110 protein-coding genes and 1 pseudogene (1 of these 111 cut by a window edge) are annotated in these 109,707 nt (G+C 71.3%); 49 read left to right on the top strand and 62 right to left on the bottom strand.

Annotated elements, in window-relative coordinates:
- Window positions 1-249: 249 nt before the first annotated feature.
- Window positions 250-459, bottom strand: coding sequence for a hypothetical protein (locus tag ACVBD7_RS20220; protein WP_458095039.1), 210 nt, complete (start codon window positions 457-459; stop codon window positions 250-252).
- A gap of 257 nt (window positions 460-716) precedes the next feature.
- On the opposite strand from ACVBD7_RS20220, the gene ACVBD7_RS20215 reads away from it, so the two are divergent.
- The 5 genes from ACVBD7_RS20215 (at window position 717) to ACVBD7_RS20195 (ending at window position 4,073) form a co-directional block, all read left to right on the top strand.
- Complete coding sequence (locus ACVBD7_RS20215; protein ID WP_458095038.1) at window positions 717-1,193, top strand: Tat pathway signal protein; 477 nt, start codon at window positions 717-719, stop codon at window positions 1,191-1,193.
- Between the two features lie 5 nt (window positions 1,194-1,198).
- The gene (locus ACVBD7_RS20210; RefSeq protein WP_458095037.1) at window positions 1,199-1,870 is read left to right on the top strand and encodes a MotA/TolQ/ExbB proton channel family protein; all 672 of its coding nucleotides are present in this window, start codon (window positions 1,199-1,201) and stop codon (window positions 1,868-1,870) included.
- 6 nt (window positions 1,871-1,876) lie between these two features.
- Window positions 1,877-2,329 carry a protein TolR gene (gene tolR / locus ACVBD7_RS20205; protein ID WP_458095036.1) on the top strand — a complete coding sequence of 151 codons (453 nt, stop codon included), beginning with the start codon at window positions 1,877-1,879 and terminating at the stop codon, window positions 2,327-2,329.
- A 2-nt stretch (window positions 2,330-2,331) separates the two neighbouring features.
- On the top strand, window positions 2,332-3,564 hold the full coding sequence (locus ACVBD7_RS20200) for an energy transducer TonB family protein (protein WP_458095035.1): 1,233 nt from the start codon (window positions 2,332-2,334) through the stop codon (window positions 3,562-3,564).
- Between the two features lie 80 nt (window positions 3,565-3,644).
- The gene (locus ACVBD7_RS20195) at window positions 3,645-4,073 is read left to right on the top strand and encodes a cupin domain-containing protein (RefSeq protein ID WP_458095034.1); all 429 of its coding nucleotides are present in this window, start codon (window positions 3,645-3,647) and stop codon (window positions 4,071-4,073) included.
- 263 nt (window positions 4,074-4,336) lie between these two features.
- Here ACVBD7_RS20195 and ACVBD7_RS20190 read toward each other — a convergent pair whose 3' ends face one another.
- Entirely contained in the window at window positions 4,337-4,915 is a 579-nt protein-coding gene (locus ACVBD7_RS20190) for a TlpA family protein disulfide reductase (protein WP_458097736.1), read from the bottom strand.
- Window positions 4,916-5,046: 131 nt separating this feature from the next.
- On the opposite strand from ACVBD7_RS20190, the gene argH reads away from it, so the two are divergent.
- From argH to ACVBD7_RS20170, 4 genes are all read left to right on the top strand, one after another.
- Window positions 5,047-6,375 (top strand): argininosuccinate lyase, encoded by a 1,329-nt coding sequence (argH, locus tag ACVBD7_RS20185; protein WP_458097735.1) that lies wholly within the window; start codon window positions 5,047-5,049, stop codon window positions 6,373-6,375.
- Window positions 6,372-6,650, top strand: coding sequence for a hypothetical protein (locus ACVBD7_RS20180; RefSeq protein WP_458095033.1), 279 nt, complete (start codon window positions 6,372-6,374; stop codon window positions 6,648-6,650). The genes argH and ACVBD7_RS20180 overlap by 4 nt, the downstream gene beginning before the upstream one ends.
- A 1-nt stretch (window position 6,651) precedes the next feature.
- Window positions 6,652-6,807, top strand: coding sequence for a hypothetical protein (locus ACVBD7_RS20175; RefSeq protein WP_458095032.1), 156 nt, complete (start codon window positions 6,652-6,654; stop codon window positions 6,805-6,807).
- A 332-nt stretch (window positions 6,808-7,139) separates the two neighbouring features.
- Window positions 7,140-8,876 (top strand): DEAD/DEAH box helicase, encoded by a 1,737-nt coding sequence (locus tag ACVBD7_RS20170; RefSeq protein WP_458095031.1) that lies wholly within the window; start codon window positions 7,140-7,142, stop codon window positions 8,874-8,876.
- Window positions 8,877-8,964: 88 nt separating this feature from the next.
- Here ACVBD7_RS20170 and ACVBD7_RS20165 read toward each other — a convergent pair whose 3' ends face one another.
- The 6 genes from ACVBD7_RS20165 to ACVBD7_RS20140 form a co-directional block, all read right to left on the bottom strand.
- Window positions 8,965-10,299 (bottom strand): formimidoylglutamate deiminase, encoded by a 1,335-nt coding sequence (locus ACVBD7_RS20165; protein WP_458095030.1) that lies wholly within the window; start codon window positions 10,297-10,299, stop codon window positions 8,965-8,967.
- Window positions 10,296-11,051 carry an amino acid ABC transporter ATP-binding protein gene (locus ACVBD7_RS20160; protein ID WP_458095029.1) on the bottom strand — a complete coding sequence of 252 codons (756 nt, stop codon included), beginning with the start codon at window positions 11,049-11,051 and terminating at the stop codon, window positions 10,296-10,298. The genes ACVBD7_RS20165 and ACVBD7_RS20160 overlap by 4 nt, the downstream gene beginning before the upstream one ends.
- Entirely contained in the window at window positions 11,048-11,710 is a 663-nt protein-coding gene (locus ACVBD7_RS20155) for an amino acid ABC transporter permease (protein ID WP_458095028.1), read from the bottom strand. Before ACVBD7_RS20155 ends, ACVBD7_RS20160 begins: the two co-directional genes overlap by 4 nt.
- A gap of 4 nt (window positions 11,711-11,714) precedes the next feature.
- Window positions 11,715-12,467 carry a transporter substrate-binding domain-containing protein gene (locus tag ACVBD7_RS20150; protein WP_458095027.1) on the bottom strand — a complete coding sequence of 251 codons (753 nt, stop codon included), beginning with the start codon at window positions 12,465-12,467 and terminating at the stop codon, window positions 11,715-11,717.
- A gap of 78 nt (window positions 12,468-12,545) precedes the next feature.
- Window positions 12,546-13,310, bottom strand: a complete 765-nt coding sequence (locus ACVBD7_RS20145) for an IclR family transcriptional regulator (protein ID WP_458095026.1) — start codon at window positions 13,308-13,310, stop codon at window positions 12,546-12,548.
- Between the two features lie 87 nt (window positions 13,311-13,397).
- Window positions 13,398-14,495 carry a DUF2125 domain-containing protein gene (locus tag ACVBD7_RS20140; protein ID WP_458095025.1) on the bottom strand — a complete coding sequence of 366 codons (1,098 nt, stop codon included), beginning with the start codon at window positions 14,493-14,495 and terminating at the stop codon, window positions 13,398-13,400.
- Window positions 14,496-14,647: 152 nt separating this feature from the next.
- Between ACVBD7_RS20140 and ACVBD7_RS20135 the strand changes: the two genes are divergently transcribed.
- Window positions 14,648-15,244, top strand: coding sequence for a gamma-glutamylcyclotransferase (locus tag ACVBD7_RS20135; protein WP_458095024.1), 597 nt, complete (start codon window positions 14,648-14,650; stop codon window positions 15,242-15,244).
- 312 nt (window positions 15,245-15,556) lie between these two features.
- On the opposite strand, the gene ACVBD7_RS20130 is transcribed toward ACVBD7_RS20135, so the two are convergent.
- Genes ACVBD7_RS20130 through ACVBD7_RS20115 form a run of 4 tightly spaced genes read right to left on the bottom strand, consistent with a single transcriptional unit; the run spans window position 15,557 to window position 19,140 of the window.
- Window positions 15,557-16,285 (bottom strand): lysophospholipid acyltransferase family protein, encoded by a 729-nt coding sequence (locus tag ACVBD7_RS20130; RefSeq protein WP_458095023.1) that lies wholly within the window; start codon window positions 16,283-16,285, stop codon window positions 15,557-15,559.
- A complete protein-coding gene (locus tag ACVBD7_RS20125; RefSeq protein ID WP_458095022.1) occupies window positions 16,282-17,268 on the bottom strand; it encodes a YdcF family protein in 987 nt (328 codons plus the stop codon). Before ACVBD7_RS20125 ends, ACVBD7_RS20130 begins: the two co-directional genes overlap by 4 nt.
- A gap of 17 nt (window positions 17,269-17,285) precedes the next feature.
- Window positions 17,286-18,170, bottom strand: coding sequence for a cell division protein FtsX (locus tag ACVBD7_RS20120; protein WP_458095021.1), 885 nt, complete (start codon window positions 18,168-18,170; stop codon window positions 17,286-17,288).
- A complete protein-coding gene (locus tag ACVBD7_RS20115) occupies window positions 18,163-19,140 on the bottom strand; it encodes a cell division ATP-binding protein FtsE (protein WP_458095020.1) in 978 nt (325 codons plus the stop codon). The genes ACVBD7_RS20120 and ACVBD7_RS20115 overlap by 8 nt, the downstream gene beginning before the upstream one ends.
- Before the next feature lie 165 nt (window positions 19,141-19,305).
- Here ACVBD7_RS20115 and ACVBD7_RS20110 point away from each other — a divergent pair, with 165 nt between their 5' ends.
- Both ACVBD7_RS20110 and ACVBD7_RS20105 read left to right on the top strand, forming a co-directional pair.
- The gene (locus tag ACVBD7_RS20110; protein ID WP_458095019.1) at window positions 19,306-19,740 is read left to right on the top strand and encodes a zinc-ribbon domain-containing protein; all 435 of its coding nucleotides are present in this window, start codon (window positions 19,306-19,308) and stop codon (window positions 19,738-19,740) included.
- Window positions 19,741-19,828: 88 nt separating this feature from the next.
- Entirely contained in the window at window positions 19,829-20,821 is a 993-nt protein-coding gene (locus tag ACVBD7_RS20105) for a Bug family tripartite tricarboxylate transporter substrate binding protein (RefSeq protein WP_458095018.1), read from the top strand.
- A 46-nt stretch (window positions 20,822-20,867) separates the two neighbouring features.
- Here the strand turns inward: ACVBD7_RS20105 and ACVBD7_RS20100 are convergent, their stop codons facing one another.
- Entirely contained in the window at window positions 20,868-21,437 is a 570-nt protein-coding gene (locus tag ACVBD7_RS20100) for an ATP-binding protein (protein WP_458095017.1), read from the bottom strand.
- A 78-nt stretch (window positions 21,438-21,515) separates the two neighbouring features.
- Between ACVBD7_RS20100 and queC the strand changes: the two genes are divergently transcribed.
- Window positions 21,516-22,214 carry a 7-cyano-7-deazaguanine synthase QueC gene (queC, locus tag ACVBD7_RS20095; protein WP_458095016.1) on the top strand — a complete coding sequence of 233 codons (699 nt, stop codon included), beginning with the start codon at window positions 21,516-21,518 and terminating at the stop codon, window positions 22,212-22,214.
- 332 nt (window positions 22,215-22,546) lie between these two features.
- On the opposite strand, the gene rpsA is transcribed toward queC, so the two are convergent.
- The 4 genes from rpsA to ACVBD7_RS20075 all read right to left on the bottom strand — a co-directional run bounded on the left by rpsA (window position 22,547) and on the right by ACVBD7_RS20075 (window position 28,003).
- A complete protein-coding gene (gene rpsA, locus ACVBD7_RS20090) occupies window positions 22,547-24,265 on the bottom strand; it encodes a 30S ribosomal protein S1 (protein ID WP_458095015.1) in 1,719 nt (572 codons plus the stop codon).
- Between the two features lie 228 nt (window positions 24,266-24,493).
- On the bottom strand, window positions 24,494-24,853 hold the full coding sequence (locus ACVBD7_RS20085) for a hypothetical protein (RefSeq protein WP_458095014.1): 360 nt from the start codon (window positions 24,851-24,853) through the stop codon (window positions 24,494-24,496).
- Between the two features lie 179 nt (window positions 24,854-25,032).
- Window positions 25,033-26,682, bottom strand: coding sequence for a UdgX family uracil-DNA binding protein (locus ACVBD7_RS20080; protein WP_458095013.1), 1,650 nt, complete (start codon window positions 26,680-26,682; stop codon window positions 25,033-25,035).
- Entirely contained in the window at window positions 26,675-28,003 is a 1,329-nt protein-coding gene (locus ACVBD7_RS20075) for a putative DNA modification/repair radical SAM protein (RefSeq protein ID WP_458095012.1), read from the bottom strand. The genes ACVBD7_RS20080 and ACVBD7_RS20075 overlap by 8 nt, the downstream gene beginning before the upstream one ends.
- Before the next feature lie 156 nt (window positions 28,004-28,159).
- On the opposite strand from ACVBD7_RS20075, the gene ACVBD7_RS20070 reads away from it, so the two are divergent.
- A complete protein-coding gene (locus ACVBD7_RS20070; protein ID WP_458095011.1) occupies window positions 28,160-28,387 on the top strand; it encodes a DUF4170 domain-containing protein in 228 nt (75 codons plus the stop codon).
- Between the two features lie 153 nt (window positions 28,388-28,540).
- Here the strand turns inward: ACVBD7_RS20070 and ACVBD7_RS20065 are convergent, their stop codons facing one another.
- From ACVBD7_RS20065 to ACVBD7_RS20040, 6 genes are all read right to left on the bottom strand, one after another.
- A complete protein-coding gene (locus ACVBD7_RS20065; protein WP_458095010.1) occupies window positions 28,541-29,026 on the bottom strand; it encodes a glutathione peroxidase in 486 nt (161 codons plus the stop codon).
- Window positions 29,023-30,171 (bottom strand): PQQ-dependent sugar dehydrogenase, encoded by a 1,149-nt coding sequence (locus ACVBD7_RS20060; RefSeq protein WP_458095009.1) that lies wholly within the window; start codon window positions 30,169-30,171, stop codon window positions 29,023-29,025. The genes ACVBD7_RS20065 and ACVBD7_RS20060 overlap by 4 nt, the downstream gene beginning before the upstream one ends.
- Window positions 30,171-30,503, bottom strand: coding sequence for a thioredoxin TrxA (trxA, locus tag ACVBD7_RS20055; RefSeq protein WP_458095008.1), 333 nt, complete (start codon window positions 30,501-30,503; stop codon window positions 30,171-30,173). The genes ACVBD7_RS20060 and trxA overlap by 1 nt, the downstream gene beginning before the upstream one ends.
- Window positions 30,504-30,737: 234 nt before the next feature.
- Window positions 30,738-31,673 carry a hypothetical protein gene (locus ACVBD7_RS20050; protein WP_458095007.1) on the bottom strand — a complete coding sequence of 312 codons (936 nt, stop codon included), beginning with the start codon at window positions 31,671-31,673 and terminating at the stop codon, window positions 30,738-30,740.
- A gap of 25 nt (window positions 31,674-31,698) precedes the next feature.
- The gene (purD, locus tag ACVBD7_RS20045; RefSeq protein ID WP_458095006.1) at window positions 31,699-32,967 is read right to left on the bottom strand and encodes a phosphoribosylamine--glycine ligase; all 1,269 of its coding nucleotides are present in this window, start codon (window positions 32,965-32,967) and stop codon (window positions 31,699-31,701) included.
- Window positions 32,968-33,166: 199 nt separating this feature from the next.
- Complete coding sequence (locus ACVBD7_RS20040) at window positions 33,167-34,339, bottom strand: sensor histidine kinase (RefSeq protein ID WP_458095005.1); 1,173 nt, start codon at window positions 34,337-34,339, stop codon at window positions 33,167-33,169.
- A 119-nt stretch (window positions 34,340-34,458) separates the two neighbouring features.
- Between ACVBD7_RS20040 and xseA the strand changes: the two genes are divergently transcribed.
- The gene (gene xseA, locus ACVBD7_RS20035; RefSeq protein ID WP_458095004.1) at window positions 34,459-36,036 is read left to right on the top strand and encodes an exodeoxyribonuclease VII large subunit; all 1,578 of its coding nucleotides are present in this window, start codon (window positions 34,459-34,461) and stop codon (window positions 36,034-36,036) included.
- Window positions 36,037-36,115: 79 nt separating this feature from the next.
- Window positions 36,116-36,991 carry a M23 family metallopeptidase gene (locus ACVBD7_RS20030; protein ID WP_458095003.1) on the top strand — a complete coding sequence of 292 codons (876 nt, stop codon included), beginning with the start codon at window positions 36,116-36,118 and terminating at the stop codon, window positions 36,989-36,991.
- Between the two features lies 1 nt (window position 36,992).
- Here ACVBD7_RS20030 and ACVBD7_RS20025 read toward each other — a convergent pair whose 3' ends face one another.
- On the bottom strand, window positions 36,993-37,205 hold the full coding sequence (locus tag ACVBD7_RS20025) for a hypothetical protein (RefSeq protein ID WP_458095002.1): 213 nt from the start codon (window positions 37,203-37,205) through the stop codon (window positions 36,993-36,995).
- Between the two features lie 243 nt (window positions 37,206-37,448).
- Between ACVBD7_RS20025 and ACVBD7_RS20020 the strand changes: the two genes are divergently transcribed.
- Window positions 37,449-37,679, top strand: coding sequence for a hypothetical protein (locus ACVBD7_RS20020; RefSeq protein WP_458095001.1), 231 nt, complete (start codon window positions 37,449-37,451; stop codon window positions 37,677-37,679).
- Here the strand turns inward: ACVBD7_RS20020 and ACVBD7_RS20015 are convergent.
- The 3 genes from ACVBD7_RS20015 to ACVBD7_RS20005 all read right to left on the bottom strand — a co-directional run bounded on the left by ACVBD7_RS20015 (window position 37,676) and on the right by ACVBD7_RS20005 (window position 39,700).
- On the bottom strand, window positions 37,676-38,401 hold the full coding sequence (locus ACVBD7_RS20015) for a hypothetical protein (RefSeq protein ID WP_458095000.1): 726 nt from the start codon (window positions 38,399-38,401) through the stop codon (window positions 37,676-37,678). The genes ACVBD7_RS20020 and ACVBD7_RS20015 overlap by 4 nt on opposite strands.
- Before the next feature lie 57 nt (window positions 38,402-38,458).
- A complete protein-coding gene (locus ACVBD7_RS20010; protein ID WP_458094999.1) occupies window positions 38,459-38,992 on the bottom strand; it encodes a hypothetical protein in 534 nt (177 codons plus the stop codon).
- A 75-nt stretch (window positions 38,993-39,067) separates the two neighbouring features.
- The gene (locus ACVBD7_RS20005; protein WP_458094998.1) at window positions 39,068-39,700 is read right to left on the bottom strand and encodes a hypothetical protein; all 633 of its coding nucleotides are present in this window, start codon (window positions 39,698-39,700) and stop codon (window positions 39,068-39,070) included.
- Window positions 39,701-39,986: 286 nt separating this feature from the next.
- On the opposite strand from ACVBD7_RS20005, the gene thrC reads away from it, so the two are divergent.
- Together thrC and ACVBD7_RS19995 are read left to right on the top strand one after the other, a co-directional pair.
- Window positions 39,987-41,390 carry a threonine synthase gene (thrC, locus tag ACVBD7_RS20000; protein ID WP_458094997.1) on the top strand — a complete coding sequence of 468 codons (1,404 nt, stop codon included), beginning with the start codon at window positions 39,987-39,989 and terminating at the stop codon, window positions 41,388-41,390.
- 180 nt (window positions 41,391-41,570) lie between these two features.
- On the top strand, window positions 41,571-42,539 hold the full coding sequence (locus ACVBD7_RS19995) for a Bug family tripartite tricarboxylate transporter substrate binding protein (protein WP_458094996.1): 969 nt from the start codon (window positions 41,571-41,573) through the stop codon (window positions 42,537-42,539).
- A gap of 10 nt (window positions 42,540-42,549) precedes the next feature.
- On the opposite strand, the gene ACVBD7_RS19990 is transcribed toward ACVBD7_RS19995, so the two are convergent.
- Entirely contained in the window at window positions 42,550-43,503 is a 954-nt protein-coding gene (locus tag ACVBD7_RS19990; protein WP_458094995.1) for a metallophosphoesterase, read from the bottom strand.
- A 254-nt stretch (window positions 43,504-43,757) separates the two neighbouring features.
- On the opposite strand from ACVBD7_RS19990, the gene ACVBD7_RS19985 reads away from it, so the two are divergent.
- The 3 genes from ACVBD7_RS19985 (at window position 43,758) to ACVBD7_RS19975 (ending at window position 47,519) form a co-directional block, all read left to right on the top strand.
- A complete protein-coding gene (locus ACVBD7_RS19985; protein ID WP_458094994.1) occupies window positions 43,758-44,474 on the top strand; it encodes a restriction endonuclease in 717 nt (238 codons plus the stop codon).
- Between the two features lie 394 nt (window positions 44,475-44,868).
- Window positions 44,869-46,173, top strand: a complete 1,305-nt coding sequence (locus tag ACVBD7_RS19980; protein WP_458094993.1) for a M16 family metallopeptidase — start codon at window positions 44,869-44,871, stop codon at window positions 46,171-46,173.
- The gene (locus tag ACVBD7_RS19975) at window positions 46,170-47,519 is read left to right on the top strand and encodes a TldD/PmbA family protein (RefSeq protein ID WP_458094992.1); all 1,350 of its coding nucleotides are present in this window, start codon (window positions 46,170-46,172) and stop codon (window positions 47,517-47,519) included. The genes ACVBD7_RS19980 and ACVBD7_RS19975 overlap by 4 nt, the downstream gene beginning before the upstream one ends.
- 272 nt (window positions 47,520-47,791) lie before the next feature.
- Here ACVBD7_RS19975 and ACVBD7_RS19970 read toward each other — a convergent pair whose 3' ends face one another.
- On the bottom strand, window positions 47,792-48,715 hold the full coding sequence (locus ACVBD7_RS19970; protein ID WP_458094991.1) for a dihydrodipicolinate synthase family protein: 924 nt from the start codon (window positions 48,713-48,715) through the stop codon (window positions 47,792-47,794).
- A 115-nt stretch (window positions 48,716-48,830) separates the two neighbouring features.
- Between ACVBD7_RS19970 and ACVBD7_RS19965 the strand changes: the two genes are divergently transcribed.
- The 4 genes from ACVBD7_RS19965 (at window position 48,831) to ACVBD7_RS19950 (ending at window position 52,496) form a co-directional block, all read left to right on the top strand.
- A complete protein-coding gene (locus ACVBD7_RS19965; RefSeq protein WP_458094990.1) occupies window positions 48,831-49,547 on the top strand; it encodes a FadR/GntR family transcriptional regulator in 717 nt (238 codons plus the stop codon).
- 59 nt (window positions 49,548-49,606) lie between these two features.
- Complete coding sequence (locus ACVBD7_RS19960; RefSeq protein ID WP_458094989.1) at window positions 49,607-50,230, top strand: glutathione S-transferase family protein; 624 nt, start codon at window positions 49,607-49,609, stop codon at window positions 50,228-50,230.
- Window positions 50,231-50,328: 98 nt separating this feature from the next.
- Window positions 50,329-51,351 carry a Tim44 domain-containing protein gene (locus ACVBD7_RS19955; RefSeq protein ID WP_458094988.1) on the top strand — a complete coding sequence of 341 codons (1,023 nt, stop codon included), beginning with the start codon at window positions 50,329-50,331 and terminating at the stop codon, window positions 51,349-51,351.
- Window positions 51,352-51,497: 146 nt separating this feature from the next.
- Window positions 51,498-52,496, top strand: coding sequence for a Bug family tripartite tricarboxylate transporter substrate binding protein (locus ACVBD7_RS19950; protein ID WP_458094987.1), 999 nt, complete (start codon window positions 51,498-51,500; stop codon window positions 52,494-52,496).
- A gap of 631 nt (window positions 52,497-53,127) precedes the next feature.
- Here the strand turns inward: ACVBD7_RS19950 and ACVBD7_RS19945 are convergent.
- The 11 genes from ACVBD7_RS19945 to ACVBD7_RS19895 all read right to left on the bottom strand — a co-directional run bounded on the left by ACVBD7_RS19945 (window position 53,128) and on the right by ACVBD7_RS19895 (window position 63,703).
- A complete protein-coding gene (locus ACVBD7_RS19945) occupies window positions 53,128-53,664 on the bottom strand; it encodes an NUDIX domain-containing protein (RefSeq protein WP_458094986.1) in 537 nt (178 codons plus the stop codon).
- A complete protein-coding gene (gene fabG / locus ACVBD7_RS19940) occupies window positions 53,661-54,374 on the bottom strand; it encodes a 3-oxoacyl-ACP reductase FabG (protein WP_458094985.1) in 714 nt (237 codons plus the stop codon). Before fabG ends, ACVBD7_RS19945 begins: the two co-directional genes overlap by 4 nt.
- A 70-nt stretch (window positions 54,375-54,444) precedes the next feature.
- Window positions 54,445-54,864 (bottom strand): hypothetical protein, encoded by a 420-nt coding sequence (locus ACVBD7_RS19935; protein WP_458094984.1) that lies wholly within the window; start codon window positions 54,862-54,864, stop codon window positions 54,445-54,447.
- Between the two features lie 76 nt (window positions 54,865-54,940).
- Window positions 54,941-55,723, bottom strand: coding sequence for a beta-ketoacyl synthase chain length factor (locus tag ACVBD7_RS19930; RefSeq protein ID WP_458094983.1), 783 nt, complete (start codon window positions 55,721-55,723; stop codon window positions 54,941-54,943).
- A 19-nt stretch (window positions 55,724-55,742) separates the two neighbouring features.
- The gene (locus ACVBD7_RS19925; RefSeq protein WP_458094982.1) at window positions 55,743-56,924 is read right to left on the bottom strand and encodes a beta-ketoacyl-ACP synthase; all 1,182 of its coding nucleotides are present in this window, start codon (window positions 56,922-56,924) and stop codon (window positions 55,743-55,745) included.
- 286 nt (window positions 56,925-57,210) lie between these two features.
- The gene (locus ACVBD7_RS19920; protein WP_458094981.1) at window positions 57,211-59,577 is read right to left on the bottom strand and encodes an MMPL family transporter; all 2,367 of its coding nucleotides are present in this window, start codon (window positions 59,575-59,577) and stop codon (window positions 57,211-57,213) included.
- Between the two features lie 152 nt (window positions 59,578-59,729).
- Window positions 59,730-61,232, bottom strand: coding sequence for an LpxL/LpxP family acyltransferase (locus ACVBD7_RS19915; RefSeq protein ID WP_458094980.1), 1,503 nt, complete (start codon window positions 61,230-61,232; stop codon window positions 59,730-59,732).
- 106 nt (window positions 61,233-61,338) lie between these two features.
- Complete coding sequence (locus ACVBD7_RS19910) at window positions 61,339-61,626, bottom strand: hypothetical protein (RefSeq protein WP_458094979.1); 288 nt, start codon at window positions 61,624-61,626, stop codon at window positions 61,339-61,341.
- Complete coding sequence (locus tag ACVBD7_RS19905; protein ID WP_458094978.1) at window positions 61,623-62,945, bottom strand: AMP-binding protein; 1,323 nt, start codon at window positions 62,943-62,945, stop codon at window positions 61,623-61,625. The genes ACVBD7_RS19910 and ACVBD7_RS19905 overlap by 4 nt, the downstream gene beginning before the upstream one ends.
- Window positions 62,938-63,426, bottom strand: a complete 489-nt coding sequence (locus ACVBD7_RS19900; RefSeq protein ID WP_458094977.1) for a hypothetical protein — start codon at window positions 63,424-63,426, stop codon at window positions 62,938-62,940. Before ACVBD7_RS19900 ends, ACVBD7_RS19905 begins: the two co-directional genes overlap by 8 nt.
- 1 nt (window position 63,427) lies before the next feature.
- Entirely contained in the window at window positions 63,428-63,703 is a 276-nt protein-coding gene (locus ACVBD7_RS19895) for a phosphopantetheine-binding protein (protein ID WP_458094976.1), read from the bottom strand.
- A gap of 79 nt (window positions 63,704-63,782) precedes the next feature.
- Between ACVBD7_RS19895 and ACVBD7_RS19890 the strand changes: the two genes are divergently transcribed.
- Window positions 63,783-64,787 carry a polysaccharide deacetylase family protein gene (locus tag ACVBD7_RS19890; RefSeq protein WP_458094975.1) on the top strand — a complete coding sequence of 335 codons (1,005 nt, stop codon included), beginning with the start codon at window positions 63,783-63,785 and terminating at the stop codon, window positions 64,785-64,787.
- Between the two features lie 95 nt (window positions 64,788-64,882).
- On the top strand, window positions 64,883-65,935 hold the full coding sequence (locus tag ACVBD7_RS19885; protein ID WP_458094974.1) for a Bug family tripartite tricarboxylate transporter substrate binding protein: 1,053 nt from the start codon (window positions 64,883-64,885) through the stop codon (window positions 65,933-65,935).
- Between the two features lie 30 nt (window positions 65,936-65,965).
- On the opposite strand, the gene ACVBD7_RS19880 is transcribed toward ACVBD7_RS19885, so the two are convergent.
- The gene (locus tag ACVBD7_RS19880) at window positions 65,966-66,955 is read right to left on the bottom strand and encodes a Gfo/Idh/MocA family protein (protein WP_458094973.1); all 990 of its coding nucleotides are present in this window, start codon (window positions 66,953-66,955) and stop codon (window positions 65,966-65,968) included.
- 307 nt (window positions 66,956-67,262) lie between these two features.
- The gene (locus ACVBD7_RS19875) at window positions 67,263-68,099 is read right to left on the bottom strand and encodes a helix-turn-helix domain-containing protein (protein WP_458094972.1); all 837 of its coding nucleotides are present in this window, start codon (window positions 68,097-68,099) and stop codon (window positions 67,263-67,265) included.
- Between the two features lie 53 nt (window positions 68,100-68,152).
- Here ACVBD7_RS19875 and ACVBD7_RS19870 point away from each other — a divergent pair, with 53 nt between their 5' ends.
- From ACVBD7_RS19870 to ACVBD7_RS19860, 3 genes are all read left to right on the top strand, one after another.
- Window positions 68,153-69,409, top strand: a complete 1,257-nt coding sequence (locus ACVBD7_RS19870) for an MFS transporter (protein ID WP_458094971.1) — start codon at window positions 68,153-68,155, stop codon at window positions 69,407-69,409.
- Window positions 69,410-69,510: 101 nt separating this feature from the next.
- The gene (locus ACVBD7_RS19865) at window positions 69,511-70,947 is read left to right on the top strand and encodes a VCBS domain-containing protein (protein ID WP_458094970.1); all 1,437 of its coding nucleotides are present in this window, start codon (window positions 69,511-69,513) and stop codon (window positions 70,945-70,947) included.
- 81 nt (window positions 70,948-71,028) lie between these two features.
- Window positions 71,029-72,177 carry an alpha-hydroxy acid oxidase gene (locus tag ACVBD7_RS19860; RefSeq protein ID WP_458094969.1) on the top strand — a complete coding sequence of 383 codons (1,149 nt, stop codon included), beginning with the start codon at window positions 71,029-71,031 and terminating at the stop codon, window positions 72,175-72,177.
- A gap of 114 nt (window positions 72,178-72,291) precedes the next feature.
- Here ACVBD7_RS19860 and ACVBD7_RS19855 read toward each other — a convergent pair whose 3' ends face one another.
- Complete coding sequence (locus ACVBD7_RS19855; RefSeq protein WP_458094968.1) at window positions 72,292-73,539, bottom strand: MFS transporter; 1,248 nt, start codon at window positions 73,537-73,539, stop codon at window positions 72,292-72,294.
- A 138-nt stretch (window positions 73,540-73,677) separates the two neighbouring features.
- Here ACVBD7_RS19855 and ACVBD7_RS19850 point away from each other — a divergent pair, with 138 nt between their 5' ends.
- Entirely contained in the window at window positions 73,678-74,610 is a 933-nt protein-coding gene (locus ACVBD7_RS19850) for an AraC family transcriptional regulator (RefSeq protein WP_458094967.1), read from the top strand.
- 57 nt (window positions 74,611-74,667) lie between these two features.
- On the opposite strand, the gene typA is transcribed toward ACVBD7_RS19850, so the two are convergent.
- The 3 genes from typA to ACVBD7_RS19835 all read right to left on the bottom strand — a co-directional run bounded on the left by typA (window position 74,668) and on the right by ACVBD7_RS19835 (window position 78,807).
- Window positions 74,668-76,503: a translational GTPase TypA gene (typA, locus tag ACVBD7_RS19845; RefSeq protein ID WP_458094966.1), complete on the bottom strand. Its 1,836-nt coding sequence runs from the start codon at window positions 76,501-76,503 to the stop codon at window positions 74,668-74,670.
- 390 nt (window positions 76,504-76,893) lie between these two features.
- Window positions 76,894-77,490, bottom strand: coding sequence for a hypothetical protein (locus ACVBD7_RS19840; RefSeq protein WP_458094965.1), 597 nt, complete (start codon window positions 77,488-77,490; stop codon window positions 76,894-76,896).
- Between the two features lie 312 nt (window positions 77,491-77,802).
- Entirely contained in the window at window positions 77,803-78,807 is a 1,005-nt protein-coding gene (locus ACVBD7_RS19835) for an adenosine kinase (RefSeq protein WP_458094964.1), read from the bottom strand.
- A 539-nt stretch (window positions 78,808-79,346) separates the two neighbouring features.
- Between ACVBD7_RS19835 and ACVBD7_RS19830 the strand changes: the two genes are divergently transcribed.
- Complete coding sequence (locus ACVBD7_RS19830) at window positions 79,347-80,006, top strand: bactofilin family protein (protein ID WP_458094963.1); 660 nt, start codon at window positions 79,347-79,349, stop codon at window positions 80,004-80,006.
- A 121-nt stretch (window positions 80,007-80,127) separates the two neighbouring features.
- A complete protein-coding gene (locus ACVBD7_RS19825; protein WP_458094962.1) occupies window positions 80,128-80,628 on the top strand; it encodes a hypothetical protein in 501 nt (166 codons plus the stop codon).
- A gap of 291 nt (window positions 80,629-80,919) precedes the next feature.
- On the opposite strand, the gene ACVBD7_RS19820 is transcribed toward ACVBD7_RS19825, so the two are convergent.
- Both ACVBD7_RS19820 and ACVBD7_RS19815 read right to left on the bottom strand, forming a co-directional pair.
- Complete coding sequence (locus ACVBD7_RS19820) at window positions 80,920-81,228, bottom strand: hypothetical protein (protein WP_458094961.1); 309 nt, start codon at window positions 81,226-81,228, stop codon at window positions 80,920-80,922.
- On the bottom strand, window positions 81,228-81,902 hold the full coding sequence (locus ACVBD7_RS19815) for an AzlC family ABC transporter permease (protein WP_458094960.1): 675 nt from the start codon (window positions 81,900-81,902) through the stop codon (window positions 81,228-81,230). Before ACVBD7_RS19815 ends, ACVBD7_RS19820 begins: the two co-directional genes overlap by 1 nt.
- Before the next feature lie 88 nt (window positions 81,903-81,990).
- Between ACVBD7_RS19815 and ACVBD7_RS19810 the strand changes: the two genes are divergently transcribed.
- Window positions 81,991-83,298, top strand: a complete 1,308-nt coding sequence (locus tag ACVBD7_RS19810; RefSeq protein WP_458094959.1) for an NAD(P)/FAD-dependent oxidoreductase — start codon at window positions 81,991-81,993, stop codon at window positions 83,296-83,298.
- Between the two features lie 262 nt (window positions 83,299-83,560).
- Here the strand turns inward: ACVBD7_RS19810 and hisA are convergent, their stop codons facing one another.
- The 6 genes from hisA to ACVBD7_RS19780 form a co-directional block, all read right to left on the bottom strand.
- The gene (hisA, locus tag ACVBD7_RS19805; RefSeq protein WP_458094958.1) at window positions 83,561-84,292 is read right to left on the bottom strand and encodes a 1-(5-phosphoribosyl)-5-[(5-phosphoribosylamino)methylideneamino]imidazole-4-carboxamide isomerase; all 732 of its coding nucleotides are present in this window, start codon (window positions 84,290-84,292) and stop codon (window positions 83,561-83,563) included.
- Window positions 84,292-84,807 (bottom strand): N-acetyltransferase family protein, encoded by a 516-nt coding sequence (locus ACVBD7_RS19800; RefSeq protein WP_458097734.1) that lies wholly within the window; start codon window positions 84,805-84,807, stop codon window positions 84,292-84,294. The genes hisA and ACVBD7_RS19800 overlap by 1 nt, the downstream gene beginning before the upstream one ends.
- 56 nt (window positions 84,808-84,863) lie before the next feature.
- Complete coding sequence (hisH, locus tag ACVBD7_RS19795; protein WP_458094957.1) at window positions 84,864-85,514, bottom strand: imidazole glycerol phosphate synthase subunit HisH; 651 nt, start codon at window positions 85,512-85,514, stop codon at window positions 84,864-84,866.
- A gap of 27 nt (window positions 85,515-85,541) precedes the next feature.
- A complete protein-coding gene (locus tag ACVBD7_RS19790; RefSeq protein WP_458094956.1) occupies window positions 85,542-85,907 on the bottom strand; it encodes a DUF2628 domain-containing protein in 366 nt (121 codons plus the stop codon).
- A complete protein-coding gene (gene hisB, locus ACVBD7_RS19785) occupies window positions 85,907-86,503 on the bottom strand; it encodes an imidazoleglycerol-phosphate dehydratase HisB (protein ID WP_458097733.1) in 597 nt (198 codons plus the stop codon). Before hisB ends, ACVBD7_RS19790 begins: the two co-directional genes overlap by 1 nt.
- A gap of 296 nt (window positions 86,504-86,799) precedes the next feature.
- The gene (locus tag ACVBD7_RS19780; RefSeq protein ID WP_458094955.1) at window positions 86,800-88,164 is read right to left on the bottom strand and encodes an energy transducer TonB; all 1,365 of its coding nucleotides are present in this window, start codon (window positions 88,162-88,164) and stop codon (window positions 86,800-86,802) included.
- A 179-nt stretch (window positions 88,165-88,343) separates the two neighbouring features.
- Here ACVBD7_RS19780 and hslV point away from each other — a divergent pair, with 179 nt between their 5' ends.
- Window positions 88,344-88,916: an ATP-dependent protease subunit HslV gene (gene hslV, locus ACVBD7_RS19775; protein ID WP_458094954.1), complete on the top strand. Its 573-nt coding sequence runs from the start codon at window positions 88,344-88,346 to the stop codon at window positions 88,914-88,916.
- A gap of 51 nt (window positions 88,917-88,967) precedes the next feature.
- Here the strand turns inward: hslV and ACVBD7_RS19770 are convergent, their stop codons facing one another.
- From ACVBD7_RS19770 to aroA, 3 genes are all read right to left on the bottom strand, one after another.
- Window positions 88,968-89,162, bottom strand: a complete 195-nt coding sequence (locus tag ACVBD7_RS19770; RefSeq protein ID WP_458094953.1) for a hypothetical protein — start codon at window positions 89,160-89,162, stop codon at window positions 88,968-88,970.
- A 92-nt stretch (window positions 89,163-89,254) separates the two neighbouring features.
- The gene (locus ACVBD7_RS19765) at window positions 89,255-89,941 is read right to left on the bottom strand and encodes a (d)CMP kinase (RefSeq protein ID WP_458094952.1); all 687 of its coding nucleotides are present in this window, start codon (window positions 89,939-89,941) and stop codon (window positions 89,255-89,257) included.
- An 8-nt stretch (window positions 89,942-89,949) separates the two neighbouring features.
- Entirely contained in the window at window positions 89,950-91,296 is a 1,347-nt protein-coding gene (aroA, locus tag ACVBD7_RS19760; protein WP_458097732.1) for a 3-phosphoshikimate 1-carboxyvinyltransferase, read from the bottom strand.
- A gap of 256 nt (window positions 91,297-91,552) precedes the next feature.
- On the opposite strand from aroA, the gene ACVBD7_RS19755 reads away from it, so the two are divergent.
- Window positions 91,553-91,876, top strand: coding sequence for a TIGR02300 family protein (locus ACVBD7_RS19755; protein ID WP_458094951.1), 324 nt, complete (start codon window positions 91,553-91,555; stop codon window positions 91,874-91,876).
- Window positions 91,877-92,088: 212 nt separating this feature from the next.
- On the opposite strand, the gene ACVBD7_RS19750 is transcribed toward ACVBD7_RS19755, so the two are convergent.
- Both ACVBD7_RS19750 and ACVBD7_RS19745 read right to left on the bottom strand, forming a co-directional pair.
- Window positions 92,089-92,514 (bottom strand): YdcF family protein, encoded by a 426-nt coding sequence (locus ACVBD7_RS19750; RefSeq protein ID WP_458094950.1) that lies wholly within the window; start codon window positions 92,512-92,514, stop codon window positions 92,089-92,091.
- Between the two features lie 193 nt (window positions 92,515-92,707).
- On the bottom strand, window positions 92,708-93,961 hold the full coding sequence (locus tag ACVBD7_RS19745; protein WP_458094949.1) for a class I SAM-dependent methyltransferase: 1,254 nt from the start codon (window positions 93,959-93,961) through the stop codon (window positions 92,708-92,710).
- Between the two features lie 131 nt (window positions 93,962-94,092).
- On the opposite strand from ACVBD7_RS19745, the gene ACVBD7_RS19740 reads away from it, so the two are divergent.
- Window positions 94,093-94,305 (top strand): hypothetical protein, encoded by a 213-nt coding sequence (locus ACVBD7_RS19740; protein ID WP_458094948.1) that lies wholly within the window; start codon window positions 94,093-94,095, stop codon window positions 94,303-94,305.
- 126 nt (window positions 94,306-94,431) lie between these two features.
- Here ACVBD7_RS19740 and ACVBD7_RS19735 read toward each other — a convergent pair whose 3' ends face one another.
- The 3 genes from ACVBD7_RS19735 to ACVBD7_RS19725 form a co-directional block, all read right to left on the bottom strand.
- The gene (locus ACVBD7_RS19735; RefSeq protein WP_458094947.1) at window positions 94,432-94,809 is read right to left on the bottom strand and encodes a response regulator; all 378 of its coding nucleotides are present in this window, start codon (window positions 94,807-94,809) and stop codon (window positions 94,432-94,434) included.
- Window positions 94,802-96,481, bottom strand: a complete 1,680-nt coding sequence (locus tag ACVBD7_RS19730) for a sensor histidine kinase (protein WP_458094946.1) — start codon at window positions 96,479-96,481, stop codon at window positions 94,802-94,804. The genes ACVBD7_RS19735 and ACVBD7_RS19730 overlap by 8 nt, the downstream gene beginning before the upstream one ends.
- Window positions 96,482-96,837: 356 nt before the next feature.
- Entirely contained in the window at window positions 96,838-97,203 is a 366-nt protein-coding gene (locus ACVBD7_RS19725) for an HPF/RaiA family ribosome-associated protein (RefSeq protein WP_458094945.1), read from the bottom strand.
- A gap of 263 nt (window positions 97,204-97,466) precedes the next feature.
- Between ACVBD7_RS19725 and ACVBD7_RS19720 the strand changes: the two genes are divergently transcribed.
- The 11 genes and pseudogenes from ACVBD7_RS19720 to ACVBD7_RS19670 all read left to right on the top strand — a co-directional run.
- Complete coding sequence (locus ACVBD7_RS19720; protein WP_458094944.1) at window positions 97,467-98,024, top strand: invasion associated locus B family protein; 558 nt, start codon at window positions 97,467-97,469, stop codon at window positions 98,022-98,024.
- Window positions 98,021-99,220, top strand: coding sequence for a 23S rRNA (adenine(2503)-C(2))-methyltransferase RlmN (rlmN, locus tag ACVBD7_RS19715; RefSeq protein WP_458094943.1), 1,200 nt, complete (start codon window positions 98,021-98,023; stop codon window positions 99,218-99,220). The genes ACVBD7_RS19720 and rlmN overlap by 4 nt, the downstream gene beginning before the upstream one ends.
- A 161-nt stretch (window positions 99,221-99,381) precedes the next feature.
- Window positions 99,382-100,209, top strand: a complete 828-nt coding sequence (locus ACVBD7_RS19710) for a PEP-CTERM sorting domain-containing protein (protein ID WP_458094942.1) — start codon at window positions 99,382-99,384, stop codon at window positions 100,207-100,209.
- A gap of 74 nt (window positions 100,210-100,283) precedes the next feature.
- Window positions 100,284-100,598: pseudogene (locus tag ACVBD7_RS19705) on the top strand (23S rRNA (adenine(2503)-C(2))-methyltransferase RlmN); the annotation flags it as partial.
- 278 nt (window positions 100,599-100,876) lie between these two features.
- Entirely contained in the window at window positions 100,877-103,825 is a 2,949-nt protein-coding gene (locus tag ACVBD7_RS19700) for a pentapeptide repeat-containing protein (protein ID WP_458094941.1), read from the top strand.
- A gap of 92 nt (window positions 103,826-103,917) precedes the next feature.
- The gene (locus ACVBD7_RS19695; RefSeq protein ID WP_458094940.1) at window positions 103,918-104,517 is read left to right on the top strand and encodes a transposase; all 600 of its coding nucleotides are present in this window, start codon (window positions 103,918-103,920) and stop codon (window positions 104,515-104,517) included.
- A gap of 262 nt (window positions 104,518-104,779) precedes the next feature.
- Window positions 104,780-106,015, top strand: coding sequence for an argininosuccinate synthase (locus ACVBD7_RS19690; protein WP_458094939.1), 1,236 nt, complete (start codon window positions 104,780-104,782; stop codon window positions 106,013-106,015).
- Window positions 106,012-108,177, top strand: coding sequence for a hypothetical protein (locus tag ACVBD7_RS19685; protein WP_458094938.1), 2,166 nt, complete (start codon window positions 106,012-106,014; stop codon window positions 108,175-108,177). The genes ACVBD7_RS19690 and ACVBD7_RS19685 overlap by 4 nt, the downstream gene beginning before the upstream one ends.
- Window positions 108,178-108,186: 9 nt before the next feature.
- Complete coding sequence (locus tag ACVBD7_RS19680; RefSeq protein ID WP_458094937.1) at window positions 108,187-108,804, top strand: FMN-binding negative transcriptional regulator; 618 nt, start codon at window positions 108,187-108,189, stop codon at window positions 108,802-108,804.
- Window positions 108,801-109,508 carry an orotidine-5'-phosphate decarboxylase gene (gene pyrF / locus ACVBD7_RS19675; RefSeq protein ID WP_458094936.1) on the top strand — a complete coding sequence of 236 codons (708 nt, stop codon included), beginning with the start codon at window positions 108,801-108,803 and terminating at the stop codon, window positions 109,506-109,508. Before ACVBD7_RS19680 ends, pyrF begins: the two co-directional genes overlap by 4 nt.
- Window positions 109,505-109,707, top strand: partial view of a phosphoribosylanthranilate isomerase gene (locus ACVBD7_RS19670; RefSeq protein WP_458094935.1) — the start only. 442 nt of this gene lie beyond the right edge of the window; only the first 203 of its 645 coding nucleotides appear in the window; it begins with the start codon at window positions 109,505-109,507; its stop codon lies off the right edge, out of view. The genes pyrF and ACVBD7_RS19670 overlap by 4 nt, the downstream gene beginning before the upstream one ends.

Genomic DNA, 109,707 nt, shown 5'->3' with positions numbered 1-109,707 from the left:
GAAACCCCGCCGGGGGTCCCCAGACCCCAGCGATCAGGCTGCCGCGGATACGATGATCAAAGGACGGCGCCGCAGGCCAAAAAACCTCGGCGGCACGAACCGCCATATCCCACGCCGAGGGTCATGGACCCTCGGCGCACCGCAAGCCCCGCATTCCGCGGCAGCCAACCAGAAAAAGATGAGGGAGGGTCCGGGAGGGAGAATTCCTTTTCCCTCCTGGCGCCACAGCCCTAACAGCTCAGACCCGGCTCACCCCTCCTCGGTCCCCGCCGCCTCGTCCTCGTCGTAGGAGACCTCAGCCCCGCCAACCACGGCCAGGCAGTCGGCATAGGTGGAGAGGATCCAATCCCGATCGTGCTCCGTCCCCTCCTTGGAGGACTCCATGATGATCCGCAGCAGGGCCAGCGCCACCACCGGCTCGCTGTCACCCTCGATTTCAACCTTCGGAAGCTCGGCCATGGCCATCTCTCTCTCACACGCCGCGCAGCGCGGCGTCGCGGCTGATAAGCCCTAAGCTGCAGCAAAGGATGCGCGCAGCGGCGCCCCATCACGGGGAGTTTGCCCGCTCCTGCTGCAAATCGTTCGCAACCGCGTTGCACTCATTGTGCGCCTGCGATACAGGGCGGATCCCAGGACCGTGGCAGGACCGGACCGGCACCCCCTCGCCGGACAGTCCCGCCGAACGCCCCCGCGAACTGAAAAGGACGCGCCGAGACATGCCCGTCGCCCGCCCCCTCCGGCGCCCGTCCCCTCTGGCCGGCTTCCAGGCCACCATCCGGGCAGCCCTCCTCGGCACGGCACTCCTCGGCGCCGGCCTCATCGCCGCGCCCGCTGCCCGCGCCCAGGCGCCCGAGCCCATCGCCATCGAACTGAACCGCCTGGAATCCCGCCCCGAGGGCTGCCGGGTGTGGATGCTCGTCCGCAACCCAGGCGCTGCCGCCGACCCGCTGCGCCTCGACCTCGTGATCTTCGGCAAGGACGGCGTGGTCGGCCGCCGCCTCGCGCTCGACCTCGGCCCTCTGCCCGCCGCCAAGACCATGGCCCGCATCTTCGACCTCGCCGGCACCCCCTGCGACGGCCTCGGCCATGTCCTGCTGAACGACGTCCTTGCCTGCGGCCCGGACAGCCCCGCCGCCTGCCTCGCACGCCTTGCCGTCAGCTCGCGCGCCAACGGCGTCGCGCTGGAGAAGTGAACGCGATGAACCCCGCCGCCCCACATCACGATCTCTCCCCCCTTGGCCTGTTCATGCAGGCCGACCCCATCGTGAAGGGGGTCATGCTCCTCCTGGTGGTCGCCTCGATCGCCTGCTGGGGCATCATCGTCGAGAAGATCGTCGCCGCCCGCCGCCTGCGCGCCGAGGCGCGGCGCATCGCGGCCGCCACCACCGGTGCCACCGCCCCCGAGGGTGGCCTGGCCGCCGAGGTGATCCGCGCCGGCGCCCGCGAATGGCATGAGGGCCGCGACCCCGCCGAGAGCCGCGGCGAGTACCGCGAGCGGATGGAATACGCCATGCGCGCCCCCCTCATCGCCGCCTTCCGCGCCGCCGAGCCCGGCCTGCCGCTGCTGGCCACCATCGGCGCCATCGGCCCCTTCGTTGGCCTGTTCGGCACGGTCTGGGGCATCATGAACTCCTTCTCCGGGATCGCGGCCAGCGGCGACACCTCGCTCGCCGTCGTCGCCCCCGGCATCGCCGAAGCGCTGTTCGCCACCGCCATCGGCCTCGTCGCCGCCATCCCTGCGGTCATGGCCTACAACCGCTTCACCGTGGCCTTCGCCCGCATCCGCCAGGGCGCGCTCGCCTCCATTCACGAGCTGGCCGCCGGCATGGCCCGCCGCCCCGCCCCCAGCCGCGTTCGCGCAGCGGAGTAGCCCCCGATGGCGATGTCCCTGGGCGGCGCAGCGGGCGGTGACGACGACGACGCCATGCCGATGGCCGAGATGAACGTCACCCCGCTGGTGGACGTCATGCTCGTCCTGCTCATCATCTTCATGGTGGCCGCCCCGATGATGACGGTGGGCGTGCCCGTGAACCTGCCCCGCACGGCGGCGGCCCGCTCCGCCTCCTCCAACCCGCCCGTCATCCTCAGCGTCGCCCCCGGCGGGAAGCTCTATATTGGCAAGGAGGAGGTGACCGAGGACGCGCTCACCCAGCGCCTGGTCGCCCTCCATGAGGCCGACCCCGAGGCCCCCGTCCATGTCCGCGGCGACCGCAGCGTTCCCTATGGCGACGTGCTGCGCGTAATGGGCCGCGTCTCGCGCGCCGGCATCAGCAAGGTCTCCCTGATCGCCGAGGCGGACCCGGCCGCGCCCGCGGTGCAGGCCCGCTAGCCATGCCGGTACGGGCCGAAAAGGCAGGGGCCGAAAAGGTGCTGGCCGAGAAGCCGCGCCCCGCCGGCAGGCCCGAGGCTCTGCCGCCCGCGCTCCTCTCCCCCCCGCCCGGGCCGGGCATCTCGCCCGCGGTGCTGGAAGCTGCCCTGCGCGCTGCCGCCGGCCCGCGCCTGCCCGCTCAGCAGCCCCACGGCCTGCGCCGCCTGCTGCGCCCGGCCGCCTGGGGCGTCTCCGCCCTCCTCCACCTTGCCCTGGTGGTGCCGCTGCTGCTCCCCGCTGGCGAGCCCGAGCCCCTGCCAGCGCCTGCGGTCGAGGTGGAAACCACCCCCGCGCCCGAGCCGCCGCCGGAACCGAGCCCGGCGCCCGTGACCGAGCAGGCCGCCACCCCCGCCGCGCCCGAGGCCACGGCCACCCAGCCGCCGCCGGACGCCGCGCAACCGCCCCCGCCGGACGCTACCCGGCCTCCCCCGCCGGACGCGGCCCCGACGCCGCCCGAGGCCGTGCAGCCCCCACCGCCGGAAGCCGCCGCCCCGCCGCCGCCCGAGAGCGTGACCCCGCCCCCGCCCCAGGCGGTGCAGGCCGCGCCCCCGCCCCCTGCCCTGGCGCCGCCGCCCGACCAGGTGGCGATAGTGGAGCCCGACCCCGTCGCGCCGCCCGAGCCCGAGGCCCCGCCACCCCCCGAACCGCAGCCGGCCGAGCCGCCGCCCGAGATGGCTGAGCCCGTGCCCATGCCGCCGCCCCCGGCCCCGCCGCCGCCGCCCCTGCCGCAGCAGGCGCGCACGCCGCCGCGCCCCACCCCGCCGGCCCCGCGCCGCCCGCAGGTGGCCGACACCGCGCCGACGCAGCCCTCGCCCCAGCCCTACACCCCGCCCTACACCCCGCCGGTGGCGCAGGCCCCCGCGGCCCCGGCGCCCGCCGCGGCGGCCCCGCGCGCGGCCTCGGCCTCTTCCATGCCGCCGAGCTTCCTCGGGCAGATCGCCTCGGCCCTGCGCCGGGTGCAGCGCTATCCCACGGGCGCGCGCATGCGCCGGGCGGAGGGTGTGGCGAACGTCACCTTCACCCTCAGCCGCGACGGCCGGGTGCTGAACGTCCAGCTCGCCCGCAGCACCGGTGACGACGACCTGGACACCGAGGCCCTCGCGATGTTCGAGCGCGCCTCCATGCCTTCCCTGCCCAGCGACACGGCCGGGGACACGCTGCGCCTCACCGTGCCGATCAACTTCAACCTGCGCTGAAGGCCGGGGCGGCAAGCCTCCCGGCCTTCCCCACCGCGCCCCCGCAGCCCAGACTTCCACCCCACGCAAGGGGCCACGCGATGACCGAAACCATCACCATCGGCGGGATGACGCTCGAGTTCCTGCACAGCAAGGACGACACCGAGGGTAGCCTCGACGCCTTCCGGATGACGGTGCAGCCCGGCGGCCGCATGCCCGTCCCCCACTACCACGAGAGCTGGGACGAGACCGTCTACGGCCTGGACGGCACCCTCACCTTCACCATCGACGGTCAGGAAACCACCCTGCCCCCCGGCGCCTCGCTCTTCATCCGCCGCGGCACCGTCCACGGCTTCAGCAACCCCTCCGGCGCGCCCGCCACCTGCCTCTCGATCCTCACCCCCGGCGTCCTCGGCCCGTCCTATTTCCGGGAACTCGCCGCCCTCGTCGCCACCGGCGCCCCCGATCCGGCGCAGATGAAGGAGCTCATGCTCCGCCACCGCTTGATCCCCGTGCCCGACGCGGCCTGAGGCACCAGCATGCGGATGGCCTTGGGGAGAGGAAGAAAGAATTCTTCCTCTCCCCAGACCCCTCACCATCATCCTTTTCTTCGAATGGAGCGGCTCGGCTGATGGTGCGCCTCGGGTCCACGACCCGAGGCGACTGACAGGGCAGGAACTGATCCACGGCAGCCAAATGGGGGTCCAGGGGCCTCAGGCCCTTGGCGGGTGAGGTCTGGAGAGGGCAGCGTCCTCTCCAGGGCCGAAAACGCCGGAACCCCGGCAGAAATGCCTCAGGTCGGCTCCGTCACCGGCCGCCCGCCCCCGCCACCCCCATCCCCACACAGCCGCCGCACATCGGCCACCAGCGCCGCCCCGTCCCAGGCCGCCGACCCCTCCAGCCGCCCGCGCTCCCGCCCTTGCCGGTCGATCAGCACCGTCGTCGGCAGCCCGCGCGCACCCAGCGCCCGCGTCGCCGCCGAGCCCGGATCCAGCCACACGCCCAGATTCTTCACCCCCGTCCGGGCATAGAACGGCTCCACCTGCGCCTTCCCACCCCGGTCGGACGAAGCGGGCACCACCAGGATTCCCTCCGCCGCCAGTAGCGCGGAAAGCCGGTCCAGCGCCGGCATCTCCTCCACGCAGGGCGCGCACCAGGTGGCCCAGAGGTTCAGCACCACTCCCTTCCCGGCGAAGAACCCGATCTCCCGCCGCACCCCGTCCGCATCCACCAGCCCGAAGGCTGGCAGCGGCTTCGGCCCCTCCTCCCGCAACCGCCCGGTCGCGGCCTGCGCCCGTGCTGGACGGGCATGGAGCCCCCCGCCTAGTGTCCCGCCCGCAAGCAGGCCCAGCGCATCGCGGCGGCCGAACATCACCACTGATCGAGATCCCTTCACCCGTGCCCGACGACCACGCCAAGCCCAATTCCAACGCCAATGCCGCCAACGCAGCGACCACCAACGCCGCCTGGGGCGGGCGCTACGCGGCCGGCCCGTCGGCCATCATGCAGGCGATCAATGCCTCCATCGGCTTCGATCGCAAGATGTGGCGCCAGGACATCCGCGGCAGCCTCGCCCATGCGGCGATGCTGGCCCATGTGGGCATCATCACCGCGGAGGACGAGGCCGCGATCCGCGACGGGCTGAACGCCATCGGCGCCGAGATCGAGGCCGGCACCTTCCCCTTCAGCGACGCGCTGGAGGACATCCACATGAACATCGAGGCCCGCCTCACCGACCGCATTGGCGAGGCCGGCAAGCGCCTCCACACCGCCCGCTCCCGCAACGACCAGGTCGCGCTCGACGTCCGCCTCTGGACCCGCGACGCCATCGACGGCCTCGACGCCCAGATCGCCGACCTCATGCGAGCGCTGGCCACCCGCGCCGCCGAGCACGCCGCCACCGTCATGCCCGGCTTCACCCATCTCCAGCCGGCCCAGCCCACCACCTTCGGCCACCACCTGCTGGCCTATGTGGAAATGCTCTCCCGCGACCGCGGCCGCCTCGCCGATGCCCGCAAGCGCCTGAACGAAAGCCCCCTCGGCGCCGCCGCCCTCTGCGGCACCGGCTTCCCGATCGACCGCCACATGACGGCGGCCGCGCTGGGCTTCGATGGCCCCACCCGCAACAGCCTGGATTCCGTCGCCTCCCGCGACTTCGCCCTCGAATTCCTCTCCGCCTGCGCCATCTGCGCCACCCATCTCTCCCGCCTGGCGGAGGAGGTGGTGATCTGGACCAACCCCTACTTCAACTTCATCAAGCTGTCGGACGCCTTCACCACCGGCTCCTCCATCATGCCGCAGAAGCGCAACCCGGACGCCGCCGAGCTGGTCCGCGCCAAGCCCGGCCGCATCGCCGGCGCCCTCGTCGGCCTTCTTACCGTCATGAAGGGCCTGCCGCTCACCTACGGAAAGGACATGCAGGAGGACAAGGAAGGCATCTTCGACGCCGCCGAGAACCTCGCCCTGGCGCTCGCCGCCACCGCCGGCATGGCCCGCGACATGCAGCCCGTCGCCCCCCGGCTGGAAGCCGCCGCCGGCGCCGGCTTCTCCACGGCCACCGACCTTGCCGACTGGCTCGTGCGCGAACTGAAGCTCCCCTTCCGGGACGCCCACCACGTTACCGGCCGCCTCGTCGCCCGCGCCGAGGCCCTGAACCTCGACCTCCCGGCCCTGCCGTTGGCCGAGATGCAGGCCGTCGAGCCCCGCATCACCGATGCCGTCTTCGGCGTCCTCAGCGTCACCGCTTCCGTCCGCTCCCGCACCTCCTTCGGCGGCACAGCCCCCGACAACGTGGCCGCCATGGCCCGCGACTGGCTGGAGCGCCTGGCATGAACCGCCCCCTCCTTCTCCTGGCCGCCCTCGCCACCCTCCCGGCCCTCACCGCCTGCGGCCGCGTGGGCCCCATCCGCCCCCCCGGCCCGGCCAACGAGATCATCTACCCCCGCCTCTACCCCACCCTGCCCCCCACCACGCCCGGTGCCGGCACCGCCGCCACCCCCACCAACCCGCAAACCCCGGGCGGCGTCATGACCCCCGGCCCCACCCCGGCCGACATGCCGATCGAGCGCAGCGACGTCCCCCTCGCCCGCCCGGGCAGCCCGCGCTGACATGAACACCCTGGCGACCCTGCTCTTCGCCGCCGGCGGCGTCGGCGTCCTCGCCACCTTCGCCCTCGCCTTCACCGGCGACACCCCCGGCGCCACCCGCATGGCCGGGATCGCCTGCTCGGCGCTGGTGCTGGGGCTGCTCATCCGCCGTCGCTAGAGCGGCCCCAAAGGGGGAGAAGGAATTCTCCCCCTTCGATCATCGCATCCGCGGTAGCCTCAACGCTGGGGCCAGGGGACCCCGCTGGGTCCCCAGTGGGGGTGCAGGGGGCTAGCCCCTTGCAGGCCACCAGCACCACTTCCCGTGCGATGCCGCCCCGCAGGGCTGGGATGCGAACCCACCGGTTGTGCCCGCCCCTCGCCGAGCCGATATGGGTGCCTTGCGAGGTTGCACGCCGCGCCCCGCCCGACAGCGCCGCCCCACCGCGTCCGAGACATGCCCCTGATGGGCATGCCGCCGCGTCCCAGGCGCCCTTTCCTTGGACGTCCCGGATGCCCTTCGATACCCTTCCCGCGCCGTTGCGTGAGGCGCTTGCCGCCCGCGGCTACGCCAACCCCACTCCCGTGCAGGCCGCCGTGCTGGCCGAGGGCACGGACGGCCGCGACCTGCTCGTTTCCGCCCGCACCGGCTCCGGCAAGACCGTGGCCTACGGCATGGCGCTCGCCGCGAACCTGCTGGGCGACGCCACGCGCCTGCCGGTGCCCGGCGCCCCGTTGGCCCTTGTGGTCGCGCCGACGCGCGAGCTCGCCCTCCAGGTGAAGACCGAGCTGACCTGGCTCTATGCCCCCGCCGGCGGCCGCGTGGCCTCCTGCGTCGGCGGCATGGACCCGGCGACCGAGCGGCGCGCGCTGCAGGCCGGCGTCCACATCGCCGTCGGCACCCCCGGCCGCGTGCGCGACCATATCGAGCGCAACAACCTCCGCACCGATGCCATTCGCGCCGTCGTGCTGGACGAGGCCGACGAGATGCTCGACCTCGGCTTCCGCGAGGAGCTGGAGGCCATCCTCGGCGCCTTGCCCGAGACCCGCCGCACCCTCCTCTTCTCCGCGACCGTGCCGCGCCCGATCGCGCAGATGGCCAAGCAGTTCCAGCGCGACGCGCTGCGGATCGAGGCCACCTCCGGCGACGAAGCGCATGGCGACATCGCCTACCGCGCCGCCCTGGTCTCTCCGGGCGACATCGAGCGCGCCGTGGTCAACGCCCTCCGCTTGGAGGATGCCCCCATCTCCATGGTGTTCTGCTCCACCCGCGCCGCGGTGAACCGCCTGCACGGCAACCTCTCCGAGCGCGGCTTCGACACCGTCGCCCTCTCCGGCGAGCTCTCCCAGGCCGAGCGCACCCGTGCCCTGCAGGCCCTCCGCGACCGTAAGGCCCGCATCTGCGTCGCCACCGATGTCGCGGCCCGCGGCATCGACCTGCCGGAACTCGACCTGGTCATTCACGCTGAGCTTCCGCGCGATCCGGAAACCCTGCTCCATCGCTCCGGCCGCACCGGCCGCGCCGGCCGCAAGGGCGTCAGCCTCCTCATCGTGCCGCCCGCCCGCCGCCGCCTGGCCGAGCGCCTGATCCAGGCCGCCCGGGTGGACGCCGTCTGGGGTCCCGCCCCCTCCGCCGAGCAGGTTCGCGCCCGGGACGCCGAGCGCATCGCCGCCCGCGCCACCGAACTCCTGGCCGAGGAAGCCGCCGAGGAGGATCTGGCCATCGCCCGCACCCTCACCGGCCTTACCGCCGGCTGGAGCGAGGCCGAGGCCGGCGCCTCCCCCTCCGGCATCGACCCCCTGGCGCTTGCCGCCGCGCTGGTGAAGCTCATTCGCGCCCCCCTGCCCGCGCCGGAGGAACTCTCCGCCCCCATGGACCGCCCGCGCCGCATGGACGACCGCGACGGCCCCCGGGATGGGCAGCGTGATGGTCCGCGCGACGGCTCCCGCGACCGGCGCGATGGCCCGCCGCAGTCCGAAGGTGTGTGGTTCCGCGTCAGCGTCGGCCGCGATGGCCAGGCCGACCCGCGCTGGATGCTCCCCTTCCTCTGCAAGCGCGGCGACGTCTCCCGCGCGGAAATCGGCCGCATCCGCATCCAGGGCAGCGAATCCCAGGTGGAGATCGCCCCCTACGCCGCCGCCCACTTCGCCACCAATGCCCAGCGCCCGGGCGGCGAGGAAGCCCATATCCGGATCGAGCCCATGCAGCCGATCCGCCGCGCGGCACCGCCGCGTCGCAAGCACGCGTGACAAGGCCGGGGGAGAAGGAATTCTCCCCCGGACTCCCTCGTCTCCCCTCTAGGTGGCTGCCGCGGAATGTGCGGCTGACCAAAATTCCCTAGGCCAGGCACCGCATCGCTGCCCCGTAGGCGGCAGCGATCGCGTCCCGTGCGACATGCCGGCCGTCCCGGACAACGGGCCGGCCGGCGCACCACACGGCGTCCACGCCGCGATCAGCAGCGGCGAAGATCCAGCTGTCCAGCGCCTCGTCCTCGTCGTTCCCACCGCGCAGCGCGACGATGTCGGCGGAGGCACCCGCGCGCAGCGCCGGCTCGCTCTCGCCGAGCGCCCGGGCCCCGCCCGCCAGGGCCGAAGCGAACAGGTCGCGTCCCGTCGAAACGCCGGGCGCGGAGGCCATGAGGTTGCGGCCACGCCGCACCAGCCGCTGCCCGTATTCCAGCATCCGCAGCTCGCCATTGGCGGCGATCGAGACGTTGGAATCCGTGCCCACGCCCCAGGCGCCACCGGCCCTGCCCCAGCCCTCCGCGTCGAAGACGCCATCGCCGAGATTGGCCTCCGTCACCGGGCAGAGGCCCGCGGTCGCGCCGCTGCGGGCCAGGCGCGCCGTCTCCTCCGGCAGCATGTGGGTCGCGTGGACGAGGCACCACCGGCGATCCACCCCGGCATGGTCCAGCAGCCACTGCACCGGCCGCGCGCCGCTCCAGGCCAGGCAGTCCTCCACCTCGCGGGTCTGCTCGGCCGCGTGGATGTGCACGGGGTCGCCCGGCCGCATCGCCGCCACCGCCGCCAACTCCTCCGGCGTCACGGCGCGAAGACTGTGCGGCGCGACGCCGAGCCCCGCGCCCTCCAGCGGCGCGATCGCGCGCGCACCCCCATCGAGGAGGCGCGCGAAGCCGTCGAGGTCGCTGACGAACCGGCGCTGCCCCGGCGTCGGGGGGAGGCCGCCGAAGCCGGCATGGGCGTAGAAGACGGGCAGCAGGGTGAGGCGGATACCCGTGGCCGCCGCGGCGGCCGCGACACGGAAGGCCATCTCCGCCGGCTCGTCATAGGGCGCGCCATCCGGCGCGTGGTGCAGGTAGTGGAACTCGCCGACGCGGGTGAAGCCTGATTCCAGCATCTCGACATAGGCGAGGGCTGTGATCGCCTCCACCTCCTCGGGCGTCATGACGCCGAGCGCGCGGTACATCACGTCCCGCCAGGACCAGAAGCTGTCCTCCCCCGGCCCGCGCCGCTCCGCGCGCCCGGCGATGGCGCGCTGGAAGGCGTGGGAGTGAAGATTCGGCAGGCCCGGCACGCCGATCGCATGGGTCTCGGCACCCGTGGCCGGCGGCACGCCCACCTCCACCGTGGCAATCCGCCCGCCCCGCACCGTCACAGCCACGTCGCGCGCCCATCCCTCCGGCAGCAGGGCCGCGCCGAAATGGATGATCATGCCGCGACGCCTCCGCCGAGCACGGCCTGGAGAAACTCGCGGGTGCGCTCCTGCCTCGGTGCGGTGAAGATCTCGGCGGGTGGCCCGCTCTCGATCAGGCGGCCCGCATCCATCACCACCACGCGGTCCGCGACCTCGCGCGCGAAGCCCATCTCATGGGTCACGATCATCATCGTCATCCCCTCGCGTGCCAGCGCCTTCATCACCGCCAGCACCTCGCCCACCAGCTCGGGATCGAGGGCGGAGGTCGGCTCGTCGAACAGCATGGCCTCCGGCTCCATCGCCAGGGCGCGCGCGATGGCGACGCGCTGCTTCTGCCCGCCCGAGAGGCTGAGCGGATAGTCCCCCGCCTTCTCCGCCAGTCCCACGCGCGCCAGCAGATCCCGCGCCCGCTCCGCCGCCTGCTCGCCCGTCAGGTCCAGCAGGCGGCGCGGCGCGATGGAGACGTTGTCCAGCACGGTCAGATGCGGAAAGAGGTTGAAGGACTGGAACACCATGCCGACGCGCCGGCGCAGCCGGTCCAGCGCCGCCCCTTCGAGCGCGCGGCCTTCCTGCACCAGCGGCTCCCCGCCGATGGTGATGGTGCCGCGCTGGGGAACCTCCAGCAGGTTGCAGCACCGCAGCAGGGTGGACTTGCCGGAGCCGCTGGGCCCGATCACCACCACCACCTCCGAGCGCGCGACATCGAGGCTGACATCGTGCAGCACGGCGCGGGCGCCGAAGGATTTGTGCAAACCACGGACGCCGATCATGCGAGGTGCCCCCGGCGCATCAGGGCGCGCTCCGCCCATTGCAGCGCCTGCCCGGCCGTGAGGGTGAGAACGAGGTAGATGCCGGCAATGGCCAGATACACCTCCAGCGAACGGTAGGTGACGCTGATGATGGCATTCCCCTCGAACATCAGCTCGTGGATCGTCAGCAGCGAGACGAGGGCGGAGTTCTTGATCAGCGCCACCACCTCGTTGCCCAGCGGCGGCACCATGCGGATGAGCGCCTGCGGCACGATGATGTCCCGCATCGCGCCGCGATACGACATGCCGAGCGAGCGCGCCGCCTCCATCTGCCCGCGATCGATGGACTGGATCGCGCCGCGCACCACCTCGGAAACATAGGCGGCGGAATAGGCGCTGAGACCGATCACCGCGCAGAGAAAGGCCGGCAGCTGCACGCCGAGCTGCGGCAGGCCGAAGAACAGCAGGAAGAGCTGCACCAGCAGCGGCGTGCCGCGAACCACCGTGACGTAGAGCGTCGCCGGCCAGTACAGGAGGCGGAGGGAAGGGCGCAGCCGCGCGAGGCCGATCAGCAGCCCGGCCACGAGGCTGATCGCGAGCGAGCACAGGGTGACGACCACCGTCGTCACCGTGCCGTTCAGCAGCGCGCGCCACCCCTCAAAGACAGGGGTGAAATCCACGGCCTCAGCCCGCCTCGCCGAACCACTTGGTGACGAGCGCGCGGTAGCTGCCATCCTCCCGCATCGCCTTCAGCGCGGCGTTCACCCCGTCGCGCAGCGAACCGAGATCCTTGTGGATCGCCATGCCGTAGTTCTCGTTCGTCAGCGGCTCCGGCATCACCACGAATTCCGGATTCGCGCGGGCGAAGAGAAGCGCGGCGGGACGCCCCGTCACGGCCGCGTCCACACGCCGCGTGCGCAGCATGTCGAACATCTGCGCGTTGGTCTCGACCTGCGTGACGCGCGTGCTCGTGTAGTTCTGCGCCAGGAAGCTGACGGACTTGGTGCCGACCTGCACGGAGACAGCCTTGCCCGCCAGATCCGCCGGCGCGTTCAACGTGCCGTTGTCGCGGCGCTTCAGCACCACCAGCCCGCCCTCGTAATAGGGGTCGGAGAAGTTCACCACCCGCTCGCGCTCCGGCGTGATGTAGATCGCCGAGACGGCCATGTCGAAGCGCCGCGCCAGCACGCCGGGGATGAGCCCCTTGAAGTCGATGCTGGTCCACTCGACCGGGCGGCCGATCCGCGCGCCGATGGCGTTCACCAGCTCGATGTCGAAGCCCACCGGCTTGCCGTCCTCCAGCGATTCGAAGGGTGGGAAGGTGGCGTCAGTGGCCACGCGAATGGGTCCGGACCCTTGGGCGAGCGCGCCGCGAGAGAGGGTGCCGGGGGCGGCCAGCAGGGCGGGAAGCGCGAGAAGGGCGTGTCGGCGATGCATGCTTGGTCTCCGGTAATCAGGATTGGGGGATCGGGATTGCGGGGATCGGGATTGATGGGGCGCGTCCGGTATTCCGGCTTACGCGTCCCCCTGCGCCGTGCGTTCCTGCAGCCGCGCCGAGAGCCGCGCGGCGGCCTCGGCGGTCGATCGGATGAGATTGTCCTGGCGCCCCGCGGCGCGCGTGGCCGGCGCCATCAGGGACAGGCCGCCCGCCAGCCGGCCCGGCCCGAAGACCGGGGCACTGACGCCCCAGACCCCTTCGTCCAGCTCGCCCTCGCTGGTGGCGTAGCCCTGGCGCCGGATCTCCTCCAGCCGCCGCCTCAGGCCGTGCGCCGCCTCCGGCCCGGCCTCGCGCAGCGCCGCCTCCTGCGCGGAGGCGGGCAGATGCGCGAGGATCGCCAGGGTGGAAGCCCCCTTCCCCATCGGGAACAGGGCGCCGCGCGTGACGGAGCAGCGCAGGCTCAGGGAACTCTCCACCGTCTCGGCGCAGACGACGTGCTGCCGGGCCGGCAGCATCAGGGCCACCGTCTCGCCGGTCTCCCGCGCGAGCGGTCGCATCTCCTCCGGCGCGATCCGCTCCAGCAGGCCATCCCCTTCCGCCGCGGCACGGAGGCGAAGGCAGACAGGGCCTGGCACGAAGCCGGTCTCCCGGCCCAGATCCGTGACAAAGCCGAACTGCCGCAGCAGCTGAAGCTGCCGGTAGAGCGTCGTCGTCGGCAGGCCGGTCCGCTCTGCCAACTGGCGGGCCGTCACGGGGCCGGCCATCTCCGAAAGGACGACCAGCGTCTGCAGGATGCGTTCCACCCCGCCCTTCGCCGCATCTGCCGTGACAGGATCAGACATATTTCCCGTCTAGCGGGCACAACATTGCCACACAACGGGAATTCATCACGCGTCGCGTCGAGCGTTACGCGCCGCGTACCGCTCCGCTCAGGGCCCCGGCCCACTCCCCTCCACCGGCTGCGGCCAGACCAGCACCGGCATCCGCGCCACCGGGATCCGCGCCACCGACAGCCCGCGCCCCTCCAGCGTCAGCGGCACCTCCAGCTGCGGCGGCTCGCCCTCCGCTGGCGGCCGCGCCAGCAGCGATACCACCCGCCGCGCCAGCGCCGCGTTGCGCTGGGTCACCAGCCCGGCCCCGGCCATCGCATCCACCACCGCCTCCGCCCCGGCCAGCTTCAGCGTGCCCGCCCCCATTGGCTGCAACCCATCATCCAGCGCCAGGGTGGCCGAGGCCTGGGCGCGCGCCGGCCCGTAATCCAGATCCAGCCGCCGCAATTCCAGCGTGCCCCCCGCGTCGCGCCAGGTGGCAGCGCGGTTGGTCGGGTTCCGGCCACCCGGCAGAGGCCCGGTCAGCGCGGCCTCGATCCGCACCACCCCGATCTGCCGGCCCAGCGGGGTCGCCATCGGAAGGGTCAGGTTCTCCGCCTCACCCTCCAGGCTCACCGCCGGCTCCCCCTCGATGGCGGACATCCGGCTGTCCAGCACCAGCCGCGCGGACCCGATCTCCACCCCGCCCGCCGAGGTGCCGATCCGCAGCCGGCTCGCCTCGAAGGTGCCGCCGCGCGGCAGCACATGGGCCTGCAGCGGCACGGTCGCCGTCAGCCGGTCGGCCGCGAAGGGGATGTCGGTGCTGCCCAGCCGCAGCCGCTGCGGCCCGCCGGCCCGGACCCGCAGCTCGCCCGGCCGGTGCATCGCCACCCGCAGCGTCACGGCCGGGGCCGACCAGTCCAGCCCACCCGGCACGCTCACCCCACCGCCCGAGAGGCGAAAGTCCCTCAGCCGCAGCGTCGCCGAAAAGGGCCAGCCCCCCCGTACCGGCGTTGCGTGCTCGATCCGCCACCCCTGCGCCCGCCGCGCCGCCGCCCAGGCGTCGTATCCGGCCTGCAGCCGCCCGGCCATCCAGTTCCAGGCCAGGCTGTGCAGCACCGCCAGCACCACCAGCAGCAACCCGGCCCCGAGCAGGAGCCGCCGAGGCCGCAGCCAGGCGCGAGAGGAACGGGGGGTGGGGGCGGGGAGATCGCTCACGGTCCCGGCATATGGGGCCGCCCCACCCGGCTTGCCCATCCCCCGTGCCGAGACAGCTGCATCGACCCCCGGCCGACCCGGGAATGCCTGCCCTTGGGTCCAGGCCCCGTGAACCCGCGCCTGCGATGCCCTATGTTAGCGGCTGCCGCATCATGACCGCCCAGCCCCATCCCACCACGATCGACCCGGCCGCCCTCGACCCCGCGCCCCTGCTGGACCCGGACGGCTCGCTCTACGTCTTCGGCTACGGCTCGCTGATCTGGAAACCGGGCTTCGCCTTCGAAGCCGCCCATCCCGCCCTGCTGCGCGGCTTTCACCGCCGTTTCTGCATCCGCTCCCACCGCTACCGCGGCACGCCGGAGGTGCCCGGGCTGGTGCTGGGCCTGGATCGCGGCGGTGCCTGCCGGGGCGTCGCCTTTCGCGTGGCGCCGGAGCGCGCGGCCGAGGTGCTCGCCTATCTTGAGGAGCGGGAGATGTCGGGCGATGTCTATCACCGCCGCCTCCTGCCCGTCCGCCTGCTGGACAGCGGGGCCACCCGCCGCGCCGTCTCCTTCGTGGCCGACCGGCGCTCCGGCGCCTATTGCGGCGCACTCGCCCCCGATGCCGCGGCCGCCACCATCGCCCGCGGCCATGGCGTGATGGGCCCCAACCGCGACTACCTGCTGAACACCGTCGCCCATCTACGAGAGCTCGGTGTGCGCGACGCGGGGCTTGACCGGATCGCCGCTCTTCTCACCACCGCGGGTTAGGCTGGGCGGAATCAACGACCTATCCCCGGGCGGTCATCCACACGCCCAACCCGCTGCGGCGCACGGGTCACGGGAGGGCTCCGAAAAGTTTTCCCGAAACTTATCCACAGACAAAGGGATTGACCGCGGCGAAGAGGCCTTTCCGCCCCCCCTTTGTTCTCCGGAATCCCGCGATTCCCGCAATAACCGGCTTATCACGTTGTTAAAACTAGCGATTTTGATATCCACAGCCGCATCACAGCCCCAGGAAACACAGACTCCACAAGGCTTTGCTGCGGACTCCTCCAGCACGACCGAAGCCGCGCCGTCCCGCTAGTCCACTAACTTGTCCACACCCCCGGAAAGCGCCGCCGAAGCCTCCCCCACCGCCGCCTCCGCCCGGCGCGTCAGCTCGGCCCGCGGCAGCCCGGGCGGGATCGGCGGCAGCACGGCGACCGTCAGAACCCCCGCCCGCTTGGTGAAAGCCCGCTTGCCCCAGAGCCGCCCGGAATCGGTCGCCACCGGCACCACGGGCAGGCTCGTCGCCCCTGCCATGGCCGCGAAGCCGGGCTGCCAGGGCTGCACCTCGCCGGGGGCGGAGCGCGTGCCCTCCGGGAAGATCACCACCTGGTACCCCGCCGCCGCCGCGTCCCGCGTGCCCCGCACCAGCCGCTTGAGCGCGGAGGCCCCACCCTCCCGGTCCACCGGGATCGAATGGACATGCCGCGCCATCGCCCCCCAACCGGGGATCCGAAGCAGCTCCTCTTTCATCACGTAGGCCGGGCGCGGCAGCAGCGCGTGCCAGACGATGGTGTCGAAGGCCGACTGGTGCTGCGCCGCGATCAGCGCCGGCCCGTGCACGGGCAGGTTCTCCGCCCCCACCACCCGCAGGCGGATGCCGCAGACCACCCGCAGCAGCCACAACACGATCCGCGCCCAGCCGCGCAGGTAGCGGTGCATCACATCAGGGTGGAAAGCCAGCAGCGGCAGCCCGAACAGCACCGTCAGCGCCGTGACGGTGAAGAACAGCAGGTTGAACAGGCCCGAGCGGATCGCCGTCATCGCGCCTCGCGCTCCCCTTGCCCATCCGCCGCCCGGCCAGGGGCTACCCGGCCGTCCTCCACTCGCCCGCCCGGTGTCCGGGCGCCGCCCTCGCCCGCCCGAACCTGGTCAGCTCGCACCGGCCCATCCTGGCCTGCCGTCCCCTGTGCCACCGCGTCCCGCCCTTCCTCGCCAGCCGCCCCTGCCTCATGCCGGGCGGCGCGGGGCCGCTCCGGTGCGCCCGTCACCCGCTCCACCAGCGCACGGCCACCCGGTGGCCGCTCGGTCAACGCAGAAGCCCCCAGCACGGCGCCCACCAGCTTCACGTATTCCCGAACCATGGGCAGCGGCCGGGCCAGCACCGGCTCCACCGGATGCGGCCGCAGCGTGACCTCCGGCAGGGCGCGCCCCAGTTCCAGCATTGCCCGCGGCATATGGAAGCCTGCCGTTACCACCGTGATCTCCCGAATCCCTGCGGCGCGCGCCCAGGCCGCCACCTCGCGCGCATTGCCCCGCGTGCTCGTCGCCTCATGCCCCAGCGCCAGCCGGGGCAGCAGCGGCCCCGCCTTCGGCACCGGCCCCCGGATGATCCGGAACAGATCCGCCGGCCCCAGATCCTGGCCCACCCCCGAGACGATCAGCCGCGCCTCCGGCCAGGCTGCCAGCAGCGCCAGCCCCGCCTCCAGCCGGTCCGCCCCGCCGGTCAGCACCGCGATCCCGGCCGTGGGCGGCCCGCCCGGCGCGGGCTCCGCGCCGCGGTGCAAGAACCACAGGAACCCGCCCGACCCCGCCAGCACCACCACGGCCATCGCCGCCGAGAGCCATGGCAGCCGCCGCACCAGCCGGCCCAGCGCGCGACGCCCCGCACCCCGGCGGCCAGGCCTCTGCCCTGCCCCCTGACTTTCCTCTTGGCCTTCCCCTTGGCCACCCGCCCCAGCCGGCACGCGCCCCGAGGCGCCGTCGCCATCCCCCTGGCCGGTGTGCTGCCAGACCGCCCGGGGCACCGCCCTCGCCAAACCCTTCACGGCAGGCGCCGCAGCCAGCGCCGCACCGTCGCCTGCGCCGTCCCCCAGCCGATCAGCGCCGCCACCGGCGGCAGCGCAGCCAGCGTCGCCCAGGGCAGCTGCCCCAGCACCCCGCCGGCCGGCATCTCCCCGCCCGAGAGAGGCAGCGCCAGCCCCGAGAGCGCCGCCAGCGCCGGCACGGCCAGCGCCGCCCCGGCCAGCGCCCCCAGCCCCGCCAAAAGCGCCACCCGCCGCGCGAAACGCCCGGCAATGGCGCGATCCGTCGCCCCCAGGTCGTGCAGCACGTCGATTGCCTCCCGCCGGGAGGCCAGCCCGGCCCGCGTCGCCACCGCGACAACCGCCACGGCCACGCCTGCCACCAGCGCCAGCACCGCCAGCGCCACCCCCTGCACCGAGCGCGCCAGGGCCGCCAACCGCGCCACCCACAGCCCGTGCGATTCCAGCTCCGCCCCCGGCACCGCCTCGGCCAGGCGCTCCGCAAGCCGCGGCAGGCTCTCCGGCGCCGCCGCCAGCCGCAGCTCGATCACCCCCGGAAGGATCAGCGAGGGCGCATCCCCCAGCCAGGGCCGCAGCAGCTCCGCCACCCGCTCCGCGCTCACCTCGGTGGCGCGCGCCACCACGGAATCGCCCCGCAGCACGGAAAGCGCCGTCTCCATCCGCGCCCGCGTCGGCTCGGGCACCTGCACCGTCACCGCCGCCGCCGCACCGGCCTGCCAACGATCCGCCAGGCTGTCCGCCCCTTGGGCACCGGCCAGGGCCAGCGCCGCCAGCAGGGCCATGGCCGCCACCAGCCCTGGCAGCAGCCGGTCCGACAGCGCCCGCCGCAGCCCCAGCGGGTCCCGCGCGATCCGCCGCCCGTTCGGGGACCTCCGCTCAGCCACGATCGCCCCCCAGCCCCCGCAGATTCGGCCAGATGCTCCGCCCGCGGCGCGGCGGGGCAGCGGGTGCCGGCGCCTCGGCGGCGTCCTCCGGCTCCTCCTCCTCCTCCTCGGGCAACAGGCCCGGCGGCCCCTCCTCCACCCAGCCCGCCTCCGGCTCCGGCGCGTCCAGGTCCAGCCGGAACCCCTCCGGCAGCGCCTCGGCGGGTGCCTCCGCATAGGGGTCCTCGGCCATCGATCCGGGCACCGCGCCGGGCATGTCGGGCACGCCCTCGCCCTCCCAGCCCTGCGGGGGGTCGAGCGCGACGATCCGCCCCGCCTCCACCTGCATCACATGGCCCGGATACTGCGCGATCAGCTCCCGCTGATGCGTCGCCACCACCACGGTCGCCCCCAGGCGGTTCATCTCGGCCAGCAGCAGCAGCAGCCGCCGCGCCTGCACCGGGTCCAGATTGCCCGTCGGCTCATCCGCCACCAGCAGCGCCGGCCGCGTCACCACGGCGCGCGCGATCGCCACCCGCTGCTGCTCCCCGCCCGAGAGCTGCTGCGGCAGGGACGCCTCCTTCCCCTCCAGCCCCACCCAGCGCAGCATTTCCGCCACATCCGGCCGCAAGCTCGCCTCGGCCCGCCCTGCCAGCCGCAGGGGCAGCGCCACGTTGTCGAAGGCGGTCAGATAGGGCAGCAGCCGGAATTCCTGGAACACCGCCCCGATCCGGCGGCGCAGCTTCGGCAGATCGGCCCGGCGCGCGCGGGAGAGCGGCACCCCCAGCACCTCCACCTCCCCCCGCGTCGGCCGCAGGGAGAGCTGCATCAGCCTGAGCAGCGAGGTCTTCCCGGCGCCGGAAGGCCCGGTCAGCCAGGTGAAGGAGCCCTGGGGCAGGGTGAAGGAAAGGTCCCGCAGCGTCTCCCGCTCTCCCGCTCCGCCACGGGTGGGATCGGGATAGCGCAGGCCGACCTGGCTGAAGCGCACCATGGCCGCGATGTGCCATGCCGGGCCGGGAAGCGATAGCGCCGCCTTGCCGCGAGGGGGCCAAGCGCCGCCGAAGCGGCGCGGAAAAGCGCAGCCACCATGGCCCGCCCTCCCGAAAGCGGGGCCGGGGACGTTGCCTTAACCCATTCCGGGCGATCATCCTGCACCATGCGCGTCGCCTGCCCCGAATGTGCCGCCGAATACGACCTGCCTCCGGCCTTCGTCGCCCGGCTGGGCGGGGGGAAAACCGTGCGCTGCGCCCGCTGCGGCACCACCTGGGCGCCGCCACCCCCCGCGGAACCGGCACCGCCCAACCCACCGCCCGAGACCCCACCCCCGGCGGCCCCGTCCTCCTCCGAATCCGCCCTTCGCTTTCCGAACCGGCCGCCGACCGACATGGCGCCGCCCCCATCCGCCCCGGAACCGCCCGCAGCCCCCGCCGGGGAAAGGGCCGACACATCCCGCTTCCTCGTCCTGGGCTGGGCCGCCTCCCTTCTGCTCCTCGCCGGTGCCGCCGCCGCTGCGTGGGTCTGGCGGATCGAGCTGGTGGAAGCCTGGCCCCCCGCCGCCCGCGCCTTCCTCGCCCTCGGCCTCGCCGGCTGATCTGCGGGACTGAAACCCGCCGCCCTGGCCCCCCGCTACCCCGGCACGCTACCCTCCGCCCAATACGAGAACGGAGGACCACACGGCCATGAACCGCCGCACCCTGCTGAACCTGCTTCCCGCCCCCGCCCTGCTCGCCGCCCTGCCCGCCCGCGCCCAGGCTCAGGCCCAGGCAGCCGGAGAGGAATGGCCCAGCCGCCCCGTTACCATCATCGTCCCCTTCGCGCCCGGCAGCTCGTCCGACATCGTCGCCCGCGCCATGTCCGTTCCCCTTACCCAGGCGATCGGCAAGCCCGTGGTGGTCGAGAACCGCCCCGGCGCCACCGGTGAGCTCGGCGCCCGCGCGGTCATCCGCGCGGCGGCCGACGGCCATACGCTGATGCACGCGCCCATCTCCACCTGGGCCATCAACGTCGCCCTCCGCCCCAACCTCGGCTACGACCCGGTCAAGCAGCTCGCCGGCCTCAGCCAGACCGTCCGCACCCCCAACGTGCTGGTGGTGAACCCCGCCCAGGTCCCCGCCAACGACCTCCCTTCCCTCGTCGCCTGGCTGAAATCCAGCCGCGCCTCCTACTCCACGTCAGGCGTCGGCTCCTCGGACCACCTGACGATGGAGATGTTCAAGCAGCTCACCGGCACGGACATCACCCATGTCCCCTATGCCGGCGGCGCACCGGCGACGACCGACCTCATCTCCGGCACCGTCCAGCTCTCCTTCCAGAACCTCGGCTCCATTGCGCCGCAGATCGCCGATGGCCGGGTGAAGCCCATCCTCATCACCGCCGAGACCCGCCACCGCCTGCTGCCCAACGTCCCCACCGCGGCCGAAGGCGGGCTGCGCGACCTCGTGGTCTATTCCTGGCAGGCGCTCGGCGGCCCCGCCGGCTTGCCGGAGGCGCTCGCCACCCGCATCCACGCCCAGGCCGCCGCCGCCCTCCGCTCGCCCGAGGTCACCCGCCGCATGGACGAGATCGGCTTCGAGGTGGTCGCCAGCACCCCCGCCGAATTCGTCGCGTTCCAGGCGGCCGAGATCGCCCGCTGGAAGCGCGTGGTGGAGGCCGGGAACATCACCCCAGCCTGACGCGCCGGCGGCATCCCGGGGTGGCAGCAGCCACCCCGGCACAGGCTCACCTCCAGCAGGGAGTCCCTGGCCGCTTCCCCGGCCCGATCGCCTCCGACACCGCACGCACCAGCACCGGCACGGGCACAGCCGAATCCAGCCGCAGCACCGGCGCAGCCTGGGATGACAGCCACGCCTCATGCGCCACAAGGCTGCGCTGCTCCGGCCCCGCACTGTCATAGGCGGTCGCCCAGGCGAGGAAGGCCGCGCTCGCCCTCTCCATGTCGCCGCCCGGCCCGATGCGCGCCCCATACCGCGCCACCTCCCGCCGCCGGATCCTCTCCATCCGAAGCGCCGGATCGAGCTGCAGGAAGACGATCAGGTCGTAGAACGGCTCGATCGGTGTCGCCCAGTTCATCGCCGAGCCCGAAAGCACCCAGTCCCCACCCGCCGGCAGGCTGCCGGCCAGCAGCGTCACGCGCTCGGCCAACGGTCGGGGCGTCGTGAAGGGAGGATCGGTCGCCACCCAGTAGTAGCGGTCGGAATCATGGTGCTCGAGCCCGAGCGCCTCTGCCACGGCCGCGCCGAGCGTGGTCGTCCCCGAACCGGACGCGCCGAGGATGTGGATGCAGGGCATGGCGCCCTTCTATCCCGCCCCGCCCAACCCTCCACCACCCCCATTCCCCCGGCCAGCGCCCCACCCCATAACCGGGCCATGCAGACCGAAGGCGCCCTCGTCCTCTTCTCCGGCGGCCAGGATTCCACCACCTGTCTCGCCTGGGCGCTCGACCGGTACCCCCGCGTCGAAACCCTCGGCTTCGACTACGGCCAGCGCCACCGCATCGAGCTGGACTGCCGGGACACCCTCCGCACCCGCCTCCGCGCGATGAACCCCGACTGGTCCACCCGCCTCGGCGAGGACCACAGCCTCGCCCTCCCCACCCTCGCCGCCCTCTCCGACACGGCGCTGACGCGCGACACCGAGATCGCGATGGCGGCGAACGGCCTGCCCAACACCTTCGTGCCCGGCCGCAACCTCCTCTTCCTCACCTATGCCGCGGCACTCGCCACCCGCCGCGGCCTCCGCCACATCGTCGGCGGCATGTGCGAGACCGACTTCTCCGGCTATCCGGACTGCCGGGACGACACCATCAAGGCCCTCCAGGTTGCCCTCAACCTCGGCATGGCCAGCAACTTCGTCCTCCACACCCCCCTCATGTGGATCGACAAGGCCGAAACCTGGCGCCTCGCCCAACAGCTCGGCGGCGACGCCCTGGTGCGCCTCATCGTCGAGGAAACCCACACCTGCTACCGCGGCACCCGCGGCCCCCTGCACCCCTGGGGCCATGGCTGCGGCACCTGCCCGGCCTGCGAACTCCGCGCCGCCGGGTGGCAGCGCTTCGTGGCGGACTGAGACGCGGGTGGCCCCCGGGAGGGAGAAGGAATTCTCCCTCCCGGACCCTCCCTCATCTTTTTCTGGGTTGCTGCCGCAGAATGCGGGGCTTGCGGTTCGCCGAGGGTCCGTGACCCTCGGCGTGGGACACTGCCGTTCGTGCCGCCTGAAATCACAGCCTACGGCGCCGCCCTTTGATCATCGTATCCGCGGCAGCCCGATCGCTGGGGTCCGGGGAGCCCGAGGCTCCCTGGCGGAGGGTCCGGGAGGCTGGCCTCCCGGGACAGACCACCACCAACGAAAAAGGGCCGCCCCGAAGGACGGCCCTCTCCCAATCTCAATCCCGAAAGGGATTACTCGTCCGAGGACAGGTTCCGGCGACGGATCGCGGCGCCCAGGATGTCGCCCAGCGAAGCACCGCTGTCGGACGTCCCGAACTCCTTCACCGCCTCGCGCTCCTCCTCGATCTCCTTGCCCTTGATCGTCAGGGCCAGGCGGCGGGCGGCGCGGTCCACGGCCGTCACCTTCGCATCGACCTTCTCGCCGATCGCGAACTTCTCGGGGCGCTGGTCGCCACGGTCACGGGCCAGCTCGGCGCGGCGGATGAAGCCGGTGAGGACCTCGTCCACCTTCACCTCGATGCCGTTCGCCTCGACCTTGGTCACGATGCAGGTGACGACATCACCCTTGCGCACCTTGTCCAGGACCTCGGCAGCCGGATCGGCCTCGAGCTGCTTGATGCCGAGGGAGATGCGCTCCTTCTCGATATCAACGTCGAGCACCTTGGCCTTGACCATGTCGCCCTTGTTGTAGTTCGCCATCGCCTGCTCAGGCGTGAGATCCCACGACAGGTCGGACATGTGGACCATGCCGTCGATCTCCGGGGCCAGGCCGACGAACAGCCCGAACTCGGTGATGTTGCGGATCTCGCCCTCGACGACGGAACCCGGGGCATGGGTCTCCATGAAGACCTCCCACGGATTGCCCTGCGCCTGCTTGAGGCCGAGCGAGATGCGGCGCTTCGGCTCGTCCACATCGAGGATGACCACCTCCACTTCCTGCGAAGTGGCGACGATCTTGCCGGGATGGACGTTCTTCTTCGTCCAGGACATCTCGCTCACATGGACGAGGCCCTCGACGCCCGGCTCCAGCTCCACGAAGGCGCCGTAGTCGGTGATGTTCGTCACGCGGCCAGAGAACTTGCCCTGCACCGGGTACTTGGCAGCCACGCCCTCCCAGGGGTCGGACATCAGCTGCTTCATGCCCAGCGAGATGCGCTGCGTCTCCGGGTTGAACCGGATCACCTGCACCTTCACGGGCTGACCGATCGTCAGCGCCTCGGACGGATGGTTGATCCGGCGCCAGGCGATGTCGGTGACATGCAGCAGGCCGTCCACGCCGCCGAGATCCACGAACGCACCGTAGTCGGTGATGTTCTTAACCACGCCGTCGAGAACCATGCCCTCCTTCAGGCCCTGGATAAGCTCGCTGCGCTGCTCGGCGCGCGTCTCCTCCAGCACCGCGCGGCGGGACACCACGATGTTCCCGCGGGCGCGGTCCATCTTCAGGATCTGGAACGGCTGGGGCGAACCCATCAGCGGCCCGACATCGCGCACGGGGCGGATATCGACCTGGCTGCCCGGAAGGAAGGCCACGGCCCCGCCGAGATCGACGGTGAAGCCACCCTTCACGCGCCCGAAGATCACGCCGTTGACGCGGACCTGCTGCTGGAACTGCTTCTCCAGGTTGGTCCAGGCCTCCTCGCGCCGCGCCTTCTCGCGCGAGAGCACGATGGAGCCGTCCCGGTCCTCATAGCGCTCGACGAAGAGCTCGATCAGGTCGCCCGGCTTCACCTCGGGCTTCTGGCCCTGGGCGGCGAACTCGCGCAGGGGCACGCGCCCCTCGCTCTTGAGGCCGACATCGACGACCGCGACGTCGTCATCGATGCGGATCACCTTGCCGGTGACGACCGACCCGGCAAAACCGGTGTCCGCGCCCAGCGTGGCGTCGAGAAGGGAGGCGAAATCCTCGCCGCCGGCATCCGGCCGGTCGAGGGTGGTGGCAGAAGCCATGTAGCGATGTGTTCCTGGATGGCCGCGCGCAACGCGCCGCCGGGGTCCTGCGCCCCATCCCCATCGCCGCGGCAAAGCCAGCGGCCGGAATGGCACGTCTTGCCCGGGAGCGCCGGGCCGAGGGGGGAAAGCACCCGGATACGGGTGAGCGACCGAAGGATGGCCCTCGGCTGCGATGCTGCGTTTACCCCAGCCGCCCGGGCCGATGCAAGCGTTCCGGCCGTGCCCTCAGGCCGCCGTCTCCTCCGGCCCCGCGGCCTCCGCCGCGTCCTCGGCTCCCTCCGGCCGGCTGCGGACGATCCGGCCCTCGGCATTCTCCGCCCAGTTCCAGCCCGGCGGGATGCGCACCCCGCGGCCATCGCTCCCCACCTCAACGGTCTCGCCCTTGCGATACGCGACCAAGCGACCATCCCGCCCCTCGGTCACCCGCGCCCTCGGCGGGACGGGAATGATGCGCCCATCCCCGCCCTGCTCGGCCCGGTACTCGCGCCGCACGGCCACGATCCGCCCATCCCGCCCCTGATAGCCCACGCTCCCTTCGGAGATCCGGACCCATACCCCGTCCGCGCCAGCCATCATGAGTTCCATCAAGGTCTCCATCGCCATGCCGCCACAGCCGATGCTCCTGGCCAGGCCGGAGGGAGAATGCCGGCAGACCTGCGCTTGCGGTGAAGCATTCCGCCGGCCAGCCACCCGTATCAACCCATTCGCCGCGCCCGGCGACCCCACCATTCCGCGCAGCGCACCCGCATGCGAGGCTGGCGCGCCTACCCTACCGGCAGCCCCCGCGCCGTCGCCGCCGCCTGGCCGAGATCCTCGACAAAGCGATCATACTCCCGCGCCTTCGCCTCCGGGTCGGGCAGCCGCAGCAGGTAGGAGGGATGCACGGTCGGGAAGAAGGGACGCCCCTCCGGATCACGCAGCAGCGACCCGCGCATTTTCGTCACCGGCATCGCCCGCCCCGAAACCGCCCTCAACGCCGTCGCACCCAGGGTCACGATCAGCCGTGGCTCCACGATCCCGATCTCCCGCTGCAGGAAGGGCCGGTAGAAAGAGATGTCGCCCGCATCCGGCGACTGGTGCAGCCGCCGCTTGCCCGTCGGCGTGAACTTGAAGTGCTTCACCGCATTGGTGACATAGGCCTCGCCGCGCGGAACCCCCGCCTCCTCCAGCGCCTTGTTCCACAGCCGCCCCGCGGGCCCCACGAAGGGCCGCCCGGCAATGTCCTCCTCATCCCCCGGCTGCTCGCCGATGAACATGAGCAGCGGGCGCTCCGGCCCCTCTCCCATCACCGGCTGCGTCGCCTGCGCCACCCAGGGCGGCAGGTCGTTGCGCGCCAGCAGGTCGCGCCGCAGCGCAGCCTGGGCCTCGGCGAAGTCCATCGGTTCGGTCAGCAGATCGGCAGCCATGTCCGTTCCAACGCCTGGAATCTGACGAGGCTGCGCCGCCTGCGAATGCCCTTCCTGCAAATGCGCGGGCAGATGCACCGCCCGCTGCCGCCGCGGTGAGGCCGGCGTCGCCCCCCGCGCCACCATCTCGGCCACCCGCTTCGGCGCCTCCGCCATCAGCCGGGGGATGTCCTGCGCCTCCGGCAGGTTGCGCCAGTACTTCTTCGGCATCTCCGCCCGCATCGCATCCGGCTTCAGCCGCGCGGGATTGAAGACCGAGGCGAAATAGGCCCGCCACAACCCCTCCGCCGCATCCTCCGCCGGCGCATCACCCCGCCGCGCCCCCGGCCCGAAGCGCACCTCCACCCCGTCCCAATGCGCCGAGACCTCCGGCGTCAGGATCGACCAGCGCATCCCCGCGAAGCGACGCACGAAGAACCCCGCCTCCGCGCGCAGGATGTGATGCTCCGGCTCGAACCAGGCGACGTAGCGAACCCCCGGCAAGCCCGGCGCCACCACCACCGCCGTCTCGCCCGCATCCCCCTCCTCCAGCGCGCCGAGATCGCGCAGCAATGGCGGTACGCCGAGCGCCGCCTCGGGCAGAGGCGCGACCGGCACCTCCCCCTCCACCCGAACCTCCCGGAAGCGGACAAAGGCGTGCATCTTGTGCGCGTCCCGCCGCACCGAACGCGCCATGGCATTGGCCCGCCCCACGGCCGGGTCCGCCGCATCGTCCAGCAGCCCGCGCTCCGTCTGCAGCCGGTGCAGCAGCCCGTGCAGCAACGCGAAGCGCTCGGGATCCCGGTGCTGCACCACCCGCCGCGCCAAGTCAGGAAAGTCCCTGGGCACCCGCGGCGCCGGCGCATCCGCGCCCGGTATTGGCGGTGCTCCACCCGCGAACAGCGGCACGGGATCGCCCGGCACCAGCCAGGCCACATCCTCAGGCGCCACCCCCGCCATCACCAGCGCGCGCGACGCCTCCCGCCAGCCCTCGAAATCATCCGGCGCGGCGAGCGCGACGCTAAACAACCGCCGCCCCGAACAGCGGAAGCTGCACCGGCCGCGCCAGCACCCCGGCGGGCATGATCGAGGCCCGCTCCGCCAGCCCGTCCTTCGGCAGCAGCAGCGCCCGCAGATCGGCCCGATCCAGCAGCCCGCCGCGCGGATGATGGTCCACCGCCGTGATGAAGGGCCCCACCTTACGCAGGTTCACCCGCAGCCGCGCCAGATCCGCCGCCCGGAAGGACCGCACGCGCCGCGAGGAGATGATCTTGTCCACCGTCTTCGCGCCCAGCCCCGGCACCCGCAGCAGCATCTCCCGGTCCGCCCGGTTCACATCCACCGGAAACACCGCGCGATGCTTCAGCGCCCAGGCCAGCTTCGGATCCACCTCCAGGTCGAGCATCCCGCCCTCCCCGCCCGACAGCACCTCCGGCGCGGTAAAGCCGTAGAACCGCAGCAGCCAGTCCGCCTGGTACAGCCGATGCTCCCGCACCAGCGGCGGCGCCACCGGCGGCAGAATCGAGGACGCATCCGGGATCGGCGAATAGGCCGAGAAATACACGCGCCGCAGCTTGTAGGACCCGTAGAGCGTCGCGCTCGTTTCCAGCACCGTCGCATCCGTGGACGCATCCGCCCCCACAATCATCTGCGTGGACTGCCCCGCCGGCGCAAAACGCGGCGCCACCCCGCGACGCCCGCCGGCCACCGCCACCTTTACCTGCGCGGCCTCGGCCCGCGCCTCCTTCGCCTCGTCGATCCGCGCGCGCAGCCCCGCCATCGCCACCCGAATCTGCCGCCCGTCCTTCTCGGGGGCCAGCGTCTTCAGGCTGCCCGCATCCGGCAGCTCCACATTGATCGACAGCCGGTCCGCATGCCGCCCCGCCTCCGCCAGCAGCGCGGGATCGGCATCCGGAATCGTCTTCAGATGGATGTAGCCCTTGAAGCCATGCGTCTCCCGCAGCTCCCGCGCCACGCGCACGATCTGCTCCATCGTGTAGTTCGGAGACCGGATGATGCCGGAGGAGAGGAACAGCCCCTCGATGTAGTTCCGCCGGTAGAAGTCGAGCGTGAGATCCACGATCTCCCGCACCGAGAACCGGGCCCGCCGCACATTCGAGGACGCCCGGTTGATGCAGTAGGCGCAGTCGAACACGCAGGCGTTCGTCAGCAGCACCTTCAGCAGCGAGATGCAGCGTCCATCCGGCGCATAGGCATGGCAGATCCCCATGCCCTCGGTGCTGCCGATCCCGCCATCCCGGCTGTCCCGCTTCTCGGTCCCTGAGGACGCGCAGGACGCATCGTATTTCGCCGCATCCGCCAGGATTTCGAGCTTCTCGCGCAGCTCCATGTCGGGCCCTTCCGGCTGGCCCTCGGATATAGGCTCACCTCCGGAATCAGCAAGCACAAAGCACGAACGAACCGCCCGATGTCACACCCGCGCCGCTTGGGGAATCGCCGCCATGGCCCTATGTGCTGCGGCGAATCATCGCCGAGCCGGATATCCATGCCCGACAACACCTACCCCCAGCTCCACTTCATCTGGGGCGGCATCTTCACCGACGCGAGCTTCTCCACCCTCGAGCCCGGCTCGGAGGAAAGCTACGGCCCCTTCCACGACGTGAAGACCGCCGAGCGCACCTGGAACGAGAAGGCCCGCCGCAACATCGATATCGCCAATCACCGGCTGTTCGTGATCAGCGTTCCCCGTCCGGGTGGCATGCGCACGGCTTGAAGGTTGGGGGAGTGAACTCCCCTAAACCCCCGCCTTCTTTTGAGGGATAGCGCTGGCGAACCAGCGACACCGGCGCGACGACAAACTCGCAAAAATAGATGAGGGGGTCGAACGCATGCGTTCGACGGGAGAATACCTTCTCCCCGGCCTTTTCTATGCGTCCAGCAACCGCTCGATCTCGCCCGAAAGCTTCTCTGGCGCCGTGGCCGGCGCATACCGCGCCACCACCCGCCCGTCGCGCCCCACCAGGAACTTGGTGAAGTTCCACTTCACCGCCTGCGTGCCCAATGCCCCGGGCGCGGCCTGCTTCAGGTGCTGGAACACCGGATCCGCCCCCGCCCCGTTCACCTCCACCTTGGCGAAGACCGGGAAGCTCACCTCGTACTTCGTCGTGCAGAAACTGGCGATTTCCGCCGCATCCCCCGGCTCCTGCCGCCCGAACTGGTTGCACGGGAAGGCAAGCACCTGGAACCCGCGCGACCCATACCGCCGCTGCAACGCCTCCAACCCGGCATACTGGGGCGTGAAGCCGCACTGACTCGCCGTGTTGACGACCAGCAGCACCTGCCCCCGATACGCCTCCAGCGGCTGCGCCCCACCGCCCGGAAGCGGCGCCGTCAACGAGAGAAGATCGCTCATTCCGCCGGCTCCAGCCGCAGCACCCGCCCGCGGTCCTCATCCGTCAGGACGTAGAGCAGCCCGTCCGGCCCCGTCAGCACCTGCCGGAACCGCGTCCGCCCCCAGAGCAACCGCTCCTCACCCGTCACCCGATCCCCATCCATGGTCAGCCGCACCAGCCCGGGCGGCCGCAGCGCCGCCACGAACAGATTGCCCCGCCATCCCGGGAACCGGTCGCCCGTGTAGAAATTCGCGCCCGACGGACTCACCGCCGGCGTCCAGTGCCGCAGCGGCTCCTCGATCCCCGGCGCGCTCTGCCGCCCCGTCCCGATCGGGCTGCCATCATAATCCACGCCATAGGACACCAGGGGCCAGCCGTAATTCGCCCCGGCCCGCAGCAGGTTCACCTCGTCCCCACCCCGCGCCCCGAACTCCACCTCGATCACGGAGCCCGTCGCCGGATTCACCGCCAACCCCTGCGGGTTCCGGTGCCCATAGGTGAAAATCTCAGCCCTCGCGCCGTCCCGCCCGACGAACGGATTGTCCTGAGCCGGCCGCCCATCCCGCTCCAGCCGCAGCACCTTCCCGGCCAGATCGCCCAGCCGCTGCGCGCGCTCCTTGTCCGTGTAGCGATCCGCGGTGGAGAGCAGCAGCTTCCCATCCCGCCCGAACACGATCCGGCACCCGTAATGGTTCCGCCCCGAGGCCTGGGCCGGCGTCGCATCCAGCAGCGTCGCCGCCCCTTCGAGCCGCGTCATATCCGCCGAGAATCGCGCGGTGGACAGCCGCGTCAGCACCCCGCCCTGCGCCGCCCCCGCCAGGCAGAAATACACCTGCCGCGAGCTGGCGAAGTCCGGCGCGAGCGCAACGTCGAGCAACCCGCCCTGCCCCTGCGCCACCACCTCCGGCACGCCCGGCACCGGCGCCGAAACCGCCCCGTCCGTGCCGATGATCCGCAGCCGCCCCGGCCGCTCCGTCACCAGCAGCCGCCCGTCCGGCAGAAACGCCGCGCCCCAGGGATGATCGAGCCCCGTGGCAAAGTCCCGCACCCGGAACCCCGCCCGCTCGCTCCGCACCACCTCCTGAGACGAAACAGGGGCCGCGGCACACGCCGCGAGCCCCCATCCCATCACCAGGGCAAGAAGGCGCCCAGCGCGCAACCGCATCAGCCCGCGATCGCCTGATCCACCCAGGCCCGCAGCTGGCCGCGGGGCATTGCGCCCACCTTCATGTCCACGGGCTTGCCGTCCTTGAACAGGATCATCGTCGGGATGCCGCGCACCGCATACTCGTTCGGCACCATCGGATTCTCGTCGATGTTCACCTTCGCGACGGTCAGCTTGCCCTGATAATCCTTGCCGATCTCATCCAGGATCGGCCCGACCATCCGGCACGGCCCGCACCACTCCGCCCAGAAATCGACCAGCACGGGGCCCTCGGCCTCCAGCACATCGGCCTTGAAACTGTCGTCGCTGACAGCCTTGGTGTTCTCGCTCATCTCGATCTCATGTCCCGAAAGGGGTTGGTTGGGAGAGAAAGTCGGGACGCGATGGGCACCGGTCAAGCCTGCCGCCCGGGGGAAGCGCCGAAGGCCAAGAACCAAGGCCACGCAAACCACCCTGCCAGCCGCCTGAGGTCATCGACCTCAGGCGCACCCACCCAGACAGATGGAAGGTCCAGGAAACTCAGTTTCCTGGTGGAGGGTCCAGGGAGGCGAAGCCTCTCTGGGGGCCTACCCGAACAACCCCGGTCCCCGCCGCCCCGGCGGCACATCCGTCACCCCCGCCGCCCGCGGGTTCCACCACCACCGCCCACCGGGCCCCAGGGCCACCCCGCCCTGGAACCGGGGCCCCGGCACATAGCGCTCCTCCCCCGCCAGAACCGCCGCCCCGCGCGGCGACAGCCCATGCGGCGCCTCGCGCGAAAGCAGCCGGCGCGTCCCGGTGGAAAGCCGCGCCACCACGTCCCGCACGATCAGATCGGTGACGTGGAACGCCGGATCGGCCGCGCGGAGATGCCGAAACAGCGCGCCCTCATCCCCCGCCCCGGAAGCGGCCCCTTGCATCACCAGCCGCTCGGTCAGCCCCAGCCCGTCCGTCACCCAGGGCAGGTCCTGCAGATGCCGCCGCATCGCCCGCGCCAGATGCGGCAGGGGCAAGGCGCGGCGCGAAAGCCGGTCCAGCGCCGTCGGGTCCGGGCTGGCGAAGGCACGCCACACCTCCGCGCCCGCTTCCACCGCCGCCCAGTCCAGCGGCACCGGCACCAACGCCTCCAGCTCCTCCTGAGGCATCTCGGGGAAGGATCGAACCCCGTCGGCCGGCACCAGCCACAGCTTCCCGGCCAGCACGGGCCAGTCCGCCAGCAGCGAGAGCAGCCGGATCAGCACCGCCTGGTCCCACAGATCATGCTCGAACCACAGCAGCACACGCCCGTACCCGGATAGCCCGCGCAGCGCCGCATACTCCCCCAGCAGCCGCGTCCGCACCGCACCCACCCCGGGCGCGTAATGCCCCGCCACGAAGCCCGCGCGGCGGGAGACATATTCCTCGGGAAACGCGCCATCGACCGGCCCCTGGCACACCGGATCGGCCAGGCAGAGGTAGTCCCCGGGCACCCGCCCCCGCAGGTCGTCCCCGCAGCGGATGGAGGCGATGCGCCCCTCGCTCAACCCAGCCCCCTCGAAGCGCCCGGCTTCACAGTGCCCGGTACGCGATGTCGCGCCGGAAGAATCCGCCCGGCCAGTCCAGCGCGTCCACGGCCGCATAGGCCGCCTCCCGCGCCGCGCGCAGGTCCGGCGCCGAAGCCCCGATCCCCAGCACCCGCCCGCCCGAGGCCACCACCGCCCCATCTTCTCCGCGCGCCGTCCCCGCCTGGAACACCCGCGCGCCCGGCACCGCGGCCGCCTTCTCCAGCCCCCCGATCCGCTCGCCCTTCACCACGGCGCCCGGATACCCCCGCGCCGCCACCACCACGACCAGCGACGGCTCTTCCGACCACTCCAGCGAAACCCCCGAGAGATCCCCGCGTGCGGAGGCCACCAGCGCCGGCAGCAAATCACTCCGCAGCCGCATCATCAGCGCCTGGCACTCCGGATCCCCGAAGCGCACGTTGAACTCGATCACCCGCGGCCCCGTGGCCGTCAGCATCAACCCCACGAACAGCACCCCGCGGAAGGGCGAACCCCGCCGGCTCATCTCCGCCAGCACGGGCTGCACCACGCGGGCCAGCACCTCGTCCCGCATCGCGTCCGTGAAGGCCGGCGGCGGCGAATAGGCGCCCATCCCGCCCGTATTCGGCCCGGTGTCGCCATCGCCGACGCGCTTGTGGTCCTGGGCGGCGGCCAGCGGCACCGCGCGCACGCCGTCGCAGAGCGCGAAGAAGGACGCCTCCTCCCCCATCATGCACTCCTCGATCACCACGGAAGCGCCCGCCGCGCCATGCACGCGGCTCTCCATGATGTCGGCGATCGCCGCCTCGGCATCGGCCACCGTCGCGGCGACCACCACGCCCTTCCCGGCCGCCAGCCCATCCGCCTTGACCACGATCGGCGCGCCCTGCGCCCGCACATAGTCCCGCGCCGCCGCCGGATCGTCGAACCGCGCCCAGGCCGCCGTCGGCGCGCCGGCGGCATCCAGAACCTCCTTGGTGAAGGCCTTGGACCCCTCGAGCATCGCCGCCGCCGCGCTCGGCCCGAAGCAGAGGATCCCCACCGCCGCGAGGGCATCCGCCAGCCCCAGCGTCAGCGGCGCCTCCGGCCCCGCCACCACCAGGTCCACCCCCTGCGCGCGCGCAAAGGCCACCAGCCCCGGAACATCCTCCGCCCCGACGCCCACGCATTCAGCATGCTCCGCGATCCCCGGATTCCCCGGGGCGCACCACAGCTTCGTCAGCAGGGGGCTCTCGGCAATCCGCCACGCCAGCGCGTGCTCGCGACCACCGCCGCCGACCAGCAGAACCTTCATGCGCGCCCGAACCCCCGGATGACCTGCGCCGCCTTATGGCGCGGAAGCCTCCCGTCCGTCAGGGGCCCCTTTGCCTCCCAATCTCTCAAACGGGGAGACCCGGGCTCCGCGGCCCCACGATCAGGCTGCCGCGGATACGATGATCAAGGCACAGCGCACTGGCCGGGAGGCTGAGGACCGCCGGCCCCGCAGATCCGCCCTACGCCGCCACGGGGAAGGTCACGCAGAATCCCGTCCCCCGCTCCTGCGGCTCCTGCTCGATCCGCCCGCTCACCTGCTGCACCAGCCGCCGCACCAGCTCCGTGCCCGAGCTGCCGGCCCGCGGCGGCCCCATCCCCATCCCGTCATCCCGCACGCAGAGCCGCCCCTCGCCCCCGGGCAGCACCTCGAACTCCACCCGGATCACCCCGCCCCCACCCTCGGGGAAGGCGTGCTTCAGGGCGTTCGTCACCAACTCGTTCACCACCAGCCCTAGCGGCACCGCCCGCCCGTGCGGCAGCCCCAGCGGGGCGAGATACGTCTCGATCACCACTCCCTCCCGCCGCTTGGAAAGGTTCCCACACAGCGCCGCCAGGTAACCCGCCAGCTCGATCTCCCCGCTGCCGCGCCCGAGATTCAGCTGGTCATGCGCCACCCCGATCGCGGCCACACGGTCCAGCACATGGCCAAATATCCGCTTCCCCTCCGCATCCGTCAGGCGCCGCCGCTGCAGCACCAACAGGGAGAGGATGAGCTGCAGGTCGTTCTTGCTCCGGTGCTGCAGCTCCACCCGCAGCATCCGCTCCTGCGCCAGAAGCCGCGCCGCATCCGCCGCCGCGTCCAGCGCCACCGATTCCCTGTTCCGGCCGCGCAGCGCCAGCCCCAGCATGCTCCCCAGCGTCGAGAGGAACTGCACGTCATCCGTCCCGAAGGCTGCGAGACGCTCGCTATCGGCCTCCAGCACGCCCCAGACATCCCCATCCACCGCCACCGGCACGTTCACCACCGAGACGATCCCGTGCTCCCGCAGCACCGGGGAGATGCGGAAATCCGGGTCATGGGGCAGGTCGTTGATCACATTCGCCACCCGCGTCCGCAGCGCCTGCCCGGGCGGCGAGGCCAGGTCGGTCGCCAGGCTCACATGCCCCACCACCCCCGGCCGCCACCCTACCCCCGCCACGATCAGCAGGTCCCCCATCTCGGGCCGGTGGCGCATCGCCTTGGTGTGCCGGATGCCGATCCCACGAGCGGCCTGCACGCAGGCCAGCTGCACCAGCACCTCCGGCTCCCCGCCCTCCCCGACCAACCGGCCGAAATCAGCCAGGATCTCGCCATAGCGACGCAGCCGGGTGAGCCGGTCGACCGTCAAATCCTGGGCGTCGTCCATGGGCATAGGCGGCCATCGTCTCCGGGCTGTTCCAGAATCGCAAGGGCCCGGGCGGGCGGCGCATTCCGGGGGAAGGTGTCGTCCCCCGCGTGGCGCGCAAGGTCCCGAGCCCCCATAATGCCCGAATGGACGGCAGCGCCACCAACATACCCGAATACAGCGTCTCCGAGATCTCGGGCGCGGTGAAACGCACGCTGGAAAGCGCCTTCGGCCGCATCCGCGTGCGCGGCGAGATCTGCGAGTTCAAGACCTACCCCTCCGGCCACTCCTACCTCTCCATGAAGGACGAGAGCGGCACCATTCGCGCCATCATCTGGCGCGGCGCCCTCTCCAAGCTCCAGGTGAAGCCCGAGAACGGGGTGGAGGTGATTGCCACAGGCAAGATCACCGCGTCGGACAAGCGCTCGGATTACGCGCTGCAGATCGAGAAGCTGGAATACGCCGGCGAAGGCGCCTTGCTGGCCCGCATCGAGAAGCTGCGCCTTCGCCTCGGCGCCGAGGGCCTGTTCGACGAGGCGCGCAAGCGCCCCCTCCCCTTCCTACCCGAGGTGATCGGCGTCATCACTAGCGAGAAGGGCGCGGTCCTGCACGACATCCGCACCACCCTTGCCCGCCGCTTCCCCCGCCGCGTCCTCCTCATCCCCGTGGCCGTCCAGGGCCAGGGTGCCGCCGAGCAGGTCGCCGCCGCCATCGCCACCATGGCCACCCTCTCCCCGCTCGGCCGCATCCCCCGCCCCGACGTCATCATCGTCGCCCGCGGCGGCGGCAGCCTTGAAGACCTGATGGCCTTCAACGAGGAGATCGTGGTCCGCGCCGCCGCCGCCTCCCCCATCCCCCTCATCTCGGCGGTGGGCCACGAGACCGACACCACCCTCATCGACTTCGCCTCCGACCGCCGCGCCCCCACCCCCACCGCCGCCGCCGAGCTCGCCGTCCCCTCCCGCGAGGAACTGACGGCCGCCCTCCACCAGCGCGGCACCCGCCTCGCCCGCGCGGCGCATTCCGTGCTGGAACGCGGCCATCTCCGCCTCTCCCGCGCCGGCGCCGGCTTGCCCGACCTCCCCGCCCTCATCGCCGCCGGCCGCAACCGGCTGGAGGACCGCACCCACCGCCTCGGCCTCGCCCCCCGCGCCCTCCTCGCCGCCAAGCGCCGCGCGCTCGAAGGCACCGCCGCCCGCCTCCCCCGCCCGCAGGAAGCCATCGCCGCCCGCCGCGCCGCCCTCACCCTGCTGGAGCTTCAGATCGCCGGCGCCGCCCGCACCCGCATCGCCCACGGCTCCCGCGCCCTGGCCCGCCTGCCCGACCCCGCCCCCCTCCTCCGCGCCCGCCTCCGCGAATCCCGCGCCAGCTTCACTCGCGCCGCCGAACGGCTGGACGCCGCCCGCCAGCGCCGCCTCACCGAGCGCGCCACCGCCCTCGCCCGCATCCCCGACCCCACCCCTTTCCTCGCCGCCCGCCTCCGCGAATCCCGCGCGGCCCTCCACGGCCTCGCCGCCCGCCTCGAAGGCGCCTCCTACGGCGCCCTTCTCGAACGCGGCTTCGCCCTGGTGCGCGACAGCAACGGCCAGCCCGTCACCGCCGCCGGTCAGGTCGCTGCGGGCCAGAAGCTGGAGCTGCAATTCGCCGATGGCAGCATCAGCGTGACGGACGACCGCGCGAAGCGGCGCGGCAAGGCCGCCGTGCCGCAGGACACGCTGCTGTAAGCAAGGCCGGGGGGAAGTATCCCCCATCGGACGCATGCGTCCGATTCCCTTCTATTTCTATCAGTTTGCTGGAGCGCCCATGGCCACTGTCCGCGGCAGCCTTGAAAACAAAGATGAGGGGTCCGGGGAGAATTCCCTATCCCCGGCCTTCCGGCGCCGCACCGCCCTGGCCCTCCCCACCCTCCTCCTCGCACGCCCGGCCGCAGCCGCCCTGATCCTCCCCGAGCGCATCTCCCAGGGCGCCCTCGTCACCGGCCGCACCGAGCCCGGCAGCCGCATCGCATTCGAGGGCCGCCCCTGCCGCGTCTCCCCCCAGGGCCTTTTCGTCTTCGGTCTCGGCCGGGATGCCGCGCCGCAAGCCACCCTCACCGTCACCGGCCCCTCCGGCACGCGGGAAGAGCGGCGCATCGCGGTCGCCCCGCGCGAATGGGACATCCAGCGCCTGAACGGCCTGCCCGGCGGGATGGTGACCCCGGACACGGAGGCCATGGCCCGCATCCGTGGCGAGCAGGAGCGCCTGAACGCCGCCCGCCGCACGGATACGGCGACGCCCCATTTCGCCGAAGGCTTCGAATGGCCAGCGCGCGGCCGGATCAGCGGCGTCTATGGCAGCCAGCGCATCCTGAACGGCCAGCCCCGCGCGCCGCATCTGGGCCTCGATGTCGCCGTGCCCGTCGGCACCCCGCTCACCGCCGCAGCAGGCGGCCGCGTGACGCTCGCCGAGGATCTCTACTTCACCGGAAACACGATGCTGATCGAGCACGGCCACGGCGTGACCACGCTCTACGCCCACATGTCGCGAATGGATCTGCGGGAAGGTGATGCCGTGTCACGCGGCCAGATCATCGGCGCGTCCGGCGCCACCGGCCGCGTCACCGGCCCGCATCTGCATCTCGGCCTGTTCTGGCTCTCGACCTCGCTCGATCCGCGTCCCGTCCTGCCCGGGCAGCCCTAGGTCAGGCTGCCGCCGGGCGCATCCCGATGGCGGGCACCGGCGGCCAGGCCGGCACCATGCTCGGCCCCGGCCGCAACGCGACCAGTCCGCCGCGCGGATCCTGCCACGGCCGGTCCAGACCCGAGGCCAGCACCGGCACCATGGCCGCGCGCGTCGCCCCGCGCAGGAGAACCCGCGGCGGGAAGTAATCGCGGCCGGGAAGCGGAACGCGCATGGAAACCGAACTCCAATCCAAGGCGGGCCCCGAAAGGGGTTGAAGGCCGCCGTGCCCGAGGTGTTGCCCCGGATGCCACCCCGCAAGGAGGAGGTGCCGTGACAAGACGGTGAAGGGGTTCCCATGCCGCCAGCGCCCGAACGCCGTGTACCCGAACGCGTTGCGCGTCGCCGCAGCCCTTCCACAAGCGGCACGACGGGCCGGTTAAGTCTTCATTCATAAAACGTCTCGAAATTGCGACCCATGCCGTCGCCCGCATCCGCCCACGCCACAGCCGAGGCACCGATCGTCGCCATCTTCCCCAGCGACGACCACGCCCTTGCCGCCGTCACCGAAACCAGCGCCGAACTCCTGCGCAGCCCCGCTCCGGGCGTGCTCCTCCTCCGCCCAGCCCGTGGCCTCAGCGAACGTCTCTACGCCGCCGGCGCCATCGTTGTGGTGCCCGGACAAAACCCGCCACGCGATCGCGCTTAACCGATCACCTGCAGCGCATGGGCAAGCAGCAGAATCATCCCGGCCAGTGAGACCAGGATCGTCGCCAGATCCCATCCTGACGGCGAAGCGCCGCGCATCGCCAGACCCGCCGCACGGCGCTCCGCGATCGCGGTCAGCTGCCCCGCGGCGAAACGCGCGATCAGCCAGAGCAGCACGGCATTCACCACCAGCCAGAACCCACCCGCCGGCTTCACCCCGGCCAGGAGCAGGAACAGCGGCGCGGCTTCCCAGTGACGAAGCGTGGCGAAGGCGCCGCCCGGCGCAAGCGCATCCGCCGCCCCGAAGCCGCGCGTCAGCGCCGCCCGGTTCCGCCAGGCGGAGAGAATGCCCGCCACCGCTCCCAGGATGGCGAGCATCGCCGCGAGAAGGCCCGGCGCACCCATCAACACGACCAGGCCCTCTGCCGTTTTCGGCCCCGCGAACCCCGCCAGCCACCCCTCCACCCCGCCGCGCACCCGCATCGCCAGCGGCCCCAGCCCGGGAAGCCAACTGTCGCGATCGGCGCCGAGAAGGATGACGCCAGCCATGACCCCCAGCCCGGCCCAGGACACGGCCGAGGCCGCGCGCTGCGGGGCCGCCGCACCCGGCCCACCCGCGGCCAGGAAAGCCGCCCGGGCCAGCCGCCGGTCGGCCTGCGCCGGCGCGGGCTCCGGCCCCGTCCAGCCCCGGCTGTCCACTCCCGGCGCGGCCTCCTTGCTCATCACACCCCGCTATCCCGTCGCGTCACCGCCCAAAGTCACGCCCCGGGCCGGCAAACCCTAATTCAGCACCACCCCGTTCAGCGCGATCCGCCGCACCGACACCTGCACCATCACCTGCGCAACACCGGCCGCGGCGGAATGGGACGCCGTGAAGGCCAGCACCTTCGCCCCCTCCATCTCGTAGCGCGTCACGACCGCGGCGCCCGAGGCCTGGGGCGCAGTCATCGTCACCACCGCCTTGCGCGCCGCATCCGGCCCCACCTCTCCCTGCCGCGCCCATTCCAGCAGGAAGGTGTCGATCGGACGGATCGCGCCCAGCGACACCATCACATCCGCCCGTGAATCCCCCCGCGCATCCATCGACCGGGTGACCGAGACCGAGACATCATCCACCTGGTACTCGCGCGCGCTCCCCCCGCCCGGCGCCTCCAGCGCCAGCGTGACCGTCTGCGCCGGCGTCACCTGCTCCGGCGTCACCTGCATCGGGGCCGTCTGCTCCGCGGGCGCTCCCTCCACCACCGGCACCTGCGCGCCCACCGGCCAAGCCGCGGCCAGCAGGAACCCCAGGGACAGCATCGCCGATCGTTTCATCACACTCTCCATCCAGCCACGCCCCAACGCGGCGCCCCACCCGCAGGATGCCCGCCCGATGACCGGACCCGCCTCTCAGCACCCGTGAAACCCACCCCCTGGCAGCGGCGCCAGTTCCAGCACCCCCAGCACCCGGAACCCGCCCCCGGGCTCCACCACCGCAAAGGTCCCCTCCGGCAAGGCCCGCCCGCCCACTGCCGGCCCCGCGATCAGGATCAGCGGCGTCCGATGCCCGACCACCACCCGGTTCACCCCCGGCGCGACCGGCGCCGACAGCAACCGCCGATGCCCCGCCATCACCTCCGCCAACCGCGCGCCGGCATAGTCATCCGCCAGCAGATCATCCGTCACCCGCACCCGATCCGCCCCGAAGACCGCCTCCGCCGTATCCCGCGCCCGGAACACCGGCCCCACTGGCACCGGAAACTCCACCGGAATCCCCAGCTCCCCCAACCGCCGCCCGATCGCCGCCGACTGCGCCCGCCCCTCCGCCGAGATATTCCGCTGCCCCGCCCGATCCCCCACGGCGAAGGACCGATCACACGCCTCCCCCCGGGTATCCGCGTGCCGCAAGAACATCACGAGCCCACCCGCCCGCAGCCGCGCCACCAGCGCATCCCCCTCCGGCATCCCCGGCCGCACCGGCGCCAGCTCCTGCGCCAGCACAGGGACCGAGAGCAGCAGGAAGATGAGGATGCGCCGGATCATGCGGGGCATCCTGGCCCTGGGGAGAGGAAGAAGGAATTCTTCCTCTCCCCAGACCCCTCACCATCATCTTTTTCTTCGGATGGAATCGCTTGGCGGACGGTGCGCCTCGGGTCCACGACCCGAGGCGACGGCCAGGGCAGGATCGCACCGCGGCAGCCAGACGGAGGTCCAGGGGCCTCAGGCCCTTGGCGGGAGAGGTCTGGAGAGGGCAGCGCCCTCTCCAGCGCCGCCCAGCCCCCCGTCACGCGCCATTCCGGCCCCGCTCCCTTTCCGCTAAGCCCTCCGCATGCGCTACGTCTCCACCCGCGGCGAGGCCGCCCCCCGTTCCTTCGAAGCCGTCCTCCTGGCCGGGCTGGCCGAGGATGGCGGCCTGTTCCTGCCGGAGACCTGGCCCGTCCTCACGGCGGACGAGTGGGACGCCCTGCGCGGCCTCCCATACCCCGACCTCGCCGCGAACATCATCGCCCGGTACACCGGCGACACCTTCGAGCCCGGCGTGCTGCTGACCATGTGCCGGGACGCCTATGCGGGCTTCACCACGCCCGCCGTCGCCCCGCTGATCCAGCTCGACGAGCGCCGCTTCGCGCTCGAGCTGTTCCACGGCCCGACGCTCGCCTTCAAGGACTTCGCCCTGCAGCTGCTGGGCCGCATGTTCGACCATGTGCTGGCCCGCCGCGGCAAGCGCATCACCATCGTCGGCGCCACTTCCGGCGACACCGGTTCCGCCGCCATCGAGGCATGCAAGGACCGCACGAATCTCGACATCGTCATCCTCCACCCCGAAGGCCGCACCAGCCCCGTGCAGCGCCGACAGATGACGACCGTGCTCTCCCCCAACGTGCGCAACCTCGCCATCAAGGGCGATTTCGACACCTGCCAGGACATGGTGAAGGCCATGTTCAACGACGCGCCCTTCCGCCGCGAGATGAACCTTTCCGCGGTGAACTCCATCAACTGGGCCCGCATCGCGGCGCAAATCCCCTACTACGTCTACGCCGCCCTCGCGCTCGGCGCCCCGCAGCGCGAGATCGCCTTCGCGGTCCCCACCGGCAACTTCGGCAACGTCTTCGCCGCCTGGGCCGCGCGCCGCATGGGCCTGCCCATCTCCACCCTCATCATCGGCTCCAACCGCAACGACATCCTCGCGCGCTGGATCACCGCCAACGACATGACGGCGCAGCCCGTCATCCCCAGCCTGTCGCCGAGCATGGACATCCAGGTCTCCTCCAACTTCGAGCGCCTGCTCTTCGAACTTCTCGGCCGCGACGGCGCGGGTACCGCCGCCACCATGCGCGCCTTCCGCGACACCGGCCGCATGCCCATCCCCGACGCCGCTTGGCGCACCGCCACCGCCCTCTTCCGCGGCGTCGCCGTCTCCGACGAGGACACCATCGCCGAGATGCGCCGCCTGCACGCGCAAGGCTACCTCGCCGACCCCCACACCGCCGCCGGCACCTTCGCCAGCCACGCCACGGCGCCGGACTCCCCCACCACCCCCATCATCATCGCCGCCACCGCCCATCCCGCGAAGTTCCCCGACGCTGTGGAACAGGCCACCGGCACCCGCCCGGACCTGCCGCCCCACATGGCCGACCTCTACGAGCGCGAGGAACGCTTCACCGTGCTGCCGAACGACCTGGCGGCGGTGGAATCGGCCGTGCGCGCGCACGCGCGGCGCAACGCGGGGTAGAAGGCCGGGGAGAAGGAATTCTCCCCGGACCCCTCATCTTCTTTTGCAAGTTTTTCGTCGCGCCAGTGCCACCCGCGCGCCAACGCACCAGACAGGAATAGAAGGGGGCCCGGGGGGATACTTCCCCCGACCTTCCCACCTATGCTCACGCCCAAGGAAACGTCCAAAGGCACAGCAAACATGCCGGCCCCCTCACGCCGCCAGCTCCTCACGGCCGCCCTCGCCGCGACCGCAGCACCCGCCCTCGCGCAATCCGCCTGGCCCGCCCGCCCCATTCGCGTCGTCGCCTCCTACGCCCCCGGCGGCGGCGTGGACGTGCCCACGCGCATCCTCGCCGAAGCCATGGGCGCCACGCTTGGCCAGACAATGGTGGTGGAGAACCGCGCGGGCGCCACGGGCTCCATCGGCGCCGCCGCCGTCGCCCAGGCCGCGCCCGATGGCTACACAATCCTGTCGGACGCCTCCGGCCAGGCGCTCAACCCCGCGTTGATGACGAATCTCTCCTTCGACTACGCCACCGCCTTCGCCCCCATCGGCCGCGTCTGCACCCTGCCGCAGGTTCTGGTCGTACTGCCTGCCGGCCCGCAGAGCCTGGCCGCGCTGATGGAGGCCGCGCGCAAGACGCCGGGCATGACCTACGCCTCTTCCGGCATCGCCTCCGGCCCGCATCTCGCGGGCGCCGTGCTGTCGCGCCGCGCCTCGCTCGGCCTCGTGCACGTCGCCTATCGCGGCTCCGCGCCCGCGATGCAGGATGTGCTCTCGGGCGCGGTGGACATGGCCTTTTCCACCACGCCCCAGGCCGTGCCCCTGATCCGCGAGGGCCGCCTGCGCGCCCTCGCCGTCACCACCCGCGAACGCCTTCCCTTCCTGCCCGATGTCCCCACCGTGGCGGAACAGGGCTTCGACGGCTTCGACGTGAATGATTGGGTGGCGATGTGGGCCCCCGCCGCCACGCCGACGCCGATCCTCGATCGCCTGAACACCGCACTCAACGAAGCCCTCGCCGATCCTGCGCGGCGAGACCGCCTGCTCAACGGCCTCGGCGTGCTGCCGACGGGCGGCACCCGCGAGGAACTCGCCCGCTTCGTCACCGAACAGCGCGCCGCGATGCGCGAGGTGGTGCGCGCGGAAAATATCCGCCTGGAATGATCAGGCGGCGCTACGCCCGCAGCGCCATCACCCGGTTCTCCTCCCGCCCGAAGCCCTGCACCTCGATCCGGTCCGCATGCACGGACAGGATCGAGTAGGCCGTCGTCGTCGGCGTATCCACCATCCCCTTGAAGTTCAGGAAGTGCAGCCCGTCGCGCTCGCCGTAATTGCCGGCGTGATTGTGCCCGTTGAAATAGGCGACGACATGACGCTGCGAGGCTAGCAGCGCGACGATCCGCTCCGCATCCCACATGTTGTGCATGTTCGCCGGAAACACGGGGTAGTGATTCATCACGATCACCCGCTCCCCCGCATCCCGCGCCCGCTGCAACACCGCCTCCAGCCACTGGAACTGCGCATCGCCGAGCGACCCGTTCCAGCCTTGCGCATTCTCCGCCCCCGCATCCTTCAGCGTCTGCAGCCGCTGCGCCGCCAGCACCCGGCGCGCATCGCCGGCGGGCGGCGCGAACAGCGACACGTCATTCCCGTCCAGCACCACGAAACGGAACCCGCCACCCGCGAAGTCGTAATAGGCCCGCGGCATCCCCACCGTCCGCACCACCGAATGCAGGCTCTCGCGCCCCACCTCGAAGTCGTGGTTCCCGAACAGGAAGAACCGCTCGTGGCGCAGCGTGTCGTAGAGCGGCAGGATATGCGCGAAGCTCTCGAACCCGCGGTCGATGATGTCGCCCAGCGTCACCACGAAGCGCAGATCCGCTTCCGCGTTCAGCGTCGCGATCGCCTCCTGCATCTTCCACAGGCTGTTCGCGTAATACCGCCCCGTCGCCAGGTTCGGCGGCACCGGCGCGTATTGCGGGTCCGCGATCACCCCGAAGCGGAACAGCGGCGCCCCCGGCGCGGCACCCTGGGCGCCACCCTGGGCGCCACCCTGGGCGGCAGCAAACCCCGGAAACTGCGCCACCAGCGCGGCGGCACCCACAGAAAGCACGGATCGGCGGTTCATCACGGCGGCACTCCCGACATCAGCGCCGCACCCTACCCACCCCCCATCATGCCCCCATGACACCCCGATGACCGCCCGAAGACGCTTCCACCACCCAAACCGCTGATTTCTCACGCCCAACTTACCGCACGATGTTGAAGTATCCTGTGAAGAACGGCACCTAATGACTCTGTCAGCCCCGCCTGCGCCGAGTCGCAAGCCCCTGACAGGCCGCCCGGCGGCCCGCCGGAGACGTCAAGCCGGCCGGAGGGGTCATGGGAACGGGGCTCCTGCTCGCCGCGCTCGCGCTCCTCGCCCTCGCCGCCCTCCTCATCCTCGCCCACGGCACCGCGCCCGCCCCCACCCCCGCGAAGCCGGTAAAACCCGCCAAACCCGCGCCACCCACCATCACCCCGCGCGAATTCGAGCAGCACTGCGCCGATGCCCTCGCCGCCCGCGGCTGGTCCGTCACCCTCGGCCGCGGCTCCGCCGACCAGGGCGTCGACGTCTTCGCCCGCAAGGGCGGGCGCTCCGTCGTGCTGCAGTGCAAGCTCTACACCCGCCCCGTCGGCAACAAGGCCGTGCAGGAAGCCCTCGCCGGCCGCGGCTACGCGGGCGCGGACGGCGCCGCCGTCGTCTCCAACGCCCCCTACACCCCCGCCGCCCACGCCCTCGCCGCCCGTGTCGGCGTCCTCCTCCTCCACACTGCCGACCTCGCCCGCGCCGACACCCTCTTCCAGTTCCCCGCCACCCCGCCGCCCAGCGCCGAACCCACCCGCGCCCGCCGAGCCCCATCCCGCCGCGCCCGCACCTGGCGCCTGCGCCTGCCACGCCCCACCTGGGCCCTCCCCGCCCTCGCCCTCGCCGCCCTCATCCTCCTCGTCCCCCGCCTCGCCCCCAACCCGCCGGAGCGCCGTCAGGTCGCCAGCCCCAGCCTCCCGCTTCCGCCCCCCAGCCCGCCGCAGCCACCCCGCCGGGCGTCGCCCGCCTAGCCCCTGGGAAGGCGCCGCCGGCCTGCGGCGTTCGAGGCAGTGCCTCGAACCCCAGACCCATCCGCCAGGAGCCTGGTTGGACCTATAGGTCCAACCCTGGACCTGCATCGGGCTGCCGCGGCACGGCGATCAAAGGCGCCCTGAAAACAGATCACTCGGCGGCACGGACCGCGCTGCCCCACGCCGAGGGTCCTGGACCCTCGGCGCCCGCCACAGCCCCGCATTCCGCGGCAGCCCTGAAAAAGAAGATGATGGGAGGTTCCAAGGAGGGGAGAATTCCTTCTCCCCTCCTTGGGGCCACAAGGCGCCACACCCCTCAACCTCGCGCCAACCCACCGGACACCCTACATTCACACCCAGAACAGCCCCCGCTCCCGGAAGCCGCCGAACCCGCATGACCGAACACACCCTCGCCGCCGCCACCGACCCCGCGCTCGGCGGCAGCATCCGCCTCACCCGGCTCGACAACGGCCTCACCATCGTCTCCGACACCATGTCCCGCGTGGAGACCGCCTCCATCGGCGCCTATGTCCACACCGGCACGCGCGACGAGACGGCCGAGGAGAACGGCGTCTCCCACTTCCTCGAGCACATGGCCTTCAAGGGTACCGAGAAGCGGGACGCCCAGGCCATCGCGCGCGAGATCGAGGCGGTCGGCGGCCACCTCAACGCCTACACGGCGCGCGAGACGACGGCCTACTACGCCAAGGTCCTGAAGGAGGACCTGCCCCTGGCCGCCGACATCCTTGGCGACATCCTCACCCATTCCACCTTCATCCCCGAGGAGGTGGAGCGCGAGCGCGGCGTGATCCTGCAGGAGATCGGCCAGGCCAACGACACGCCTGACGACATCGTCTTCGACCACTTCCAGGAAACCGCCTACGCGCAGCAGCCCATGGGCCGCCCCACCCTGGGCCCGGCCGAGATCATCGAGAAGCTGCCGCGCGACGTGCTGACCAACTACATGCGCCGCCATTACGGCCCGTCCCGCATGGTCGTCGCCGCAGCCGGCGCCGTGGACCACGACGCGCTGGTCGAGCTGACGAAGCAGCACTTCGCCGACCTGCCCATCACCCACCAGCACGAGGCCGAACCCGCCCGCTACACCGGCGGCGAGTTCCGCGAGGAGCGCGACCTCGACCAGGTCCACCTCCTCCTCGGCTTCCCCGGCCCCGCCTATGGCGACCCCATGCACTACCCGACGATGCTGCTCTCCACGATCCTCGGCGGCGGCATGTCCTCCCGCCTGTTCCAGGAAATCCGTGAGCGCCGCGGCCTCGTCTACTCGGTCTACTCCTTCCACTCCCCGTACCGGGACCACGGCCTGTTCACCATCTACGCCGGCACCGGCGAGGAGCAGGCGGCCGAACTCATGCCCGCCACGCTGAACGAGCTCCGCCGCGTCCAGCACGACGTGACCGAGGAAGAACTCGCCCGCGCCAAGGCCCAGCTCCGCGCCAGCGTCCTCATGTCGCTCGAATCCACCGGCTCGCGCTGCGAACAGCTCGCCCGCCAGCTGCAGGTCCACGGCCGCATCATCCCGGTCGAGGAAACCAAGGCGAAGATCGCTGCCGTCACCGTGGAGCAGATCCAGCAGGCCGCCACCCGCGCCTTCCGCGCGTCGCCGACGCTCGCCGCCCTCGGCCCCGCCGGCCGCGTGCCCCACCTGCCGGAAGTGATCGAGTCCCTCGCCGCATGAGCGACACGCTGACGAAAGCGGATCCCCGCGAAACCCTCGCCACCCTCGTCGCCGCGGCACGCGCGGCGGGGGCGGACGCCGCCGACGCCATGCTCGCCGCCGACGCCTCCCTCTCCGTCCAGCTCCGCCTGGGCGAGGTGGAGAATGTCGAGCGCGCCGAGGGCTTCGACATCGGCCTCCGCGTCTTCCTCGGAAACCGCCAGGCCATCGTCTCCACCACGGACGCCGACCCGCGCGGCTTCGCGCAACTCGCCGAACGCGCCGTCGCCATGGCCCGCGCCGTGCCGGAAGACCCCTACGGCTCGCTCCCCGATCGCATCCCCGCCCTGGCCGGCCTCCCTCTCGACATGGAGGACCCGACAGAGCCCGACGTGGCGTTCCTCACCGACCGCGCCCGCCGCGCCGAGGACACCGCCCGCGCCATCCCCGGCGTCACCAACTCCGAAGGGGCGGATGCCGGCTGGAGCCGCACGGTGATCGCGCTCGCCGCCTCCAACGGCTTCACCGGCACCTACGCGCGCACCGGCCACAGCCTTTCCGTCACCGCCGTCGCCGGCCAGGGCACCGGCATGGAGCGCGACTACGACTACAGCAGCGCCACTCACCTTGCGGACCTGGACGACCCCGAAACCCTCGGCCGCAACGCCGCCGAGCGCGCCGTCCGCCGCCTGAACCCCATCCGCCCCGCCACGGCCCGCCTGCCCGTCCTCTACGACCCGCGCGTGGCGGTCTCCATCCTCGGCCACCTCACCGCGGCCGCCAACGGCGCCGCCGTCGCCCGCGGCACCAGCTTCCTGCGCGAGAACATGGGCCAGCGCATCCTCGCCCCCGGCCTGACGGTGCGCGACGACCCCACCCGCCCCCGCGGCCTCCGCTCCCGCCCCTTCGACGCCGAGGGCATGCCCACCGCCCCCCTCGCCCTCGTCGAGGACGGCGTGCTGCAGCACTGGCTGCTCGACTGGCGCTCCGCCCGCCAACTGGGCATGGCCTCCAACGGCCGCGCCTCCCGCGCCGTCGGCGGCCCGCCCTCCCCCTCCACCACCAATCTCTGGCTTGAACCCGGCACGCTCACGCCCGAAGCCCTGATGGCCGACATCACCGAAGGCCTCTACGTCACCGAGATGATCGGCAGCAGCATCAACGCGCTGACCGGCGACTACAGCCGCGGCGCCTCCGGCTACATGATCCGCAACGGCGCCCTCGCCGAAGCCTTCTCCGGCGTCACCCTCGCCGGCAACCTGCGCGAGATGTTCCTGCACATCACGCCCGCGAACGACCTCCGCTTCAAGCGCGGCACCGACAGCCCCACGTTGCGGATCGATGGCCTGACGATGGCGGGCGCATAAGGAAAGGCCGGGGAGAAGGAATTCTCCCCGGACCCCTCATCTTCTTCTTCAAGGCTGCCGCGGAATGCGGACCAGGGGTCTCGCCGAGGGTCTAAGACCCTCGGCGCACCACAGGTTCAGCAAGCGCCGCAAAGACCCTCATCCAAACAGCCCCCACCGCATCTGCGGCAGCCCCCTGCAGGTCCAGGGTTGGACCTATAGGTCCAACCAGCCTCCTGGCGGATGGGCCGGGGAAGGCAGCGCCTTCCCAGGGGCCACAAGCGAAACCCCGATCAGGCCGCCTTCCGCCCCGTCAGGCCCCACTCCGCCAGCCGCTGCTCCAGCAGCGACTGCTGCCGCTCCGTCAGCGGCCAGGCGCCGGGCGGACGCACATGCCCGCAATCATTCCCCATCAGCTTCAGCGCCGCCTTCACCACGGAAACATTCGTCCCGTTCCCCTCTTCGGCGCGCAGCTCCTCGAAGGTGCTCATCGTGCCGATCAGGGCGTTGGCCTTGGCGTAGTCGCCCGCCGCCAGCGCCGAATGGATGGCCACCGAATGCTCCGGCCACACATTGATCAGCCCGGAGGTGAAGCCCCGCGCACCAACGGCCGTCAGCGGCGGCGCCCACACCTCGGCCAGCCCACCCACCCACACGGTCTTCGGGTCAGCGCGGCGAATGGCCTCCGCCAGCTTCAGCGGCTCCGGCGTCGCCCACTTCACGCCCGCCACGCCGGGAATGGCGCAGAGCTTCTCGATCGCATCCAGCCCGATGCCGGCATTGCGCAGATACAGCACGAGAGGCAGCCCATCCCCCGCCTCGGCCACCCGCTGCACATAGGCCACCACCCCGCGCGGCGCGACGAAGGGGTCCGGCGGCTGGTGCACCATCAGCGCTGCGGCGCCGGCCTTCTTCGAAGCGCGCGCCAGCGCCACCGCATCCCCGATGCTGCGCCCCACGCCGCCGATCAGCGGCACGCGCCCATCGATCAGCTCGGCCGCCGCATGCACCATCGCCTCGGCTTCCGCGGTGGTCAGCCCGTAGAACTCGCCCGTGTTGCCGTTGGCGGTCAGGATATGCACCCCGGCCTTCACGGCCCGGTCGATCACCGGACGCAGGAGCTGCGGCGCGATCTGGTCATTCCCGTCGAAGGGCGTGACGAGAATGCCGGAAATGCCGGGCAGCGCGCCCAGGACATCGGGATGGGGTGCGGGCATGTCTCGCCTCCAGGTCTTCGTAGCGGGCGGGGGTTCCGTCGCGGCCCGGAACCTGACAAATTCCCTTCCAACCTGTCAACCTGTAAGACAGGTGCGTTCGTCAGCGGAGGGCAGCATGGCCAGTCTCAAGCTCGTCCCCGGGCGAAAGGAAAGGCTGGGCGACCAGCTCTACGGCCAGATCCTCGAGGGCATCGTGTCCGGCACTTACCGGGAGGGCGACAAGCTCCCTTCGGAAAGCCAGATCTGCCAGGCCTTCCAGGTCTCCCGCCCCACCGTGCGGCAGGCGCTGATGCGGCTGCACGCCGATGGGCTGGTCGCCACCCGCCAGGGCTCCGGCACCTTCGTGCAGCACCGCCCCTCCGGCCACCTCACCCGCCTCGCCCCGGTCTCCGACATCGCCGGCATCCTGCGCTGCATGGAGGTCCGCATAGCGCTCGAAGACCGCGCCGCCGCGCTCGCCGCCGAGCGCCGCACCGGCCCGGACCTCGACCGCATCGAGAAGGCCCTGCAGGCCCTCCGCACCAGCCTGGAAGCCGGCGCGGTCCCCGTGCAGGCCGATTACGATTTCCACCGCGCCGTCGCCGCCGCAAGCGGCAATGCACTCTTCGCCGAAGTGCTGGAGATGCTGAACGAGACCATCCACCAGTCCATGACGGTCGCACTCGGCATCACCCATACCGGCTCGAAGGAACGCGCCCGCCGCGTGGTCGAGGAGCACGAGGCCATCGCCGAGGCCATCCGCCGCGGCGATGCCGAAGGCGCGGGCCTGGCCATGCGCTACCACCTCCACCGCGCCCGCCAGCGCGTGACGGACGGCCAGAGAGACGTGTGATCGGGACGTGTGACGCCACCCGTGCTACTGCCGCTTCCACCAATCCGGAGGAGAGGCGAATGGCCCTGAAGATCTACGGCGTCCTGCGCTCGCGTGCGACGCGCCCCGTCTGGGCCGCCATGGAGCTCGGCCTCCCCTTCGAGCGCATCCCCGTCATCCAGGCCTATCGCCTGACGGACCCCGCAGCCGCCGACGCCCCCCTCAACACCGCCTCCCCGGAATTCCTGGCCATCAACCCCAACGGCCTGATCCCGACGGTGGAGGATGACGGCTTCATCCTGCATGAATCCCTCGCCACCACCCTCTATCTTGCCCGCAAGACCGACAGCGCCATCGGCCCGCGCGACGCGCGTGAGGAAGGGCTGACCGCCATGTGGTCCCTCTGGGTCCGCGGCATCGAGGACGACTGCCTCGCCATCGTCCAGAAGAAGGACGCGAAGGCCGCCGCCGCCCGCCTTCGCGCCCCCTTTGCCGTGCTGGACGCCGCGCTCGCGGAAAACGGCCACCCCGTCGGCGGCCGCTTCACGGTCACCGACATCAACCTCGCCGAGGTCCTCCGCTACGCCCAGCCCGATGCCTCGCTGTTCGAGGCCGCGCCCCACATCCAGGGCTGGATCACCGCTTGCCAGGCCCGCCCGGCCTATCGCGCAATGATGGCGGAACGGAACGCCGAGCCGGCCTGAAAAAGAACCTGCGCCCTGGGCGGCTTCCCCCGGTGAAACCGGCCGCCTTTCCACTATATTACATCCCTGACAGAAACCTCTTCGGGAGAATTCGTCCCATGCGCCGCCGCGCCCGTCTTCTGGCCGCCTTCGCCACCCTGGCGCTCGCCCTCGGCCCCGCCATTGCCGAAGCCCGCCCGGGCGGCGGCTTCTCCTCGGGCAGCCGGGGCGGACGCAGCTACAGCGCGCCGCCCGCCACCCGCACGGCGCCGGGCACCGCCAGCCCCTTCAACCGGAGCGAGGCACCCCGCACGGCCCCCGGCACGGCCGCGCCCGGCTATGCCCCGCGCCCCGCGCCCTCCTACACCACCCCCGGCCGGGGCGGCATCTTCGGCGGCGGCTTCATGTCCGGAATGATGGGCGGCCTGCTCGGCGCCGGCCTCATCGGCATGCTCTTCGGCGGCGGTGCTTTCGGCGGCATGTCCGGCGGCGCGGGCTTCCTCGGCCTGCTGCTGCAGCTCGCCCTCATCGGCGGCATCGTCTGGCTGGTGATGCGCGTCCTGCGCAGCCGCCGCGAAGCTGCCATGGGCGCGCCCGGGATGGGTATGGGCATGGCCGGCGCAGGCCCCGGCCCGCGCACCCTGCCCGGCGCTCCCGGCGCCATGGCGCGCACCATGCAGGACAGCGGCAACCCCGCTGCCCGCGGCCCCGCCGGCATCGCGCCCGCCGCCTCCCGCCCCGTGGAGGTGACCGAAACCGACTTCGCCGCCTTTGAGCGCTCGCTCGTCGGCATCAACGAGGCCTGGTCGCGCGGCGATGTCGCCGGCCTCCGCCGCCTCGCCACGCCGGAGATGGCCAACTACTTCGCATCCGATCTGCGCGACCTCTCCGCCCGCGGCTGGCGCAACGAGACCCGCGACGTGAAGCTCGAGGCCGGTGATCTCTCCGAGGCCTGGGCCGAGGACGGGATGGAATACGCCACCGTCGCCATGCGCTTCAGCCTGGTCGACGTCACCCGCGACACCGCCGGCCAGGTGGTCGAGGGCGACCCCACCGCCCGCCAGACCGTGACCGAGGTGTGGACCTTCGTCCGCCGCCCGCGCGAGGCGTGGCTGCTCTCCGCGGTCCAGCAGGTCGGCTGACCGCAACACCCGCTGAACGAGAAGGGCCGGATCCCGCAGGGGATCCGGCCCTTCTCATGTCCGGATTCCGCCGTGGCCCGGTCCCGCCCCGCCCCGATCTGCCCTAAACTCCCGCGAAACGAACCTATCCCCGGCGAGGAAACCGCATGACCCGTCCCACCCCCCTCATCGCCCGGCGCGCCCTCCTCGCCGCCACCGCCTTCGGCACCGCCGCCACTTCCGCGCGCGCCCAAGCCCCGGCCGAACCCTGGCCCACCCGCCCCGTCCGTCTCGTCGTCCCCTTCCCGCCCGGCAGCACGCCGGACACCGCCGCCCGCGCCCTCGTTCCGCGCTTCACCGAGGTCTTCGGCCAGCCCTTCGTGGTGGACAACCGCCCCGGCGCTGGCGGCAATCTCGGCACCGACACCGTCGCCAAGGCGCGGGACGGCCACACCATCGGCGTCAGCATCAACGGCCCTCTGGTCACCGCCCAGGCCCTCTTCCCCCGCCTGCCCTACGACGCGGCCACCGACCTCGCGCTCCTTTCCCAGCTCGTCCAGGGCGCGCAGTTGCTGGTGGTCCACCCCTCCGTCCCCGCGCAGGACCTCGCCGGCCTCGTCGCCCATGCCAAGGCCAATCCCGGCGCCCTCTCCTATGGCTCCGTCGGCCCCGGCTCGGCCGGCCACCTGGCGATGGAGGAGATCAAGGCCCGCCTCGGCATCGACCTCGTCCACGTCCCCTATCGCGGCTTCCCCGAGGCCACGCTGGACCTCGTCGCCGGCCGTATCCAGGCGATGATCGTCATCGCCGCCGGCGTCCTGCCCCAGGTGACGGACGGCAAGATCCGCGCCCTCGCCGTGACGGCCGAAACCCGCCTCGCCCGCCTGCCCGACACCCCCACCCTCGCCGAAGCCGGCCTGCCCGACGCCAGCAGCTACGCCTGGATCGGCCTCATCGCCCCCGCCGCCACCCCGCCCACCATCGCCACCCGCCTCGCCACCGAAGCCCGCGCCGCGCTCGAGGAACCCCGCATCCGCACCGTGCTGGAGACCGCCGGCTTCGAGGTCGTCGCCTCTGACCCCACCACCTTCACCCGCTTCGCCGCCAGCGAACGCACCCGCTGGAACGGGTTGATCCAGCGCCTGGGTGTCACCGCAGAGGGCTAGCGACAGCCCCAAGGGGCAGAAGGAATTCTCCCCCTTGGATCCCCCTCATCTTCTTTTCTAAGGCTGCTGCAGCATGTGCGGTCGGAACTTCGCAGGACCGCGAACGGCAAGGGGAATGTTGTGAGGCCAATCAGCACTCGTAGAGGTGTGGCCCGATCCGTATCACCGGCCCAGACCCTTTGACTGTTTTGGTTTATTGGTAGGTAATGAAACGAATAACCTCGCGGCAGGCAGTCACCTCAATGTCAGCCGTGGGATAGTCACCTGAGCTCGGCCAGAGTGACCCGCGCCAGACCGGTGCACGGTACCAGTATGACCACGTTGATACTCCGTAACCCCGCATCGACAAGCGCCCGGCACTCTGCAGCTCGTTGAAGAAACTGGCCATATATAACCGATCTGACGGCCAATACTCTCTCACGAACTTAAGGACCTCATCCCAACTCCGCAGGCCGTTGGAAGCACACTCCGCTGGCGTGATGCGGTGACAGATCACTGCACCGAAGACCAAAACCGAAAGGGTAATGGACCGATACCTCAACACCAGCCTCTTGGATCTGGATTAGGGAGAGCTTTCATCCGACTGCACTTGGCCCCCTCCTCACGAGTCGAAGCGCAGGGATCGCACCTCCTAAATCAGCCCCTTCAACCGCAGCAACCCGAACGCCGCGATGCTCATCGCATCCGCGATCGCCCCCTCCCGCAACAGCCCCTCCAACTCCGCCACCGAAACCTCCCGGCACACTAGGTCCTGCTCCGTCGCCTCCCGCGCCGTCTCCCCGCGCGTCAGCTCCGTCGCCAGGAACACATGCCCGCGCTGATTGCAGTACCCCGCGCCCTGGAACATCTCCCCGGCATAGGTCATCCGCCCGGCAATCAGCCCCGTCTCTTCGCGCAACTCCCCCGCCGCGATCAGCCCAGGGTCCGTGCCGGGCCGCGTCTCCCACATGCCCATCACGAACTCCAGCATCCTTCGCTGCACGGGGTAGCGGAACTGCTCCACCAGCGTCACCCGCCCGTCCTGCACCGGCACGACGACGACGAAGTCTGACCGCTCGACAACACCGTACAACCCCTCCGACCCGTCCTCGCGCCGGATGATGTCCTCGCGCACCCGCGTCCACGGATTCTCATACGCAACCCGCGTCGATACCGTCTCGATCGTCACGCCATGCCCCCGTTGATGGAAACCACCTGCCCGGTGATGTAGCCCGCCCGATCGGAAGCCAGAAACGCCACCAACTCGGCCACCTCCTCCGGCTTCCCCGCCCGCCGCGCCGGCACCATCGCCCGGATCTGCTCCGCCGAAATCGCGGCCACCGCCGGGCTCTCGATCACCCCCGGCGCCACCGCATTTGCCGTCACCCCACGAGACGCGCACTCCATGGAAAGCGACTTCACCGCCCCATGCAGCCCCGCCTTCGCCGCCGCATAATTCGCCTGCCCGCGATTCCCCATCACGCCAGACACCGACGAAATCGCGATGATCCGCCCCCGCCGCGTCCCGATCATCGGCAGCAGCAACGGCCGCACAAGATGAAAGAACCCGTTCAGCGACACATCCACCACCGAATGCCACTGCGCCGCCGACATCCCCGCCATCGGCGCATCGTCATGCGTCCCCGCATTATGCACCACCACCTGCACCGCACCGCCCTCCAGCACGCGCTGCAATGCCACATCACACGCCGCCGCATCCGTCAGGTCGAACACCACGGCCTCAGCACTGCCGCCCGCCGCGACAATCTCCGCCGCCACCGCGCGCGCCCGCTCCGGATTGCCGCTCCCATGCACGATCACATGCAGCCCATCCCGCGCCAGCGCGCGTGAGATCGCGGCCCCGATCGGGCTCGCCCCACCACTGACAATCGCGCGCATCAAGGCAAGCAAGGCCGGGGGAGAGAACTCCCCCAGACCCCCTCCTTCCTCTGATCCATGGCGCCGGGCATCAAACGTCCTCCGGGATAATGATGGCAGCCTGCCCCGACAGCAGCTCAACGCCATCCGCCAGCACGCGAAACGCGTAAACGAACCCGCGCGCCGCGCGCGACAAGGCCCGCGCCTCCACGCGCAACTCCCCCGCAACATCGTCCAACCGCGCAACATGCATCGCAACACCCCGCAGGCTCGCCAGATACCCCGCAGCCTGCGCCGCACCGTCGCCCGTCAACGCCCCATGCGCCGCCATCGCCTGCAACGCGTACTCAACCCCGCACACCGCCGGCAGCATCCCGTCCCGCCGCAACGGATTCCCGAAGTCCCGATGCGACACCGCCGCACAAACAATCGCGTCGTCATCATGCGCGACAACACGCGAGAGCAACCGCATCGCCCCCCCATGCGGCACGACAGGCGTCACAGCGGCCACATTCCACGACAATCCCAAAAGAGGCCCGGGGACCAGTAGTCCCCGGCGGGGGTGCAGGGGGCAGCGCCCCCTGCGATCAACACGGCTCCACCCCCAGAACCACCGCCCCACCATCCACCAACGGCAACCCCACCCGCGCCGCCCGCCCCGCCGCCAGCGCCTGCAACAACGGCAAGGCCCGCGCCGCCGGATTCCCGGCCATCAACGCGCCGAACGCCCCCGCCGAAGCCGCCTCCGCCCGCTCCGCCATCTCGACGGAAAGCACCACCCGCGCCGCATCCTCCAGCGGCACCAGCACAAGCGCCGCCCCGAACACCACATCGGTGAACCGCCGCGAGTCCAATGGCGCAATCAACGGCGCGTCGTAGCAGCAGAACAGCACCGGCACCCCGCGCCCCACCACCGCCGCCACCGCCTGCATCAACCCGGTCGCGAAGCTGTCGTCATGCCCGCCCAGGCTGACCGAGGCCCGCATCGACCCCACGGCAATGCCCCAGTACCCCGCCGCCGCATTGTGCACGGAGTTGTGGAACTGCGTTGGCGAAATCGCCCCACCCGGCGTCGCCAACGCCTCCAGGATGGACCCCACAACAGCCCCGTCCCCATTGGACGAAGCGAACACCGTCTCCAGCGTCTCCGGCGCCATCCCCGAATCCGCGGCCGCCTCTGCGGCCACTGCCAGCGCCAGCCGCACGGCCGCACTCGTCCGCCGCCGCTCCGTCGGCGGCAGCACCGCGGGCGGCGGCAGGCTCACCGGCCCCGGCTCCCACGCCGCTTCCCCCGTCAGCACCGCCCGACCCGCCGCCCAGCCGGCCAGCCCGGGCCCGAGCAGCCCAACCCCCGCAATCCCGCAGCGCATGATGCTCAGGCCCGCCCGATCACGAGCGCCCGATCACGAGAGCCAAATTGCTGCCCCCGAAGCCGAAGGAATTGCTCAACACCCGCTGCACCGGCCGCGCCCGGTTTTGGGTGGCCACATCCACCCCGAACCCCGGATCGGGCGTCTCCACGCCCAGGCACCCCGGCACCAGCCCATCCGCCACGCAGATCGCCGCGATCACCGCCTCCAGCGCGCCCGAAGCCCCCAGCGTATGCCCCGTCCACCCCTTGGTGGAGGAACACGGCACCCGGTCCCCGAACACCGCCCGCACGGCATTCCCCTCCATCGCGTCATTCGCCCGCGTGCCGGTGCCGTGCAGGTTGATGTAATCCACCTCCACGCCCCCCGCCGCCTCCAGCGCCGCCCGGATCGCCGCCACCGCTCCCAGCCCATCCGGATGCGGGGAGGACATGTGGTGCCCATCCGCGCTCGCTCCCGCGCCCAGCAGGGCCACCGTCCCCTCCGGCGCATCCTCCGCCCGCACCAGCAGCGCGAACCCCGCCGCCTCCCCGATCGAGATCCCGTCCCGATCCGCAGCACAGGGCCGGCACGCCCCCTTGGACAGCAGCTCCAGCGAGTTGAACCCGTGCAGCGTCATCCGGCACAGCGTATCGACGCCACCCACCACCACCGCGTCGCACAGCCCCGCCGCGATCATCGACTGCGCCTCGAGGAAACACCGCGCCCCCGAGGTGCAGGCCGTCGAAACCGCCACCGCCGGCCCCCGCAGCCCCAGCCGCGCCCGCACGTACCGCGGCAGCGCGTACAGATCATGCGTGTGCGTGAAGTCGAACCCCGCCGGCAGCACGCCATCCCCATCCCGCGCCGCATAAGCCGCCTCGGTCTCCGCGATGCCGGACGTGCTCGTCCCCAGCACCACGCCCACCCGCGCCGCGCCATACCGCGCCGCCGCCTCCGCCACCGCCTCCACGAACCCGTCCTGCCGCAACCCCAGCTCCGCCAGCCGATGGTTGCGGCAGTCATACCGCCCCAACCCCTCCGGCAGCGTCACCCCATCCAGCCCCGCCACGCGCCCGACCCAGACCCCCTCCGGCATCCCAGGCAGATCACACGGCGCCAACCCGCCCCGCCGCGCATGCAACGCCGCCCGTGTCTCCGCCACTCCCGTGCCCATGGCACTGGTGGCGGTAAAGGCGGTCATCGCGAGGGTGGGAAGCATGGAGGGCATCTGGCCGCTGTATCGCATCGCGCAACGCCGATGTGCAGCGGGAATGACACAGGAATCGCCGCAAACCCCTGGCCTGCGCGGGCTGCCCCCGGAAGGCGCCGCCTCCCGGACCCTCCGCCGGGAAGGCACCGGCCTCCGCGGACCCCGCGTCAAGTTTTCACGGGAACAGTGTCTACAGACAGCGCCGCAGGCCAAAGCCCCGGCCACCCAAACAGCCATGTCCCTCGCCTGAGGTCGTGGACCTCAGGCGCACCAACAGACGGAAGGTCCAGGGAACTCAGTTCCCTGGCGGATGGGTCTGGGAAGGCAGAGCCTTCCCAGGGGCCACCCCCGGCGCCATCAGCAGCGCCAACCCGAACGCCGCCGCCACCCCCACCGAAACCGTCACCCCGATCCCCCGCAGCACCGGCGTCTCGCACAGCGCCAGCATCCCAAAGGTCAGCAGCGTCGTCACCGTGCAGGTCAGCACCGCCGCCATCACCCGCCCCGCCTCCTCGGCGTCCCGCCCGGGCGTTCCATGAACCGGCCGCGCGAGGAACAGCGCGTAATCCAGCCCCACCCCCGCCATCAGCAGCAACGCGGCCAGGTGGAACGGCGTCAGCCGCGCCCCCATCGCCGAGAGCACCGCCAGCACCACCACCACCGCCCCCGCGATCGGCGCCACACGCCACAGCGCGGCCCGCAGCCCGCCCAGCCCCACACCCAGCAGCACCAGCACGCCAACCGCCCCCACCCCGCACCAAGCGAGCGCCCCGCGCGTGGTCGCCGCGATCATCCCCTCCGTCTCGCCCTTCACGTCCACGAACAGCACGCCCGCCTCGCCGAGCCCCCGCACCGCCGCCCGCACCGCCTCCACGTCCCGCACGCCCGAAACCAGCCCCAGCCCCCGCCAGCCCTCTCCATGCCGCGCCAGCATCGGCGACAGCCGCGTCGAGATCAGCGGCGCCCCCGCCATGGCGGCCGAATCCAGCGGCGCCAGCCCTCGGCTCTCCTCCACCCCGGCCAGGAAGGACGCGAAAGCTCCGGCCCGGAAGGGCAGCCCCTGCATCGCCTCCGCCAGCCGCGCCTCCAGCACCGCCGGGTCCGGCAACCCCGCCTGCCGCGCCGCCTGGGTGGCCCGGCTCGGCAGATACCGGCTCGGCAGGTCCAGCCCGCCCAACCGCCCATCCGCCAGCAGCGGCGCCAAGGCCCCCGCCACCCGCTCGGAGGCCAGCAGAACCGCCTCCTCGCTCGCCCCGCGCAGCGCCACCAGGTGTCGCACATCCGGCGCCCCCAGTTGCCCGCGCAACTCGGTATCCAGGTTCCGCTCCACCTCCGGCACCGGGCTCAGCCGCGCGATGTCATCCTCCCAGCGCGGAGGCCCCGCCAGCACCATCCACCCCAGCGCCAACCCGACCACCCCCGCCGCCACCAGGGGCCGCCCGGCCACACGCCCCAACCCCCGCAGCACCGTCCCCGGCAGGGGCCGCGCCACAACCTCCCCCCGCACCAGCGCCGGCAGCCCCCAGCGCGTCACCGCCGCCCCCGCCAGCAACCCCGCCGCCCCGAACAACCCCAGCTGCGCCAGCCCCGGAAAGCCGGACGCCATCATCGCCACCAGCCCCAGCGCCGCCGCCCCCGCCGCCAGCCGCAGGGTCGGCCAGATCCGCCGCGCCGCCTCCTCCAAGGCCTCCCCGGGCCGACGCCCCGTCAGCAGCAGGATCGGGTAGTCCACCGCCACCCCCAGCATCGTCACCCCGAAGCCCAGCGCCGCCCCCTGCACCCGCCCGAACACCAGCGCCACGGCCAAGGCCCCCGCCAGCGTCCCCGCCAGCAACGGCACCCCCGCCACCAGCAACACTGTCACCGACCGGTACCGCCACAGCAGGAACCCCAGCAGCAGCGCGCCCGACAGCACCGAGACCCGCTCCACATCCGCCTTCACCGCCGCCGCCGCACTCGCCGCGAACACCCCCGGCCCCGAGAGCAGCAGCCGCGCCCCCCTGGGCTCCGCCACCTCGAAGGCCGCCCGCACCGCCTCCGCCGCCAACCGCTGCCCCTCGGTATCCGTCCCCAGCGCCCGGCTCCGCGCCACCATCAACGCCCGCGGCGGCCCCTCACCGCCCGCGAACCAGGCCCCCTGCCGCACCTGCACCGAGCTCCCGCCCAGCCACCCTTTCAGCGTCCCAAGAAACACCCCCGTCGGATCCGCGAACCCCAGCCGCGAGAACATTCCGGACATCGAGGACCGCAGCCCGTCCAGCACCTCCTCCAGCCCCCGGCGCAGCCCCGCCACCTCAAACCGCCCTTCGGAAGCGCCAAGCAGGTACCGGTACCGGAACAGCAACACCTGCTCCGGCTCCGTCAGATCCGCCGTTCCGTTCCCCACGAAGGCGAACCGCCCGCTCCCCCGCATCGCCTCGCCCATCACCCGCGAAACCCGCGCCAGCTCCCCCTCCTCGGCCCCTTCCAGCCCGACAAGAAGCAAGGTCGTCGCCGCCCCTTCCCGCAACTCGTCCAGCAGAAACCCCGCCTCCGGCGTCGCCGCCGGCGGCAGGAAATCCGCCATGTCCGTGCGAATCTCGATGGCGCGGAACAGCAGCACGCCCAGGACGGCCAGAACCAGCAAGGCAAGGGCAGGACGCGCGGCGGGAAAACGGGTCATGGGTCAGCAAGGCCGGGGGAGTGAATTCCCCCAGACCCCCTCCTTCTTTTGAGGTGAAGCGCTGGCGCGCCAGCGAGAACGGCGCACCTGGAAAACTCGAAAAAGAAGATGAGGGGTCCGGGGAGAATTCCTTCTCCCCGGCCTTCCTTTCTTCAAGGCCGCGGCGAAATCCGCATCACCGAGGACTCATTCCCCACCGTCTCGAACCGGGTGATCGCTCCCCCCGCCCCGCGGATCTCCACCCGCTGCACCACCGCCCGCACCCGCACCGAGAGCGGATCGAGCCGGATGGTCCACCCCGCCAGGGCCCCCTCGAAGCCCACGGTGTAATGCCGCCGCAGTTCCGCCAGATCCCCCGCCAGGGTGGAGCGGATCGCCTCCACCAGCGCCCGCACCTCCGGCGCCTGGCCCAGGTTCACCTCCTGCCGGTCCCGCCCTCGCTCATAGACCAGCCGCTCCCCCGAAACCGTCACCCGCTCGGAGAACGGCTCCACCACCCGCTTCTCCAGCGTGGACGGCGCCTGCCACAGCAAGGTCCCCCGGCTCGACAGCGTATCCGCCAGCCCGGCGATGGACTTGCTCTCCTCGAACTCCGCCTCGCTCCGCTGCACCGCCTTCAGCGCCGCCATCACGGCTTCCACCCCGTCCGCCTGGGCCAGAGCCGGCATCGCGAGCAGCGGCAGCCCGAACACCGCCCGCCGCCCCACGCCGCGTACCGGCGCCGCGGCCGGAACCACGACCGGGGCCGGCGCCTCCACCACCCCCATCTCCTCCCAGAAGTCGTAGAAGTTGAACCAGTTCTCCGGATGCGCCCGCGCCACCTCTTCCAGCCGCGCGGCATAGGCCTGCGCACTCGCCCGCAGATCCTCCTCCCGGCTCCCCCGCCCCAGCACCACCCGGTCGGCAAAGGGCTCGAAGATGATCTCGTAGCGCCGCGGCCCCCGCCACACCCCGAAGGCCAGCATCACGGGCGCCCGCAGCACCGCCGCCAGGATATGCGGCCCCGCCGGAAACGGCGCCGTCGCCCCCAGGAAGGAAACCGGCACCACCCGGTCTTCCCCCACCGCCGGCCGCCGATCCGCGAGGATGCCCACCAGCCCACCCCGCTCCAGGCACTCCTTCGCCCGCAGCATCGAATCCGGCTGCCCCAGCGGCACCACCATCTCGGCCTTCTCGGGCGAAAGCGCCGCGAACACCGCATTCGCGAGCTTCGCATTGGCCTCGTACATGAAGGCCATCACCTCCACCGGGCAGCCCCCATCCGCCAGCGCCCGCATGGCCGTGAAGCTGCCCAGATGCGCCCCCAGCAGCACGCAGCCCCGCCCCTCCGCGATCCGCGCGTCCAGCGCCTCCAGCCCGGACACGGTGATCTCGAACCGCGCCGTATCACCGCGCAGCAGGTAAACCCGGTCCAGCATCGTCGCCGCGAAGGCGAAATACTGCCGCCACTCGTCCCGCCAGCCCGGCGCCCGCCCCAGCGCCCGCGCCTGGAACCGCCGCACCGCCTCCCGCTGCCGCGCTGGCGCGGACAGCATGAAATACGCCGTCACCGGATAGAGTAGCGCGTAGGAAAACCCCCACCCCGCCCGCCGCGCGATCCAGGCCATCAGCCGCAAGGCCGCCCCGCCGCGCTCGCGCTCCTTGAGCCAGCTCATCGGGCAAAGGCCGAGGAGCCGCGGACCAACGGCCAACGCGCCCCAGAAAACACACCAAGAAAAGGAGGGGGACCGGGGGAGTTCACTCCCCCGGCCTTACGGCGCTTCATTCGAACTCCCCCCGAAACGCCACCACCCCATCCACCGTCCCGCTGAACGCCACCCGCCCCGCCGCCACCCGCCGCAGCGACACCACAACCTCCTGCCCCGGCCCGACCGGTGCCAGGAACTTCGCGGAGGGCAGCGAAACCACGCCCAGCCCCGCCGCCCGCGCCGCCTCCATCACCCCGTCCAGCAGCACCACGCCCGGCACCACCGGCCGCCCCGGGAAATGCCCGGGCAGGCAGGGATGCTCCGCCGGCACCGCGAACCGGCTCTCCCAGGCCTCGCTCACCGCGCGCCCCGCTCCGGCAAGGCATCCCGCAACGCCTCCAGGGAATGCCGCGTGATCTTGCCCACCGCATTGCGCGGCAAACGCTCCACCAGCACCACCGGCCGCGGCAGGAACACCGCCTCCACCCGCTCCCGCAGCGCGGAAGCGATCTCCGCAGCCGTCCGCCCGGGCGCCACGACGTAAGCCGCTAGCCGCGCGGAGGGATTCCGCTCCAGATCCTCCGGCGCCAGGAACACCCCGTCCTCCACGCCATCCACCTCGGTCAGCACCCGGTTCAGCCAGGCCAGAGACGCCCGCTTCCCCCCGCGCTTCACCACATCCCCGCGCCGCCCGATCAGCCGGAACCGCCCATCCGCCTCGAGCGAGATCAGATCCGCCAGCGGCACCGCCGCTTCCAGCCCGGGCACCACGGCCTCGAAGGCATCGCCCTCGCCCCGCAGCGCCACCCCGTCATACAGGGTCCACCTCTCGCCCCCGACCGTCCGCCGGCTGGCGATGGACCCCATCTCGGTCGCGCCATAGATCTCCAGCACCGGAGCCCCGAGCACCGCCTCCGCCTCCGCCGCAAGATCAGGGGAAAGCGGCGCCGTCGCCGAGATGAAGGCCGACACCCCCGCCACCTCGCCCGCCACCAGCGCCCGCAGCTGCAACGGCGTGGTGACGACAACCCGCCGCCCCGGCGCCGCCGCCACGGCCTCCGCCACCTCCACCGGGTAGAAATGCGGTCCGGAATGGATGGCCACCGGCGCCTGCAGCGGCAGCATCATCGTCGTCTCGAAGCCGTACATGTGCTGCGCCGGCACCGTCCCGACCACCGTCGCATCGGCCGCCGGGTCATCCAGCCCGAAGCGCGCCGCCGCCGCCCGCGCGGCCGCGACAAGCGCCCCCCAGGGCTTGGCATGCGCCGCCGGCTCCCCCGTGCTGCCCGAGGTGAAGCCGATCGCCGCCACCTGCCCTTCCGGGATCTCGAAGCCGGCCCCCTCGCCCACCCCGAAGGACCCGGCCAGCACCGCCGGCACCACGGTCTCCACGGAATCCGCGATCGCATAGGTCCCCGGATACCGCCCCGCCAGCTCCCGCTGCCGATGCGCCGACCGATCCGCCGACAGCAACGTCACCTGCCCCCGCGCCAGCGCCGCCCCGAAAGCCACCAGCGCCAGGTACCGGTCCTCGCAGAGGTTCAGCGCCACGCCGTCCTCCGGCAACCGCGCCGCCAGAGCCCGCACATCCGCCAGGTACCGCCCCGCGGTCACCACGGTCGCGCCGCGCCGCGCCACCACGGCCCCCGGCGCCCGGTTCAGGAAGGAAAGGTCACGCATGGCCGGCCCGCTCCGCCCGGATGATGGCCCGCAGGGTCTGCGTCGGCCAAGCGATGCCTCCGGCTGGGAAGCGCAGGCTCCGCACCGCATGCTCGCCCAGGAACAGCCCCAGCAGCACCAGGTCGGGCACCCAGCCCGGCTCCACCCCGGCCGCGAAGCACCCCAGCTCCAGCACCGCCGCCATCCCCAGCACCACGGCCCAGAACAGCGTCAGCCCGCGCGCATACCCCGCGCATTCCTGGGAATCCCGCGTCTCGTCGAAGCGGGTGTAGCGCGCGATCAGCGGTTCCTGCCCGGCCCGCAGCGTGCGCGCGAAACTCCAGGCCATGCCCGCGCTGACAGCGGCCGGCATCAGCGCCCAGAAGGCCGCGATCGCCCGCCCCAGCCCCGCCGGCCAGGCCGCCTCCGGCACCGCCCAGACAAGCAGCAGCACGCCGCCAAGGACGGGCCGCCACATCGCCAACCCGCCCGAAAGCGGCATGTCAGCCCACCCGGTTCTTCTCGATATGCGCAGCAAGGCTGCGCAAGGAGGCGAAAATGCGCCCGTTCCGCTCGTCATCCGAGCGAAGCTGGAACCCATATTGGCGCGAGATCGCCAGCGCCATCTCCAGCGCGTCGATGCTGTCCAGTCCCAATCCCTCGCCGAACAGCGGCGCCTCCGGATCGATTTCCTCCGGCGCCACCTCCAACTGCAGCGCGCTGACAACCAGCGCCGCAACCTCCGCTTCCAACCCTGTCATCACGCCCGTCGCACTCACCCGTCGCGTCTCCACCCTGGTCGCGTCAGCCACGAGCGGATAAAGCACACAGAATGGTGAAGCGCCTCAAAAATCCGGAGTGAGCCCGCCACCGCCCCCTCGCGGCCCCGGCGAAAGCCCGCCCGCCACACGCGCCCTCCACCCGGCCACCCCGCACGGCTCCCTGCCATCCGCAGCCCCGAGCCACACCCCGGACCCGACCGGCCACTCCCAATGCGCCGCCGCGAACACCCGCGCCACGCCCGGCTGCCCCTTCGCCGCCCTTCCCGCCCGCCTCACCTTCACCGCGGATATTGAGCGCAGCCCCACGGACGTCACCGGCACCCGCCACCTCTCCGCCACCGAAGCCCTGCTGGACCTGCTGGACGAGAGCGGCGCCCGCGGCACCTTCTTCATCCTCGGCGAAGTCGCCGATGCCGACCCCGCCCTGGTGCGCCGCATCGCCGCCCGCGGCCACGAGATCGCCTCCCACAACCAGACCCACCGCCCCCTCGAGGCTCTCGGCCCGAAAACCCTGCAGGAGGAAGCCCACCGCGCCCGCGCCACCCTGCAGGACCTCTCCGGCCAGTCCGTCCCCGGCTTCCGCGCGCCCTACTTCTCCCTCACCCCCCGCACCCCCTGGGCGGCCGAAGCCCTGCTCGCCGCCGGCCACGCCTATTCCTCCTCTGTCCTCCCCGCCCGCGGCTTCCTGCACGGCCATCCCGGCGCGCCCCGCCGCCCCTTCGCCTGGCCCTGCGGCCTGCTCGAGCTCCCCGCCCCCATCGCCCGCCTCGGCCCGCTGCCCCTGCCCGCGCTGGGCGGCATGTATCTTCGCTACCTGCCGGGCTGGGACCTGCGCCGCATCCTCCCTGCCCTCGAAGGCCCCCTCGCCTGGACCTACTGCCACCCCTACGACATCGACAGCACCGAGCCCTTCCGCTGGTGCGGGGAACTCGGTCTCCTCAGCAGCGTCTTTCTCTGGGCCAACCGCGCCACGACGGCCGGCCGCCTCCGCGCCATGCTCCGCAGCCGCGTCTCCATCCCTCTCGGCGAGCGCCTCGGCGAGGCCCGCTCCCTCACCGGCGCAGCGCAAGCGGCCGAATAGCCACAGGCCACCGCAGCCCGCCCGGGCGGGTTGGAACGACCCACGGGCAACGGCGTTCCAGTCGCCGGGCCAGCCAGGCCACCAGGAACCATTCGATGCCCGTCGGCCCGTCTTTCCCCATCGCACGCCGCCAGGCAGCCCGAATCGCCCTCGGCGCAGCCGCCGCCACGACGCTCGGCGCCCTCCGCCCGGCCCAGGCCCAAGCTCAGGCCCAGCCCCAACCGATCGCCGGCGGCCGCCCCATCCGCCTCGTCGTCCCCTATCCGGCCGGCGGCGCCGTGGACCTGGTCGGACGCCTCTACTCCGAGCGCATGGAACCCCTCCTCGGCCAGCAGGTCGTGGTGGACAACCGCTCCGGCGGCGCCGGCATCGTCGGTGCCGAATACGTTGCCAAAGCCCGCCCGGACGGCACGACCCTCGGCGTGATCGGCATGACCACCCTCTGCGCCTACAAGACCCTCTACAGCCGCCTTCCCTTCGACCCTGACCGCGACTTCGCCCCCATCAGCCAGCTCAGCGCCGGCACCGTCGTCTGCGCCGTCAACAAGGCGGCCGCCGCCCGCCACGGCTGGACCGACTTCCGGTCCCTCATCAACTGGGCGCGCGAGAACCCCGAAGGCCTGCGCTACGGCACCGCCGGCATCGGCACCACCGCCCACCTCACCATGGCGGCCGTGCAGAAGGCCACGGGCATCAAGGCACTGCACGTCACCTATCGCGGCGCCGCCCCGGCAGTGACGGACCTGCAGTCCGGCACGATCGACATGATGTTCGAGCTGACCCCGGCCCTGATGCCGCTCATCGCCCAAGGCGAGGTCACCCCCCTGGCCGTGGGAAGCGGCCAGCGCGTCGCCCTGCTGCCCGCCATCCCCGGCATGTCCGAATTCGCCGATCTCGGCCTCGGCGCGCTCGACATCGGCGCCTGGGAAGCCCTGATGGCCCCGGCCGGCACCGCCCCCGAGCTGATCGCCCAGCTCCACGCCGCCGCCCTGCAGGCCGGCAAGGACACCCGCCTCGCCGAGCGCATGCGGGATGTCGGCTTCCTCGCAGAACCCTCCGCCTCCCCCCAGGCGCTGGCCGAGAAAATCCGCCACGAAACCCCGGTCTGGCGCCAGCTGGTCGAGGCCTCGGGCGCCAGGCTCGACTAACCCACGGCCGGGGGGGGCCTGCGCGCGCCCCTACCCCGCCGCCAGCACCGCCTCCACCACCTCCTGCACCTCCAGCGCCTCCCGCAGCGTCGCCAACCCGTGCGGCGCCCCCCGAGTCATCGCAGCCACCTTCTCCAACTGCCCGCGCAGCACCAGCGGCCGCATGCGCTCGTTCGGCAGCGCGTCCGCCGCCGTGGCCCAGCCAGCATCCCCTTCCGAACCGGCCCCCTCGCGCTCCGCGATCGACCAGTCCCGCAACCGGATCGCCCCCGCCGCCCCGCGCAGCGTCCAGCTGTTGGTGTCGTCCCGATCCGTCGTCCCCACGCCGCCGCGCAGCACCACGGGCACGCCCCCCGCCGTCAGCCGCGCCTCGATCGCCACCTCCGACGCATCGCCCCCCGGAAACCGCGCCCGCGTCTCCTGCAGCACCAGCGGCCCGAGCAGCCGCCGTGTCAGGAACAGGAAGTGCGACACCACCTCCCGCGTGAACCCGCCCTCCGCCCGGCGCGACAGCCAGCCCGACGCATCCACCTGCCAGGACCGCGGCCAGTTCGCGAAATCCACCGAGATCTCCAGCGCCTCCGCCCCGCCCACAGCCCCCGCGTCCCGCCATTCCCGCAGCTGCGCCACAGCAGGCGAGGACGCCATCGGGAAGTTCACCCCCGCCCGCGCCCCGGCCGCTTCAGCCCGCGCCACGAACCCCTGCGACGCCCCCACATCCGACGACAACGGCTTCTCCAGGAACACCGCCCGCCCCGCATCCAGCGCCGCCTGCGCCAGCGACAGATGCGCCGCCGGCGGCGTTGCCACATACAGGCAGTCGCACGCCGCAATCACCGCCGCCGCATCCCCCAGCATCGGCACATCAGGCGAGACCCCCGCCAGCCGCCCCGCCGCCTCCGCCGACGGATCCCAAGCCCCCGTCACCCGCACCGGCCCGCCCGCCTCGCCCAGCGCCGCCCGCAACAGACGCTCGCCCATGATGCCGAAGCCCACGATGCCCAGCCCGATCTGTTCCAACCCCGTCCACCCCTGTCTCGAATCGTGACGCCTCCGTCGCACGGGCGGCCCCCGGGAGGCCAGCCTCCCGGACCCTCCGCTGGGGAGGCAACGGCCTCCCCAGACCCCGCGAGAAGGCTGCCGCGGATTCGATGATCAAGGGATGGCGCCGCAGGCAAAAACCATCGGCCGCACACACCGCAAGACCAGTCGCCTGAGGTCATGGACCTCAGGCGCACCGCAAGCACAGCATCCCGCGGCAGCCAGATAGAAAAAGATGAGGGAGGGTCCGGGAGGGAGAATTCCTTCTCCCTCCTGGGGGCAACCCTCACCCCAGAGGCCGCGCCCCCGCCCGCGCCGGCGTCACCCCGAAGGCCGCCCGGAACGCCGCCCCGAAAGCCGGCGCCGACGCATATCCCACCGCCGCCCCCGCCCGCGCTGGTGGCACCCCCTGGGCCAGCAGCGCCGCCGCCTCCGCCAACCGCAGCCCCTGCCGCCACGCCCCGAAGGACAGCCCCGTCTCCGCCCGGAACAGCCGCGACAGGCTGCGCGGCGAGGCCCCGATCCGCCCCGCCCACTCCTCCAGCGACAGCGGCGAGGCCAAATCGGCCCGCAGCGCCGCCGCCAGCCGCGCCAGCCGCGGCTCGCGCGGCTCGGGCACGCCGAATGGAAGGCTCGGCGCCCGGCGGATCTCGTCCAGCACCAGCGCGGCCAGATGCCCGCCCCGCCCGTGCTCGTCCCATTCCAGCGGCTCCTCGCAGGCCGCGAGGATGAGGGCGTGCAGCAGGGGAGAGGTGGCCAGAACCGTCACCCCCTTCGGCCCCGCTTGCGCGGCATCCGCCCGCAGGAACAGCGCCCGCATCGCCACCGCACCGACGATCTGCACGGCATGCGGCTCGCCAGCCGGCACCCAAAGCGCCCGCCCGGCCGGCACCACGAAGCTTGCTTGGTCGGTCGTGATCCGCATCACCCCGCGCACCGCGTACAGCAACTGCACCCGGGCATGGCGGTGCCGGTCGGTCGCCTCGCCATCCCGGTAGTCGCGCTGGAAGGCTGCCAGCGGGCGATCCACCTCGTCCTGCGGCAGGGTCCGGCTCAGGATCAGATCCTGGCCGATCTTCTGGCCCACTCTCTGGCCCACTCTCTGGCCCATCTGCGACAGCATTTGGCCGAACATCTCCTCCCGGCCAGCGTAATCTCACTGCGAGGAGAACGTCCATGCCCCCCGCCCTGACCATGGCCCTTCCGCAGGACCCCGCTACCCGGCAGATCTGGCTGATCAACGCCGCCCACCTGCTCTGCCACTACACGCTGCTCATCCTGGCCACCGCCGTGCTCGGCATGGTGGCGCTGAACAGCAGCACCTTCGGCACGGAATACGGGCCGGTGCTGGCGCTCGGCACGGGCATGTTCGTTCTCTACGGCGCGGGCTCGCTGCCCACCGGCTGGCTGGCAGACAAGCTGGGCCGCCACACGCTGATGATCATCTTCTGCTTCGGCGTCGGCGCCGCGCTCGTGCTCGCCGGCTTCGTCTCCGGCCCCTGGGGCCTGGCCGTCGCGCTCGGCCTCGCCGGCCTGTTCAACGCAATCTATCACCCGATCGGCACCGCCATGCTGGTGGAAGCCGCCGGAGACCGCGTCGGTCGCGCCATGGGCAACAACGGCGTCTTCGGCAATCTCGGCGTCGCCTCCGCCCCGGTGCTCACCGCCCTCCTCGTCACCCAGGTCGGCTGGCGCTGGGCCTTCATCGTCCCGGGCCTCGCGGCGCTTGCGCTCGGCATCATGTGGCTGCGCGAACCACCGCTCGACGCCCATGGCCGCGCCGCCCAGGCCCGCCCCTTCCCGGTCATCCCCCGCCACATCGTGCGCCAAGCCGTGATCTCGCTGATGCTGATGGCCGTCGCCTCGGGCTTCGTCTTCAACGCCTTCACCCTGCTGCTGCCGAAGCTGATGCAGGAACGCATGGCCGACACGCCGGACCTCCTGCCCATGGTCGGCGCGCTCGCCTTCACCGCCACCCTCTTCGGCGGCCTCACCCAGTTCACAGTCGGCCGCATCATCGACCGCACGACGCTGAAGCGCGCCTTCCTGCCGCTCGCGCTCGCCCTCGTCCCCGCGCTCCTCGCGCTCTCCTTCCTCCGCGGCTGGGCCGTGCTGCCGGTGGCCGCCGTCGCCGCCGCCGCCCTCTTCGGCCAGGTGACGGTGAACGAGACGATGACGGCGCGCTACGTCGCCCCTGCCCTGCGCGCGAAGCTCTACGCCATCCGCTTCTTCGTCGGCTTCCTCGGCGCCGCCGCAGCCTCCCCGCTGATCGGCATCCTGCACGACACCTTCGGCGACCTCGGCGTTACGCTCGTCGTGCTCGGCGCCTTCGGCACCATCACCCTCGGCTGCGCCCTCTTCTTCCCCGACCGGCCCGAGGAACTGAAGCCCGAGCTCTGGTCCTCCGCCGCCGTGCCAGCCGCGGCGGAGTAGCGCAGGACCGGCGCCTGACGACTGGCCTCGCCATCGTTCCGCGCTAGAGTGCTTCCGCTTCGTTCGCAGCGGTGCGAGCGGCGTAACGAGAGGCGACCATCATGTCCTGGACAGAGATCGACGGTCCCGAGGAAGTCCTTCCCTACGGAACTTACGTCAGCACCGCCAAGGTGGTCACCATCCAGACCGGATTCTACGGCTCGGGAGGAGGCTTCAGCTACGGCCTCCTCTACACCAGCTACCCGCGTGGCCAGACCATCTCCTACTACCCGGACGTCGAGACGGTGATCCTTGACCAGCGCCCGATCGGCCTGTTCCAGGGCACGGCGCTGATCAACGACGTCGCCTACCTCCTCAACAACCGGGACGTCCTCCTCTCCGGCATGGACGCCGAGCAGCACTACCTCCAGTTCGGCTGGAAGGAGGGCCGCGGCACCGGCTCCCTCTTCGACGCAAAGTTCTACCTCGCCCAGAACCCCGACGTCGCCGCATCCGGGCTGAACCCGGTGGAGCACTACCTCTCCTTCGGGTGGAAGGAGGGCCGCGATCCCACGGCCCTCTTCGACACGGACTTCTACCTGCAGTCCAACGCCGATGTCGCCGCTTCCGGCGTGAACCCCTTCGAGCACTACCTGCGCTACGGCTCGCGGGAAGGGCGCGACCCCAACAGCCTCTTCGACGCCGACTTCTACCTCCGCAACAATGATTTCGTGCGCGAGATCGGCGGCGATCCGCTCACCGCCTACATCCAGTCGCCAGGGTCGGACGCGACCTCGGCCAAGTTCATCGCGACCGTCTATCTCGATCAGAACCGGGACGTCGCCGCCTCCGGCATGAACCCGCTGGCGCACTACATCCAGTACGGCCGCGCGGAGGGCCGCACCATCGGAAGCGGCATCCCGGCCATCATCACCGGGCCCGACACCGGCACGGTGCGAGAGGACGGGCTGAGCACCGTCTCGGGCCGCCTCATCGTCTCGGATGTGGACCAGGCGGAAAGCCCCTTCGTGACGAGCTACACCGGATTCCCGGGACCTCTCACCGGCCGCTACGGCAACCTCCAGATCGATACGAGCGGCTTCTGGACCTACCGGCTGGACAACGAAGGCAGCGCGCAGACGCTGCGCGGCGGCGAGGCCGTCATCGAGAGCTTCACCGTCCGCACCCTCGGCTACGACGAGCACACCATCCTCGTCACCGTGCAGGGCGAGAACGATGCGGCCCTCATCGGCGGCGGCACGGAGGCCGTCCTCTCCGAGAGGGCCGGCCGCTTCGCCTACGGGCAGCTCAGCATCAGCGATGCCGATACGGACGAGGCCGGCTTCGCCGCAGGCCCCTATGGCGGCACCTACGGCACCCTCGTCCTCTCCGGGCAGGGCACCTGGACCTACGAGTTCAAGGGCAACGCCTCGCTCAACGTCACGCCGGGCACCACCCACTCCGCGCTCGAAGAAACGGTGACCGTGGAGAGCCTGGACGGCACGGAGGCGATCCTGCGCGTCCACATCGCGGCCTACTCCGCGGACGCGGTGGTGTAAGCCTCCCCATCGCCGGCCGGTTCTCACCGGGGGCCAGTGCCCACGACCAGAAACGCGAAACCAGCGGCGGGAGAACAGTCGATGCGCTTGCAGGACTGCCACAACTTTCATGACTTCCGCCGGATGGCGAAGGGGCGTCTCCCCGGCCCGATCTTCAACTACATCGACGGCGCCGCGGATGACGAGGTGACCTACCGCCGCAACACCGCCGCCTTTGAGGAATGCGACCTCATCCCCAGCGTGCTGCAGGGCGTGCGGGACGTGGACCTCTCGGTCACCGTGCTGGGCCAGAAGCTCGCACTGCCCTTCTACTGCTCCCCCACCGCGCTGCAGCGCCTGTTCCACCACGACGGCGAGCGCGCGGTCGCGGCGGCGGCCGCGAAGCACGGCACCATGTTCGGCGTGTCCTCCCTGGGCACAACGAGCCTTGAGGAAGCGCGGCGCATCAGCACGGGGCCGCAGGTCTACCAGTTCTACTTCCACAAGGACCGCGGGCTGAACCGCGAGATGATGGCGCGCGCCAAGCAGGCCGGCGTCGAGGTCATGATGCTGACGGTGGACAGCATCACCGGCGGCAACCGCGAGCGCGACAAGCGCACCGGCTTCGCCATCCCGTTCCGCCTGAACGCCGCGGGCCTGACCCAATTCGCCATCAGGCCTGGCTGGGCCATCAACTACCTCCGCCAGGGCGCCTTCCGCCTGCCGCAGCTCGAGAGCCATGTCGACATGGGGCGCGGCGCCATCTCGATCAGCCATTACTTCACCGAGATGCTCGATCCCGCGATGAACTGGGACGACGTGGCAAAAATGGTGGAGGAGTGGGGCGGCCAGTTCGCGCTGAAGGGCGTGATGACCGGCGCCGATGCCAGGCGCGCGGCCGAGATCGGCTGCACCGGCGTCGTCGTCTCCAACCATGGCGGACGACAGCTCGACGGCTCCCGCGCATCCTTCGACGGATTGCGCGAGGTGGTGGATGCGGCGGGGGACCGGCTCGACGTGCTGATGGATGGCGGCGTGCAGCGCGGCACGCATGTGCTGAAGGCGCTGTCCCTCGGCGCCAAGGCCGTCGGCCTCGGCCGCTACTACCTCTTTCCCCTGGCCGCGGGAGGACAGGCCGGCGTCGAGCGCGCCCTGGAACTGATGCGCCACGAGGTCGAGCGCGCGATGAAGCTGATGGGCTGCACCACGATGGCGCAGCTCGATCCCGAGAAGCTGCGCTTCCGCCGCTGAAGCCCGGCCACCGTCCCGCGCCACCTTGCAGGACGACAGGACCGGCCGCTTCGACCGCGCTCGGCCCGTCCTCCCGGCCGGACCGCCGCGCGACGCCCTCCGCCAACCCCCGCTTCAGGCGTGCAGCGCCGGACCAGCCCCTGTGCCATGCCGCGGCGCCGCCACGCGGACGCGCGGCACCACCAGCACGGCCGTGAGCAGCAGCATGGCACCCGCCGCGGCGAAAACCCCGGCAACGCCGCCGAAGCCGAACACCACGCCACCCCCGGCCGCGCCCGCCGCGATCGCGAGCTGCACCGAGGCCACCACCATCCCGCCCGCGCTCTCCGCCTGATCGGGCACCGCCCGCGCCACCCAGGTGGACCACCCCACCGGCACGCCGCCGAAGGCCATGCCCCAGAGCGCCACCAGCACCGCCTGCCCCGCCACGCCGACGGGCAGCAGCGCCAGCGCCAGCGCCGCCCCGCCGATCAGCACGGGCATCAGCACCAGCGTCCCCGCCAGGCTGCGCTCCAGCAGCCAGCCCGCCAGCAGCGTCCCGGCGAAATTGGCCAGGCCGAAACCCAGCAGCATCAGCGACAGCCCGTCGAGCCCGACCCCCGCCACATCCTCCAGGAACGGCCGGATATAGGTGAACAGCGCGAAATGGCCGCCGAACACCAGAACCGTGCCGAGGATCCCGATCCCGATCCCCGGACGCAGCAGAACTTCCAGCAGCGTCCGCAACCGCGCCGCACCGCGCGGCTCCAGCCGCGGCAGCGCGAACAGCTGGAAGGCCAGCGTCACCGCGCCGATCGCCGCCCCCAGCAGGAAGGTGCTGCGCCAGCCATACATCCCGCCCAGATAGCTGCCGAGCGGCGCCGCCACGATGGTCGCCACCGAGACGCCGCTGAAGATCATGGACAGGGCACGCGGCAGCAGCGCCGAAGGCACCAGCCGCATCGCGGTCGCCGCCGCCATGCTCCAGAACCCGCCCAGCGCGATGCCCAGCAGGATGCGCGCCAGCAGCAGCACCGTCAGGCTGGGCGCGAAGGCCACCAGCAGGTTCGACGCGATCAGCAGCGCGGTGAAGCCGATCAGCACCACCCGGCGATCAATCCCGCGCGTCAGGCTCGCCGCCAGCAACCCGGAGACCAGCGCGACCAGCGCCGTCACCGTCACCGCCTGCCCCGCCAGCGCCTCCGAAACCCCAAGATCGAGCGCCATCGGCGTCAGCAGGCTCGCGGGCAGGAACTCCGCCGTCACCAGCCCGAACACCCCCAGCGCCAGGGAGAACACAGCCGCCCAGGCCGGCAGCGCGGGCTCCATCTCCTCCACGGTGTCGAGGACCTCGAGCCCGGCCTCCTGAACACGATCGGTCATCGCAGCACTTCCCCGAAACAGGCGTCGGCGCGGAAACTAGGCGGGGCAGGCCGGACGATCTATGCTAACCCATCCGCATTCCTTGACCGAAACACCGGAACTGCGCCCCTGGACCAGCTCGCACCCGCCTCGGACCTGATGAGCGAGCTGCTGCTCGGCATGCGCCTCCGCGGCATCCAGTACCGCCGGATCGTGGCCAGGCCGCCCTTCGGCCTCGGCTTCGGCGCGCGCCCCGGCCACGGCTACTTCCACTTCCTGGCCGCCGGCACCGCCGTGCTGCGCACCGGGGACGGCACCCTGCACGAACTCACGGCCGGCAACGCCGTCTTCCTGCCGCAGGGCGAGGCCCACCAGCTGCTGTCGGGGGCCGATGCCGCGGTACAGGACATCGGCAGGTTCAGCACCGCGCCCCTCTGCGACACGGTCTGCGCCGTGGATGCCTGCCCCTGCGCCACCTCCACGCCCGACACCATCCTCTTCAACGGCTGCATGGAGTTCGAGCTCGGCGGCATGCAGGGCCTCGTCCGCCTCATGCCCGGCCTCATGCTCGTGGACGCCCTGGGTCAACACCATCCGGAGCTCATGCCCATCCTCGCCGCCATGGAGCGCGAGGCCTGCGCGGCGCGGGTCGGCTTCCCCGGCATCCTCGCCCGCCTCGCCGATGTGGTGGCGGCCGTGATCGTCCGCGGCTGGGTCGAGAGCGGCTGCGGCAGCGCCTCCGGCCTGGTCGCCGCGCTGCGCGAGCCCCGCCTCGCCCGCGCCATCCTCGCCCTGCACCGCCAGCCCGGCCGGGACTGGAGCGTGGCCGAACTCGCCGCCGAAAGCGGCATCTCCCGCTCCGTCTTCGCGGAGCGCTTCCAGGCGACCATGGGTACGCCGCCGCTGCGCTACGCCGCGGAACTGCGGATGCGCCTCGCCAGCCAGTGGCTGACCCAGGAGAGGCTGCCCATCGAAGCGGTGGCGCAGCGCCTCGGCTATGCCTCCCAGGCCGCCTTCAGCCGCGCCTTCAAGCGCATCACCGGCGTGCCTCCGGGCGCGAGCCGCGCGGCGCCCCCGCTCGCCTTCTCCTGAAGCCAGGAGAGGGCCGCAAAGAAAAAGGGCCGGAGGAGATCCCCCGGCCCTTCGTCATCACGCCGCCTCGCTCTCCGAGCGACGCGCATGCTTCTTGCGCTCATGCGGATCGAGGTAGCGCTTGCGGAGCCGCACCGCGGTCGGCGTCACCTCCACCAGCTCGTCCTCCTCGATATAGGCGATGGCCTGCTCCAGGCTCATCTTCCGCGGCGGCACCAGCAGAAGCGCCTCATCCTTGCCCGCGGCCCGGATATTGGTGAGCTTCTTCTCCTTGATCGGGTTCACGTCGAGGTCGTTCTCGCGCGAGTGCTCGCCGAGGATCAGCCCCACATAAACCTTCACGCCCGGGTCCACGAAGAGCTGCCCGCGCTCCTGCAGCGCGAACAGCGCGTACTGCACCGCCTCGCCGTCGGAGTTGGAGATCAGGCTGCCCTTCACGCGCCCCTCGATGGCCCCGGCCCAGGGCTGATAGCCCAGGAACAGCCGGTTCATCATGCCGGTGCCACGCGTGTCGGTCATGAACTCGCCGTGGTAGCCGATGAGGCCGCGCGACGGGATGTGGAAGGTCAGGCGCACCTTGCCGCCGCCCGAAGGCCGCATGTCCTGCATCATGCCCTTCCGCTGCGCCATCTTCTCGACGACGACGCCCGAATAGGCCTCGTCCACGTCGATCAGCGCCTCCTCGAAGGGCTCCTCGCGCTCGCCCGTCTCCGGGTTCACCTGCGTCAGCACGCGCGGCCGGCCGATCGTCAGCTCGAAGCCCTCGCGGCGCATCGTCTCGATCAGCACGCCCAGCTGCAACTCGCCGCGCCCGGCCACCTCGAAGGCATCCACCTCCTCGGAGACCTTCACGCGGATGGCGACGTTGCCCTCCGTCTCCTTCATCAGGCGGTCGCGGATCTGGCGCGACGTCACCTTCTTGCCCTCACGACCGCCCAGCGGGCCGTCATTGATGCGGAAGGTCATGGACAGCGTCGGCGGGTCCACCGGAATGGCCGGCAGCGGCTCCGTCACCTCGGGGGAGGCAATAGTGTCGGGGATCGTCGCGTCGGACAGGCCGGCAATGGCGCAGATATCGCCCGCCTGCACCTCGTCCACCGGCACGCGGTCCAGGCCCGAGAAGGTCATCAGCTTCGTCAGGCGGCCCGTCTCGACGATCGAGCCGTCCTGCCGCAGCACGCGCACCGGCATGTTGGTGCGGGCGATGCCCTGCTCGATGCGCCCCGTCAGGATGCGGCCCAGGAACGGGTCGGCCTCGAGGATGGAGGCGTTCATGGCGAAGGGCGCGGTCGCATCGACCGTCGGCTCCGGCACATGGCTCAGGATGAGGTCGAACATCGGCGACAGGTCCTTGCGGGCCCCGTCCATCGTCAGGTCGGCCCAGCCCTGCCGGCCGGAAGCGAACATGGTGTGGAAGTCGAGCTGCTCGTCGCTGGCGCCAAGCGCCGCGAACAGGTCGAACACCTCGTTCAGAACCTCGTCGGCCCGCGCGTCCTGGCGGTCGACCTTGTTGATCACCACGATCGGCTTCAGCCCGCGGGCCAGCGCCTTGGTCAGCACGAACTTCGTCTGCGGCAGCGGGCCCTCGGCCGCGTCGCACAGCACGATCGCGCCGTCCACCATCGACAGGATGCGCTCCACCTCGCCGCCGAAGTCGGCGTGGCCAGGCGTGTCCACGATGTTGATCTTGGTGCCCTTCCACTCCACGGCCGTCGACTTGGCCAGGATCGTGATGCCACGCTCCCGCTCCAGGTCGTTGCGGTCCATGGCGCGCTCGGCCACCTGCTGGTTGGCGCGGAAGGCGCCCGCCTGCTTCAGAAGATTGTCCACGAGCGTCGTCTTGCCGTGGTCGACGTGGGCGATGATCGCCACGTTGCGGATGCTTTGTGTCATCGCGCGGTGTCCTTCGTCTGGCCGGGGCAAGGCAATGACGCCTTGGCCCGGTGCGCGCGATGCAGGCCCCAGGGGATCCGATCCCAAGCGGTCCATCGCGCCCGTTTCGTCCCTCCCGACGGGAAGGCGGCCTCCGTCCGAAACCTCATCCATATGGAAGACCCCGCGCGCGCTGGCGGCGGGGTCCTGTTTCGGCGGGTCGGCTGTTGCAGCGCACACATAGCGCGCCGCACACCGGATTGCGAGGGTTTCCGCACTGCCCTCCGCCCACCCCGCCCATGCGGTGCGAGCGGGGCGCCGAACCCCACCGCCGCTTCGGCTGGCGGAACGGTCCGGCTCCAACCAGGCCCGTCCCGTCCCGTCCCCCAGGCCTCCGCGGCGCGGCGGGCCTTAGCCGCGCGGCATCGTCTCGGCCGGCATCCCCGGCCCCGGCGGCACCGCCGGGCGCGCGCCCTCGGGCCGCATCCGCCGCGGCGCCCGCATCTGGGAGGGCGGCACGGGCGGCGGCGCATCCACCGCGGTCGGCACGCTCTCGGGCAGCGGCTGCACGCCAGGCCCGGCCGGGGTGGCGATCAGCGCCGCCTCCGCCCGGTCCAGCGCCGCCAGCGCCGAGCGCGCGTCGCCCTGCCCGGCCAGCCGCCGCGCCTGGCCGATCTGGCTCAGCGCCGCGCTGCCCTGCGGCCGCGAGGCCTCGGTCGCCACCACCGAATTCGTCAGCAGCCGCGTCTCCGCCCGCTCCATCGCCTCGATCGCCCGGCCCGGGCTGCGGCGGATCAGCGCGGCCCGCGCCTCGGCCAGCATCCCGCGCGCGGTCTGCACCCCATCGGCATCCGCCTCGGCCGCGTTCCGGTTCTGCGCCGGCACCGCGGGCACCGCCGGATTGGAGCGCTCGCGCCGCATCTCCCGCAGCGCCGGGTCGGCCGGCTGGGCCAGGGCAGGCACGGCAAGCATCAGGGCCGCAAGGGCCGGAAGGGTCGCACGGATCATAGAAAGTCTCCTCAGGTCGTCGGGGCCCGAACGCATCGGGGCGCCATCGGCTTCGCCGGGCTGTCAGGCAGCGGCCCGCAGGGGGCTAGCCCCCTGCACCCCCACCGGGGACCCCAGCGATCAGGCTACCGCGGATACCCTGATTGCAGGGATCGCTTGTGAAAAGTTATCGGCGACGCGAGCCGCCCTTCCCTACGCCGAGGCCCATGGAGCCCCGGCGAACCCCAGCCCCGCATTCCGCGGCAGCCCCTCGGAAGAAGATGAGGGCGGGTCCGGGAGGGAGAATGCCCTCTCCCTCCCGGGGCAACCCGCTCAGCCCTTCGCCACCAGCCCCCGCAGATCCGCCTGGGGCCGCGCCCCGAAATGCGAGATCGCCTCGCTCGCCGCCACGCTCCCCCAGCGCCCGCACTCGGCCAGCGCCATCCCGCGCGCATGGCCCGCTAGGAACCCGGCCGCATAGGCATCGCCTGCCCCGGTGGAGTCGATCACCGTCGTCGATACCGCCGCCACCTCGATCACCTCGCCCGAGGGCGTGATGATCCGGCTGCCCTTCTCGCTCCGCGTCAGTGCCACCAGCTTGCCCGTGGCGGCGAAGGCCTGCGTCGCCGCCTCCACGTCGCCCAGCTCGAACAGCGACAGCGCCTCGTCCTCGTTGGCGAAGACGATATCGGCGTCGCGCGCGATGAAGTCCCGGAACGCCGCCCGGTGACGCCCCACGCAGAAGCTGTCGGACAGCGTGATCGCCACCTGCCGCCCCGCCCCGTGAGCGATCGAAGCCGCGCGCCGGAAGGCCGCCTGCGCCGCCGGCGGGTCGAACAGATAACCCTCCAGGTAGGTCACCCCAGCCGATTCCACCGCGGCCTGGTCCACATCCGCCTCGCCGAAGGTCACGCAGGCGCCGAGATAGGTGTTCATCGTCCGCTGCCCGTCGGGCGTGACGAGGATGAGGCACAGCGCCGTCGGATCGCCGCCCTTCAGCGCCGTCGTCGGGAACGCGATCCCGAGCTTCTTCAGGTCCTCGCCGAAGGCCTTGCCGGCGGCATCATCCGCCACCTTGCCAAGGTAGCCCACCCGCGCGCCCAGCGCCGCCGCGACCGCGCAGGTATTGGCCGCCGAACCACCGCCGGTCTGCACCCCGTCGCTGCCCAGCGAGGCGCGGATCGCGCCATGGATCGCCTCGGCCCGCGCGGTGTCGATCAGCGCCATGCCGCCCTTGGCCATGCCCCACTCGACCAGCATCGCCTCGGTCGCGGGCGCCACCACGTCCACGATCGCATTGCCGATGCCCAGGATGTCCAGCGCCTGCCGATCCGCCATACCGCTTCCTCTCACCCGGCACGCCGCCGGCCCGTCATCCCGCCCGGCACGATGCCGGCCGTCGCCTCTTCCCGGCACGAGACCGCGCCGCGCGCGTCACCGGCACGGGACCATGCCGCAACCTGCCGTCGGGCCGCCCCGTGCCTCCCGGCCCGTTGCAAACCCGCGCCTGACCGGCACGTCGCAACCCGCACCTGACCGGCACGAGACACGCCCCGCACCGCACCGGATCAGCGCAAACCGGCCCGGCACGACCGCGCCGCCGCCATACCACGCGGCGCGGCAGGAGAAACCGCCGGGAGGCCGATTTATCCGCGGGTTCGCGTATCCGGACGTTGTGTGGGGTCTCCCGCCCGTGATAGCCCGGAGCACGGCAGGCGCGGGCCGGGGGGGTTCCATCCGCGCCGGTCTCCGGACCTGCCGCCGCCGAAACCGCCGGCCCAGGGCCGGCTCTACCGCCGGCCGAACCGCCGCGTCCAAGCCCTCGGGCCGGACCGCCCGGCGCAAGGCCACGACCGTATCGCGCAGGGGAAACTGCCATGTCCGGAATTTTCCGCCGTCGTCCCGCCGACCAGGGACCCGCCGACGCTGAGCCCGCGACCGTGCCCGTCTCGCGCGATCCCGACCTGGCCGTGCCCCCCTTCCGCCCCACTCCGGGCCAAGCCCCCAAGGACCCTGCCATGAGCCTGCCGCCCAAGCCGACCGCCCCCTCCGCCCCGGGCGCGCCCGCCACCCCCGGCGTCACCATGCCACCCCGTCCCGCCGCCCGCCCCGCCGCCGCCGAGCGCCGCACCCTCGTCGTCGGCAAGGGCATCTCGCTCCAGGGCACCGTGGCCGATGCCGAGCGCCTGGTCGTGGACGGCACGGTCGAGAGCCAGATGATCCATGCCCAGGAACTGCAGATCACCCATTCCGGCGTATTCAAGGGCGAGGTCCAGGTGGATGACGCCGAGATCGCCGGCGTGTTCGACGGCACGCTGACCGCCCGCAACTCGCTGACCATCCGCGCCACCGGCCGCGTCCTCGGCGTCGCCCGCACCCGCAAGCTCTCGGTGGAGGAGGGCGGCCAGCTCTCCGGCCGCATGGAGATGCTGACGGACGCCCAGGCCGCCGCCCCGATGACGCCGCCCGCCAGCCCGCAGACCGCCCAGGCGTCCCCGCAATACGCGACCCCCAACCTGGCCCCGCTGCGCAGCTGAGGCACTGAAACCCCGGGCGCGCGGCCACCCCGCGCGCCCGGACAGGCTCCCCCAACTGACGCCCGGCCCGCTACCCGGGCCAGCCCACCCCCGAACCACGCCTCGAGCCATGGGACCGGCAATGACCGCGTCACCCGGCGGCCCCGCGCCGTCCGCCACCCGCCTCCCGCTCCTGGCCCCGCTTCTGGCCTCTATCCTGGCCCCCATCATGGCCTTGGCCGCCCTCCTCGCCTCCTGCGCCCCCGCCGGCCCCGACCGCGCCGCCAGCCAGGTGCTCGAGGAGGTGCTGGAATCCCACCGCGCCACCGTCGCCGGCATCACCCCCGCGCCAACGCCTAGTCCCACACCCAGCGGCCCCGCCACCCGCCGTCCCGCCCCCGGCAGCGTCGCCGCCCTGGTCGGCCAGACACCCGACGGCGTGCTCGCCACCCTCGGCCAGCCCACCCGCCGCCGCCCCGAAGGCAACGCCGAAATCTGGCTCTACCAGGGCCGCAACTGCGCCCTGGACGTCGTTCTCTACCGGGAAAGCGCTTCCGCCCGCGTCGCCTGGGCCGCCGCCCGCGCCTCCGGCACCGAGAACCGCACCGAAGCCGGCTGCCTCTCTGAACTCGTCGCGGGCTGATCGCGCCCGCAGGGAACTAGCCCCTGCACCCCAGGGCAAACGCAAAACGTTTGTCTCCCACCGGATCCCGGGATCCCCGGACCCAGCCGATCAGGCTGCCGCGACACGATGACCAAAGGACGCCACCACAGGCAAAATCCATCGGCCGCGCCATCCGCCACGCCCTCCGCCGAGGCTCATGGAGCCTCGCGAACCGCAGCCCGAACATTCCGCGGCAGCCCCCAAGACAAAGATGAGGGAGAGGCCGGGAGGAAGACTTCCTTCTCCCTCCCGGCGGCCACAAGCACCCCCTCACCGAAGCAGCAGATCCACTCCCCAGATCACCCCCAACCCCACCGCCAGCCCCGGCATCAGCCGCCGCCCGCACAGCAGGAACACCGCCAACCCCGCCCCTGCCCCCGCCACCCGCGCCACCACCGGCCAGGGCCCCGGCGAGACCAGCGCCAGCACCACCCAGGCCGAGAGCGCCGCCTCGCTCACCGCCGCCGCCCAGAGAATGGCCGGATGTCCCGCCGGCAGCCGCCAAGCCAGCGCCATCCCCAGCCCGCGCAACAGCAGCATGGCCAGAACGGCGACGAGCAGCGGCCCCCAGCCCTCCATCACCGCCGCCGCAACAGGAAGGCCGCAGTCCCGCCGATCAGCGCGGCGCCAAGGATCCCCCAGGCCGGCGGCACGCCATCCGGCAGCAGAAAGGCCAGCGGCGCCGCCACCGCCCCGGCCAGGGACGCCCGCCAAGGCCCCCCGCGCGCCAACCCCGCCGCGATCATCAGCCCGAAATAGAGCACGTTCACCATCAGCAGCAGCCGCAGCACCACCGGCGAGAGATGCCCGGCCACCGCATAGCCCAGCGCCGTCGTCGCCAGCCCCATCGTCCACACCGTCAGCGCGAAGCCCAGGAACCACCGCGCCCGGTCCGGGGCCGGCAGCTCCGGCAGCCGCCGCATCGCCGCCGCCCAGGGCGTGATGGCGACGAAGGGCACGCAGAACGGCGCCAACGGCCCGCGCACCAGCGGCGCCAGCGCCGCCGCCATCGGCAGGAACCGCGCATTGGCCATGATGGCCCCGACCACCGCCGCCGCCTCCGCCCCCGGCCGCGCGCCCAGCAGCACCATCTGCCCGGCCATCCCATACACCCCGGCCGAGGAGGCCAGCCCCCAGCCCAGCCCGAACCCCGAGGCCCGCACCGCGGCACCGAAGGCGATGAAGGTGGCGCCCATCGCCAGGCTATGGGCCCCGAAGGCCTCCCGGAAGCCGGCGCGGACGGAAGGATGCATCCCCCAATCCTGCCACGCCCCGCCACCATTCGCGACCCGCCGCGCAAACGCTTGACCACCTCCGCGTCACGGCCGAAATCTTCCCTCCATGGAACAGAGCGCGACCCCTGACGTCCTCGTCGTCGGCGGCGGCCCCGCGGGATCGACCGCGGCCGCCCTCCTCGCCCAATCCGGGCGCGACGTGGTGCTGGTGGAAAAGGAAGCCCACCCCCGCTTCCACATCGGCGAAAGCCTGCTGCCCCGGAACCTCGATATCCTCGAACGCCTCGGCATGATCGAGACGGTGCGCGGCATGGGCGTGCACAAGCCCGGCGCCGAATTCGTCTCCGACCGCACTGGCCGCTCCTGCGCCTTCCCCTTCGCGCAGGCCCTCAACCGCCGCCGCACCCATTCCTGGCAGGTCCGCCGCTCCGACTTCGACGCTGCCCTCTTCAAGAACGCCGAGCGCCTCGGCGCCCACACGCTCGAGGAAACCCGCGTCACCGACATCGCCTTCGCGGCAAAAGGCGAGCGCGCCACCGTCACCGCCCGCACGCGCGAAGGCGTGGACCTCACCTTCCGCCCCCGCTTCGTGCTGGATGCCTCCGGCCGCGACACCTTCCTCGCCGGCAAGCTCCGCCTGAAGGAGAGCAACAAGCACAACAACACCGCCGCCATGTACGCCCACTTCACCGGCGTCGAGCGGCGGGAGGGCGAGCTGGACGGCTACATCTCCATCCACCTCGCCGAGGACGGCTGGTTCTGGCTCATCCCCCTCCCCGGTGACGTGATGAGCATCGGCTTCGTCGGCAACCAGTCCGCCTGGAAGGGCCGCAAGGGCAGCGCGCAGGACATCTTCCGCGACCGCATTGCCAGCAGCCCCACCGTCTCCGCCCGCACCCGCAACGCCACCATCGCGTCCGAGATCTACAGCACCGCCAACTACTCCTATCGCGCCACCTCAGGCAGCGGCGAAGGCTACCTGATGATCGGCGACGCCTTCGGCTTCGTGGACCCCATGTTCTCCACCGGCGTCCTTATGGCGATGACCGCGGGCGAACTCGGCGCCAAGGCCGCCGACACCTGGCTCGACGACCCCATCCGCGGCGCCGCCGCCTGCCAGGCCACCAACAAGGAACTCGCCCGCGCGATGGACCGCATCGGCTGGCTCATCTACCGCATCAACGACCCGGTCATGCGCAGCCTCTTCATGGCCCCCAAGAACACGCTCTGGATGCGCGACGGCATCATCAACATGCTCGCCGGCAACCTCGCCGGCGGCCGCTTCGGCGACCCGCGCGCCGTGCTGCCCATCCTGTCCTTCAAGGCCGTCTACCACACCCTCTCCTGGCTCCACCGCCGTGGCCTGGGGCCGGACATGCCCGAGAAACCGCCGGTCATGGTCGCCGCCGAATAAGGGCGCACCCAGCCGCCCCTGATGAGGCCTTGCCTCCCCAGACCCCAGGGCAAAAGCAAGCTTTTGCCCGCATCGGGGAGCCACCGGGCTCCCCGGACCCCGCGTCAAGTTTTTCAGGAAATCCAGCGATCAAACGCAGCGCCGCAGGCAAACGCCTTCGGCCGCAAATCCGCCCTGTCAGTCGCCTGAGGTCATTGACCTCAGGCGCACCCCCTAAAAACAGATGGTGGGGTCCGGGGAGCCTCAGGCTCCCCGGTCGGGGTCAGGGGGCGACGCCCCCTGGGGCCGCCAGCGCCTCAACCGCCGTCAGCCGCCCATCATACAGCGCCCGCCCGATGATCACCCCCGCGATCACCCCCGTCGCCCGCAGCGCATCCAGATCCGCCACCCCCGCGACCCCGCCGCTCGCAATCACCGGCGTGGACAACCGCGAGGCCAGCGCAGCGGTGGCCGCCACATTCACCCCGCCCAGCATCCCGTCCCGATCGATATCGGTGTGGATGATCGCCGCCGCTCCCGCATCCTCCAGCATCAGCCCGAGGTCGAGCGCCGTCAGCGTCCCCGTCTCCGCCCAGCCCTCGGTCGCCACGAACCCGTCCCGCGCATCGATCCCGATCGCCACCCGCGCCGGATGCGCCCGGCACGCCGCCCGCGCGAACTCGGGGTTCTTGGCAGCCGACGACCCCAGGATCACCCGCGCGACCCCTGCAGAAAGCCAGGCCTCCACCGTCGTCATGTCCCGGATGCCCCCGCCGAGCTGCACCGGCCGCGACGTCGCGCCAAGAATGGCCCGCACCGCCTCCACATTGGCCGGCTTCCCCGCGAACGCCCCGTCCAGATCCACCACATGCAGCCAGGGGAACCCGGCCGCATCGAAGGCCGCCGCCTGCACCGCCGGGTCGCCGTAAACCGTCGCCTGCGCCATGTCGCCGCGCTTCAGGCGCACGACCTGCCCACCCTTGAGGTCGATGGCGGGATAGGGAACGAAGTCCATCAGGTATCCTGCGAAAAAACGGCCCCGGTCGGGCGCCCCCGCACCGGCTCCAGCGTCTTGTAGTAGTGATGTCCGGCCACCGTCCGCCCATCCACCCGGGCATAGGCGGGGTGCGTCCCCCAGCGGATGTAGCCCTGCCCCTCGAACAGCGCGATGGCGGTCGCCTGCGTCTCGCGCACGTCCAGGTTCAGCACCCGGTGCCCCAGCGCCGCCGCCCGCTCCTCCACCCGCCGCACCAGCATCCGCGCCAGCCCGTGCCCGCGCGCATAGGGCGCGATATAGGCGTGGGTGAGCTGCGCGGCCCAGGCCTGCGCCTCGTTGTTCCGCACCGGCCGCACCAACTGCGCCGATCCCACGGGATGCCCGTCCAGCCGCGCCACGAACAGCTCGCGCTCCGGCACCAGCATCACGCCCCGGAAATGCCGCGCCAAGGCCTCGCGCCCCTGCGCCGCCAGCCAGCCGAAGCCGCCGCCCTCGATAATGGCGGCATCCGTCGCCTCACAGAGATCCGCCATATCGGCGTCCGAGAGCGTGTCCACGCGCTCCACGGAAAGGGATTGCGCCACCTGCATCATGGCGCCCAGCGCAGGAAGTTCCGGAGGATCCGCAGCCCCACCGGCCCGGACTTCTCGGCGTGGAACTGCGTCCCCGCCAGATTGTCCCGCCCCACCACGGCCGCCACCTCGCCGCCATAGGACGCACTCGCCAGCAACTCCTCCCGCCGCCCGCCCGACAGCGCGTAGGAATGCACGAAATACGCGTAAGGCTCGGCGTCCAGCCCCGCCAGCAGCGGATGCGCCCCATGCGCCTGCAGCCCGTTCCACCCCATCTGCGGCAGCGGCAGCGCGGCCCCGTCCGCCCCGCGCGGATCCATCGGCGCGATCTCGCCGGCGATCCAGCCCAGCCCGGGCGTCACCCCATGCTCCAGCCCGCGCTCGGCCATCAGCTGCATGCCCACGCAGATGCCCAGGAACGGCCGCCCGCGCAGGATCGCGGACTCGCGCAGCGCCTCCTCCACCCCCGGCAGCGCCCGCAACCCGCGCGCACAGGCCGCAAACGCCCCCTGCCCCGGCAGCACCACCCGGTCCGCCGCCAGCACGTCCTCGGCATGGGTGGTGACGGACAGCTCCATCCCCACCCCCTCCTCCGCCGCAGCCCGCTCGAAGGCGCGCCGCACGGAGGCCAGGTTGCCCGACCCGGGATCGATGACCGCGATCCTCACAGCGAGGAGACCTTCACAGCGGCACCGTCACGCCATCATCCCCCGCGCCAGCCCCGGCCGCGCCCGCACCGCGCGCAACAGGGCCTCCTCCTCATCCCCTGCGGCCACCACCCCCGCCACCGCATAGCCGCGCCGCCGCAGCGTCCACCGCTCCAGATCCCGCGCGTGGAAGCCCAGCAGCACCTGCAGGGCCAGCGCCGCCACACCCTCCCAAGGGTCGGGCAACACCGCGATCAACCCGGCCAGCAGCAGATACCCCAGCAGCACCAGCCACAGCCCGCGCCACAGCAGCCACAGCGGCCCGAACAGGAAGGCCAGGAACGAGCCGCCCTCCGGCACCAGCCGCGTCCGCGGCCGCTCGCCATCCCGCGCATGAATCGTGAAAACGCGCATCAGCCGTCCAGCGTGCCCTTGGTGGAGGGAATGGCGCCCGCCGCCCGCGGATCCGCCTCCACCGCCATCCGCAGCGCGCGCGCAAAGGCCTTGAACAGCCCCTCGGCAACATGGTGCGCGTTGGTGCCCGCCCGCTGCGTCAGATGCACGGTCATCGCGGATTGCATGGCCACGGCGCGGAAGAACTCCTCGAACAGCTCCGTATCCATCTCGCCGACCTTGTCGCGCGAGAAGGTCGCCGACCACACAAGGAAAGGCCGCCCCGAAATATCAATGGCGCACTCCGCCAGCGCCTCGTCCATCGGCACCAGCGCCTGCCCGTAGCGCCGGATCCCCCGCTTCTCCCCCAGCGCCCGCCGGATCGCCTGCCCGAGCACGATCCCCACATCCTCAGTCGTGTGGTGGAAGTCGATATGCAGGTCCCCCTCGGCCTTCACCTGGAGATCCACCATCGAATGCCGCGCCAGCGCCGTCAGCATGTGGTCCAGGAACCCAACCCCCGTCGCCACCTCCGCCCGCCCGGTCCCATCCAGGTCCAGCGTCAGGTGAATGCGGGTCTCGGAAGTCTCGCGGCGGATCTCGGCGCGGCGGGGCATGGCGTCCATCGCCGTCCTTTAGACCGCGACGCGCCGGGGTGGAACCAAGCCGTGTTAAGGCCGCCCCTGGAGAGGGCGCCGCCCTCTCCAGACCTCGCCCGCCAGGGGCCTGAGGCCCCTGGACCCCCATCGAGCTGCCGCGGACCCATCCTGACTTGCCAGTCGCCTCGGGTCCTCGACCCGAGGCGCGCCGTCAGCCGAGCATTCCCAGCCGATAGAAAAAGATGATGGAGAGGGGTCCGGGGAGAGGAAGAATTCCTTCTTCCTCTCCCCGTGACATCCCGCCCCGACCCGTATCAGCGCCGCCTGAGGATGTAGTTGATCGTCAGGTCGATCTCCGCATTGTCTTCCCGCGTGCTCGACGGGAAGGCCGGCACAGTCCGTCCCCGCACCAACGCCTGTGCCCCCGCATCCAGCCAGATCGACCCCGACCGCCCGATCAGCTGCACCCCACTCACCTGCCCGCTGCGATCCACGGTGAAGCGAATCACCGTCGTGCCGTCCTCCCCCGCCTCCGCCGCCTGGCGCGGGTAGTATCCGTGCTGGCGCAGCCAGGCCATGAAAGCCGCCCGCCATTCCGCCCCGAGTTGAGCGCCGCGAATTCGCATCTGCGCGTTCGGCGCATCCGGGTTGGCCGGAGCCGCTGACAGCGCAGACTCCCGGTCCCGTCGCACTCCCGAGGACCCCGACGACCCCGGCGCCGGGGCCGCCCGACCGCTAAGCGTGACAGGCCCGCCCTGGCTGAGATCCAGCGCCCCCGCAAAAGGATTGGCCGGCGCCGCCGGACGCGGCCGGGGCTGCGCCTGTTGCTGGGAAGCCGCCCGCTGCGGCGCGGGCGGCTGTGCTGTCGCCGTCTCGGGCGGTGCGGCCGGCGGCTCCGGCGCGGGCGGCGGCGGAAGCGGCAGCGCGGCCACACGGGAGTCCTCCCGCGCCTCGGCCACGGGCGGTGGAGGCGGCAGGGAGAGCTCGGCGGGCGCCGGCAGCGACGGCAGGGGCACGGGCAGCGGCACCGCCTGCGCGAGCGGCGGAACCGGCACGGTCGGGGCCGGCGGCGCGACAGGCCCCTGCGCCACCGGCGGCGGCACGGGCGGCACCGGCGCAGGCGGCGCGGGGAAAGGCACGGCCGCAACGGGCGGAGAGGGCAACGGCGGCGACGGAGAAGGCGGCGGGGGCGGCACCGGCAAGGGCGGCGCCTCCGCCATCCGCGGCATCCCCGGCGGGGGCGCGGGCGGCAGGGAAGGCGGCGGCGCCGGCAGCGCGGCCGCCTCGGGCGGCTCCAGCGGCGCGGGCGGCGCATCGGCGGGCGGCACCGGCAGGCTCTCCGCAGCCCCACCCTCGAAGACGACATCCATGGCCGAATCCGCCGCCGAGGGCTCCTCCACCGGCCGCCGCTCGAACCCGACGAACAGCCAGATTCCCGCTGCCAGATGCAGCAGCAGCGAGAGCCCCAGCGCCACCCCGCGCCAGCCCCGCAACCGCGAAGGCCCACGCCGCGCCGCCCGCGGCAGCCGCGGCCCGGTCAGGCGAGGACCACCAAGGCCCAGCCCCGAACGGCCCGGCACCCCCAGCACGGACCCGCCCAGGACAGGCCCCGCAAGCCCCGGCCCTCTCGGCCCGGCCCTGCCCAGCCCGCCCGTTGCGGAAAGCCCCGCCGCGCTCATGCCCCGCCTTCGCTCACACCCAGCCTTCGCTCACGCCCTGCCATCGCTCAACGCCGACCCATGCCGATCGGCGGGTCCACGGACCGCAGCAGGAACCGCAGCACCAGATGGGGTGCCATGCGCCCCACCGGAACCAGCCCGCGACCGCCCCGATTGCACCGTCCCCGCCGGATATCCACATGACGCCCATCATGGACAACACCACCACACCACACGATCCGCTGGGCTGGCACGGCACCACCATCCTCTGCGTCCGCAAGAACGGCCAGGTGGCCATGGCCGGGGACGGCCAGGTCTCCATGGGCCAGACCATCGTCAAGAACAACGCCCGCAAGGTCCGCCGCATCCACGACGGCCGCGTCATCACCGGCTTCGCCGGCGCGACCGCCGACGCCTTCACCCTGCTCGAGCGCCTGGAATCCAAGCTGGAACGCTTCCCCGACCAGCTCGAGCGCGCCGCCGTCGAACTCGCCAAGGACTGGCGGACCGACCGCTACCTCCGCCGCCTCGAAGCCCTGCTGGCCGTCGCCGACAAGGACCGCTCCCTCCTCATCACCGGCCAGGGCGACGTGATGGAGCCCGAGGACGGCATCATCGGCATCGGCTCCGGCGGCAACTTCGCCCTCGCCGCCGCCCGCGCCCTCATGACCGTGGACGACCTCACCGCCGAGGAGATCGCCCGCCGCTCCATGACCATCGCCGGCGAGATCTGCGTCTACACCAACGGCCGCTTCATCCTCGAAACCCTCTGAACGGCCGTTCCACGGGAAACAGGCCCCGGGCGGGGGAAGCCCCGCCCGGCCCTATTCGCGGACGCACCTCGTCTGCCAGCAATGCGCCCAGGCGCGCTCATTCGTGCTGTCCGACATCTGGCCGCCGGTCCGATAGGCGAGGAAATCGCCGCCCGCGCGCGCGAACTGAAGGGCGTAGTCCTGCGCCGTCATCTGCGAGGCGCATCCGCCAACGGCCAGGGCAAGGAACGCGGCAAGAAGACGCACGGGTCGACCCTCGATCGGAAAGCCGAACAATGCTCGGCCGCCGCCCCCTGTTCAACCCCGCATAGGCCTGAAAACCCGGCCCCGGCCGCCCCTCAGACCGAGAGCTTTGCCTGCACCAGCAGCCAAGCCTCCCGGAACGCCGCCTCCGCATCCAGCGCCGTCGTATCCAGCATCACCGCATCCTCAGCGGGCCGCATCGGCGCCACGTCCCGCGCCGAATCGCGCGCATCCCGCACCGCCATCTCCGCCGCCACCTCCTCGAAAGGAATGGCCTCCCCCTTCGCCTGCCGCTCCAGCCACCGCCGCCGCGCCCGCGCCTCGGCGGAGGCCGTGACGAACAGCTTCACCCGCGCATCCGGGCACACCACCGTGCCGATGTCGCGCCCATCCATCACCCCGCCGCTGCTCGCCGCGAAGCCGCGCTGGAACTCCAGCAGCGCCGCCCGCACCGCCGGCTGCGCCGCCACTTGGCTCGCCCCCTGGTCCACATCCGGCCCGCGCAGATCACCCCGCGCCAGATCGTCCGGCACCAACCCCCGCGCCGCTGCCTCCGCCGCCACCGGATCGGTCGGCACCCCGCTCGACAGCAGCACCCGCCGCGCCACCGCCCGGTACAGCAGCCCCGTATCGAGGTAGGGCAGCCCCAACTCCGCCGCCAGCCGCCGCGCCAGCGTCCCCTTGCCCGCCGCCGCCGGCCCGTCCACCGCGATCACGACAGGCGCGGTCAGCCCCTCCGGCACCACCGCATCCGGCGCGCCCCCGCTCGTGCCCCCACTCATGACCCCACTCATGACAGCGCCTCCGCCGGGGCGATCGCATTCCCGCCCGCCAACCCGTTCATCAGGGCCACGAAGCCAGGAAACGAGGTGTCGATGAACGCCGCATCGTCCACCGCCACCGCCCGCGCACTCGCCAGCCCCATCACCAGCGCCGACATCGCAAGCCGGTGGTCCATATGCGTCTCCACCATCCCGCCCCCAGGCGCCGGCGCCCCCGTCCCGGTGACGATCAGGTCATCCCCCTCCACCACCGCCGCCACGCCGTTCGCGTGCAGCAGCGCCAGCGTCGCCGCCAGCCGGTCGCTCTCCTTCACCCGCAGCTCGGCCAGGCCCCGCATCCGCGTCACCCCGCGCGCGAAGCCAGCCGCCACCGCCAGCACCGGATACTCGTCGATCATCGAGGGCGCCCGGCTCGCCGGCACATCCACCCCCCGCAGCTCGGATCCCCGCGCCACCAGGTCGCCCACCGGCTCCCCGCCCTCCACCCGCTCGTTCAGGACGGTGAGCTCCGCCCCCATCTCCCTGAGTGTCCCGAACAGCCCGGCCCGCAGCGCGTTCAGCCCCACCCCGGTCACGGTCACCTCGGACCCCGGCACGAGAAGCGCCGCCACGATCGGAAACGCCGCCGAGGACGGGTCCCCCGGCACAACCACCGGCGCCGCCACCAGCTCCGGCTGCCCCTGCAGCTCGATCACCCGGCCATTCCCCGGCCCGGGCCCCACGGTTTCCACCCGAACCGTCGCGCCAAAATGCCGCAGCATGTTCTCCGTGTGGTCCCGCGTCGCCTCCGGCTCCTCCACCCGCGTGATCCCCCGCGCGCAAAGCCCGGCTAGCAGCACCGCGGACTTCACCTGCGCCGAGGGCACCGGCACCCGGTAATCCAGCGGCATCGGATCGGAAGCCCCCTCCACGGCCAGCGGCAACCGCCCGCCCGCCCGCCCCGAGAACCGCGCCCCGCAAGCCGCCAGCGGATCCGTCACCCGCCGCATCGGCCGCTTCCGAAGGGACGCATCCCCCGTCAGCACCGCAAAGATCGGATGCCCCGCCAGCAACCCGCAGATCAGCCGCGCCGCCGTGCCCGAATTGCCCATGTCCAGCACATCCGCGGGCTCCACCAGCCCGCCCACGCCGCGCCCCGCCACCCGCCAGTGCCCGGCGCCAACCCGCTCAACCTCCGCCCCGAGCGCCCGCATGGCGGCGGCCGTGCGCAGCACGTCCTCGCCCTCCAGCAACCCGGTGATCTCGGTAGTTCCCACCGCCAGCGCCCCGAACATCAGCGCGCGATGGGAAACGGACTTGTCGCCCGGCACCGCCAGCCGCCCCCGCAACCCCTGCGGAGGCGCCGAGGCCCGCATCGGCACCACCCCGCCATGGCCGGACAAGGGACCGGAAACGGGGCCCGAAACGCCCGCCGGCTGCACGGAATCATGGGGCATCGGCAACACTTGCGCTGGGAAAGAGGCCCGGGCGTTTGACACGCCCCGGCCCCCATGGCAATGCGCGCCGCCCTTTCGCACACCCCCGGCCCGCCCCGCCCCGGGAAGACTGGGCGGACCCATCCGTCCCGCCCACTCTTCCCAGTTCGGGGCGGGCCAAACAGAGGCTTCCCTGATGGCCCTTGCCGAACTCGGCCTCAAGCGAACCTGCGTCGCCTGCGGTGCCCGCTTCTACGACCTGACCAAGAACCCGGCCGTCTGCCCGAAGTGCGGCACGGAACAGCCCGCCGAGCAGCCCCGCCCCCGCCGCGCCGCAGCCCCGCTGCCGGAGGAGAAGGTCCGCAAGCGCCCCGCCGCCGTGGAGGGAGCCGACGCCGACGAGGTGGAGGTGGACGCGGACGTCGCGGATGACGCCGAGGACGCCGACGACATCGAGGACGCGGACGAGGACATCGACGCCGAGATCGGCGTGGACGCGGACGGCGACGAGGAAACCTGATCGGTCGCACCGGTCATCCCAGGAGGGAGAAGGACTTCTCCCTCCTGGATCACCCTCACTGTCTTCCGAGGGGCTGACGCGGAATGCGGTGCCGGGATCTCACCAGGGCTCCATGAGCCCTGGCGGCCGGACAGCGCGGCCGGCGCCGCAGGCCCATCAGGATCTATCGCGGCGTCCCGGGCTAGGCGCCCTCATACCACCCACGCGGATGCCTACCGCCCGCGCACCCGGTGCCAGACCGCCAGCGCGGCGTCATAGGGCAGCGCCGGCAGTTCCCGCAGCCGCCAGCGCCACTCGCTGAACCCCGGCCCGGCATGGGCCGCCCGACCCCGCCCCACCGGCAGCCCGCACAACCGCAGCAGCATCGCGCAGCGCGCCAGGTGATACCCGGACGAAACCGGGTGAACCCGCGGCACCCGCCCCCGCAGCATCGCCGCCACGGCCCGCGCCGAGGACAGCGTATCCACCCCCGTCGGCTCCTCCAGGATGCGCGAGGGGTCGATCCCCCAGTCCCGCAGCAGCTTCGCCATCACGGCGGATTCCGCCGGCCCGTGCCGCCCCACCCCGCCCGTCGGCACGAAGATCGGCGACTCCAGCCGCTCCCCCAACTCCACCGCCGCCGTCACCCGCCGCCGCATCGTCTCGCTCGGCCGACTGTCAGGGCGAACCGCAGCACCGAAAATAACAACAGCCGGGGGAAGATCTTTCCCCGGACGCCCATCCATTCTTGCGGTGTTCTCTGGCGCGCCCTGCATCACCGGCGCCCCCCAGAGCCGAAGAAGAAGGAGGGGGCCCGGGAAAGTCCGCTCCCCCGGCCTTGCTGCACAGCCCTCACCCCCGGGGCGCCGAGAGCAGCAACCGGTTCAGCGGCTCCATCGCCGCCCGCAGCGCCGCCATATCCCTGATCACCGCACTCGCCGAGGCCCCGCCCGCCTCCACCGCGCGCGCGATCTCCGCCAGCGACGCCACCCCATCCACCCGGCCCAGAATGGCCCCCGCCAGCGGCGGCACCGGCAAGTTGATCTTCAACCCGTCATAGGTCACGGGCAGCGCCCCGCCCCGGATGCCCTTGGCCCAGGACGCCCCATCCCCGCTCCGCAGCACCGGCACGGCGGAGGGATCCTCCCAGTCCGCCGCCACCACCGGGTCCGCCCCGCGCGCCAGATAGGCAATGTGGATGCCCATATTCCCCGCCAGCGCCTCCGCCAGCGCCGCCCGCTCCACCATCCCCATCGCGGCCGTGCGCGCCCGCAGCTTTGGGTCCGGCAACAGGAAGTCGGGGTCGTAGCGCACCGGCTCCACCAGGCAGGAGAGGCGCATCCCCGCGTCCCGCACCAGCGCATCCAGCTGCGGCACGGTGAAGGCCACGTCCCGCGGGTTCAGCAGCAGGTCGTACAGCCCGGAATCCCCGCCGCCCTGCGGCAGCGGCAGGTGATCGCTGATCCAGGGATTCCGCCGCAGCCAGGCCGTCTCCGGCAGGTGCCGCATCACCCGCTTGGCCACCTCCACCCGCGCCGCCGGCGCCTCGGTAGCGGGCGCGATCATCCGCAGCGCGTCCTGCAGCATGTACACGCCCGTGCGCCCATGCGGCGCATAGACCATGATCCCCATCCCCCCGCCCGGCGCCAGCAGGGCGGAGAGATTTCGCAGCCCCGCCAGCGGATCGGGCAGGTGGTGCAGCACCCCGCAGCAATCGATGTAGTCGAACGCCCCCAACCCCGCCGGAAGGTCGAGGATCGACCCCTCCACGAAGCGGATGTTGGAAAGCCCCCGCACCGCCGCCCGCGCCTCGGCCACCTTCCGCGCCGCCCCCGAGCGATCGAGCCAGACCACCTCGCCCGGCCGCCCCGCGCTCGCCATCTGCTGCGCCAGCATGATGGCCCCGTCCCCGGTGCCCCCGCCCGCCACCAGCGCCCGCAGCGGCAGCGCCGCGGGGCGCTGCGCCCCGAACACCCAGTGATCCACCTCCGATAGATGCGAAGGGCTCCCCACGATCAGCCGCTTCGCCTCGTCGCGCGGGTCCCGCGCGGGATAGGGAAGCGCCTCGTACTGCGCGGCAAGCTGGGCATCGGTCGCATCGGCCATGCCTTGGGAATAAGGGCGCCCACGCCGAAGCGGAAGGGCAGCCCCCGCCCCGAAGCGCCCGGCCCGCCGCTTGCACGCCCTCCCGCCATGCCCAGCCGCCCCGGCGGGACATCACGGCGGAGAACCCGCGCATGCAGCCCGGCATCGGCCATAACGGCGGCCCCCCGCTGGAGGAGGAACCCGGCGCCACCGCCCGCCTCCTCCTCTGGCGCCGCGCCCATCGCCGCGCCTGGAAGACACCCCCGCCCGAGATCGCCCTCCGCCGCCTCGCCCGCGCCGAGGAACTCGGCCTCACCTACCGCGAGTACACGCTCGAGATCATGGAACGCGGCCGCCATCTCTGACCGTCCGTCCTCGACCGTCGGGCCCAAGCGCAACGCCATCTGCCCCGCCCCGGCTGGCGGCCCCGGCACCAAAAGGCGGCGCCACCTCGGATCATCCTGCGGCCGAGGGGGCACCCCCCAGCCCCGTCATCCCCAGCCCAGCCGCAGCGCCCGCGCCACCTTCCGCGCGCCCGCCGGCTTCTCGCTATACGGCACATCCGCATAGGCCGCCGGGATCGCCGCGTGATCGTAGCCCGTCGCGAACATGAAGGGCACGCTCCGCGCCCGCAGCGCATCCGCCACCGCGAAGGCCCGCTCCCCGGCCAGGTTCACGTCCAGCACCGCCCCGTCCAGCACCTCGGCGGCGACCAGCGCCAGCGCCTCCGCGACCGTCGGCACAGGCCCCACCACCAGGGCCCCGGCGCGCGCCAGATCCTGCCGCAGCTCCTGGGCAATCATGTAGTCGTCCTCGACCACGAGCAGCCGCCGCCCGGCCAGCACCTCGGCGGGGGATGGCTCAGCCACCGCCCCCTCCCTCAGCCCCGAGCTCAGCCCCAGACCCAGCCCCGAACTGCGCCACGGGCAGTTCCAGTTCGCAGCGCACCCCCTCCGGCCCCATCTCGTACAGCGTCCGCGCCTTGAGCTGATACGGCAGCGCCCGCTCGATCAGCTCTCGCCCATAGCCCCGCAGCATCGGCGTGCCGGCGGCGCGGGCCGGCATCGCCACCCCCGTCTCCTCCCACACCACCCGCAGCCAAGGCCCGCCCTCCTCTGCCGCCTCCATCATCCCCCACGCCACCCGCACCCGCCCCTTCGGCGTGGAGAGCGCGCCGTATTTCACCGCATTGGTCGCCAGCTCATGCAGCGCCAGCGCCAGGGTCTGCACCGTCGCCGAGCGCAGCCGGATGCCCGAAGGCCCGTCCAGCACCACCTGCGCGCCCCGCCCGGCCGCATCCACGGCCCCATGCGCCGCCAGTTCCGCCCGGATCAACCCGTCGAAGCTGATCCGGTCCCCCTCATCCAGCCGGGACAGCAGCCCGTTCACGCGCGACAGCGCCTCCAGCCGCGTGCGGAACCGCTCCCGGTACTCCTCCAGCGAGCCGCTGCTCGACAGCATCCGGTTGGACAGCGCCCGCACCACTGCGATCAGGTTGCGCGTGCGATGCTGCAGCTCCGCCACCAGAACCTTCTGCCGCTCCTCCCACTCCCGCCGCTCGGTCGTCTCCACCATCGCGCCCACCATGCGCACCGGCTCGTCCGCCTCATCGACGAAGAACCGCCCGCGGGCCGAGCACCAGTGGATGGAGCCGTCGGGATGCACCATGCGGAACTCCCGCACGAACTCCTCGCGCGTCTCCCGCGCCCGCAGCAGCGCCGCCTCCGCCCCGGCCCGGTCCTCGGGATGCAGCCGCGCGATCCAGGCCCCGTAATCCGGCCGCACCTCGCCCACCGCATGGCCCGCCATGCGGAAATACTCGTCCGACCAGACGATCTCGCCCGTCCGCAGGTCCCAGTCCCACAGCCCCAGCCGCCCCACCTCGGCCGCGCTGCGCAACCGCTCCTCGCTCGCCCGCAGCGCCGCCTCGGCCGCCCGCCGCTCCGTCACGTCCTGCCCGATCTTGAGGAACCCGCGCAGCGTGCCATCCGGCCCGCGCAGCACCGTCCGCATCCCCTCGATGAACACGCGGGACCCGTCGCGCCGGACATGCCAGCGCACATTCGGCGCCACCCCGTCGCGCCGCGCCATCCCGGCTTCCCGCTCGGGCACGCCCCGCTCCCGGTCCTCGGGCGTGTAAAGCACCGCGCTCGGCTGGCCGAGAATCTCCTCCGCCGTCCAGCCGAAGATCGCCGCCGCCCCCGGATACCAGCCGGAGATCCGGTCCTCCGGATCGGTCGTGAAGATCGCGTAGTCCCGCGCATTCTCCAGGATCAGCCGCAGCCGCTCCTCGCTCTCCGTCAGCGCCCCCCGGCTCGCCTCCAGCGCGGCATTGCTCGTGCGCAACGCCTCGTTCAGCGCCTCCGCCCGCGCAAGGCCCGACCGCCCCGCCGCCATCTCCCGCGCATGGCGCTCCGCCACCAGGCCCGACGTGTCGCCATCTCCGTCCGCCTCCGCACCAGCCGCATGCGCCAGCGCCGCGCGCAGCCGGGCGACCTCCGCCTCGAGCGCCGCGATCCGCCCGGGCCCCTCCGCGCTCACCGCAGGCCCCATGGCAGAGCCGGGCCGGGATGCCGAAGCCGGTCACGCTCCGGACGGCCAGGCGAACGGAGGAACGCCATGAAAAAGGGCCTCAGGAGCTAGGGTTGCCGAATAACCGGCCGGATAGGAATCGCCCCGTGACACACAATCGACAGGGATCACACCCCGGCCAAAGTCCCGGAGCCGGAACGAGATTGCGCCTCGCCACCGCGCCGCCGCAACCCCGCGCATAACATCCCTGCCACGCGCCGCCGGGCCCGCCCGCGCGGTCCGCCGTCCCGGTCAAACGCCCGGGCCCGAAGAGGCCCCCCCGGCAGGCCGAAGCCCGCCGGAAGCGCCCCGGCATTTGCCGCCCGTTAGAGCAGCGCCTCCTTCGTCGCATTCACCGGCTTGTCCTCGCGCAGGGCGCGCTTCTGCCGCCGAAGCTGCTTCGCCACCCGCTCCAGCGCGGTGGAAAAGGCGGTGTAGGCATTGCGCGGATCCTCACCATGCCCGTCGAAGAACAACCCCTTCGCCGCATGAACCCGCACGTTGCACCCGAACCCCGCCCCCTTCCCGCCCGGCGAGAAGGTGATGGTGATGTCCTCCGCGCCATCGAAATACTTGGCCGAGAGCCGCTGCGCCTGCTCCGTCGCATGGCTGCGCAACGCATCGCCAACATCCGTCTGATGGCCCGACACAATGATGCGCCCCTCGCGGGTGGTGTCCTCGGGTGCGGCCATTCTCGTCTCCTCTTCCAGTTCCACAGGGGTGGAGAGGACGTAACGCCCCACGGCCGGACAGGTTCGCCCCTGCCCGCCTCCCCCCGCAGCCGCCATTCCGCACCGTGGGCGCCAGCACACCCCCAACTCACCCACCCCACCACCGCCCCGAACGGCCGCCCCACCCCCGAATCACCCCGAAATCACCGCCCCAGCACCATCAATCCCCCCAGATGCACCGCCAGCGGTTGAAGCCGCCCCCGCAGGAGGACTATCTCCCGCCCATGATCCGCAACGCCCTCGCCCCCGCGGCCGTCCTTGCCGTTGTCCTGGCCCTCGCCGCCCCGCCGGCCCCGGCCCAGACCCGCAACGCCGCCCCCCAAGGCGGGGGCGCGGCCGCCAACCAGGCCGCCCAGCCCAGCGGCCCCCAGCGACTCGGCACCTTCAACGACTGGACTGCCGCCACCCATGAGGAAGGCAGCAACAAGGTCTGCTACGCCTTCACCCGCCTCGAAGGCCGCCAGAACGCCCTCCTCACCGTCACCCATCGCCCCCAGGGCCGCGATCAGGTCGCCCTGCGCATCGGCCGCCCCTTCCCCCGCAACGCCGAGGTGAAGGTGGACGTCGGCTCCAACGACCTCGACTTCTACACCGCCGGCGACAACGCCTTCGCCCGGGACGGCCGCGCCACCGTCGCCGCCTTCCGCAACGGCCGCGAAGCCGTCGCTAAATCCCCCGCCGCCAACAACCGCAGCACCACCGAGACCTTCTCCCTCGCCGGCTTCAGCGCCGCCTACGAAGCCATCTCCCGCGAGTGCCCGCCCGGATCCCCCCGCAGATGAACGCCCGCACCCCCATCACGCTGGCGCCCGCCGACGCCCTGACTGAGGCCGAACGCACCCGCATCCTCGCCAAATCCGCCCTCTTCGCCCCCCCGGCCCAGACGGATGAGAGCGGCCGCACGGACCTCGTCGGCCTCTCCCGCGAAGACCTCACCGCCGCCATCGTCGCATCCGGCGAGAAAGCCTTCCGCGCCAAGCAGATCTGGCACTGGATCTACCACCAGGGCACCCGCGACTTTGCGGCCATGACCAGCATCGCCAAGCCCACCCAGGCGAAGCTGGCCGAACGCTTCACCATCGGCCGCCCCACCGTCACCACCGAGCAGACCAGCACCGACGGCACCCGCAAATGGCTCTTCGCCATGCGCGACCGCCAGCAGGTCGAAACCGTCTACATCCCCGATGACGACCGCGGCGCCGTCTGCATCTCCACCCAGGTCGGCTGCACCCTCTCCTGCCGCTTCTGCCACACCGGCACCCAGAAACTCGTCCGCAACCTCTCCGCCGGCGAGATCGTCGGTCAGTTCATGGCCGCGCGGGACAGCTACGCCGAATGGCCTACCCCGCAGGACGGGTCCTCCCGCCTGCTCTCCAACATCGTCGTCATGGGCATGGGCGAGCCCCTCTATAACTACGAGAACCTCGCCATCGCCCTGAAGATCGCGATGGACCATGAGGGCATCGGCCTCTCCCGCCGCCGCATCACCCTCTCCACCTCGGGCGTCGTCCCCATGATGGACCGCGCCGGCGCCGAGCTCGGCGTCAACCTCGCCGTCTCCCTCCACGCGGTGACCGACGAACTGCGGGACGAAATCGTCCCCCTCAACCGCAAATACCCCATCAAGGAACTGATGGCGGCCTGCCACCGCTATCCCAGCGCCAGCAACGCCCGCCGCATCACCTTCGAATACGTCATGCTCGACGGCATCAACGACAGCGAGGCCGAGGCCCGCGAACTCGTCCGCCTGCTCGACGGCCTGCCCGCCAAGGTCAACCTCATCCCCTTCAATCCCTGGCCGGGCTCCCCCTACGCCACCTCCAAGCGCGCCCAGATTGAGCGCTTCGCCACCATCCTCAACGATGCCGGCTACGCCTCCCCCGTCCGCCGCCCCCGCGGCAAGGACATCATGGCCGCCTGCGGTCAGCTGAAAACCGAGAGCGAGCGCGCCCGCCGCACCCCAACCCCGGTGACCTGACCCCCCTCAACTCGAGAAGCGACGGTCCCGGACCCCTGTCGGAAAATCTTACGCCCACAGAAGTAAAGGACACAGTTTACGCGTAAACCATTGGTTACCTGTGCTGTTTCCGAATGGTACGACACTTGCCATGGCGACCTCACGTCATCTTGAGGAAACCAATGAGCATCCAGTCTATCCTGCGCGCGGCCGGCTTCTGCGCGCTGCTTCTCACCGCCACCCACGCCTCGGCCGCGACGATCGTGACCTCGCCCGAAGGCCTCTTCACCAACAACGGCCCGACCAATATGGCCGGCCCCGGCCAGGGCCTGGACACCTGGTTCGCCAACAACGTCCGCGCCGGCGGCAGCGCCGGGATCACGGACCTCAACCCGCGCGCAGGCAACGGCTCGATCGAGTTCAACGGCCCGGCCAACGCCAAGGCGGATTTCGAGTACCTCTTCTCCCCCGCGAACCAGTTCCTCCTCTCGAACCTCGGCTCGCTCTCCTACGAGTGGTACCGCGACGCAGCGAGCGAGGCGGCCGCGCATTTCCACCCGTCGCTGCGCCTGCTCGTCACCGACGGCACCAAGAGCGGCTACCTCGTCTATGAGGGCATCTACAACAACAAGCCGACGACGACCGGCACCTGGAACCAGGTCAGCGTGGTCGACGCCAACGGCCCCGACCAGAAGGTCTGGGGCACCGGTTCGCTGAACGGCATCTACTCCGGCTACGAGTGGACCGTGGCCGATTGGACGGCCCGCCTGCCCAACCTCACGGTCCTCGGCCTGAGCACGGGTATCGGCTCCGGCTGGAACGGCTCCTTCCTCGGCGCCGTGGACCTCATCTCCTACTCCGTCAACGCGCCCGCAGGCGCCGCCGGCGGCCGGACGGAAACCTTCAACTTCGAGACCTCCGCCGTGGCCGTGCCGGAGCCCGCCTCGATGGCCCTGCTCGGCTTCGGCCTCGCCGGTCTCGCGATGGTGCGCCGGCGCAAGTCCGCCTGAACGACGGACAGGGCACGGGGAGGCCAGTGCGCCTCCTCGTGCCTTTTTAACGGCGGCGCCAGAACACAGGCGCACCGCCCCACAGCAACGCCCGCCGCATCACCTTCGAATACGTCATGCTCGACGGCATCAACGACAGCGAGGCCGAAGCCCGCGAACTCGTCCGCCTGCTCGACGGCCTGCCCGCCAAGGTCAACCTCATCCCCTTCAACCCCTGGCCGGGCTCCCCCTACGCCACCTCCAAGCGGGCACAGATCGAGCGTTTCGCCACCATCCTCAACGACGCCGGCTACGCTTCCCCGGTCCGCCGGCCGCGTGGGAAGGACATCATGGCGGCGTGCGGGCAGTTGAAGACCGAGAGTGAGCGCGCCCGCCGCGCTGTGGCGTGAATTCAAGGTGAGCGAGGTGAACTCCCCCAAGATGCCCTCCTTTTCTTACTGAATACCTTCGAAGCTTCCCCGGTCAGCGCCCTTTTCGCTTGATCAGCCGCTTCCTGGCGGGCCCCGCCCGCCGCCGGCGCAAAAGTCCTGCCCTGAAGTCTCTTCACCCCTGGATTGGTCAGCCCTTCAATGGGTAGTTTGCCGAGTCTGGTACAATCGGTCAGAGTAGGCGAATGTAAATACTGTGATCGATGTTGGTCGTTTCGAGTATGAAAGGGAGGTTCCTTGTGACCATCCGGCCAAGTCATAAGGGCGGCGGCATAAGAGCTATGAAGCCGCAGGGTCTTCGTATTGTAAATGTACGGACAGACGTAAAAAAACTGTTTTCCAAGCTTGGAGAAGCTCTTGCAAGAGCTTCACTGGCAGCTCCCGCAGGCGCTGACCCTGTTTCTGTGTTTGTGGCCGGTGCGGTAGGGTCGATAGACGCATTTGGCATCAAGACTCCACCCGAAGAAAAGGCTTGGCACTTAGTTCGACGAGCCATCGCAACAAGCGTAGCTCAGATAATGAGTGAATGGCCTGGCTCGGGTCAGCCCTGGGAGGGAGATGTTGAGTGGCTAAATAATACACTTGAACTGAAATTGGAGAGCGAAGAAACGCACTTAGACTTGGCGTTTTTCAAGAATCCAAAGTCATTTCCGCTTCTGGAAGTAGTATCAGATTACTTTGGAAGTTGGCTCAAACACTTCGGCCTTAGTGCCGAAGATGCATTGTCTTTATCTGGACGCTTCACCACTTATTTCACGTTTGCCATTCATGACGAATGGCGAAAAGATCGTACATTTTACCACGAAATACTAGAGAAAATTGACAGCCCAGCGGGAGCCGCAGTTCAGACGGAAGCTGATTGGGCCCGCTACGAAAACTACCTCCAAAAGATGGCTGATGCCCCGGTTTTTGGCGAAACGTTCTCGCTTAGGAGCATATACGTTCCAGTCCGCGCGACCTTCCAAGTTAAGGAGGATCGAGGGCGTAGGCAGGACAGTACGGATCGTCCTGAGGTACGGGACGCGATTGTCATGCTGCATGATGAGATCGAGAGCTGGGTCGACAATTCCTCGTCGGGCGACGCAATAAAGGTGATTAGAGGCGGACCAGGCTGCGGAAAATCTACGTTCCTGAAAATGTTGGCTACAAGCTTAGCCGGAAATGGCCGGCATCGAAGCCTCTTCTTTCCACTTCAACGTTTTTCAACTTCCGAACAACTTGTAAGTGCAATCGGAAGTTATTTGAGAAACACGCAGGCGTTCGAATCAAATCCAATCAATGAGTCATCCTTTTTTCCTGTAAACGGCAAAATTGTCTTGCTCTTTGACGGTTTAGACGAAATTACGAAGCCAGGGGAGACCGCAGAGGTTGAGGCAAGACGGTTCTTGTCGGAACTGCGTACGACTTTAGGGCAGTGGAACCACTCGTCTCGCCGAGTTCTGGCAATTGTAACGGGTCGGGATGCGGTAGTTCAGGCCAGTCGCGACACACTAAGAGTGCATCCAAGGTCAGAGCTGCGTATCCTTCCGCTGTTCTTTCGCACTGAAGCCTCGCCACATCGGCTTGATCCCGATAATCTTTCGCTTATCGATCAGCGATTAGATTGGTGGGGGAAATACAGGGCGCAGAAGCCGAACGAACCGCAGAGTATCCCTCCAAATCTGCTTCAGAGGGAGCTGAATGAGATAACTGCGGAGCCGTTGCTGCTGTACCTGTTGGTTGTAAGTGGTTTCCACAAACAGGATCGGTCAGTCGAAAACTTCAACCGGAATGATATTTATGAGACAATGTTTTCTGAGGTACTAAGGCGCCCCTATGACAGAGATGCGAACACCTCCCCAAGTAAGCCAGCATCCGATATGGAGGAAATTCTAGAGGCAGTAGCGACAGCAGCGTGGTACGGCGATGGACGAACGGCATCTCTTCAGGATGTTAAAATGCGCTGCTCGGAAAGACTGCGAAATTCTTTAGATCAAATCATAGTCGAAACTGGTGGCGTACATCGGCTCGTCGCAGCTTTCTATTTCCAAGAAGCAGAAGGAACTAAGCTTGCGGGAAAGGAAGCTTTCGAATTCACTCATAAGAGCTTCGGCGAATATCTGACTGCTCGCCGCATCATCCGCGAAATTGCTTCTTTGCATGAAGCATTGTCTCTCCGTAGGGATTACTTCACAACGCGTGACGCACTCAGAATTTGGTATGATCTCTGCTCCACAATGCCGATAGATTTCGAGCTTAGGCGATTTATCTACGACGAAATGCGTATCCTTCATGCCCAAATCCGTCCATGGATAAGCACACTGAGCGCCATGCTCCAGTTAATGATAGATGAAGGCATCCATATCAGTCAGGGTCCCTCGATATCCTTTAGAGCCGCCGAAGCACGAATGAGAAACGCAGAAGGGGCTCTACTCGCCTGCCTTGTATGCTGTGCTTCTGTTTCGGGTACGATGGTCCCGCTGAGGTGGGATGACGAACATGCGGCAGGCTCGATGGTCTGCCGACTGGTTCAACAAAGGTATCCAGGAACGGATTCTTTGTATCTCGCGCTGAATTATTTGAAGCTTGACGGACAAAACTTTATGGCTCAGAGCTTCGCAAATTCGAGCTTTATTGGCGCTTCTCTAGTCGGCGCCAGACTATTTCTCGCCGACGTTAGAAACTCAGATTTTTCGCGGGCAGATGTCAGAAATACCGACTTCAGCGAGTGTACCATTGATGGAGTGAACTTCTCGGGTTCGAATTTGACTAACGCCAGTTTTTTCCGGGCGCGACTGGCCCAATTAGGAATTGCGGCAAGCGATTTCACGTCCCTTAACGGCATCGTAAGCCTTTCCGATATAATGACCGCCTGGAATAAAATAGATCATTTCACTCAGGCTTCGTTTGCGCAAGCCGTTATGGTCCGTTCAAATCTGTCACACGGCATGTTTATCGGCACTGACTTTAGATCGGCTGACCTAACTAACTGCAATCTAAGTCATTGTCACTTGGCACTTGCCAAGTTTGAGGGAGCGATTGTTCATGGCGCTGACTTTACATATGCCAATCTCTTTGGTGTGGATGTAGAATACCTTCGAGCCCGGGGGGCGATTATAGATCATGTAGATATCAACTTCCCGAGAATTGAGGATCTATTGGCAGAAGATAACTTCATGGAATTTGATGCTGAGGAACACGAAGATTAAGCTGCCACTGCGGCAACAGACGTGCAAATTTGGACTTGACACAAAGAACATATTCCTATAATGACAGGCCTTCCGTTGTCGTGAGGCCTGTCATGCACCACACCTCCCGCCCCACCCCACCCCGCTCCTTCACCCCCCTCACCGACGACGCCTGGCAGGCCCTCCTCCCCTACGTCCTCCCGCGCGCCCCCCAGGGCCGCCGCATCGGCGATCTCCGCCACCGCATGAACGCCATCTTCCACCTCGCCTCCACCCCGGGCGATCCCTGGCGCACCCTCCCCGCCCATTACGGCCGCCCGGATACCGTCTCCCGCTTCTTCCGCCGCGTCACACACAACGGCCTCTGGCACCGCCTCCTCGAAGTCCTGGCCGAAACCGCCCCCAACCACCCCCTCCGCACCATCGAATACGCCATCTGCCGCGCCACCCGCCGCGCTGCCCGCCTCGGCGGCATGCCCCTCCTCCTGCTCATCCGCCGCCTGAACCTCCGCACCGCCCTCAACGGCCCCCCCTGGCTCCTGCCGGACCCCCTTTTGTCCGAAATGCTCACCCGCTGCCCCGCCCCACCCCTCGCCGCCAGCAAACCGGCGATCGAGGCCGCGAAACAGCACCTCAAATCCCTCACCTGGCTCGCGAAAGCGGCGCTGGGCCGAAATTCCATGCCCCGGGTGGTCCGCTATGGCTGGCCCTGAAGCCACCGGCATCGCCCGGCACCCGCCAGCCCCCGTCCCGCATCCTGCACCGCGGGCGGGGCGGGACGATGCTCCGCATCGCCCTGGCGTCGCCCTTCCCATCCCCACTGGGCGACAGCGCTCCGCGCCGCGCGCGCAGCGCGGCCCCCGCCTTGCGGGCGGGGCCTTGCTGCGGCACATCCGCCCCCAGCAGGGCGCCCCGGCGCCCCGAGGCGGCACGCCCCGGCGTCCGCACCAACCGGCCCCGGAAGGTCCCGCAAAGATGCCTGTGAAAGACGTAAAGAAGGTCGTCCTCGCCTACTCCGGCGGGCTGGACACCTCCGTCATCCTCAAATGGCTCCAAACCACCTACAACGCCGAAGTCGTCACCTTCACCGCCGATCTCGGCCAGGGCGAGGAACTCGGCCCCGCGAAGGACAAGGCCCTGCTCCTGGGCATCCGCCCCGAGAACATCTTCATGGATGACCTGCGGGAAGAATTCACCCGCGACTTCGTCTTCCCGATGTTCCGCATGAACGCCCAGTACGAAGGCACCTACCTCCTCGGCACCTCCATCGCCCGCCCCCTCATCGCCAAGCGACAGATCGAGATCGCGGAGCAGGTGGGCGCAGACGCCGTCAGCCACGGCGCCACCGGCAAGGGCAACGACCAGGTCCGCTTCGAGATCGCCTACTACGCCCTCAAGCCCGACGTGAAGGTCATCGCCCCCTGGCGCGAATGGGACCTCACCTCCCGCACCCGCCTCCTCAGCTTCGCCGAAGAACACCAGATCCCCATCGCCAAGGACAAGCGCGGCGAAGCCCCCTTCTCCGTGGACGCCAACCTTCTCCACTCCAGCAGCGAAGGCAAAGTCCTCGAGGAGCCCTGGGACGAACCGCCCGAGGCCGTCTGGCAGCGCACCGTCGCCCCCATGGACGCCCCCGACCGCGTCACCGAGATCACCATCGAGTTCGAGCGCGGCGACGCCGTCGCCATCAACGGCGAGCGCCTCTCCCCCGCCACCCTGCTCACCAAGCTCAACGCCCTGGGCAAGGAAAACGGCATCGGCCGGCTGGACCTCGTCGAGAACCGCTTCGTCGGCATGAAGTCCCGCGGCGCCTACGAAACCCCCGGCGGCACCATCCTCCACGTCGCCCACCGCGCCATGGAATCCATCACGCTGGACCGCGAGGCCGCCCACCTCAAGGACAGCCTGATGCCCCGCTACGCGGAGCTCATCTACAACGGCTTCTGGTTCGCCCCCGAGCGCCGGATGATCCAGGCTATGGTCGATGCCTCCCAGGCCAGCGTGTCCGGTGAAGTCCGCCTCAAGCTGTACAAGGGCAACACCATCGTCACCGGCCGCCGCAGCCCCCACAGCCTCTACTCGATGAAGCACGTCACCTTCGAGGAAGACCAGGGCGCCTACGACCAGTTCGACGCCCAGGGATTCATCAAGCTCAACGCCCTCCGCCTCCGTCTCGGCGCCATGGCCGGCCGAAAGGGCGGCGCCCTTTGAATGAAGCACCGCCTGGCGGGGATCTCCCCCGCCCGGCGGCCCTCGCCCTCGCCACGGCCGCCCTCGTCGCCTCCCTCACCTATCTCTTCTGGCCCGAGGTCTCCACCGGCTTCCGCCTCTTCTCCGGCGAACGCTACGATGGCTTCATCGCCCTCGCAATCCATGAGCACTGGTGGCACGCCCTGCGTGGCCTCGCCCCGGTTAACAAGGTCGCCTGGTTCCACGCCTGGCCGAACACCCTCGCCTACAACGACGGCTATCTCCTGCACGGCCTGATCTACGCACCGCTCCGCGCACTCGGCGCAAATCCCTTCCTCGCCTACGACCTCTCGCAGATCCTCCAGAAGACAGTCGGCTTCGTCGCCCTGCTCCTGATCGGCCGCCGCGTCATCGGCCTGCCCTGGCTACCGACGATCCTCGCCGCCACCCTCTCCACCACCCTTCCCGCGCTGGTGCAGGAACTGCACCACGCCCAGTTCGCCGCACTGGGCCCCGCTTACTTCGCCGCCTGGATGGGGCTCGAGGCCGCGCGCGCGCTCCTCGCGGGCTGGCGCCAGGCAGGCCTGGCCTGGAGCGCGGGCGCCGCGATCCTGTACGGGCTCGTTCTCCTCACCTCCTTCTACGTCGCCTGGGGCGTCGGCCTCGTTGCCCTCGTTGCCACGGTTCTCTTCATCCTCACCGCCCCGCGCCGGAGCTGGCAGGCACTCCGCCCCAGCCCGCGCGGCCTCGCCACACTCGCGGCAGCCGGTATCCTGCTCGTGCTCGCGATCACGCCGGCCCTGCTGCTCTACCTGCCCGTGGTGAAGCAGACCGGCCTGCACAGCCGCGAGATGGCCCAACTCCATGGCGGGCACTTCCAGAGCCTGATCGCCCTCGGCGAAACCAGCCTTCTCTGGGGCTGGATGCACGACTGGGTCACCTGCTGCGAGCGCTCCCCGCTCGTAAACGGCCTCGCACCCGTCTTCCTCACCCTTTCGGTCGCCGCTCTCGCCGTCGCGGCGTATCGGGCTTGCAAGGGCGGGGAGCAGGCGCGACTGCTTCTGGCCATGGGCAGCGCAGCCCTGCTGCTCTCGCTGATGAGCTTCAGCTGGGGCCTCCTATGGCCCTGGAGCGTGATCTGGACAGCAGTCCCCGGCGCTGGTGCCTTTCGCGTGCCGTCGCGCATCATCTTCATCGCCGCGCCCGCCCTCGCCTTCGTGCTCGCCTGGATGGTGTGGCGGCTCGGGCGCCGGTCTCGGGCTCTTGCGCTCGGGCTGGTGGCGCTGCTCGTCGCCGATGGGTGGCGTGGCCACATGCGGCTGATCGACACAACGGTGGAGCTGGCACGGCTACACGCCCTGCCGCCCCCGCCGGCAGCCTGCGCAGCCTTTGCCGCCACTCGCCCGCGGGAGGGAGTGCCGGCAGACGAGGTAGCGGCCCTCTACAGCCACAACGTGGAGGCGATGCTGCTGGCCGCCTACCTCAATCTCCCTACGCCGAACGGCTACTCTACCTTCCTCCCGCCCGGCTGGGACCTGAACCATCCGGAACAGCCGAACTACGCCGCGCGCGTGCGTGACGAGGCGGAGCAGCACGGGTTCGAGAATGCCCTCTGCGGCCTCGACCTGAAGGAGCTGCAGTGGTCGGGGCCGGCATGGCCTCCCGCGTCCGACGAGGTTGAGAGGATGCCGGTGCTCCACCCCGGCGCGCCCATTCTGGCAAACTCGTCCCAGCCCGGACTCGACGCGCTGCTTCGCCAGGGCTGGAATGCGCCGGAGAACTGGGGCACCTGGACCAAGGGCAGCACCGCCCGGCTGCGCATCCGCCTGCCCCCGGATTGGACGACAGGCGGCACCCTGGAGCTCATGGGTTCCGGCTTCGCTCCGCCAGGCACCATCCAGACCGTTCGCGCCAACGCCGCCCGCATGCCTCGCCAGGGCTCCTGGGTCGAAGGACGCTTCCCTGCCGAGCCGCCCCGCACTCTCGCCCTCCCCTTCACGCCGGCGGATGTCGAGGAAGGCGTGCTTCGGGTCACCCTGCAGGTCGAGCGTCCCACAAGCGCCGCCAGCATTGGTGTGTCGGCGGATACGAGGCCGATCGGCTTCGCTCTGCAGCGGGTCTCGCTTGCTGCGGGCGCCGACTTGCCAACAGGCTCTGCTGTTCCTGGCCGGACCGAGGAGTAACCAACCGCCATGTACACGCCCCTCGCCTTCCGTGAGGACGACCCCGCCGCGCTGCGCGCCCTCATCGCGGGCGCGCGCCTGGCGCTGCTCACCACCAACGGGGCCGATGGCGTGCCGCTGGTCACGCCCCTGCCGCTGGTGCTGGAGGGAGACCACCTGATCGGCCACCTCGCCCGCGCCAACCCGCACGCGAAGGCCCTGCCCGGCACCGCGCGCGCGCTCGCCGTCTTTCTCGGGCCCGAGGCCTATGTCTCGCCCGGCCTCTACCCCTCCAAGGCGGAGCACGGGCGCGTGGTGCCCACCTGGAACTACGAGGCGATCACGGTGGAGGGCACGCTCGAGACCTTCGACGACCCGGACCGGCTGCTGGACGCCGTCTCCCGCCTCACCGCGCACCACGAGGCCGGGCGGGCGGAGCCCTGGGCGGTCTCCGACGCGCCGCCCGAATTCACCGCGGCCCAGCTGCGCGGCATCATCGGCCTCCGCCTCTCGCTCGATCGGGTGACGGGCAAGCGCAAGCTCTCGCAGAACCGTAACGAAGCGGACCGTGATGGAGTGCAGCAAGGGCTCGCCGCCAGCCCGGACATGCGGGATCAGGCACTCGCCGCGGCGATGTCGCGCCCATGATCCCCCGTCCCGATCGCGCCGGCATCATTGCCGCGCTCGACACGCAGGACCCCGCGCGGGCGGAGGCCTGGGCGGAGTCGCTGGCGCCGCATGTCGGTTGCCTGAAGCTCGGGCTGGAATTCTTCGTCGCCAATGGCGCGGCGGCGGTGGCGCGCGTCGCCCGGCACCGGCCGCTGTTCCTGGACCTGAAGTTCCACGACATCCCCAACACCGTCGCGGGCGCGGTGCGATCGGCGCTCGCGCTGTCGCCGGCCATGCTGACCATCCATGCGGCGGGCGGGCCGGCGATGGTGGAGGCGGCGCGGCGTGCGGCGGAGGAGGCGGGGGATGCGCGCCCGGCCATCCTGGCCGTGACCGTGCTGACCAGCATGGATGCGGCGACGCTGTCCTCCACCGGCGTCTCGGGCGGGCCGGCGCAGCAGGTGCTGCGGCTGGCGCGCATGGCGCTGGAGAGCGGGGCGGATGGGCTGGTCTGCTCCCCGCGCGAGGTGTCGCTGATCCGCGACGCGCATGGTGCGGGGCCGCTGCTGGTGGTGCCGGGCATTCGCCCCGCCGGCAGCGCGGTGGGCGACCAGTCGCGCATCGCGACGCCGGAGGAAACGGCGGATGCGGGGGCGGACTGGCTGGTGATCGGCCGGCCCATCACGGCGGCGGCCGATCCCGCGGCGGCAGCGGCGGCCATCGCCGCCTCGCTCGCCCGATGACTCTCGCGAAGATCTGCGGCCTGAACGACGCGGCCGGGCTGGATGCGGCGGTGGCGGGCGGGGCCGAGATGATCGGCTTCGTCTTCTTCCCGCCTTCGCCCCGCGCGGTGACGGCGGAGGTGGCGGCGGCACTCTCGGCGCGCGCGCCATCCGACGGCGGGCCGCTGCGCGTCGGGCTGTTCGTGGATGCGACGGATGA

Source organism: Roseomonas sp. WA12 (assembly GCF_054165765.1).
The sequence above is the reverse complement of the archived record's forward strand: the minus strand, read 5'-3'. Positions and strand labels throughout refer to the sequence as shown.

What these genes read in the sequence shown, in the direction of transcription:
- ACVBD7_RS19825 (WP_458094962.1), top strand. Translation starts at nt 80,128, where the DNA reads ATGACCGCGTCACCCGGCGGCCCCGCGCCGTCCGCCACCCGCCTCCCG.
- ACVBD7_RS19810 (WP_458094959.1), top strand. Translation starts at nt 81,991, where the DNA reads ATGGAACAGAGCGCGACCCCTGACGTCCTCGTCGTCGGCGGCGGCCCC.
- ACVBD7_RS20025 (WP_458095002.1), bottom strand. Translation starts at nt 37,205, where the DNA reads ATGCGCGTTCCGCTTCCCGGCCGCGATTACTTCCCGCCGCGGGTTCTC.
- hslV (WP_458094954.1), top strand. Translation starts at nt 88,344, where the DNA reads ATGACGCCCATCATGGACAACACCACCACACCACACGATCCGCTGGGC.
- ACVBD7_RS19915 (WP_458094980.1), bottom strand. Translation starts at nt 61,232, where the DNA reads ATGAGCTGGCTCAAGGAGCGCGAGCGCGGCGGGGCGGCCTTGCGGCTG.
- ACVBD7_RS20105 (WP_458095018.1), top strand. Translation starts at nt 19,829, where the DNA reads ATGAACCGCCGCACCCTGCTGAACCTGCTTCCCGCCCCCGCCCTGCTC.
- ACVBD7_RS20210 (WP_458095037.1), top strand. Translation starts at nt 1,199, where the DNA reads ATGAACCCCGCCGCCCCACATCACGATCTCTCCCCCCTTGGCCTGTTC.
- ACVBD7_RS20060 (WP_458095009.1), bottom strand. Translation starts at nt 30,171, where the DNA reads ATGCGGTTGCGCGCTGGGCGCCTTCTTGCCCTGGTGATGGGATGGGGG.
- ACVBD7_RS19740 (WP_458094948.1), top strand. Translation starts at nt 94,093, where the DNA reads ATGCAGCCCGGCATCGGCCATAACGGCGGCCCCCCGCTGGAGGAGGAA.
- ACVBD7_RS19875 (WP_458094972.1), bottom strand. Translation starts at nt 68,099, where the DNA reads ATGCTGTCGCAGATGGGCCAGAGAGTGGGCCAGAGAGTGGGCCAGAAG.
- ACVBD7_RS19865 (WP_458094970.1), top strand. Translation starts at nt 69,511, where the DNA reads ATGTCCTGGACAGAGATCGACGGTCCCGAGGAAGTCCTTCCCTACGGA.
- ACVBD7_RS19905 (WP_458094978.1), bottom strand. Translation starts at nt 62,945, where the DNA reads ATGCGTGACCTTTCCTTCCTGAACCGGGCGCCGGGGGCCGTGGTGGCG.
- ACVBD7_RS19850 (WP_458094967.1), top strand. Translation starts at nt 73,678, where the DNA reads ATGAGCGAGCTGCTGCTCGGCATGCGCCTCCGCGGCATCCAGTACCGC.
- ACVBD7_RS19725 (WP_458094945.1), bottom strand. Translation starts at nt 97,203, where the DNA reads ATGGCCGCACCCGAGGACACCACCCGCGAGGGGCGCATCATTGTGTCG.
- ACVBD7_RS19995 (WP_458094996.1), top strand. Translation starts at nt 41,571, where the DNA reads ATGCCGGCCCCCTCACGCCGCCAGCTCCTCACGGCCGCCCTCGCCGCG.
- ACVBD7_RS20215 (WP_458095038.1), top strand. Translation starts at nt 717, where the DNA reads ATGCCCGTCGCCCGCCCCCTCCGGCGCCCGTCCCCTCTGGCCGGCTTC.
- ACVBD7_RS19780 (WP_458094955.1), bottom strand. Translation starts at nt 88,164, where the DNA reads ATGAGCGCGGCGGGGCTTTCCGCAACGGGCGGGCTGGGCAGGGCCGGG.
- rpsA (WP_458095015.1), bottom strand. Translation starts at nt 24,265, where the DNA reads ATGGCTTCTGCCACCACCCTCGACCGGCCGGATGCCGGCGGCGAGGAT.
- aroA (WP_458097732.1), bottom strand. Translation starts at nt 91,296, where the DNA reads ATGCGGGCCTCGGCGCCTCCGCAGGGGTTGCGGGGGCGGCTGGCGGTG.
- ACVBD7_RS20015 (WP_458095000.1), bottom strand. Translation starts at nt 38,401, where the DNA reads ATGAGCAAGGAGGCCGCGCCGGGAGTGGACAGCCGGGGCTGGACGGGG.
- ACVBD7_RS19985 (WP_458094994.1), top strand. Translation starts at nt 43,758, where the DNA reads ATGGGAACGGGGCTCCTGCTCGCCGCGCTCGCGCTCCTCGCCCTCGCC.
- ACVBD7_RS20020 (WP_458095001.1), top strand. Translation starts at nt 37,449, where the DNA reads ATGCCGTCGCCCGCATCCGCCCACGCCACAGCCGAGGCACCGATCGTC.
- ACVBD7_RS20195 (WP_458095034.1), top strand. Translation starts at nt 3,645, where the DNA reads ATGACCGAAACCATCACCATCGGCGGGATGACGCTCGAGTTCCTGCAC.
- ACVBD7_RS19870 (WP_458094971.1), top strand. Translation starts at nt 68,153, where the DNA reads ATGCCCCCCGCCCTGACCATGGCCCTTCCGCAGGACCCCGCTACCCGG.
- ACVBD7_RS20040 (WP_458095005.1), bottom strand. Translation starts at nt 34,339, where the DNA reads ATGCCCATGGACGACGCCCAGGATTTGACGGTCGACCGGCTCACCCGG.
- ACVBD7_RS20150 (WP_458095027.1), bottom strand. Translation starts at nt 12,467, where the DNA reads ATGCATCGCCGACACGCCCTTCTCGCGCTTCCCGCCCTGCTGGCCGCC.
- queC (WP_458095016.1), top strand. Translation starts at nt 21,516, where the DNA reads ATGCAGACCGAAGGCGCCCTCGTCCTCTTCTCCGGCGGCCAGGATTCC.
- fabG (WP_458094985.1), bottom strand. Translation starts at nt 54,374, where the DNA reads ATGCGCGCGATTGTCAGTGGTGGGGCGAGCCCGATCGGGGCCGCGATC.
- ACVBD7_RS20070 (WP_458095011.1), top strand. Translation starts at nt 28,160, where the DNA reads ATGCCCGACAACACCTACCCCCAGCTCCACTTCATCTGGGGCGGCATC.
- ACVBD7_RS20170 (WP_458095031.1), top strand. Translation starts at nt 7,140, where the DNA reads ATGCCCTTCGATACCCTTCCCGCGCCGTTGCGTGAGGCGCTTGCCGCC.
- ACVBD7_RS20145 (WP_458095026.1), bottom strand. Translation starts at nt 13,310, where the DNA reads ATGTCTGATCCTGTCACGGCAGATGCGGCGAAGGGCGGGGTGGAACGC.
- xseA (WP_458095004.1), top strand. Translation starts at nt 34,459, where the DNA reads ATGGACGGCAGCGCCACCAACATACCCGAATACAGCGTCTCCGAGATC.
- ACVBD7_RS19840 (WP_458094965.1), bottom strand. Translation starts at nt 77,490, where the DNA reads ATGATCCGTGCGACCCTTCCGGCCCTTGCGGCCCTGATGCTTGCCGTG.
- ACVBD7_RS20190 (WP_458097736.1), bottom strand. Translation starts at nt 4,915, where the DNA reads ATGTTCGGCCGCCGCGATGCGCTGGGCCTGCTTGCGGGCGGGACACTA.
- hisA (WP_458094958.1), bottom strand. Translation starts at nt 84,292, where the DNA reads ATGGACTTCGTTCCCTATCCCGCCATCGACCTCAAGGGTGGGCAGGTC.
- pyrF (WP_458094936.1), top strand. Translation starts at nt 108,801, where the DNA reads ATGATCCCCCGTCCCGATCGCGCCGGCATCATTGCCGCGCTCGACACG.
- argH (WP_458097735.1), top strand. Translation starts at nt 5,047, where the DNA reads ATGCAGGCGATCAATGCCTCCATCGGCTTCGATCGCAAGATGTGGCGC.
- ACVBD7_RS20065 (WP_458095010.1), bottom strand. Translation starts at nt 29,026, where the DNA reads ATGAGCGATCTTCTCTCGTTGACGGCGCCGCTTCCGGGCGGTGGGGCG.
- rlmN (WP_458094943.1), top strand. Translation starts at nt 98,021, where the DNA reads ATGAACGCCCGCACCCCCATCACGCTGGCGCCCGCCGACGCCCTGACT.
- ACVBD7_RS19970 (WP_458094991.1), bottom strand. Translation starts at nt 48,715, where the DNA reads ATGCCCGCACCCCATCCCGATGTCCTGGGCGCGCTGCCCGGCATTTCC.
- ACVBD7_RS19990 (WP_458094995.1), bottom strand. Translation starts at nt 43,503, where the DNA reads ATGAACCGCCGATCCGTGCTTTCTGTGGGTGCCGCCGCGCTGGTGGCG.
- ACVBD7_RS20200 (WP_458095035.1), top strand. Translation starts at nt 2,332, where the DNA reads ATGCCGGTACGGGCCGAAAAGGCAGGGGCCGAAAAGGTGCTGGCCGAG.
- ACVBD7_RS19790 (WP_458094956.1), bottom strand. Translation starts at nt 85,907, where the DNA reads ATGCGCGTTTTCACGATTCATGCGCGGGATGGCGAGCGGCCGCGGACG.
- ACVBD7_RS19860 (WP_458094969.1), top strand. Translation starts at nt 71,029, where the DNA reads ATGCGCTTGCAGGACTGCCACAACTTTCATGACTTCCGCCGGATGGCG.
- ACVBD7_RS19920 (WP_458094981.1), bottom strand. Translation starts at nt 59,577, where the DNA reads ATGACCCGTTTTCCCGCCGCGCGTCCTGCCCTTGCCTTGCTGGTTCTG.
- ACVBD7_RS20165 (WP_458095030.1), bottom strand. Translation starts at nt 10,299, where the DNA reads ATGATCATCCATTTCGGCGCGGCCCTGCTGCCGGAGGGATGGGCGCGC.
- ACVBD7_RS20075 (WP_458095012.1), bottom strand. Translation starts at nt 28,003, where the DNA reads ATGGAGCTGCGCGAGAAGCTCGAAATCCTGGCGGATGCGGCGAAATAC.
- ACVBD7_RS20110 (WP_458095019.1), top strand. Translation starts at nt 19,306, where the DNA reads ATGCGCGTCGCCTGCCCCGAATGTGCCGCCGAATACGACCTGCCTCCG.
- ACVBD7_RS19800 (WP_458097734.1), bottom strand. Translation starts at nt 84,807, where the DNA reads ATGGCGGATCTCTGTGAGGCGACGGATGCCGCCATTATCGAGGGCGGC.
- thrC (WP_458094997.1), top strand. Translation starts at nt 39,987, where the DNA reads ATGCGCTACGTCTCCACCCGCGGCGAGGCCGCCCCCCGTTCCTTCGAA.
- purD (WP_458095006.1), bottom strand. Translation starts at nt 32,967, where the DNA reads ATGAAGGTTCTGCTGGTCGGCGGCGGTGGTCGCGAGCACGCGCTGGCG.
- ACVBD7_RS20135 (WP_458095024.1), top strand. Translation starts at nt 14,648, where the DNA reads ATGACCGCCCAGCCCCATCCCACCACGATCGACCCGGCCGCCCTCGAC.
- ACVBD7_RS19680 (WP_458094937.1), top strand. Translation starts at nt 108,187, where the DNA reads ATGTACACGCCCCTCGCCTTCCGTGAGGACGACCCCGCCGCGCTGCGC.
- ACVBD7_RS19975 (WP_458094992.1), top strand. Translation starts at nt 46,170, where the DNA reads ATGAGCGACACGCTGACGAAAGCGGATCCCCGCGAAACCCTCGCCACC.
- tolR (WP_458095036.1), top strand. Translation starts at nt 1,877, where the DNA reads ATGGCGATGTCCCTGGGCGGCGCAGCGGGCGGTGACGACGACGACGCC.
- ACVBD7_RS19695 (WP_458094940.1), top strand. Translation starts at nt 103,918, where the DNA reads ATGCACCACACCTCCCGCCCCACCCCACCCCGCTCCTTCACCCCCCTC.
- ACVBD7_RS20085 (WP_458095014.1), bottom strand. Translation starts at nt 24,853, where the DNA reads ATGGAACTCATGATGGCTGGCGCGGACGGGGTATGGGTCCGGATCTCC.
- ACVBD7_RS19815 (WP_458094960.1), bottom strand. Translation starts at nt 81,902, where the DNA reads ATGCATCCTTCCGTCCGCGCCGGCTTCCGGGAGGCCTTCGGGGCCCAT.
- ACVBD7_RS20175 (WP_458095032.1), top strand. Translation starts at nt 6,652, where the DNA reads ATGAACACCCTGGCGACCCTGCTCTTCGCCGCCGGCGGCGTCGGCGTC.
- ACVBD7_RS19750 (WP_458094950.1), bottom strand. Translation starts at nt 92,514, where the DNA reads ATGCGGCGGCGGGTGACGGCGGCGGTGGAGTTGGGGGAGCGGCTGGAG.
- ACVBD7_RS19835 (WP_458094964.1), bottom strand. Translation starts at nt 78,807, where the DNA reads ATGGCGGATCGGCAGGCGCTGGACATCCTGGGCATCGGCAATGCGATC.
- ACVBD7_RS19820 (WP_458094961.1), bottom strand. Translation starts at nt 81,228, where the DNA reads ATGGAGGGCTGGGGGCCGCTGCTCGTCGCCGTTCTGGCCATGCTGCTG.
- ACVBD7_RS20130 (WP_458095023.1), bottom strand. Translation starts at nt 16,285, where the DNA reads ATGACGGCGATCCGCTCGGGCCTGTTCAACCTGCTGTTCTTCACCGTC.
- ACVBD7_RS20220 (WP_458095039.1), bottom strand. Translation starts at nt 459, where the DNA reads ATGGCCGAGCTTCCGAAGGTTGAAATCGAGGGTGACAGCGAGCCGGTG.
- typA (WP_458094966.1), bottom strand. Translation starts at nt 76,503, where the DNA reads ATGACACAAAGCATCCGCAACGTGGCGATCATCGCCCACGTCGACCAC.
- ACVBD7_RS20180 (WP_458095033.1), top strand. Translation starts at nt 6,372, where the DNA reads ATGAACCGCCCCCTCCTTCTCCTGGCCGCCCTCGCCACCCTCCCGGCC.
- ACVBD7_RS19830 (WP_458094963.1), top strand. Translation starts at nt 79,347, where the DNA reads ATGTCCGGAATTTTCCGCCGTCGTCCCGCCGACCAGGGACCCGCCGAC.
- ACVBD7_RS19720 (WP_458094944.1), top strand. Translation starts at nt 97,467, where the DNA reads ATGATCCGCAACGCCCTCGCCCCCGCGGCCGTCCTTGCCGTTGTCCTG.
- ACVBD7_RS19980 (WP_458094993.1), top strand. Translation starts at nt 44,869, where the DNA reads ATGACCGAACACACCCTCGCCGCCGCCACCGACCCCGCGCTCGGCGGC.
- ACVBD7_RS19925 (WP_458094982.1), bottom strand. Translation starts at nt 56,924, where the DNA reads ATGCTTCCCACCCTCGCGATGACCGCCTTTACCGCCACCAGTGCCATG.
- ACVBD7_RS20115 (WP_458095020.1), bottom strand. Translation starts at nt 19,140, where the DNA reads ATGGTGCGCTTCAGCCAGGTCGGCCTGCGCTATCCCGATCCCACCCGT.
- ACVBD7_RS20030 (WP_458095003.1), top strand. Translation starts at nt 36,116, where the DNA reads ATGGCCACTGTCCGCGGCAGCCTTGAAAACAAAGATGAGGGGTCCGGG.
- ACVBD7_RS20100 (WP_458095017.1), bottom strand. Translation starts at nt 21,437, where the DNA reads ATGCCCTGCATCCACATCCTCGGCGCGTCCGGTTCGGGGACGACCACG.
- ACVBD7_RS19955 (WP_458094988.1), top strand. Translation starts at nt 50,329, where the DNA reads ATGCGCCGCCGCGCCCGTCTTCTGGCCGCCTTCGCCACCCTGGCGCTC.
- ACVBD7_RS20160 (WP_458095029.1), bottom strand. Translation starts at nt 11,051, where the DNA reads ATGATCGGCGTCCGTGGTTTGCACAAATCCTTCGGCGCCCGCGCCGTG.
- ACVBD7_RS19690 (WP_458094939.1), top strand. Translation starts at nt 104,780, where the DNA reads ATGCCTGTGAAAGACGTAAAGAAGGTCGTCCTCGCCTACTCCGGCGGG.
- trxA (WP_458095008.1), bottom strand. Translation starts at nt 30,503, where the DNA reads ATGAGCGAGAACACCAAGGCTGTCAGCGACGACAGTTTCAAGGCCGAT.
- ACVBD7_RS19900 (WP_458094977.1), bottom strand. Translation starts at nt 63,426, where the DNA reads ATGCCGCTTTCGGGCGGGTTGGCGATGTGGCGGCCCGTCCTTGGCGGC.
- ACVBD7_RS19885 (WP_458094974.1), top strand. Translation starts at nt 64,883, where the DNA reads ATGCCCGTCGGCCCGTCTTTCCCCATCGCACGCCGCCAGGCAGCCCGA.
- hisB (WP_458097733.1), bottom strand. Translation starts at nt 86,503, where the DNA reads ATGCCCCGCCGCGCCGAGATCCGCCGCGAGACTTCCGAGACCCGCATT.
- ACVBD7_RS19960 (WP_458094989.1), top strand. Translation starts at nt 49,607, where the DNA reads ATGGCCCTGAAGATCTACGGCGTCCTGCGCTCGCGTGCGACGCGCCCC.
- ACVBD7_RS20010 (WP_458094999.1), bottom strand. Translation starts at nt 38,992, where the DNA reads ATGAAACGATCGGCGATGCTGTCCCTGGGGTTCCTGCTGGCCGCGGCT.
- ACVBD7_RS20005 (WP_458094998.1), bottom strand. Translation starts at nt 39,700, where the DNA reads ATGATCCGGCGCATCCTCATCTTCCTGCTGCTCTCGGTCCCTGTGCTG.
- ACVBD7_RS19765 (WP_458094952.1), bottom strand. Translation starts at nt 89,941, where the DNA reads ATGAGTGGGGGCACGAGCGGGGGCGCGCCGGATGCGGTGGTGCCGGAG.
- ACVBD7_RS19755 (WP_458094951.1), top strand. Translation starts at nt 91,553, where the DNA reads ATGGCCCTTGCCGAACTCGGCCTCAAGCGAACCTGCGTCGCCTGCGGT.
- ACVBD7_RS19745 (WP_458094949.1), bottom strand. Translation starts at nt 93,961, where the DNA reads ATGGCCGATGCGACCGATGCCCAGCTTGCCGCGCAGTACGAGGCGCTT.
- ACVBD7_RS19710 (WP_458094942.1), top strand. Translation starts at nt 99,382, where the DNA reads ATGAGCATCCAGTCTATCCTGCGCGCGGCCGGCTTCTGCGCGCTGCTT.
- ACVBD7_RS19965 (WP_458094990.1), top strand. Translation starts at nt 48,831, where the DNA reads ATGGCCAGTCTCAAGCTCGTCCCCGGGCGAAAGGAAAGGCTGGGCGAC.
- ACVBD7_RS19930 (WP_458094983.1), bottom strand. Translation starts at nt 55,723, where the DNA reads ATGCGCTGCGGGATTGCGGGGGTTGGGCTGCTCGGGCCCGGGCTGGCC.
- ACVBD7_RS19855 (WP_458094968.1), bottom strand. Translation starts at nt 73,539, where the DNA reads ATGACCGATCGTGTTCAGGAGGCCGGGCTCGAGGTCCTCGACACCGTG.
- ACVBD7_RS19950 (WP_458094987.1), top strand. Translation starts at nt 51,498, where the DNA reads ATGACCCGTCCCACCCCCCTCATCGCCCGGCGCGCCCTCCTCGCCGCC.